Below are 114029 nucleotides of genomic sequence, written 5' to 3' on the forward strand. Positions count from 1 at the left end.
CACGCCAAGCAGACCTTCTTCGTCAGCCAGGGCGGTTACGACACCCACACCAACGAGTTGGCCGCCCACAACGGCCTCTATGGCGATTTGGCCAACGCCCTGGCCGGTTTCTACAACGCTATGAAGGCACTGGGCCTGCAGGACAACGTCACCGCCTTCACGATGTCCGACTTCGGCCGAGTGTTCAAAGGCAATGCCAGCGGCGGCACCGACCACGCCTGGGGCTCCAACCACCTCGTCCTCGGCGGCGCCCTGGCCAACGGCAAGGTGCATGGCCGGTATCCGGACATGACCTTCGGCGGCCCGGAAGACACCTCCAACGACGGCCGCTGGATACCCTCCATCGCCACCGAGGAGTATGTCGGGGCCATCGCCCAGTGGTATGGCGTCAGCCCTGCCGACCTGCCCTACATCTTCCCCAACTGGGCCAACTGGAATGGCGGCGGCCGAGGCCCCGTGCCGCTGTTCGGATAGCCGCCACGCGATCGCCTTCAAAAGGCCCAGGAACACTCACAACCTGCCCACCTCACTCATGTGAGGCGGAAATATGCATTGGCGCTTCCTACTAGCAGCAGCCCTCGCCTTCTCGACCAGCGTCGCTAACGGCTCCGTCGTGAACCGCGAGCCGACAATTGATGCGCTGGTCGATCGGGTGACCTGGGGCGTAACAACCCAGGACGTCACCATCGCGCGATCGGTCGGCGCGGACCGGTGGCTAAAGGCTCAACTGCGCCCCGCAGGAGAGGCTCAACTCCCCTCAGCCGTGCAGACTCAAATCGACACAATGCGCATTTCGCGGACGCCTATGGCGCGACTGGTCCTGGAGATGGACGCGCAGGACAAGGCGGGCTCCAAACTCCAGGACCTGACCGAGCGCGAGAATGCGCGCCAAGAATACCAGAAGGGGATGCAGAGCCTTCGCCAGGAAGCCGCGAAGCGGTCTCTGCTGAGAGACCTGTATTCACCGAACCAACTGCAAGAGCAGATGACGTGGTTCTGGATGAACCACTTCAACGTCCATGCGGACAAGCGCGATATCCGCGCCATGATCGGCGACTATGAGGATCAGGCCATCCGCCCTCACGCCCTGGGTAGATTTCGCGACCTCCTGAAGGCGGCCGATCTTCACCCGGCGATGCTACGTTACCTGGACAACGATCAGAATGCGGTGCGTCACATAAACGAGAACTTCGCGCGTGAAGTTCTAGAGCTACACACTTTAGGCGTCGGATCGGGCTATACCCAAAAGGACGTCGAAGAAATGGCGCGGGTTTTAACGGGTGTTGGCGTCAGCCTTTCCCCTGATCCTCCGAAGCTGAGACCAGAGCAGGCGGCCTTTCATGTCCGTCGTGGGCTGATGGAGTTCAATCCAGCTCGCCACGATTTCGGCGACAAGATTGTGCTGCGACGCAAGATCTCCGGCGCTGGCCTCTCCGAGTTTGAGACCGCGCTTGACGCCTTGGCTCGCGAGCCGGCCACGGCCAAGCATATCTCTGGCAAGATAGCTCTCTATTTTATGGACGAGGCTCCGCCAAAGCTTGTCGATCACATGGCCGCCGCCTTTCTCCGAAAAGATGGCGACATCGCCTACGTCCTGGAGGTCATGTTCAAGTCTAAGGAGTTCGAGGCTTCGCTCGGGGGGAAGGTCAAGGATCCTATCCACTACGCCGTTTCAGCCGTGCGGCTGGCCTACGACGGCAAGCAGATCGTCAACGCCTCCCCCCTCCAGAACTGGATCGCTCAATCCGGGCAGGGCCTTTACAGCCGCGACACCCCCGATGGCTACCCGCTGCAGGCCGCGGCCTGGTCGGGTCCGGGACAACTGACCGCCCTCTTCGATATAGCCCGCCAGGTCGGCGCGAATTCAGCCGGCCTCTTCAAGCCCGAGGGCCAAGGCGCCAGCGAACAACCCGCCTTCCCCCAGCTGCAAAACGCCCTCTACTTTTCCAGCACGCAGGCGTGGCTTGGCGACCGTACGAAAGCCGCACTCGCAGAGGCACGCTCTCCTGCCGAGTGGAACATACTTTTCCTGTCCTCCCCCGAGTTCCTACATCGTTGAGGCCGCCATGCATCGACGCGACTTCCTCACCGCAACCATCGCCACGTCAGCAACCACGATCACCAGCCACGCCTGGAGCACACCGGCGAGCGACCAGCGCCTGTTAGTGATCTTTCTGCGTGGCGGTTACGACGCGATCAATGTCGTGATCCCCACTTACAGCGACTTCTACTATGAGGCCCGGCCGAGCATCGGGATCGCACGTCCAGATCCGACAGACCTCAAGAGCGCTCTGACGCTCGATGGCCAGTGGAGCCTTCATCCGGCGCTTCGGAATAGCATCTACCCGCTCTGGCAGAGGAAGCAGGTCGCCTTTGTTCCTTTCGCCGGAACCGACGACATGACCCGAAGCCACTTCGAAACCCAGGACACGATCGAACTGGGCCAACCCGTTGGTGGCGCGCGCAATTATCGCTCTGGCTTCATGGCCCGCTTGGCCCAAGAGATTTCCGGGGCTCGGCCGATCGCATTCACGACCCAGGCGCCTCTCACCTTCCACGGTGCGCCAGCAACTCCGAATGTCGCGGTTCAGTCGGTGGACCGGCGCGGTGTCGGCAACCGCCTGGCTCAGGCCATCCAGGACATGTACCGGGACCACGACCTAGAGGATCAGGTCACAGAAGGCTTTCAGGTTCGCAATAAGGTCTATGCCAACCTTATCGGGGAGATGGAGGCGGCCAATCGCGCCGCCGCGCCACCCAGCGGTTTCGAGCTCGCCGCTCGCCGCGTCGCCCGCATGTTGAAGAATGACTACAATCTGGCCTTTTTGGACGTCGGCGGCTGGGACACCCACGTGAACCAGGGGGGCGCCACGGGCGTACTGGCAGATCGCATCGGCCAGTTTGGCAAGGGGCTGGCAGGCCTCGTCGACGAGATGGGACCAGACACTTGGGCGCGCACGACCATCGTGGTGGTCTCTGAGTTCGGCCGGACCTTCAAAGAGAATGGGGACAAAGGCACCGATCACGGCCACGGAAGCATCTATTGGGTATTGGGCGGATCGGTCCCCGGAGGTCGCATCGCGGGCGACCAAACGGCCATCGACTACAAATCACTGAATGCTCAGCGGGATTTGCCCGTCCTCACGGACTACCGCACCCTAGTGGCCCAGATCGCTCGCGAAAAATTTTCGATCAACGCCGCGGGAATGGAAAGGGTTTTCCCACAAATTGGACGAAACTCACGATCCATCTTGTGAACTAAGGCTCGAGAGCGCGCCCCAGGGCGCAGTACTCGGTCCATCGCCCATCAGCCTGATCGCCGAGCATCCACACTCTTCCAGCCATGGAAATGTAATAACGCTTCCTTTGGTCTGACTTCGATATCCCTCGCCCACAGACTACGTCGCCCTTCAGTGTTGCGGATACGACCTCGTTGTCGAAGTCCGCCGCACCGATAGTCTCTAGGATGAGATCCCGGCCTCTGCTCCGGAGCGCGTTATGCATCGGAGAAATCGTGGCGACGACATTGGCCTCAGGCGTCACTGTCGTTTGTTCTGATTCAGTCCGTCCACATCCACCCAACACGACGAGGATGAGGGTCAAGATGAATTTTATTTGACACTCCTCCAGCACGGTCCCCCTCAAAGCCATTCCTCCGCAAACATTAGCGCCGAGCAAACCGCCGACAGGCCGAGCGTTCATTCACGATTTCACGAATGATCCCCGCCCACAGAACGGATTAACCTTACCGGAGCCAACATCGCCCCTTTTTCGGTCGCTTCCATCTTTCATTGCGCTATTGCAAGAACAAGGTCGCATCAACAAAAAGCTTGCGCTATGACGCGACTACGCAAAGCGGAATAGCTGCGTTCTCGAAGGTGGGGATCTAATGACGGTTAATAGCAACGGTAAGGTTGCGCTCATCACGGGCGTGACCGGGCAGGACGGCGCGTATCTCTCTGAGCTACTGTTGTCCAAGGGTTATACAGTTCACGGCGTGAAACGGCGCTCGTCGTCGTTCAACACGGGCCGACTCGAACACATCTATCAAGATCCGCATGAAGCCAATCCGCGCTTCATCCTGCACTACGGCGACATGACCGACAGCACGAACCTGATCCGGATCGTGCAGCAGACCCAGCCGGACGAAATCTACAACCTGGCGGCTCAAAGCCACGTCCAGGTCAGCTTCGAGACTCCGGAATACACCAGCAACGCCGACGGCACGGGCACCCTGCGCCTGCTGGAAGCCATCCGCATCCTGGGCCTGGAAAAGAAGACCAAGTTCTATCAGGCCTCGACCTCGGAACTGTACGGCCTCGTGCAGGAAGTGCCGCAGAGCGAGAAGACCCCCTTCTATCCGCGCAGCCCCTACGCCGCCGCGAAGCTCTACAGCTACTGGATCGTGGTCAACTACCGCGAGGCCTATGGCATCCACGCCAGCAACGGCATCCTGTTCAACCACGAGAGCCCGCTGCGCGGCGAAACCTTCGTCACGCGCAAGATCACGCGCGCCGTGGCGGCCATCAAGCAGGGCTTTCAGGACAAGCTGTACCTGGGCAACCTGGACGCCAAGCGCGACTGGGGCCATGCCCGCGAATACGTCCGCGGGATGTGGCTGATGCTGCAGCAGGAAGAGGCTGACGACTACGTCCTGGCCACCGGCGAGACGACCATGGTCCGGGACTTCGTGGGCAAGGCCTTTTCGGAAGTCGGCATCACGATCAATTGGTCGGGCGAAGGCGTCGCCGAAAAGGGCACGTGCGCCGAGACCGGCAAGGTGCTGGTCGAAGTCGACCCGCGCTACTTCCGTCCGACCGAGGTCGAGCTGCTGATCGGCGACCCGACTAAAGCTAAGGAAAAGCTCGGCTGGGTCCACGAGACCAAGTGGGAGCAGCTGTGCGCCGAGATGGTCGCCGCCGACATGATCAATGTCGCTAAGGAGCAGCGTCGCAATGCCGAATGACGTGATCTTCCCTCTAGAGGGCAAGCGCGTCTGGGTGGCCGGCCATCGTGGGATGGTCGGCTCCGCCATCGTTCGCCGCCTGGCGTCCGAAGGTTGCGAGATCCTGACCGCAGGCCGTGACGTCCTCGACCTCGAACGCCAGAGCGCCGTCGAGACCTGGATCGCCAAGGAAAAGCCGGACGCCATCTTCATGGCGGCAGCCAAGGTCGGCGGCATCCTGGCCAACGACACCTACCCGGCCGATTTCCTCTACAACAACCTGGTCATCGAGACGAACATCGTCGATGCGGCCTGGCGCAGCGGCGTCGGCAAGGTGCTGTTCCTCGGCTCGTCCTGCATCTATCCGAAGTTCGCGCCGCAGCCGATCATGGAAGACGCTTTGCTCACCGGTCCGCTGGAGCCGACCAACGAGTGGTACGCGATCGCCAAGATCGCGGGCATCAAGCTGGCCCAGGCCTATCGCAAGCAGCATGGCTGCGACTTCATCAGCGCCATGCCGACCAACCTGTACGGCTTGGGTGACAACTACGACCTAAACAGCAGCCACGTGATGCCCGCGTTGATCCGTAAAGCGCACGAAGCCAAGTTGGCCGGCGCCGACAGCATCACGATCTGGGGCACCGGCACGCCGCGTCGCGAGTTCCTGAACGCCGACGACTGCGCCGACGCCTGCGTGTTCTTGATGAAGACCTATTCCGACTTCGAACACGTGAACGTAGGCTCGGGCGAAGACATCACGATCCTCGAGCTAGCGCAGCTGGTTTGCGAGATCGTTGGCTTCGAAGGTTCGGTCCAGGTTGACACCACCAAACCCGACGGAACCCCGCGCAAGCTTATGAGCGCGAACAAGTTACGGGGCATGGGCTGGTCGCCGCGCATCGAACTGCGCGATGGCGTTGCCCAAGCCTACGCCGCCTTCCTTGGGACGTGAAAAATGCAGGATGTCGCGTCGCGGAGCGATGAGAACTCCAAATGAGTAACGTCGAATTTTATTTCAACGCAAAGACTAAGCACACAAACCTCGGCGACATCATTATCAACCGCCAGCTGCTCGGACTTCTGAACGAGCAGGGCGCTGTCGTTGTTCATCCCGGCGCGATGCCGCAGGCGTTTCTCGAGCAGATCGAGATCGAGAAATACGCCACCGAAGAGTCGCAGAGCGCGTTCTTTCGCCGGATGATCGCGTCGTCCATGCGCTCGCGCTCCAAGGGCGGGCGGGTGTACTACGTGCTGAACCCCGGCGGCTTCACCGGCGCCCTCCCCTTGAAGGATGCCGTGGGTCAGGCCTTCAACATTCTGGCCTTCCTGGTTCTGAATGTTCTTGGCATCCGCATCGTGCGCCTTGGCGCGTCGATCGGCCCGTTCTCACCCAACCGGGCGCGTTTCGAGAAGGCGAAGAGCAAGTTCATCCACTTCATCGGCGCCCGTGACACCGAGTCCCAGCGCTACGCGAAGACTATCGGCATCACAAACCTCAAGTTCTTTCCGGACTTGGCGTTCACCATGCCGCCGCTGGCAGCTCTTGCACCGGCTCGCGAGCGAAAGATCGTGGTCAGCATCCGTTCGCGAAACGTGACTCCCGACTACGACCAAGTCATCCAACGCCAGATCATTTCGATCCTCGACACGGTGGACCCCAAGCGCGAGCTGGAGGTCGTGATCTCGGCGCAGGTCGACGCCGATCTGCGTTATCTCGACGATCTTGCCGCGAACCTATCGCCGGCGCGTCGGACGAGCGTCATTCGCCACAGGCTGAGCGAACAGGAAGCGCTGGAGCTCTATGCCGCCAGCCAAGCCGTCGTGAGCAATCGTCTTCACGTGCTGCTACTGGCGCTGCGCCAAGGGACGCCCGGTTTCGCGGCGATCAACCCAAAGGCCGACTCCAAGGTCGCCGGCATCTACACTGACATCGGTTTCGCTGATCTGATCGTCGCCAACCGTACTACGACCTCAGCCGCCCCCCCTGTCGCCGACAAGGCCTTCGCCAAACTATGCGACGCGATCTTCGCGGAACGAACCACGGAGGCCCGACAATTCCTGGACCAGGCTTTCCATGAGTAGGACGCTCAAGAGCATCCTTTGGTCCACCGCCGGCAGTTGGGGCCAGCAGTTCGTGGCCTTCGCCACGACCATGGTCCTGGCGAGACTGCTCGATCCCGCAGCTTTCGGCGTGATCACCACGGCAATGCTCGCGATCCTCGTGATCCAGAGACTTCTTATCGAGACCATCGGCCATGCCGTCGTTCGCTGGCCTGAGTTCACGCCCCAGGTCGCGAACACGGCGTTCTGGACCGCAGTCGTCACGGCGACCGTACTGGCGGCTTGCCTCTTCTTCCTGGCGCCCTTGCTGGCCACGCTGTTGCGCGAGCCGGCCTTGGCCAGCGTCCTGAAGCAACTCGCCATTCTGCCGGTTCTTGATGGCCTCTCCACGGTACAGACGGCAAAGCTGAAGCGCGAAATGCGCCACAAGGTCCTGGCGATGCGAACCTTCATCGGCAGCATCGCTGGCATGATCGTCGGCACGACCATGGCCTTCTTGGATTTCGGCGTCACCAGCCTGGTGATGCAACAGCTGGCCATGTCCTTCGTGTCGGTCATCACGCTCTGGAGCGCCAGCGGATGGCGACCGGCCTTCTCGGCTGACCGCCAGATCGCCGTGCGGATGTTCCAGTTTTCCTACCCGCTTATCGGCAGCTCCCTACTGTACGTCGTCGCCAATCGCCTCGACGTGATGGCTCTCACCACCACCATGGGCAGCGCACCGACCGGCCTCTATGCCCTGGCCAAGCGAATCTCGCGACTTCTGACCGACCTCATCGTCACGGGCACCAACACCGTCAGCCTCTCGACCTTCGCCTCTTCTCAGCATTCTCCGAAACTGATGCAGGAGAACCTGACGAAGTATCTACTGTTCTCGTCGATCCTTTTCATGCCCGCCTTCTGCGGCCTGTCGATCGTCTCGGATGACTTGATCGTCTCGCTGCTTGGCGAGAAGTGGCACGCTGCCGCGCCGGCTCTGGCGATCCTGGCGGTCGCCGGTCTGTTCCAATCCATCACCCTAATTGTCACGAACGCCTTGCTCGCAGCGGGCGCGACGGGCTCGATCCTAAGCAACAACGCGGCCTCCGCCACACTGCTCGCAATCTCGCTACTGTTCGGTTGCCGATATGGCGTCGCCGGGGTCGCCGCCGCGTTCGCCGCGCCGGCCGTCATGGCGACAGCTTTGGCCTTCTACCAATTAAAGCGTCGCCTGGGTGTCGAGATCAACGCCCTCCTGCAGGCCCTGGCCCCATCCGTCGCCGGGACCGCGTCGATGCTGGTCTGCGTTTTCGCCGTCCAGTTCTTCAGCGGCCTCCCCGCGTCTCCCCTGAGGCTGACGCTCTGCGTCGTGGTCGGCTCCCTGGCCTACGGGCTGCACAACGCGTTTCTGAACCGAGGCAACTTCAGGATCGTGACCGACGCCGCCTTCACCGCACTGAAGGACGTCCGTAAGCGGGTTGGATGACAGTCATGGACCAGAGGATCGTGAACGGAACAGGCGCAGCGTCCGGCCAGGTTCGGCAGAAATGGCGAACCGACATCACCGGCCTCCGGACGGTTGCGGTTCTCCCGGTCCTCATCTTCCACGCCTTTCCAAGTCTATTGCCCGGCGGCTTCGTCGGGGTGGACATCTTTTTCGTCATTTCCGGCTTCTTGATCACCGGGATCATCAACCGCGAGTGCGAAGAGAAGCGGTTCTCCATCCTCGGCTTCTACGAGCGGCGCTTCAAACGCATCCTACCGCCGTTCGCGCTGATGGCGATCGTCGCCACGATCGCCGCGGTTCTCATCCTGCCGCCGGCCGAACTGGCGCTATATGGCAAGAACCTAGCGGCGAGCGCGCTGTTCTCCGCCAATATCGCCTTCTACAAGCAGTCGGGCTATTTCGCGCCGAACTCCGACGACAATCCTCTACTGCATATGTGGTCGCTGGCGGTCGAGGAACAGTTCTACATATTCTGGCCGCTGATCGTCTTCTTGGGGCTGCGCTTCCTGTCTGGCCGCAACAAGGCGCTCGTCTGCATTGCTTTGATCGCGCTGGGTCTGGTCGCCGCCGAAATCGCGGCTCGCATCGATCCGTCGGCGGCGTTTTATCTTCCTCATCTGCGGGCATGGGAGCTCCTGCTCGGAGCGCTTCTGGCGTTCGTCCACGCCGAACCGCGACACCCGACCACCCGCACGTTGCTGACCTGCGCGGGCGCGGCGCTAATTGTCGCAAGCTTCGCCCTCTACAACGGAGACATGCGGTTCCCGGGTCTCTCGGCAGTAGCGCCTTGCCTGGGAACCGCGCTCCTCATCTACGCCGGCGGCTCGGGCGAGACCCCCGTCGAGCGCTTGTTGGCTACCCCCCCTTTCCAAGTGATCGGCTACTGTTCGTACGCCCTCTATCTCTGGCATTGGCCACTTCTCGTCCTTTGGCGCGTGCGTCTAAACGTCGAGCATCTGGGCTGGGTGGCGATCATCCCACTGCTGATTTCGCTGGCCCTGTCCTACTTCTCCTGGCGGGTGATTGAACGCCCCATCCAGTTCGCGCGCATCTCCAGAACGAAGGTACTGGTGGCGAGCATGGCTACCCTGGCGCTGTTCGCCGGCGTCGGCGCAGTTCTCTATCTGGGTAAAGGCCTGCCGGCGCGCGTTCCCGCCGGCGTACGAAGCGCCGAACGCTTGGCTTCTGAAAAGAACCCTCTTCGCGAGGCCTGCCATGTGCATAGCGCCCAGCCTTCACCCGCATCGGACTGCCTGAGCGGCGCTCCAGGTTCGCAAGCGACCTTGATGCTGTGGGGCGATAGTCATGCCGACGCGATCGCACCGGGGCTGAGCGCCATTTCCCGCCAGCACGGCCTGACCATGCGCCAAGTCTCCAAGAGCGGTTGCGCCCCATTGCTGGACGTGACGCAGAGCGTCATCGGCAATACCGACGAGCAGTGCGCGACCTTCAACCACGCGGTCATTGGCGAGATCGAGCGCAATTCCGACCTAAAATACGTGGTGATCGCTGCGCGCTGGCCGCTCTATGGTGGGCAATCGACGACAGCCGTCGGCGGCTCGATGTCGCTGCAAGACTCCTCGACAAAGGCGACCGGCGCGCAAGGCAACCTCGCCATGCTGAAGTTAGGCCTGAGCCGCTCAATCGCCGCGACCAGGGCCGCCAACCCCAGTGTCCAAATCATCGTGCTGGGTCCCATGCCGGAACAGGAGTTCTCGGTCGCCTCCTGCATCGCCCGGGCGCGGATGGCCAATGCCCTGGATCGCCGCTGCGTCGTCAATGTGGACGCCAAGGCTAGGCTCGAGGCAACAGAGCAACTCCTCGCTATCGTTGCTAGAGAGGACCGCGCGACCGTGGTCTATCCCAGCCAAATCTTGTGTTCGGGAAACAGCTGCACGTTCGAGCGGAACGGGACGATCGTGCTGGGCGACAACAGCCATGTCACTCCGGAAGGCGCGACGATTGTCGCCGGAGCGCTGTTCGCCCCCCTCTTCAAAAATGAAACCTTGAGAGAAACCAAGTAGTCGGATCGTCTCGCCCGCCATCGGGCGAGACGATCACCTGCGCATCAGCCCAGCATTTCCTGGACTTTGTTGGCGAGTTGTTGCGCGGTCGAGACTGGCGTGATCCGCTTACGTACAAAGATTTCGCTGTTCTTCCGCAGGCGCTCGCGCAGCGCGGGATCGGAACGCAGGCGGTCAATCGCACGCACCAGGGCGCCCGGATCTCCCGGCGGAACCAGAAGGCAATGCTCGCCATCGGTCAGCACCGAGGAGATCGAGCCGATGTCGGAAGCGACGATCAGGCACCCTTGCGACATGGCCTCATAGATCACGCGCGGGAAGCCCTCGGCCAGAGACGGCACCACCAGGATGTCCGCACTCCGATAGATGGTCACGATATCTGCGACGTTGGAGATACGGCCGACCAGTTGCACCTTCTCGGAGATCCCGTGCTGCTCGATGCGAGCCAACAAGCCTTCGACGAATGCGGGGTCGCCGTTGCCGACGATCTTGCAGGTAGTCGGGCGGCCGACCTCGTTCTGGGCCTTGCCAAGTGCGTCGATCAGCGTGTCCACGCCCTTGCGCGCGTTGAGCGTGCCGACGAACACGATGTCAGTTCCAGCCGTTTCAAGCCCCCGCCCGAAAGCGAACATGTCCGGCGTAATGCCGATCATGGGCGATACGTTGATCACATCGCGGTTGATTGGCACGAACTTCTGGTAGGATCGCTCGCCGTGCACGATGACGAAGCGCGCACCGGTGGCCGCGAAACGCTCCAGCCACAAGGTTACTGCCTTCCGGATCGGATAAAGGCGGGCCTTCCACGCAGACACGTTCTTGTCCTGCTCGAGAAGTTCTTCCCACGACATAGCGATGTAGACGCCATACGGCTTGCCGACCGCTCGGCAGATCGCCGCCGCCACCACGCCGCTGAAGACCGGCAGCGTGATGTAGACGAAATCGGACTGCTTGATCTGCTTCGCGAAACCAGTCGCCTTGCCGATCAGATTGCGGATTGATGACCCCAGGCCCAGGCTAGCCGACCCCGACCCTATCGGGATCGGATGGACGTTCGGGAAGTTAAGTTTCCGCCGGTAAAGGCTCTTGCCTTCCTTGTAGAACCTGCCGTCGCTCTTGCTCTCCTCCGTCCCGACGAAGTCGACATGACGAATGAGTTGAGAAAGATCAGTCAGAAGCCCGACATAATTGTCATTCGTATAAACCCCCTCCTCATCTCTCGTGATCACGCAGAATGTGATCAAAAGAAGTCTTGCATCGATCGTCACGATCTACCCCCCAACAACACTTGGCTGGCGCTTAAAGCCAGATACAACTTGCTGATAAATACGTTCTAGCGAAGAAAGGCTGGCCTCCGGGCTGTACAGAGCCAGATAGCGCGCACGCGCCGCGGCGCTCTGCGTCCCGTCGTTCAACATTTCGAACCGCTTGACCGTTTCGACGATCGAAGCTGGGTCGCCAGGCGTGAACAAACAACCGGAAACACCGTCCTCGACGAATTCCGACAAGGCTCCGATGCGCGACGCCAGCACCGGAAGGCCATGGGCCAACGCCTCGACAATGACCATCGGAAAACCTTCGAACCACAGCGACGGAACGATCAGCGCCGAGGCGGATCGCATGGCTTCAGACACCTGTTCCGGCTTGAGGGCGCCCAGGAACGTCACGTTTGGCGGCGCAGCTTGCCTGAGAGCTTCTTCCTCCGGGCCAGACCCAGCGATCAAGAGGTCGAACTTACCCAGGCGCACAGCCTCGATCAGCACACTGACGCCCTTCTCGGCCGATAGCCGGCCTACGAAAAGATAGCGACTTCTCTGCCGTTCCGAAGTCGACTCTCCAGGGTCCCGCGCAAAATTGCCTTTTACGGTCAGCTTCTGCGCCGGAAACCCGGCATCGCCATAGAGCTTTTTCGCGAATTGGCTGAGCACGATGAAGCGATCGACGTCTCCATCCCAAACCTTGCGCTTGGAGCGCGAGATCATGTGAGCCATGGCCGCAGATCCGACGAAGGAATCTCGATAGCACTTATGCACAATCGACCAACCAATATTTCTATCCAGACACTTCGTACAGACTTTGTCGTCACGAAACATCATGGCATTGGCGCAAAGCGGCCTATAATTATGAATTGTATGAACCGTAGCCACACCGAGATCGCGAAACATGCCGAACACGGCGGGCGACATCTTCGGAAAGTAGTTATGGATGTGGACAACATCCGGCCTTGTCGCCTGCACCACGTCCTTCACTGTACTTCGCATGCCATCATTGGCGGCGATATTTAGCGCAGCCTTGAGCTTCGCGGAAAAGCCGACGATGTCGTCGTTGCTCTCGAAGAAGGTATCAACCTGATATCCGGCGCCACGCAGAAGCTTAATTTCGTTGTCGACAACGGCGTCTTCCCCGCCGCGTTGCTGGTATCTGTTATGGGCAACGAGAATTCTCAAGGCTAAAGCCCTCGACAAGCTTCTTTTTCGGACTGACTGAGCGCGCAACACCCTCAGATGCGCAGCGAAGAATATTAGTCTATGGACTTTAAAAATGCTCTACTTTATTTTCAATGACAGGCACATGATTTAAACGAGCCGTCCATTGACAGCATACAGCACCTCACCTGCCGAGCCGGCGCGTCGTCGAGAGTATGACGTCATCGGGATGGGCATCGACACCGAGAACCTCGACGGCGTCGTCGACAAGGTCATCGGCTGGGCGCGTCATCACGAGAGCCGCTATGTTTGTGTCGCCAACGTCCACATGGCCGTCGAAGCTCGGAAGGACCCAACCTTCGCGCCTGTACTGACCGAAGCCGATCTCGTGACGACGGACGGCGCGCCGCTGGTTTGGATGGCGCGCGCGCTTGGCGTCGCCGGCAAACAGCGCGTACCTGGACGCGAGCAGATGCTGTCCATCTGCGCCGCCGCCGAACAAGGCGGCCTGAATATCGGCCTGCTGGGAGGCCGCCCCGAAACGCTCGCGAAGCTATCGGAAAAGCTGCAGCAGAAGTTCCCTAAACTGAAGATTTCCTACACAGAATCCCCCCCCTTCAAACCCGCGACAGCCGAAGAGCGCCTGCAGCGGATCGCCGCGATCAACGCAGCCGACGTGCGCGTGCTGTTCGTGGGTCTAGGCTGCCCGAAGCAGGAGCGCTGGATGGCCGAACATCGCGGCGAGGTGCAAAGCGTGATGCTCGGAGTCGGAGCGGCCTTTGATTTTCTCGCTGGCGATATTCCGGTAGCGCCCAGCTGGGTGCAGAATGCTGGCCTGGAATGGCTTCATAGACTGGCGCAAGAACCCAAGCGCTTGTGGCGACGATACCTTGAGACCAACTCGGCGTTTGTTGTCCTGGCCGCACAGCAACTCCTGCGCGGCCGAACAAAGGCCTGATCTTCAAACCTCGGCGCCGGTCGACATGCTTTTCTCACGAGCCCAGAGAGCAGCAGCGACCGCGAACAATACGATGTTGTGGTAATAATAGATCAGGGTGTTATCCGTGAACCACACGATAGCCGTGAACACCGACAGCGCGATCGTAGCTCTCTGGGCCCTGAACATAATCAACATTGACGAGATCACTAAACACGCGCCGACAAATCCATAGTCCAGCGCGATCTTCATAAAATCATTGTGCGGCTGCTTAATGCCGAACTGGTTGAATAGGAGGCTGGTCGTAAAGCCCGGCCCATGCCCACCGATCTTCTGCAGAATTGTGCCGTCGGACAGGATCCCCTCAAGGACCTTGTTGAATTCGAAGCGCCCCATAGTGAGAGCGTTCATCGACAGAGTAGTCGGCAAGAACTTGTAGACGATGGCGATAATCTGGGTCATCCGCGTGCCAATGGTCAGGCCCAGCAGGAATACGACCGCAGAAATCGCATAGACTAGCGTCTTCGACTTCGAAACTTTTGAAGGCATGAGGAAATAGACGGCGCTGGCGGCGATCAGCGCGAGCAAAGCCGCGCGCTTGAACGAAATGACCGCCAGAAATCCGAAGATCAATGAGAGCTTTTTATCACCCGTAACCAAGAAGTAGAACGCCAGTAGCGATACCGGGAAAGCAAAGCCAGATTCCGTGCCGAACCCCTTCGAGTCAAACAAGCCGAAGTGGGAGAAGTCTAGTGCAACCCCTTCTCGCGAGAAGAAGAACGTCTTGACCACCGAGCATATGCCCACAGCATAGGCCAGTCGCCGAACGAACCTGTCGTCCGCGTTGAGACTGACCAAGAAGGTCAGCGGAGCCAGCACGATGAAGAGAAGCTCTTTCCAGGCGCCAATCGGCACCTGTGTTCCAAGAACCGAAACCAGAGCGCCGGCCGCGAATACGCTCACGGCGGCGACTGCATAGCGCTCGATCGGTAGGACACCCCGATAGATCGCTACAGCGGCAACGAAGACAAAGAGTGGAAATATGTACCAAGCAAGTCGAAACACACTTCCGTATGATGCGCTGACGACTAGGCCGATGAACAGATAGAGGAACGGATACAGCCCGCGCATTTGCTCGGAGCCGGGATTATCGGTTCTCAGTTTGGCTGCCAGCATTTCAAACCAGTCGATCTTTGAAAACTCAAGGTGGCGCGCCCACGCAGCGCCCGATAGTGTAACGAGATAATTAGGCGCTACCCCTATTGCGCGCCCCCGCCTTGAGAGCGCTTAGAACGCCGTTGGAGAAGAGCTCCGCCATTTTTTCGATCGTGTAGTATTCGGCGGCAGAGCTTGCACCAACCGATAAACTAGCCAATCGCTTGCGATCCTTCAACAGATTGACGATCGCATCGACATAAGGACCCGTATCCTGCCAGGGCGTGACGATCAGGCCGTTTTCCCGATCCTTCAGATAGGCGATTTCCGGGCTGTGGTAGGGATAGTCCGTGGTGATCAGCGGTAGCGCCGCGGCGGCGCTGTCAAGGATGCCAAGACCCACCAGACCTGGCATCAAGAACAGATTGCTCATGCACATGAGTTCGGTTTTCTCGTCGCCAAAGCGCGCGCCCAGAAAACGGAGCCAAGGTCTATCGCGGGCAAGATCCTCGACAAGGCTGCGGTCGGGACCGTCGCCAACGATAACGAGGTGGAAGTCGGGAATCGCCAACCTGATCGCGTCCGCGGCCTCGACGAGGAAGCTGATACGTTTATCGGCATAAAGCCCGCCGACGAAGATCGCGACATCTTCGCCATAAATTCCATGTTCGGCCTTCAGCGCAGCAATACGCTCGGACGTCATCTTGCGAGCAAGCGATCGGACTTCGCCGGTGTCCACCGCGTTATTGAAGACCGTGATGCGGTCTCGCGGAAACCCCAGCGCACCAACCGTGCTGGCGGCCTGCTCGGTGTAGGCGAACCACCAGTCGCAATTCGTCGCCCAGATCCGCTTCCATCGTTCGGCCGGGCCGTTACCGCCCCTGGCTTGGTAGTTCTTGCCATGCCCCCACAGCGCGAGCATGCGGTCTCTCGGCTTCAAAAGCTGGAGCGGATAGTTGACCAGTAGGCTGTTTTCCTGGCCGAGGATAACTAAGTCCGCGTCGAACGCCTCGCGGAACACGGGCTGATAAACGACATCGCGCCCACGCAGACCGAGATAGACGTTCTCGATCTTTTTGCCCCACGAGAGATCTGAGAAACCACCTCGCGTCGCTTCAGCCTTGCTGGGTTGCCCATAGATGAGTTCGTAGGCCACGCCGCTCTTCGCGAGGTTCTCCCGCACCCGCTCGTGAAACGGGATCCTGTAGTGGGTCAGGACGCGCGTGATCTGAACAACTTTCATCGCGCGGCCTTGGCGCTCCAGCCAGCGGAGCAGCCACGTCGCCATTCGACGAAGCGCGCCAGGCCCTCGGCAAGCTTGACCTTCGGCTTGTAGCCGCAGAGCGTCTTTAGCTTGTCGATATTGGCGTAGGTCGCCGGAACGTCGCCCGGCTGCATAGGCAAGAAGATCTTGCTGGCCTCGATCCCCAATGCCGCTTCCAGCGTCGAGATCATATCCATCAGGCCAACCGGATCGTTGTCGCCGATGTTGTAGACTTCGTGCCCGCCTTGCGCCGGCGGATTGTCGAGCACACCCAGGATGCCGTCGACGATGTCGTCGATATAGGTGAAGTCGCGGGCCATCTTGCCCTCGCCATAGACCTCGATCGTCTCGCCCTTCAGCATCTTCTCGGTGAAGCCGTAATAGGCCATGTCCGGCCGCCCCCAGGGGCCGTAGACGGTGAAGAACCGCAGGCCCGACTGCGGAAAGCCGTACAGCGCCGCATAGCTCTGGCTCAGCAGCTCGCACGAGCGCTTGGTGGCGGCGTACAGCGACACCGGTTCGTTAGCCGGATCGGTCTCGCGGAAGCCGTCGCCGTTCAGCGGCCGGTCGCCATAGACGCTGGACGAGCTGGCATAGACCAGGTGTTCGACGCCAGCATGACGGCAGGCTTCCAGCACCGACAGGTGGCCAGCCAGATTGCTGCGCTCATAGGCGAACGGGTTTTCGATAGAGTAGCGAACGCCGGCCTGGGCGGCCAGGTGGATCAACTGTTTGGCGCCCGAGCTCTTCACCAACTCGGCGAAGGCCTCATGCTCGGCGATGTCCATGCGGACCATCTCGAAGCCGTCGCGGCCTTCCAGCCGCGCGGCGCGAGCATCCTTCAGCGTCGGATCGTAATATGCGTTGAAGACGTCGACCCCGATCACCGCCACGCCGCGATCGAGAAGGCGCTCGGCCACATGGTAGCCTACAAAGCCGGCCGCGCCGGTGACGATGATCGCAGTCGCCATGGATCAGCCTCGGCCGATCGAAGCGTAGGTGAAGCCGTGACGGACCATCTCGGCGGCCTTGTAGACGTTGCGCAGGTCGACCACGGTTGGCGACTTCAGCAGCAGCTTCAGGCGGTCCAGGTCGAGCGCCCGGAACTGGTCCCACTCGGTCAGGATCACCAGGGCGTCGGCCCCTTCGGCTGCCTCGTAGGCGCCTGACTTGAAGTTGACACCCTTCAGCATGTGGGCCGCTTCCTTGGCGCCCTCCGGATCGAAGGCCTGGACCTTGGCGCCCATGGCCTGCAGGGCCGGCAGAATGTCCAGGCTCGGCGCGTCACGCATGTCATCGGTGTTGGGCTTGAAGGTCACGCCCAGCACGCCGATCGTCTTGCCCGACAGGTCGGTAGAGCCGATGGCGTCGGCCACCTTGGTGGCCATGGCCTTCTTGCGCGCGTCGTTGACCTCGACGGTCGTCTCGATCAGCCGGGTCGGGGCGCCGTATTGCTGGGCCGTGCGGACCAGGGCGATGGTGTCCTTCGGGAAGCACGAACCGCCATATCCGGGACCGGCGTTGAGGAACTTGCTGCCGATCCGCTTGTCGAGGCCAATGCCCTTAGCCACCGACTGGACGTCGGCGCCGACCTTCTCGCAGAGGTCGGCCATCTCGTTGATGAAAGTGATCTTCATCGCCAGGAAGGCGTTGGCGGCGTACTTGATCAGCTCGCTGGTGCGGCGGCCAGTGAAGACAATCGGCGTCTCATTCAGCGACAGCGGGCGATAAAGGTCGCGCATCACGGCCTGGGCGCGCTCGTCCTCGGTGCCGACGACCACGCGGTCGGGGCGCTTGAAATCCTCGATGGCCGCGCCTTCGCGCAGGAACTCGGGGTTCGACACCACGGCGAACTGGGCGTCGGGGCGGACCTTCTTGATGATCGCCTCGACCTCGTCGCCAGTGCCGACCGGCACGGTCGACTTGGTGACCACGACGGTGAAGCCCTCGATCAGGCCGGCGATCTCCTCGGCGGCGGCATAGACGTAGGAGAGGTCCGCATGGCCATCGCCGCGACGCGTGGGCGTACCGACAGCGATGAACACCGCGTCGGCGTCCTTGATCGCCTGGGCGCCCTCCAGCGTGAAGAACAGGCGGCCTTCACGGACGTTGCGCGCCACCAAGTCATCGAGGCCAGGCTCGAAGATCGGGATCTCGCCGCGTTCCAGTCGCTCGATCTTGCTCGGATCCTTGTCGATGCACGTCACCACGTGACCGAAGTCGGCGAAACAGGCCCCCGACACCAAGCCCACATAACCCGTGCCAATCATCGCTACGCGCATCGAAGTATCCTGATCTGACGGGAGCGCTCAAAAGCGCTGCTGTCCGCGTTGTTGTAAAAGTCTGAATTTCTTGTTTTGGCCGTCATCAGGCCTGACCCGCTTGTGCCTGATGCCAACGCCAAGCGCTGGATAGGATCACATCGAGATCTCGCGACGGCGCCCAACCCAATTGCTCACGAGCCTTGGTGTTGTCGCCGACGAGGACCGGCGCATCGCCCGGCCGGCGCGGCGCCGTCTGGACTGTCAGCGGCGCCCCCGTCGCCCGGCCAACCCCGTCGACCAGTTCGCGCACAGTCGTGCCCGCGCCGGTGCCGAGATTGTAGGACTCCGAGGACCCGCCGGCCAACAGCCGGCGCAGCGCCGAGACGTGGGCGTCGGCCAGATCCTGCACATGGATGTAGTCGCGCACGGCCGTGCCGTCGCGAGTATCGTAGTCGTCGCCAAAGATCGTGAAGTGCGGCCGCTGCCCCAGGGCTACCTGGATAGCTAGGGGGATGGCGTGGGTTTCCGGCTCGTGCCACTCGCCGATCCGACCTTCAGCATCCGCGCCAGCGGCGTTGAAGTAGCGAAGAACCGTGCTGCGGAAACCGGCATAGCGGTCGTAGTCCGAAAGGGCCTGCTCGACCATCAGCTTGCTGCGGCCGTAGGGGTTCAGCGGCGCCTGAGGATGGCGCTCGTCCATCGGCAGGGTCACGGGATCGCCGAAGGTGGCGCAGGTCGAGGAGAAAACCAGTGCATTGACGCCCGCCCGGCGCGTAGCCTCGATCAGCGTGATCGTGCCGCCGACATTGTTGTCGAAAAAAGCGCCAGGATCCTTGACCGACTCGCCCACCTCGATCCGGGCGGCGAAGTGCAGGACGGCGACCGGCGCGTGCGCGGCGAAGACCGCGTCCAGGCGCGCGGCGTCACGGATGTCGCCGACCTCGAGCGGCCCCCACCGCACATGCTCACGATGACCGTTGGACAGATCATCGAAAACGACGGGCCGAAGACCGGCTTGAGCCAACGCCAAGCAGGCGTGCGAGCCGACATACCCGGCCCCACCGGCTACCAGAACGGTTTGCATAGATATCCCCGACACGGAGCAACGACCAACGGCCGCTTCTCCGCCACCAACTAGTAAGCGTTTTCCGCCATCAGCAGATGCGGCACGGTCAGCAACAGAATTTTGACGTCGCCGCCGAGCGTCCAGCGCTCGATATATTCGTTATCCGCATCGATGCGCGCAGCCATCGCCTCCACCGCGCTGGTGCCACCGCGCAGGCCCTTGATCTGGGCCAGGCCAGTCAGACCTGGGCGTGTACGAAAACGCAGGTGGTAGTTAGCGATCAACGCGCCGTACTGCTCGTCATGAGCTAGCGCATGCGGACGCGGGCCGACGATGGACATGTCGCCCTTCAGCACGTTGAGGAGCTGGGGAAGCTCGTCGATGCTGGTCTTACGGATGATACGACCGAGCGTGGTGATCCGGTCGTCGTCGCGCTTGGCCTGGACGACCTTCGTCCCGTTCTCCTGGCACCGCATCGAGCGGAATTTGAAGATCGTGAAGGCTTGGCCGTTCAACCCACCGCGGGACTGCCGAAACAGCACCGGACCAGGAGACTCCAGCTTGATCAAGACGGCGACGAGGGCGAGGAGAGGCGCGAAGAACAGCAATGCGCCGCCCGCCACCAGAATATCCATCGCTCGCTTGAGCGGATCTTTGGCGACCGGCGACGCTTTCACGGCGCAGGTTCGCTGATCCGCTGACGGATTAGATACGATCAGCACGTGGTCCCCACCAGTGTATGTGTCCGGGTCTTTGCCCGATGATTTAGGAAGCCTTTACTAAATCAGCGTTCCGCAAACAACCGCTCGTCGTGGTTGTTAACCAACCTTTTTTCGCAACGCAGCGATTCTTGCGCGTTCAAGGCACATTGCGCGCCCTATTGAGAGGCGCCCTGCTGGACCAAGACGGCCATTTCCACACTAGTTCGACGATCTTTGCCATTCGGACTGTAATTAAATGCACGTCCGCACCTTACGCCCGGCACGTCCGAGCCTCTCGCGTGTCGCGAGAAATTGCGACAACTCTGTGGGTGCGATGCTTCAAATACTTCAGCGCCCTCTCTGAGGCCGTCGCGGCGCTCTGTCATTGACCGCGTGTCCAGAGATCCTTGCCGCTGGGTCCAGGCGCCCCGAATACCCGAGGCCAGAAAAGGATAAAGGCCAGCGAAGCGGAGTGTAGTTCACTCTTTCGAGGCCTCTTCCGTGCCCAAACCAATATCCTTCTGGCCAGCGCCCAATGGCGACTGGCAGTTTCCGACTGCCTTGATCAACCAGATCCATGCTGAGATTGCCGGGCTTTCCTACACGCGACGTCGAAGCTGCAGCGCCACAACCTCATCCGGGCGCGCATGCTTCGGTTTGGCGATCGCCTTGGATTTGATGCGCGGGTGGAAGTTGCGAGCGGCCATCGCAAGATGTCTCGGACAGGTCGGTTCGATGTCGCCTAGTTTCGGGCTTCGAGGCTTTCGCGCCTCCAGGGAGGCCCGATTTTGGTTTGCAGAGGTCGGCTAAGCCTTTGATTTTGCCAGGGGCCGAAATCGGACTCTTTGCGACCAAGCCATTGAATTCACTAATTCGCACGGGCGTGCAAATCAGCGCCGCAATCCGGACGGCCGCAATTTGCTGTTTTGGAAAAGCGGGGATGGCGGAGACGGAGTCCGCCAAGGCGAACAAATTTTCTTTATTTTTCCTGCACTTAAAGCGCCCACCCTTCGCATTCTACCCCCGCTCCTACCCACGGTCCGGCCAGCGACCTGGCGCCATTTCGTCCCGTTGCCGGGCGCATCTCAGTTGAATTTAGCCGTCGCCCACAAGCGGCTTGGGCGACCACATTGTTATTCTATAACACTTGCGCTCTAAAGCGGGCCTCCTCCGTTCTGGAACTCCGGATGCTCAAGCCGCTCGCCGCCCTCGCCCTTGTCCTATCGCTCGGGGCCTGCGCCACCACGCCGGCCATGCCGCCGCCTCCCCTTCGCATCGCTACCTGGAACATGGAGCACCTCTCCGAGGACGGCGCCCAGGGCTGCAAGGCGCGTACGGACGCGGACTTCGCGCTGATGCGGGCCTACGCCGAGCGCATGAACGCCGACGTCATCGCCTTCGAGGAAGTGGAGTCGATCAAGGCCGCCGCCCGGGTGTTCGATCCGGCCAAGTACCAACTGATTATCGAGGAGCGACCTGCGGGCAACCACTTCCCATGCGGCGGCCAGGCGAATCGCAGGCTGACACGCCAGGCCGTGGGCTTCGCCATCCGCAAAGGCGTGCGCTTCGAGCGCGCGCCTGATCTTGCCGATCTGGCGCTCGGCAATCCGGATCTACGCTCGGGCGTCGACATCACCGTCCGAGCGCGAGGACGCGCGCCGCTTCGTCTTCTCGCCGTCCATCTGAAGTCGGGCTGTTTCAACGGGCTAAAGGGCGATGCCTGCGAGACCCTTCAACGGCAAATCCCGGTTCTCGAAAAATGGATCGACGCCCGCGCCGCCGAGCCCATCCGCTTCGCCGTGCTCGGCGACTTCAACCGTCGCCTCGCCCGCAAGGACGACACGCTCTGGGCCGAGCTTGACGACGGCCAGCCCGCCAACGCCGACCTTTCGCTCGCCGAGGGCGCCGCCACGCCCAAGTGCGACCCGCGCTTCAAGGAATTCATCGACCACATCGTGCTGGACGTCCGCGCGGCGCGGGACCTGGCTGGGTTCGAGGAGCAGACCTACGCTCCGGCCGATGGCCACCCTTCCGACCATTGCCCGGTCGTCGCCTCCCTGAGATAGCGACACCGACGGGTATCGGTTCACGTGAAGGCCATTCGGCTTAGCGGCCAAGCTACGGCAGAAAGGCGCTCCGGCTTGTCGGCGTGACGCAGACGAGAGCCTGGTCAACCCACGACCGTGTCCAGCAGCCGAACATATTGCTGGCCGCTGTGCATGTCGCGCTCGACCACGCCGCCTTGCGGCGTCTTGCGGGGATAGGAGATCTTCACCACCGCCAAGCTGTCGACCGCGAAGCGCTTGATCAGCGCCGGATCGGTGTCGAACGCCTCGCCGATGGCCTCCTGGGATAGCGCCGGCGCGTCCTTGTAGCGCACGTAGTTCTCCGGGCCGTCGAAGAACAGGTCGACCGTCACCCAGAACGGCCCGGCGTTCTTGGACCGCACCTGGTGGCAGACCTCATGCAGCTTGACCATCGCGGACCTCCTTATCTTGAACGCCAGATTTTTCCGAAGGGGCGTCGACCCAGCGGATGCGGACCAGCTCGAACGGATCGGCCGTCTCGACGACGTGATTGAGCTTGAACTCGAAGACTTGGCCGCGCTCGACCTCGGCCGGCGAGAACGGGAAGGCGTAGCTCGGAAGCTCGATGTCCCTGCGCACAGGGAAATGGAAGAAGTATGGGTTGCAGGCCTTGGCGATCTGGGTGGCCAGGGCTTGGTTCTGCGCGGTGGCGACGAACAGCAGACCCACCTCCAGCGGTGGCGGCGTACCTGGCGGTCGGGTGATCCCGGAGACGGCGTTCCAGCCATAGGCCCGCAGCGAGATGTCGAAATCGCCGGCGGCCTCGCCGATCGAGCGGCGCACGCGCTCGCGCAGCGCCTCGTCCATGCGGGCCATGAAGCCGTCGAGATCGGCCAGCACCGCGCGGTCTTCGATGCCGACCATCATCATGGTCTGGAATGGCCCGCCGCCCGCGCCTTCCAGTTTCATGGTGTAGGGGCCCGGCTCCCAGCGCGAGCCGGTGACGCGCACGATGCGTGCGTCCAGCGCCTGATATTCCGAGGCGGTCACATCCAGCACGCCGCCGGGCTCGATCAGGCGGAACGGGTCGCTGTTTTCGTAGAGCATATGGGCGGCCACGGTGTGCGGCTCGCAGCGATTGTCGGGCGACAGCGGTACGACCTCGAAGCCCTCGGCGTCGACGCAGAACATGATGCCGGGGTTCATCGGATTGACCGTGCACTGGCCGCCGCACTCGGCGACCTTGGCGCCGTGCCAGGCGGGCCCTGCGGCCGCGCCCAGCATCAGCGGCACGGCGGCCAGAACGGCGGTGTCGGTGGTGCGCCCGCCCAGGACGATCTCGGCCCCGCCCTGCAGAGCCGAGATGTAGGGCTCGGGGCCTAGCAAGGCGACGATGTGGGCGCAGGCGTCGACCGTGGCGTCGTCCAGCGGACCCAATGGCGGCAGCGGTCGGATTTGCCCCCCGGCGTTCTTGGCCTTCAGGGTCGCCTTGTCCTGTTCGGAATAGAGCAAGGCGATGCGCGGCCGCTGGCCCAGTTCTTCGGCGACCTCCTGGACGATCTCCAGGGTCCAGTCGACGGCCTCGTCGCAGCCGGAGGTGCCGCACGAGCCGATCAGCAGCGGGATGCCCGCCCGGTCGCGGGCGTCCATCAGGATGGTGAGGTCGCGCTTGACCGCCGCGCGGCTGTACTTGGACTTGCCGGTGCCCAGATAGGCCGGACCGCTGTCGGTCGAGCCGGCGTCGAGGGCGATGGCGTGGGCCCCGGCGGCGAGACCGGCCTCGACCTCATCGGGTCGCACGCCCCCACCCAGGGCCCCGCAGGGCACCAGGACCTTGACCCCACCGTCGGGGAGCTTGCCGTCGTGCATCGAAGACTCTTTCGGAACAGAGGCGGTCATCAGGCCGCCCGCAGGGGGAAGGCGCCGGTCGCCAGGGCGGCGATCAGCAGCAACAGGGAAGCGGCGATCGCCCATTTCAGCGAGAAGCGCTGGGCCGCGCCGACCTCGACCTTCAGGAGGCCGGTGACGAGGTAAATGGCCGCGATCAGCGGGCTGAGACCGTGGACCGGCTGGCCGACGATCGAGGCGCGGGCGATGGCCTCGGCCGGCACGCCGAACTTGGCGGCGGTCTCGGCGATCACCGGCAGGACGCCGAAATAGAAGGCGTCGTTGGACATGAAGAAGGTCATGGGCATGCTGATCAGGGCGGTGATCGGCGCCAGATAGGGTCCGAGCTGCGGCGGGATCGCCATCAGGGTGGCGTCGGCCATCGCCTTGACCATGCCGGTTCCCGACAGGATGCCGGTGAAGGCCCCGGCCGCGAAGATCAGCAGCACCACGCCCAGCACGTTCTTGGCGTGGGCGGCCACCCGCGTGCGCTGGGTGGCGATGTCGGGATAGTTGACGATCACGGCGATCGCGAACGCGCCCATCATCAAGGCCGGTAGCGGGGCCGCGCCGGTGACGAGGCCGCCGACCAGGGCGAGGGTCAAGGCGAGGTTGAACCAGATCAGCTTCGGGCGCTTGGCCTGCGCCTCCCCGGTCTCGACCAGCGGCGCGTCGGCGGACACGGGGTCGAGCGGTTCCAGGGACAGGCGCCCCAGACGCCGGCGCTCGCCCAGGCCTAGCCACCAGGCGAGCGCGAGGACGCCGGCCAGGCCCGCGACCATGGCCGGGATCATCGGCAGGAACACCGCGCTCGGCTCCAGATGCAAGGCGCTGGCGGCCCGCGCGGTCGGCCCGCCCCAGGGCACCAGGTTGACGATGGTGTTGCTGAGCCCCAGCAGCAAAGCCAGGATCAGCGGATTGAGGCGCAACCGCCGATAGACCGGCAGCAGGGCCGAAATGGTCACCAGGGCCGTGGTGGCCCCATCGCCGTCCAACGAGACGACCATGGCCAGCAGCGCCGTGCCCAAGGTCACCCGCGCCGGATCATCGCCGACCATCGACAGCACCCAGCGCACCAGCGGGTCGAACAGCCCCGCATCGATCATGATCCCGAAGTAGAGGACCGCGAAGGCCAGCATCAGGGCGGTGGGCGCCAGCTGGGTGACGCCCTTGACCATCATCACGCCCAGCTGCGGCCCGGCCCCGGCCAGGAGGCCGAAGGCGATCGGCACGATGATCAGGGCCGTGATCGCCGACAGGCGATTGGTCATGATCAGCGTCATGAAGCTGATCACCATCAGGAAACCCAGCACCGCCAGCGTCATCGTCCCCTCCCCGTACCGATCGCCGTCACGTCAGTACTTCCAGCGCAGCGTGGCGCCGACCGTACGCGGCGGTGCGTAGATCGCCAGGTTGGTCCCCTGGAACACGACCTGGTGGGTCTTGTAGATGTCGTTGGTCAGGTTCTTGCCCCAGACCGACAGGCTCCAGTGGCCCTCGGCGCTGTCATAGACGAGGCGCCCATCGACCAGCGACCTCGGCTTGCGGGTGATGATCTGGTTGTTGTCGAGATCGTCATAGACCTTGCTCTCGAAGGTGGCGTCGATCGCCGCCTCGAGCCGCGCGCCGGACGCCAGCGGCTGGGTGAAGCTGGGCGACAGGGTCAGCTTGTGGCGCGGGCTGCGGGTCATGCGATTGCCGGACCGGTCGGCCCCGCGATCGAACAGGCTGAGGAACTTGCCGTCGGTGTAGGCGTAGGTCGCCGACAGGCGCAGATGCTCGTCGACCCGCGCGTCGAGCGAGGTCTCCACGCCCCGGATGCGCGCCTTGCCGGCGTTGGTGGTGATGGTGTCGAAGCCCCGGGTGCTGCGCACCTGCAGGTCCTGGTAGTCGGTCTGGTAGATCGAGGTGTTCCAGGTCAGGCGGCGATCCAGCAGCGTGGTCTTGGCCCCCAGTTCGTAGAGTCTCGCCGTCTCCGGATTGAACGGCGTGGCCGCCGAGGTCGCCGTCGACGGGGTGTCCTGGAAGCCGCCGCTCTTGAAGCCGGTCGAGATCACGCCGTACAGCATGACGTTCTCGCTCGGCGAATAGTCGCCGCCCAGCCGCCAGGTCAGCTTGTCCCAGTCGTGGCTGGCGGTGATGCCGTACTTGGCAGAGGCGCGCAGCAGGGCCGTGGAGTCCTGGTTGCTCAGCGCATAGTCCTTGTCGTCCTTGGAGTAGCGCAGGCCGCCGAAGACGTTGATCTGGTCGGTCAGCGGCCAGGTGGCGTCGCCAAACACCGCGTAGCTTTTGGTCCTCGCGGCCTGGATGAAGCGGTCGCGAGCGGCGTAGGTCGCTGGCGGTGTCGGGCGGGACTTGATGTCGCCCCACAGCGTGTCGATCCGGTCGGTGTCGCCGCTGTAGGAGTAGCCGCCGACCACCCAGCGCAGCTTCGAGCTGGGCAGGGCCGACAGCCGCAGCTCCTGGCTCTGGAAATGGCTCTTCTCATCCTGGGCGCCGCGGAAGTTGAGGGCATAGATCGTCGGGTTGCCGCCATCGAAGTCCTCGGCGTAGTGGTAGGCCAGATGCCGGTACGAGCCGATATAGGTCAGCGTCGCCACTGGCAGGTCCCAGGTCAGGTTGGCGCGCGCGCCCCAGGTGTCGCGATCGTTGCGGCCGTTGCTCTCGGCGTAAAACTGGTCGCGCTGGCGGTTGACGCGCCACAGGGCGCTGGCCGGGGCGGTCGGGTCCAGCTCGAAGCTGTGGCGGGCGTCGCCGGCGCCGCGATCGCGCGTGCCGTCGATGGCCAGCAGGGCCGTGAAGGTCTCCGTCGGCTTAAGCAGCAGCTGCGCGCGGCCGCTGGTGGTGTCCTGGTCCTCAGCCGCGCCGCCAGCGAAGGCGTTCTTGGTATAGCCGTCGTGGGTGCGCTTGCTGAGGCTCAGACGCACGGCCGCCTTGTCGCCGACCGGGGCATTGATGAAGCCCGCCCCTTCCCGCCGCGAATAGTTTCCGACCGTGACCGCCGCGCCGGCGTCAAAGGCGTCCAGCACGGGGCGCTTGTTGAAGACGCTGACCGCGCCGCCGACCACGTTCTTGCCCAGCAGCGTGCCTTGCGGTCCTTTCAGGACCTCGATCCGGTCGACGTCGAAGGCGTCGAAGGCCACCGCCGAAGGCCGGCCGTAATAGACCTCGTCGACAAAGACCGAGACCGACGGGTCGCCGGCCGCGCCGCGATCGGACGAGCCGATGCCGCGCAGGACCGGACGTGGCTGGCTGGACGGGAAGTTGTCGAAGGCCAGGCCCGGCGTGCGGTTGGCCACATCCTGCACCTGGACAATGCGGGCGGCCTCGATCTGCTTGGCGCCAAACACCGACAGGGTCAGCGGCACGTCCTGCAGGTTCTCCGAACGCTTCTGGGCGGTCACCACCACCTCATCCAGCTGAACCGCCGAAGACGCCGGGGACGCGGTCTGAGCCATCGCCAAGGATCCGGAGCAAAGCGCCAGGACACAGGCCGATCCCAGCAAGCCGTAGCGAGCATTCATGGTCATTCCCTCCGTTGCGCTTTCACATTGACGATTCTCATCAATGCGTATTTTCTTGATGCGCTTGAGATCATACGAGCCACCTGTAATTGGCCGCGTCAATCTGTACGGATTTCGTCAATATGAAGAGCGACGACCTGTTCATGTCCGCGGACGAAGCCGCCGACGCCCTCGGCGTCAGCCTGCAGACCCTGTACGCCTATGTCAGCCGCAAGGGCATTCGCTCGGAAAGGCAGCCTGGCTCCAAGAGCCGCCGCTACTGGCGCGCCGACATCGACCAGGCGCGCGGTCGCGGCCGTCCGGCTGATCCCTCCGCCGGCCTGATCAAGTCGACCTCCGTCACCCTGATGACCGCCAAGGGGCCGTTCTATCGCGGCGTCTCGGCGATCGACCTGGCCGAGACCGCGACCCTCGAAGAGGTGGCTTGCCGCCTGTGGAACGCGCCCGACGCCTTCGCCGACCTCTCGCTGACGCTGCCCGATGGCTACGAGGCGGCGCGACAAGCGTTCGCCGCCCTCCCTCGCATCCCTCGCGCCATCGGCCTCCTGGGCCTGATCGAGCACGCCAACCCGCGCGCCCACGACTTGACGCCGGCCGGCTACGCCCGCGCCGGGGCCGGGGTGATCCGCTGCTTCGCGGCCATCGCCTGCGACGGCGACCCGATGGAACCGGGCCTGCTTCATGAGGTCCTGGCCCGCTCGCTGAACGCGCCGGCCGGCTATGAGGATCTGATCCGGCGCTGCATCGTCCTGGCCGCCGACCACGAGCTGGATCCGACGACCTACGCCGTGCGGGCCGCCGCCAATACCGGGGTTACGCCCTACGGGGCGGCGATGGCGGGCCTCGTCGCCGGGCGTGGCCGCCGCCTGCACCTGGGTCGCGCGGAGACGGTGTCGCGCTTCCTGGACGAGGTCATGACTGGCGCCCCGAAAGAAGCGGTGCTCTCGCGTTTCCGGGTCGGCGAAGCCCTGCCCGGCTTCGGGGGCCACCTCTACGCCGACAAGGACCCTCGCGCCCAGGCGCTGCTCGCCGCGCTGGAACGCCAGATCCCCGAGGCCGTGTTCGCGCCGCTACGCCTGGTGATCGAGACCATCGACGACCTGACGGGCGCTGCTCCCGACTTCATCGTGCCGACGATCTTCCTGGGCAAGGTGCTGGGCCTCAAGGGTGAGGAGCTGGCGGTCTCGACCGTCGGCCGGATGGTCGGCTGGATCGCCCACGCCCTGGAGCAATACCAGGACCACGCCCTGTTCCGCCCTCGCGCGGCCTATGACGGTCCCCTCCCCGCCTAACCGGGCAGCCCATCACGCACAGGCGCCTGGCAGGCGCTGACGCCAGACCGAGAAGAAACTGCACCTCTTCCGGTGGCGAATTGCGCGCCTATCTAACGGTCCAGCCGCGCCCGACGGCTCCGAAAAGGACAGAGTGCACCCCATGAGCGTTGTCGAACTTGGACTGGATACTTTCGGCGACGTGACGACCGGGCCGGATGGGACGCTGCTGCCCCACGACCAGGTCATCCGAAACGTCGTCGCCGAGGGTGTGCGCGCCGAGGCCGCCGGTGTCGACTTCTTCGGGATCGGCGAACACCACCGCGCCGACTTCGCCGTCTCCTCACCCGAGATGGTGCTGGCCACGATCGCGGGCCAGACCTCGCGCATCAAGCTCGGCTCGGCCGTCACGGTGCTGAGCTCGGACGATCCCATCCGCGTCTTCCAGCGCTATTCGACACTCAATGCGGCCTCGAGCGGCCGGGCCGAGGTGATCCTGGGCCGCGGTTCATTCACCGAGTCCTTCCCGCTCTTTGGCTTTGAGCTGTCGCAGTACAATCAGCTTTTCGAAGAGAAGCTCGACCTCTTCGCGGCCCTGCTCCGCGAACGGGCCGTCACCTGGCAGGGCCGAACCCGCCCGCCCCTGGTCAATCAGGAAGTCTTCCCGCGCCAGGGCGACCAGCCCTTCAAGACCTGGATCGGCGTCGGCGGCAGCCCGGAATCGGTGGTGCGCGCGGCGCGCTACGAATTGCCCATGATGCTGGCGATCATCGGCGGCGATCCCAAGCGCTTCCTGCCGTACGCGGATCTCTACAAGCGCGCCTTCGGTGAGCTGGACAAACCGGTCCAGCCGATCGGCGTCCACTCGCCTGGCTATGTCGCCAAGACCGATGAACAGGCGCGTGAGAACCTTTGGCCCGACTACAAGGCCATGCGCGACCGTATCGGGGCCGAACGCGGCTGGCCGCCCATGAGCCGGGCCGAGTTCGAGCAGGAAGCCGCCCATGGCTCGCTCTATGTGGGCTCGCCCGAGACGGTCGCCCGCAAGATCGCCGCGACGGTCAGGGCCCTAGGCGCCTCGCGCTTCCAGATGAAGTACAGCGCCGGCGCCCTGGCGCACGACAAGCTGCTGGACAGCATCGGCCTCTATGGCGAGCAGGTGATCCCGCTGGTCAGGGACATGCTGACCTAGCCGCCACGGCGCTGCGCCGATACGCCGCCCTCGGCGACGCCATGGCCCGTCGTTAGTGGCCCGACCTTCCCCGTCCCTCAAATAGGCTCCAACGTCGGACGAGCCGCGGCCTCAAAAAGCCGCGGCTCAGACTTGGTCCCAGCTTAGGGCCTGAACCGGTGTCGACGTCCAATATCGGCAACGCCTGGACCTTGCGATCTTCGTCAAAGGCGGCAACTGAGAGCCTGTGACCGACGCCCTCGACCTTGAGTCCCTGGAAGCCATGGCCGCCCAGCTTGCCGCCAGTGGCCGCTATCGCCTGCTGCGGCGGTTCGAGGGCTGCACCCTGTTCACGGGGGCCGATCCAGCGACGCTGAAGCGCGGCGTCTATCTCGACACCGAGACCACGGGCGTTGATCCGCGCCGGCACGAGATCATCGAACTGGCGATGCTGCCGTTCGACTACGATCCCGAGGGGCGCCTCTGCGCGGTCGGCGAACCGTTCGTCGCCCTGCGCCAGCCCGCCAATCCCATCCCGGCCGAGATCACCCGGATCACCGGCATCACCGACGCCATGGTCGAGGGGCAGGCGATCGATCCGGACGAGGTCGCCGCCTTCATCGCCTCGGCGGTGATCGTGGTGGCCCACAACGCCGCCTTCGACCGCCCCTTCGTCGAGCGCCTTTCCGACAGCTTCAAGTTCAAGGGCTGGGCCTGCTCAATGCGCCAGGTCGACTGGGCCGGGGAAGGCTTTGAAGGAACCAAGCTCTCCTACCTCGCCAGTCAGTGTGGCTTCTTCTTCGACGGCCATCGCGCCGAGAACGACTGCCTGGCAGGTCTGGAGATCCTGGCGCGGCCCCTGACAAGCGGCCGCACGGCCCTGTCCCATCTCCTGGAAGTCGCCCGCGCGCCGACCTGGCGCATAGTCGCCGACCGCTCCCCCTTCGAGATGAAGGATCGGCTGAAAGAGCGCGGTTACCGCTGGAATGGCGACGAGGCCGCTGGACCAAGGGCCTGGTACGCCGACGTCACTGAGGAGGATCGCGACGCTGAGCTGGCCTACCTCGCGCGCGAGATCTACGGCTACGACCCGGGGCTCTCGCCAAGGCGCATCACCGCATTCGAACGCTTCTCGGATCGAGGGTGACGGAGCGCCCATCACGCCTTTCCGACGCCGGCAAACACCCAGACCTCTAGCCTCTTGGCTCAAGATCCATGAAGGCCTTTCCCTCGTCGCCCGCCTCCGCGCGGTTGAGGACCTTGTTTTCGTGATCGCGGCTGATCACAACCCGAATACCGCGATAGCGGATACCGACGATGGTGCTGAGGCAGGTCGTCGGCAGATCCGCGCCCGACATCTTCACCCAGGTGTCGGAATTGAAGGTGATGGCGCCAGGCAGGAACTGATCGTCCCCTTTGGCCTTGGCCTCTTCGGCCATGAAATCCAGCAGGTGGTCGATCTCGTCGCGCTTCATGATCCCGCGCTTAGCCGAGTCGACCGCCGGATGCGGTTAAGGCCACGCAGATCCCCAGGGTTATCGACAGAAGAGTGGCTGCGAGGGGCGCATGTTCGTTGAAGCCTAGCCGACCCGCCGCAGGTCCGCGACCGATGGATCGGCCGGCAGCTGCACGTAGAACCACGCCAGCTCGGGGTGGCGCTCGACCAGATCGGCGAAAGCGCGGCGGATACGTGGGGTGAGCGCAGGGTTCTTGACGCACATCGAGACCACGAGGGCGGCGCTGTTGCGCAAGGTCGGGTTACGCAGGGCCGTGCGCTGCTCCTCAAGCCGACGGCGATAGCGCGTGGCGCCGAACGTCTCCGGCAATTGGGCGATCGATCGGTCTATGTCCTTCAGGGTCTCGGCGACGGCTTGCGCCAGGCCGATCTCCAAGGCCAGGGTCAGGAACTCCCCTTCGATACGCGACACGCTACAACACTCCCCAAGGCCCCCACGATGGACCAGCCAGACGGCCCTTCGCGCTGCGACGCGGCGTCGCAAGACCCCGGTTTCACCCGATCCTGGCCGCCCGCTCAAGGAGAAAGTTCCCGTTTCGTTCACAGAATGCTAGTTAACTGGGGACATGGAGTCGCCGCCTCGTAAGATCATCCACATCGACATGGACGCCTTCTTCGCGTCCATCGAACTGCGCGACGATCCCAGCCTCGCGGGCAAGCCGGTGGTGGTCGGCTCGCCGGCCGCGCGCGGGGTGATCGTGGCGGCGACCTACGAGGCCCGAAAGTTTGGCGTGCGCTCGGCCATGCCGTCCAGCACGGCCCTGCGCAAATGCCCTGGCCTTGTTTTCGTGCCGCGCCGCATGGAGGTCTATAAGGCCGCCTCTCAGCAGATCCAGGCGATCTTCGCCGACTACAGCGATCTGGTCGAACCGCTGTCGCTGGACGAGGCCTTTCTCGACGTCACCGCCAACAAGGCCGGGATCGACACCGCCACCCAGACGGCCCGGATGATCCGGGCGCGGATCCAGGAAGAGACGGGCCTGACCGCCTCGGCGGGCATCTCCTACAACAAGTTCCTGGCCAAGATGGCCAGCGACCAGAACAAGCCCAACGGCCAGTTCCTGGTCGCGCCCGGCCAGGGCGAGGCGTTCGCGCGCACCCTGCCGATCAGCCGGTTCTACGGCGTGGGCGAGGTGACCGAGCGCAAGATGAAGGCGCTGAAGATCGAGACGGGTGAAGACCTGCACCGCCAGTCGCTGGAGTTCCTGATCCACCACTTCGGTCGGGCCGGACCGTGGTTTCACGACATCGCCCGCGGCGTCGACGAGCGCCCGGTCATCCCCGATCGCGAGCGCAAATCTTCGGGCTCGGAGACCACCTTCGAGACCGACCTCTTCGACACCGCGCGCATCGAAACCGAGATCGCAGCCCTGGCCGACCAGGTCTTCGGCTGGTGCGAAAAGGCCCAGAAGTTCGGACGCACCGCGACGATCAAGGTCAAGTACGCCGACTTCGAGCAGGTCACGCGCCGTCGTTCGCTTCCCGACGCCATCACCGACGGCCAGACCCTGCGGCTGCTCGCCCAGGACCTGGTGCGGGCGGTCTATCCGCTACGGGCGGGGGTGCGGCTGCTGGGCGTCACGGTCTCCAACCTGGAGACCAAATCAGCCGAGGCCGCCGACCACACCGCCCTCCTCGTCTAGCCAAAGGTCCAGGGGCGCACGCGCACAACGGCGACATGTCCTGGGCGCGCCGCGGTCGAAATTTCTGTTGAGACGCCGATGATCGACAACCAGCCCTCGCTGTTCGACCTACCGCTGGCCCCCAAGAAGCCTCTGCCCGATGGCTTCCGCTATCAGGCCGAACTGATCAGCGCCGCCGAGGAGCGCGACCTCGTCGCCAGCTTTCAGGGCCTGCCGTTCAAGGCCTATGAGCATCTGGGCTATTTCGGCAATCGCCGGATCGCCGGCTTTGGCTGGCGTCAGGACGAGGCCGGCCGCATGGTCGAGACCGGCGAGCCGATCCCGGATCTGCTGCTCCCCTTGCTGGACAGGGTCGCGGCCTTCACCGGCCTGGCGCCGGAGAGCTTCCGCCACGCCCTTGTCACCGAATACTCGCCCGGCGCGGGGATCGGCTGGCATCGCGATCGACCGCCGGCCGTGGCGATCGCCGGGGTCTCCCTGTTGTCGCCATGTCATTTCCGCCTGCGGCGCAAGACCGGAGACCGTTGGGACCGCGCCTCGATCATCGCCGCGCCACGCTCGGCCTACCTCATGGCCGGGGCGGCGCGCAGCGACTGGCAGCACAGCATCCCCGCCCTCGAAGCGCTGCGCTATTCGGTGACCTTCCGGACGGTACGGCGCTAGGCGCCGGCAGCAGAACAGCCCTGGGAACGTGCGTTCCACGGCCGCGCTTTCCCTCCGTGCGCATCGCCACCCTCAACATCAATAATGTGATCAGCCGCTTCGACAGCCTGATCGAATGGCTGGACGACGCCCAGCCCGACGTCGTCTGCCTGCAAGAGTTGAAGGCCGAACAGGGCCGCTTTCCCGCCGAGGCGCTGGAGCAGATGGGCTATGGCGCGGTCTGGAAAGGCCAGCGGACCTGGAACGGCGTGGCGATCCTGGCCAAGGGCATGACCCCGGTCCTGACCCGGACCGCCCTACCTGGCGATCCAGACCTGACCCAGTCGCGCTATATCGAGGCGGCGGTGAACGGCGTGCTGATCGGCTGCCTTTACCTGCCCAACGGCAACCCGGTCCCGGGTCCCAAGTTCGACTACAAGCTGGCCTGGTTCGAGGCGCTGCTGGCCCATGCCCACGGCCTCCTCGCCACCGGCGCGCCCGTCATCCTGGCCGGCGACTATAATGTCGTACCGACCGAGGCCGACATTTATCCCAACCACTCGTATAGCGGCGACGCCTTGCTGCGCCCTGAAAGTCGCGCGGCCTTCCAGCGCCTTCTGGACCAGGGCTGGACCGACGCCCTGCGCGCCATCCACCCGTACGCCGCGCCCTGGACCTATTGGTCGTACCTGCACGAGCGATGGCCCAAGGACAAAGGCCTGCGGATCGATCATCTGTTGCTTTCGCCCGACCTGGCCAGTCAGCTGACGGACTCTGGCGTCGATCGCTGGGTCCGGGGTCTGGATGGCGCCAGCGACCACGCCCCGGCCTGGATCGAACTCTCCCGATGAAGGCCCCGCCGCCCATCACGCCGGACGGCCGCTACCTCGTGGTGCGCGGCCGGCTCTGGCGACGGAGCAATCCCGATCTGTCGCCAGAGCACCGCCAGACCCTGGTCGACGCCTTGATGGACGCCCGCCGCGCGGTTCTCACGGCGCTGGCCAAGGGCGACCCCCAAGCGCTCGCGAAGGCGCGAAGCAGGGTCAACACGGCCAAGGTCGGCCTGGGTGAACGCGGCCCCGTGTGGTGGGACGACGGCGCGCCGGACCTCAACCGCCATATGGCCCGCAACACACCCTATGGCGACTGGTGGGCCAATCTCGACCGCGCCTAGCGCCGCCGTGAGCGGCGCCATATCATGGCGCCATGCCCGCTCGCTCCCGCCCAACCGCCCGCCTGCTGACCCCCGCCGGCTGGGCCGGCCTTGCCGCCCTCGCATTGCTGACCGCCGGCCTGGTCTTCATGCTCATCCAGGTCCTGCCCCGCGCCTAGCGTGTTCTGAAAGCACGGACCTGTGCTTTAGATCGTAGGGACACCAAGGTCCGCGACGCCGCATAAGGCCCAGGCTAACGAAGACCCGCTTGGCCAAATTCCTGGTCGAACCAGAGCTCGACGTCGTAGCGCACCGAAATGCTGGATCGGAAGTTCAGATGGTGCGGAGAATTGGCCTGCAGCCAGCTCCAAAAGTCGCCAAAGCTCAGGGCCCCCGCCGGCGTCTCCAGATGACCCTCACCGCGTCTCCAAGCGTGGCATAGATGACGAATGGCCGGCTCGGCCTCAGACTTTCGCATATTTTCCTCACGGGACTGGCGCATGGCGCCGTGAAGTTCGCCAACGTCATCTGCGGTCGCAGGACCATGCATGGTGAACGACCAAAGGCCGCCAAGGACGTTCCATTCACGCCTCGCGCCGAGCACGTCCCCGCACGAACGCCCGATCCGTCGCCATGAACTGGTCGAGCATGGGCACGACCAACCGCACGGGCTCGGCAACCTTGCCGCCGGTCTGGGCCGCATGGGCCTGGGCGTAGGCCACGAGATTGCGATAGGTGCTGGGCGGCACGTCGAGGGTCATCTTGACGCTCGCTTCGTCCTCCAGCGGACGCAGCTTCAGCTTGTTCATCGGCGCACTCCCACGCGGTAGGGCTCTAGGACGAGGTCCTTGGTCAGCAGGACGCGCAGTAGCGCGCCGGGACGGATGGTCAAGGTCGGGGCACGGTCGAGGCTGCGGCCAACGATCTGCCGGCCCACGTCACTGACCGCGTCGGCGCCGCCCCGCCGGATGGCTCGGACAAGATCGGACGCCTCGCGCGATGAGCCCGTCTCGGCGCCGATGGCGAGCACGGTCGAAAGACCCGCCGCCGCCAGGACGCGGCCACTGTGGCGATCAACGCCGTCCTGCAGCCCGGCCATGCCCTGCACATCGGCGGCCGGCAACTTGTCGAGGACGATGGAGCGGCCCGACGGCATGATCAGCCGGGTCCAGGCCACGCGCAGGCGGCTCTGTCCGACCTGGATCTCGGCCTCATAGTCGCCAATCAGGCGCGCCCCGGCCGGGATCAGCAGGAAGCCACCGCCGAGGCTGTCATAGACGTCCTGGGTGACCTGGGCGATGGCCAGGCCCGGCGCGTCCGAGCGCAGACCCGTCACCAGGGCGGCCGGGATCACCGCGCCGGCCTGAAGGACATAGGGCGACGCTGGCGCCTGAAGACGCTCCACACTGGTCGTCCGGACATCCTGCCCAGCCTCCTCGGTCTTCGCCGGCGGCAAGGCCTCCCCGCGTCGATCGGGCTGCCCGGCCACAAAGAGGCCGCTCTGCTGGGCGGCGCGGCGCACGGCGACACGGGCCTCGCGTTCGGGGTCGACGGCAGGCTGTCTCGGCCCGGGGGCCGCCGCCGCCGCGGCCTGCTGCAGCCCAGCGCTTTCCATGGGCCTGGCGCCCGCCCGCTGGGCGGCCAGGATGGGGCGGCCCAGATCGCCGGGCAGCGGCGGACCGAGCGCCGGCACGCCGGCCGGACCGGCATAGCCGCGCGGCAAGGCCGTCACCCGCTCCGGCGGCGTCGCGGTCGCGGACGGCTCCACCGTCTGAGGCGCCACACGCCGATGGCCCAGCATCGACCAGCCGACGGCGCTGAACAGAACCAGGGCGATGGCGGTGCTGGCGATGATCAGGGCTCGGCGCGACAGGCGGGCCACCGGCGCGGGCGATCCGCGCAGCCGCAAGGTCTTGGCGATAGCTTCCTTAGCCTCGGCGTCTTCGCTCATCGGCCCGCCTCCGGGGCGCCCATCAGCCTGATCAGCCTTACGCGCTGGGCCTGACGCTTGATCCCGAGACGCAGTTCGGCGCGGTCGAAGAGGCGCTCTACGACGATCCGCCGTCCTTCAACCCGGTAGTTGATGATCTCGGCGGACTTGCTATCGACGCCCACACGGTAAAGCGGCGGCAGGTCGTCCAGAACGACGCCTGGCCCGAACTCGACATAGGCGCGCCGTCCATCATCGTAGACCGCCACCGGCCGCCAGGGCGGATGATCGCCCTTGATACGGTAACGGCGATTGACCCGTGATAGGTCTAACACAGCGGGCGGCGCATCGACCAGCACGGCCTCCACCGGCGGATAGCGCCAAGACACCTGCGCCTGCCAAGTTCGGGCCGAGGCGCGAAGCTCCAGGTAGTAGGTGCGTCGGTCGGTGTTGATCAGGAGATTGGTCGCCAGGTCCGGCGCGGTCGGCTTGACCAGCACATGCACACGACGCCCGGGCCCGACGCCGCTGCTGGTGGCGCCGATCAACCAACGGGCGGTGTCGCCCGCCGCGATCGCACCGGCCTCGACCAGAGCCTCCCCTGGCTCCAGCACGATGTCGGTGATGCGGCCCGGCATAGCGATCACTGGGTATACGCTGGTGTCGACCCAGGCCGAGCGATGCATGCCCGCTGGCGTGGCCAGGCGCGGATCGCCGCCTGGCGGCCCAGCCCAGGCAGACGGCGACAGCAGGACGCAGGCGAGACCCGCGGACAGGGTCAGACGGATCATGCGCCGAACTCCTTCGACCAGGACAAGGCCGTGACGAAGACGCCAAGCGGATTGACCCGAAGGCCCTCGGCGGTGCGGGGCGGCCGGATGGTCACAGTGAGGATCGCCGTCCAGCGCTCGGTGGCGACGAGCTGGCCGCCCTCGAAACGCTGTTCGGTCCAGGCCAGACGGAAGCTGTCGGGCGAGGCGCGCACCACGCTGGTCACCGCCACCGTCGCCTGGGCCTTGCCGACCTGGCTGAAGGGGTCTGCGCGCCGGGCATGGTCGGACAGGGCCGCCGCGCCGTCGGTCGAGGTGAAGTCGTAAGCCCGCAGCCAGGCCTGGCGCATCAGCACCGGGTCGGTGGAGAGGGTGCGCACGTCGGTGATGAACCGCGCCAGGGTCCAGGCGATCATGGCGTCGGTCGGCCGTGCGCCCTGAACGGCCGGGGCGACGACGCGCGGCTCACCCAGGCGGTCGACCTCGATCACCCAGGGCGTGACGCCGCCGCGCAAGGCGAGCGTGACGAGGCCGGCCGACAGGCCCCCACTGAGCGTCAGGAGGCCCAGCGCCATCAGCCGCCAGTTGAACGCCTGGACGCGCGCGGCCCCGAGCCGCTGGTCCCAAGCCTGACCGGCCCGCTGGTGGGCGGTCTCCGGCGCGGGGGTCGCGCCATAGCGCGCCGATCCCTTGAGCAGGGTCATGATCTATCCTCCGAAAGGCTGGGCGCCGCGCCGGCGCTGTGATCGTCGCCGCTGCCGGCGGCGTGGACGGCCATGGCCGCGCCATGGGTCATGGATTGGCGGCGTTCGAGATCGCGGGCCCAGGCGGGTTGCTCGCTCGTATCGCCCCGGCCGGCCGGGGCGTTCGCGGCGCGGGGACCACCCTGCCCGCCTGCCCCGCCAGACGACGGCGGCGGTGGCGCAGGTATCGAGGACGCACCGGCCGAGGACGCCGCGCCGCCTCCGCCCTGCGGACCGTTCGGCGGCGAGCCGCCGGCCGGGGCCGCGCCGGCCGCTGGCGGAGGCCGCCCCCCGCCCCCCGCCGCTGCGGCCGCCCCCGCTCCGGAGCTTGCGGCGCCGCCGGCGACCATTTGGGCGGCGGCCGCGCCGGCCATGGCCATACCGCCAACCACCAGGCCCGCGCCAACGGCTGCGCCGGCGCCCAGCTGCGGCCCGCCCGACACCAGGCCTGAGGCTACGCCGGGCCCGAAGATCGACAGGCCCAGCAAGGTCAGGGCGGCCAGGGCCATGGCCAGCACCGCTTCCAGGGTCGGCTGGCCGCTGGCGGCGCTGGTGAATTCGGAAAACAGCGAAGAGCCGATGCCAACGACGATGGCCAGCACCATGACCTTCACGCCGCTGGCGATGACATTGCCCAGCACCTTCTCGGCCAGGAACGCGGTGCGGCCAAAGAGCCCGAAGGGCACGAGAACGAAGCCGGCCAGGGTGACCAGCTTGAACTCGATCAGAACCACGAAGACCTGAATGGCGATGATGAAGAAGGCGACGATCACCAAGAGCGCCACCACAAGCAAGATGACGATCTGGACGATATTCTCAAAGAAGCCCGGAAAGCCGCCCAACTCAGCCGCCGCTTCCAAGATCGGCTTGCAGGCCGACACCCCCAGGGCCGCCAGGCGCCCTGGCCGCAGGAAGTCCTCGGCCGAGACCCCCGCGCCCGAAGCTTTCAGGCCCAGGCCTGAGAAGCTCTTGAGCACCACGAGCGACAGGGCTTGGAAGTTGCCGATCAGGAAGGCGAAGAACCCGACATAGAGGGTCTTCTTGATCAGACGGGCTAGGACATCCTCGTTCGACGCCCAGGCCCAGAACAGCGCCGCCAGGGTGACGTCGATCGCCACCAGGGTGGTTGAGAGGAATGCCACCTCCCCGCTGAGCAGCCCAAACCCAGAGTCCAAGTAGCGGTTGAAGGTGTCGAAGAAACGATCGATGACGCCAACGTCGTTCATGACGCCGCTCCGCCGAAGAACCGCGCCCGCGCCTTGGCCCAGGCCGCGCGGCATTGCGCGTCCTGCCCGCCGGTCTCGCCCAGCGCCTGACAGCGGGCCAGCTCTGAATCGCGCGCCGCGGCCCTGACCACCGGGGCGGAAGACGGCTGGGGCGCCCCGTCCTTCAAGACCGCCGCGCCCAGCAAAAAGATGAGGGCTATCCCCCAGACGAAGAGCCGGGTCATGGCGCGCCTGCGCTCCCCATGAACTTGGAAAACCGGGCCTTGGCGTCGGCGCGCGCGGCGGCGCGGTCGGCCGCCTCCAGGGCCTGAGCCCTGCCCTGGGCGGCGCTGAGGGCAAGCAGGTCCGACAGCTGCTGGGCCTGGAGGGCGAGGAGCTGATTGCCGGCCTGGGCGGCCTGCAGGCCGCCGACGGCGCCCTGGCTTTGTCCCACCAACGCAGTCAGCTGATCGCGGCTGGCGCCCAGGCCACCGACGACGCCGGCCTGCACCTTCAGGGCGTCCTGGAACCCGGCCAACGCCGCGCTCCAGCGAGCGTCGGCGCGCTGGGTCAACACCGCGTCGCTCATCGACAGGTCCGCCGCGCCGTACTGGGTGCGAAAGGCTTCGCGGATCTGGGCGACGTCGAAAGCCAGGCCTTGAGCCTGCGCCAGGAGCCCGCGCGTGCGATCAACCTGCGCCTTTAGCGCCGCCAGCGAAGAGTACGGCAAACTGGCCAGGCTCTTGGCCTGACCGGTCAGCATCTGCGCCTGGTTCTGCAGCGAGGTGATCTGGTTGTTGATGGTCTGCAGGGCGCGGGCGGCCTGCAGGACGTTCTGGGCGTAGTTGGTCGGGTCAAAGACCGTGAACTGGGCAAAGGCCACGGAAGAGGCGGTCGGCCCAGCCGCGAGCAGGCTCGCGACCAAGACGAGCGCCAGCCGGCGGCGGGTAGAGGTCATGACAATGTCTCCGGGGAGGCGTCAGGCCGGGCGGCCGATCCGCCCGGCAAGAGGTCGGCGGCCCAGGTCAGGTGCTTGGCGCGCAGCCAGGCGGCGGCGAAGCCTTGCTTGCCGTGGCTCCCCAGCACCTTGCTGATCAGGGCCTGGTCGGCCTTGCCCGAGGCCGCGCAGAAGGCCAGGGCCACGGGCCCGAGACTGAGGTCAAACAGGCGATCTCCTGCCCGCGATTGCAGGTAGTAGTCACGAGCCGGGGTCGCGCGAGCCAGGATCTCGATCTGGCGGTCGTTGAGGCCAAAGCGGGCGTAGGCGGCCGCGCCCTGCGGCTCGAGCGCGCGCGGATTGGGCAGGAAGATCCGGGTCGGGCAGCTTTCGATGATCGTCGCGGCGATGGCGCTGCTGGTCACGTCCGCCAGGGACTGGGTGGCGAAAACCACCGAGGCGTTCTTCTTGCGCAGGGTTTTCAGCCACTCGCGCAACTGCGCCCCGAAGGCGGGGTCGTCGAGCGCCAGCCAGCCCTCGTCGATCAGGATCAGGGTCGGCCGGCCATCCAGGCGCCGGGCGATGCGATGGAAGAGATAGGTCAGGACCGCCGGCGCGACCGCCGCCCGGGCCAGGCCCTCGGTCTCGAAGACCTGGACATCGGCCTCGCCGAGCCTCTCACCCGCGCCATCCAGCAATCGCCCATGCGGGCCGCCCAGGATGAACGGGGCCAGCGCGGCTTTCAGCGGCGGACTGGCCAGCAGCGCCACCAGGCCGGTCAGGGTGCGTTCGCGCGCCGGCGCGCTGGCCAGGCTGCCGAGCGCCGCCCACAGATGTTCGCGCACGGCCGGGGTGATGGCGACGCCTTCGCGGGCCAGGATCGCCGCCAGCCAGTCGGCGGCCCAGGCGCGCTCTTCGGGTCCATCGATCATCGCCAGCGGCTGAAGCTTGGCGGCCTTGCCGCCCTCACCGGCCAGGTCGTGGAAATCGCCGCCCATGCCCAACACGGCCGCGCGACTGGAGGCGCCAAAGTCGAAAGCGAAGATCTGCGCCCCGGCATAGCGGCGAAACGACAGGGCCAGCATCGCCAGGAGCACGCTCTTGCCCGCGCCGGTCTGGCCCACGATCAGGGTGTGACCGACATCGTCGACATGCAGGCTCAGGCGAAACGGCGTCGAACCGGCCGTGCGCGCGATCAGCAGCGGCGGCCCGTCCAGGTGTTGGTTGCGCTGCGGCCCGGCCCAGACTGCTGACATGGGCGCCAGGTGCGCCAGGTTCAGGGTCGAGAGCGGCGGCTGGCGGATGTTGGCGTAGACGTGGCCGGGGATGGTCCCCAGCCACGCCTCGGCGGCGTTGACGGTCTCGCGAATGACCGTCAGCTCGCGCCCTTGGATGACCTTCTCGGCCAGGGCCAGCTTGGCGTCGGCGCGGGCCGGATCCTCGTCCCAGACCACCAGGCTGGCGGTGACATAGGCATAGGCCACCGCGTCGCCGCCGAGATCCTGCAGGGCCAGGTCGGCTTCCGCGGCCTTGTTGGCCGCGTCGTTGTCGACCAGGGCCGAGGGTTCCTGGGTCAGGGCCTCGCGCAGCAGCACCAGCACCGACCTGCGCTTGGCGAACCACTGGCGGCGGATCTTGGTCAGCAGGCCCGTGGCCAGCGTCTTGTCCAAGCACAGAGCCCGGGTCGACCAGCGGTAAGCGAAGGCCAGCCGATTGAGGTCGTCGAGCAGGCCCGGCGTCGTCGCCGGCGGAAAACCGACCAGCGTCAGGACCCGCAGGTGGGCGCGGCCCAGGCGCGGTTCGAGCCCGCCAGCCAGGGGCTGTGTCGCCAGCAGGCTGTCGAGATAGATCGGGGTGTCGGGCACGGCCACGCGCTGGCGCGTGGTCGAGACCGCGCCGTGCAGCATGCTCAGGGTCGCGGCGTCATCGAGCCAGGCCAGGCGCGGCATCAGTCCGTCGAGCAGGGCCAGAAACCGGTCGGTGCGATCGACGAAGGCGGCCAACTCGGCGCTCCAGTCGATGTCGGCGCCACGGCGGCCTTCGACGAACAGCCTTTCGAAACGACCCCGCTCCTGGGCTGGCGGCAAATAGCTCAGGGTCAGGAAGTAGCGGCTCTCGAAGTGGTCGCCGCTGTGCTGGAAATCGGCGCGCCGCTCTTCATCGACCAGAGCCGAGACCGGGTCGGGAAAGACGCTCTCGGGATAGGACGCCGAGGGATCACGGCGCGCCTCGATGAAGATCGCCCAGCCCGAACCCAGGCGCCGCAGGGCGCCGTTGAGGCGGGCGGCGACGGCGCCCACCTCGGCGTTGGTTGCGCTATCGAGGTCGGGGCCCCGGAACTCGGCGCTCCGCTGAAAGCCGCCGTCCTTGTTGAGCACCACGCCGGGCGCCACGAGGGCGGCCCAAGGCAGGTAGTCGGCCAGCCGCGCGGGGCGTGTGGCGTATTCGCGAAGGTCGAGCACGCTCTAGACCCCCAGATGGGCCGGCAGACGCACGTGGCGGCGGCCGACCTCGAAGATCTGCGGGTCACCGCGCGCGGCCCACACCGCCAGGCCATGGCCAAGCAGCCAGACCAGCAGGCCCACGAGCCACAGGCGAAGACCCAGCCCCAAGGCCGCGGCCAAGGTGGCGTTGACCAGGGCGATCGCGCGCGGGGCGCCGGCCAGGAGCATCGGCTCGATCAAGGCCCGATGGACGGGCGCTGCGAACCCCAGGGCGCGATCACCGGCCATCAGACCAGCGCTCCGCCGCCGAACGAGAAGAACGACAGGAAAAAGGAGCTGGCGGCGAAGGCGATCGACAGGCCAAAGACGATCTGGATCAGCTTGCGCGATCCGCCCGAGCTCTCGCCGAACGCCAAGGTCAAGCCCGTGACGATGATGATGATCACCGCAATGATCTTGGCCACCGGCCCTTCGACCGACTCCAGGATCTGCTGCAATGGCTCTTCCCAGGGCATGCCCGAGCCGGCTGCCTGCGCCTGGGGGCTGATCAATGTCAGGCCCAGGGTCAAGCCGGCGAAGATCCAAGACTTGGGCCTGGGAAGCCGGTCACGAACGGACGTGCGGGACGGCAGGTAAAACGCCCTGCGGGCAGGCATGGGCGCGCGCGGCAAGGCAAGGCGCGTGGACACGAGGCCATCTCCTTCAACGATGTCTGGGGTTTGAGGCTCTTAGGGCCTCAGGCGGGGCTGAGCTGATAGGCGCCGTCGGGCGCCTGGCCCTCCAGGCGGACAAGGTCGATCAAGCGTCGCTGTCGGCCACGCCCGGCCAGCACGGCGATGACGTCGATGGTCTGGGCGATCAGGCCACGCGGCACAGTGAGCACCGCTTCCTGGATCAGCTGCTCCAGGCGCAGCAAGGCGCCCAGGGCCGAGCCGGCATGTAGCGTGGCCACGCCGCCGGGATGCCCCGTGCCCCAGGCCTTGATCAGGTCCAACGCCTCGGGCCCGCGCACCTCGCCGATGATGATGCGGTCGGGACGCAGGCGCAGGGCCGAGCGCACGAGGTCGGTCATGCTGACGAGGCCGTCGCAGGTGTTCATCGCCACCTGGTTCTGCGCGGCGCATTTCAACTCGGGCAGGTCCTCGGCGATGATCACCCGGTCGCCGCTCACCGCGATCTCGGCCAGCAAGGTGTTGCCCAGGGTGGTCTTGCCGCTCGAGGTCTGGCCGGCGATCAGGATATTGTCGCGGCCCCGCACGGCGGCGGCCAACACCTCGCCTTCCCGCGCCGTCATCACACCGTCGCGGACATAGTCGTCGAAGGAAAAGAGCAGGCTGGCGGGCTTGCGGATGGCGAAGCTCGGGGCGGCCACGACCGGCGGCGCCCAGCCCTCGAACCGCTCGCCCGAGCCTGGGAGTTTGGCCGACAGTCGCGGCCGGCCAGAATGAATTTCGGCGGCCACATGGTGGGCCACCAGACGCAGGATACGCTCGGCGTCCTCCGGAGAAACTGTCAGGCCAGTATCGATCTGGCCGCCCTCGAAACGGTCGACCCACACCCGGCCGTCAGGATTAAGCATGACCTCGGCCACGCCGGGATCTTCAAGCCGCGCCAGCAGCAGCGGACCAAGGGCGGTGCGCAGCATCTGGCGGCTGCGCTCACGTCCTGTTTGGGCTTGGGCGGCTTGGGTTTCGGAAAGGTCCACGGCAGGTCCCCGTTGGCTACGGGGATGAGTAAGAAGACCTATGCTTGGCCGATCTCAACAGCCAAATCGGTCGATCGTACCGTGGGCGTACAAAGACAAGCTGAGATCGGTGGCGTCTGTGGCCAGTCTAGGCCGACAGCACCCGTACGGCGGCGACACCCCCTGCCTGTCTGCGCGGTCCAACGGACCGATGCGCAAACGACCACGCAGCCGCCAGGAGTTCGACGGCCACGGCCTCATCGATCTTCGCCAGCTGCAGGAGCACGATGCCCGCCTTGCGTCGCCGGCCAGGTTCTGGCGCGACGCCGCCCCCCAGGGACAATGCCCAGGCCTGACGGGCGGGCGATATCTTCGCCCCTCGAAATGTCCCGCGCACCACTTCGCATCGCGCAGCTTCGCCAGCGAGGGAAAGTGTCGCCATACAGCGCTACAAATAAATTGACTCACGCACCATAAGAAGTGAGCGTAGGGTCGAAATCTAAGACCGCTCCCAGGGCGGCCGGGTCAGACAGGGAGAAAACGATGACCTATTCGAAGGGGCGCGTGATCCACGACGCCGACAGCCACACCATGGAGACGGCCGAGTGGCTGGAGCCCTATCTGGAGGGCGCGCATCGCGAGAAGCTGGGCTCGCTCTATTCGGAGCGCGAGACCGGCCGCCGGATCGTCAAGCTGATCGACCAGGCCAAGGCGCGCAAAGGCGACCCGGCGGCCGAAGCCGCCGCCGCCGAGAACCCGATCGCCGGCGCCAAGGGTTGGCTGGGCTACGGCGCCTTCGACACCGACGAGCGCATCAAGGCCCTGGACTGGCTGGGCTTTGGCAGCCAGCTGGTGTTCCCGACCTTCGGCCTGGGCGCGGTCACCAAGGCCGAGGACGAGGAGACCATGTACGTCGCGGCCCAGGCGCTGAACCGCGCGCAATGCGCCTTCTGCGCCGTCGATCCGCGCCTGGTGGCCGTCGCCTTCGTGCCGCTGGACAATCCGCTGCGCGCGCTGGCCGAGCTGGACGCGGCCCTGGAGATGGGCGCGGGCGCGGTGATGTTCTCGGCGTCGCCGGTCGGCGACCGCTCGCCGGGCCACCCGGACCTCGACCCGTTCTGGCGTCGCCTGGAGGCGGCCAACGTGCCGTTCATGCTGCACATCGGCCCGGGCACCCGCACCCAGCCCAAGCCCTTCCACAACAACGGCCGCGAACGCGCGCCCGACCTGCACGGCGGCGGCGAGAACCTGCGCTTCGCCGACTACATGTGCCTGTGGTACGCGCCGCAGGAGTTCCTGACGGCGATGATCTATGACGGCGTCTTCAACCGCTTCCCGGCGCTGCGCGGCGGGGTGATCGAGTCGGGCGCCGGCTGGGTGCCGGACTTCCTGCGCCAACTCGACTATTCCTACGCCTCGTTCCGCAAGACCGATCCCTACCTGCAGGAACTGGACTTGAAGCCGTCGGAATATCTGCGCCGCGCGGTGAAGTTCACGCCCTTCCCCAGCGAGGATGTCGGCCGGATGATCCGCGACGCCGGCGCCGACCTCTTCCTGTTCTCCAGCGACTATCCGCACCCGGAAGGCACGCCCGACCCGATCGGCCGCTTCGAGCGCTCGCTGGGCGGGCTGGAGGAGGCCCAGCTCGACGCCTTCTACCGCCGCAACTACGAACAGATGATGGGCATGCAGGACAGCGCGGCCAGCATCGCCGCCGAGTAACGTACCGGCACCGCGGGATTGCAATTGGCGGTCCCGCGGCCCAACCTTGGCCCATGCGCGAAAAGACCTCGGCCAAGTATTCCCGCCAGCAGCTCTACGACCTCGTCTGGTCCAAGCCGCTGGCCGGCGCGGCCGCCGAGGTGGGCCTGAGCGCCAACGGCCTAGCCAAGCTCTGTGACCGCCTATTGATCCCCCGTCCCGCCCGCACCCACTGGACGCGGCAAGGGGCGGCCGCCGCGCCCGCGCGACCCGCGCTGCCGCCGGCGCCCTCCAGGACCGCGCCCGAGATCATCGTCGGCGCCGAGCAGTTCACCGCCCGCCGCGCCCGCACACGTCTGTCGCCCGGGGACCGGCGCGACCAGCTGATGGACACCGCGGTCGGCATCATCCTGGCCGAGAGCCTGGCCGAGGTGACCCTCAAGCGCGTGGCCCGTGACGCCGGGATCAGCGAAGCCCAGGCCCACAACTGCTTCGCCGGCCGCGCCGACCTGCTGGCCTCGCTGGCCCGGCGCGAGCTGGCCGCCCTGGAGCAGCGCCGCCAGCTGCAGATCGCCCGGGGCGAGGACAACCTGACCCGCATCATCCTGTCGACCCTCGGCTATTTCCACGAGGCCATCGCGCGCGGCCCGACCCTGCAGATCCTGATGCGCGACGCCGAAGTGCGCGAAAGCCTGCAGGACGAACGCCAGAAGGCCGCCGAGATCGCCGTCGAGCCGATCGTCGAGTCGCTGGGCGCCCGCTACGGCATGAGCCGGTCCGTGGCCTATGGCTCGACGGCGGTCCTGACCGCCGTGACGCGCCGCGCCGGCGGAATGCTGGCCTCGGGCCGCACGACCCTGGAGGTCGCCGAGCGCCTGTGCCTGCCGGTGATCATCGCCGGCGCCAACAGCAACGCGGCGGCCGCGCGCCAGGACGCGCCCTAGGCCGTCCGCGCTCCGCGCGGGCGAACCGAATCGATCCCGTTGGACATCAGGCGCGCGCACAGCGCCCGGGCCTCGCCAAGGTCGAGCGCCCCCTCGAACACCAACCGCCCGGCCTCCTCGGGAATGGCGACCAGCAGCTCGATCAGCACCAGGGCCTCATGCGCCGAAAGCCGCAGGTCGCGCCGCGCCGCGCGCGCCAACCGGGCGATCGCGGCCACATGCCCCCGCGCCTTGCCGCCGCGTGCGCGGGCCTTGGGAAGGTCGCGGACGGCGACGTGCACCACCGGGCCATGGCGCGCGACGTGATCCAGATAGACCCGCGCGGCGGCCATGGCGCGCGCGCCAAACTCGCCCGACTCCAGCGCCGTGGCGAGGCCAGCCTCGCCCAGCCACTGCATGCGCCGCTCCAGCACGGCCTCGGCCAACTGATCGGCGTCGGGGAAATAGGCATAGACCAGCGCCCGGCTGGCGCCCATGGCGTCGCCGACCCGCTTCATCGAGATCGGCAAGCCTCCGGTCTCGATCACCAGCCCATCGGCGATGTCGAGGATCTGCGCGATGCGCGCGGGCGCGCTCTTGCGGCTGCGAAGCTCTTCCTGGACGTCCATGGACCCGATGTTGGCCACCGCCGCGCGATTGTCAAACCCCGCCACGCGCTCCGTCAGCTCCGGATACCGTCCGCACGAAACGCGCCACTATTGGTTTGCATGTAAACTCTCTTGACGAGGACCTCATCCGTACCTTCTATTCGAAATCAAGGCCGCGCACATCGCGCAAGAAGGCCACGGGGAGGATCATATGACCTTGTCTTCGCGCGCCCGCCTGTGCTCCGGCGCGGCATTATTAGCGTTTGCGTCATTTTCAACGGCGCAGGCCCAATCCAGCTACGCCCGCCCAGCCTCGCCCGAGCAGGTCGCCCAGGTGGACGAGATCATCGTCACCGCCACGCGCCGCGAACAGGCGCTGTCCGACGTGCCGCTGGCCATCTCGGCGGTGGGCGCGCAGGCGCTGCGCAACTCCGGCGCCACCGACGTGCGGGCGCTAAACCAGCTGAACCCGTCGCTGCTGGTGTCCTCGACCGGCTCGGAATCCAACACCTCGGCCCGCGTCCGCGGCATTGGCACGGTCGGCGACAACGCCGGCCTCGAAAGCTCGGTGGCCATCTTCATCGACGGCGTCTACCGCTCGCGCACGGGCGTGGGCCTAAACGAGCTGGGCGAGATCGAGCGCGTCGAGGTGCTGCGCGGGCCGCAAGGCACGCTGTTCGGCCGCAACGCCTCGGCCGGCCTGCTGCACATCATCACCCGCAAGCCGCAGTTCCAGACCGAGGGCTACGCCTTCGCCAGCGTCGGCGACTTCCGATACCGTCGCCTCGAAGGCGGCGTCACCGGGCCGATCACCCCCACCCTGGCCGGCAAGATCGAGGGCGTCTGGGAAAAGCGCGGCGGCTTCTACACGGACGTCAACACCGGCGCCGAGATCAACACCCGCGACCGCTACTTCCTGCGCGGCCAACTGCTGTGGGAGCCGACCGACACCTTCTCGGCCCGGCTGATCGCCGACTATTCCAAGCGGAGCGAGTCGTGCTGCGGCGCGGTGTTCGCCACCGACAAGATCGCGCCCGGCAACTCCGCCCTGCTCGACCCGAACGTCAACGCCGCGGTACGGGTGCTGACCTTGGTCGCGCCGGCCACCGTCGATCAGCTCTATCCCTCGCGCAACGATCCCTATGACCGCAAGGTCGCTGTCTCGCCGGGCACGACCTTCGCCGGCACGACCAAGGATCGCGGCGCGTCGCTGGAGCTGAACTGGAAGCTGGCCGGCGCCGAGGCCACCTCGATCACCGCCTATCGCAACTACAACGGCGCCCAGGGCGCGGACGCCGAGTACAATCTGGTCGACATCCTGCACATCGACCGCGAGGGCTCGGGCCGCACCTTCAAGACCTTCTCGCAGGAGCTGCGCCTGCAGGGCGACGCGTTCAACGACCGCCTCGACTGGCTGGTCGGCGGCTTCTATTCGCACGAGACGCTCGAGGTCGGCAGCACGCTGAAGTTCGGCGCGGAGTACGGCCCGTTCTCCTCGTGCCTGATCGTCAACGGCATCAACCGGGCGCTGGTCGACGCCAACGCCGCCGGCTGCCTGACCCCGACCGGCCGCGCGGCGCTGGGCGGCGCGGCCTCGCCAACCGTCCAGGCGCTGGACCTGCTCTATTCGATCCAGAACATGGGTGACGACCGCACGCGCTACAGCCAGACCAGCAAGAGCGCGGCGATCTTCACCCACAACATCGTCCACCTCACGCCAACGGTCGATCTGACCCTGGGCGCCCGCTACACGCACGAGAGCAAGGATTTCTCGGCGGCGTTCCGCAACACCAACACCGTCTGCCCGCGCGTGCGCGCGCTGCCGGGCGTCAGCGCCGGCATCGTGGGCCTGGCCTGCCAGGGCAACTCGACCTCGGAACTGAACAGCCTGAACCTGGCCGACAGCCACAAGGAGAGCGAGATCACCGGCACAGCGGTGCTGTCGTGGAAGCCGTCCGAACCCTTGATGGTCTATGGCAGCTACTCGAAGGGTTACAAGGCCGGCGGCTTCAACCTGGACCGCTCGGCCCTGGGCCCGGCCACCACGGTGCTGACCAACGCCTCGGTGGCGAAACTGCGCTTCGATCCGGAGAAGGTCGACGCCTTCGAGCTGGGGGCAAAGTACAGTCAGGGCGGCCTGTCGCTGACGGCCTCGGCCTTCTACCAGCGTTTCGACAACTTCCAGCTCAACACCTTCGACGGCACGGTCTACATCGTGGCCACCATCAATGGCTGCGGCGCGAACCTGAACGGCGGCGACCGCGATACCAGCGCCACGACCGGGGCCTGCGCGCCGGGCGACGTCAAGGCCGGCGTCATCGCCAAGGGGGTGGAGCTGGAAGCCGCCTGGCGGCCGATGCAGCATCTGAGCCTGACCTCGGCGGCCACCTATGCCGACACGAGCTATGCCGACCAGCTGGTCGGCGACGCGATCGGCTCGCCCCTCAGCCCGTCACTGTCGCGCCTGCCCGGCCAGCAGATGTCGAACGCCCCGCGCACGGTCTTCACCAACGCTGTGACCTGGACGCCGCCGATCGGGTCGTCGGGCTGGACGGGCCTGGCCTATGTCAACGCCCGCACCAGCAGCCATTACAACACCGGCTCCAACCTGGCGCCGAACAAGGTCCAGAAGGGCTTCACGGTGGTCAATGCGCGCCTGGGCCTGCGCGCGCCGGACGAGAAACTGGCCATCGAGCTGTGGGCGCAGAACCTGCTGAACCAGGACTACGCCCAGGTGATCTTCGACAGCGCCTTCCAGGGCTCCTACTCGGCCTATCTGGGCGATCCGCGCACCTGGGGCGCGACGGTCCGCGCGCGCTTCTAAGACCCCTACCTCGGGGATCACTCGGGCCTCGGCGTTCGCGCCGAGGCCCTTTTCTTTTGGATGTTTACGCGACCGAACCGAGGTCCAGCAGCTCCAGCTCGTGACCGTCCAGGTCGACAACGAAGGCCAAGCGCGCCGCGCCCAGGCTGCACGGCGCCAGACGGCTGGTCCCGCCCGCCGCGAGGACGCGATCATGGACGGCGTCGACATCGGTGACACTGAAACCGATCGGACCACTGGCGTTGCCCAGCGCCAACACGCGGCCGTCGCGCCAGCGGCACAGCACGATGCTGCCGCCCACTTGGCCCGCCGGCGCGCGCAGGATCAACTCGTCGAACGCCGGCGCGGCCATTCGCCCGCCCGGGACCAGGCCCAGCGCGTCGGCGTAGAAGGCCGCCGACCGGTCGAGGTCGGCGACGAAGATCTTCAGGAAGCTCTGGGCGACACTCATGCCTTCACCGCCGACAGGATGGCCGCGACGGCGGGCTGGGCGTCAGAGGCCTCAACAGCGCCCGCCTCGCGCTCGGCCAGCAGGCGCACGTTCTCGGCGTGGCGCTCGCGCGTGATGCGATAGCCCAGGAGGCAGGCCATGCCGACGCCGTACAGCACCACCAGGGTCGGGGCGTAGACCAGCACCAACCGCGTGACGACCTGCGGGTCCACAGTCGCGGGGCTGGCGCCCTTGGGAAAGGCGACGACGCTGAGCAGCAGGCCCGAGACGAACACGCCCAGGCCAGAGACGCACTTCTGGACGATGCTGTTGGCGGCGAAGAACAGACCTTCGGCCCGGCGGCCCGTGCGGACGGCGCTGTCGTCGATGACGTCCGACAGCATGGCGGTGATCATGATCACCGACACCACCCCGCAGGTCCAATAGAGGGTCTGGATCGCCAGCAGCGCGGGCACCAGAAGCTTTGAGCCCTCGACGGGGAACCAGCCGGCCATGCGCAGCGCGAACGGCAGCAAGCCCAGAACGACAGTCACCGCCAGCAGGACGATCGCCGCCTGCTTCTTGCCCAGCAGCCGCGAGAGGCGCGGGGCCAGCGGCAGGGCCAGCAGCGAGCCGATCAGGGCGTCCAGCGCCAGGAACGCAATCTGGCCCGAGCTCAGCTTCCACCAGTAGGTGGCGAAATAGAGCGCCAAGGCGCTGACCACCCCGGTGCCGGTGAACTTGATGACCCCATAGGCCATCAGGGCCAGGAAGGAGCCGTGCCCGAGACTCTGGCGCATCTCGCCCAGCACCGCCCCCAGTGTCCGGCGGGGCCGCGCCGGCGGCTGGCGGAAGGTGGCGATCCGGCCGTGAGTGCCGGCGGCCGAGACGAGGATCGACAAGGCCATGACGATGGCCGCGGTGACGGCATAGCGCCACCACCCCTCCGGATTGAGCAGGCCCACCGCGTGATCGGCGTCAGGGCGCAGGAAGACTTTCAGGGTGACGATGTAGAGCAGCGATCCGCCGACGATCGCGAACATGTAGCGATAGGCCATGATCGCGGTGCGCTCGTCATAGTCGGCGCTGAGCTCGGGGCCGAGGGCGGAGCTGGGGATCTCGTAGAGCGCGATGAAGCTGCGCACCAGGATCGAGGTCACGACGATGTAGCCGAACAGCGCGCCATGCGACCAGCCGGCGGGCGGCATGAACAGCAACAGGAAGCTTCCTGCGGTCGGCAGGGCCGAGGCGTACATGAACGGATGCCGCCGCCCCCAGCGCGAACGCAGGCCGTCCGACAGCTGACCGATCAGCGGATCCAGCAGGGAGTCGGCGACCAGGGCCAGCAGGATGGCGCTGGCCACCAGACCGGCCGGCAAGCCGACGACCTGATTGTAGTAGATCAGCAGGAACGACTTGAAGGCGCCGTCCTTGACCCCGTAGGCGATCGATCCGAAGCCGTAGAACAGCTTGGCCCCGATCGGCAGACGCTCACCGCTTGCTGCGCGCATCATCGTTTCCTCCATCGCCCACTTAGCGTGGACATTGAAGGAAACGATGGCATTTATGGTGCGTGAGTCAAACGACTTATCTTAGAGAATTACCGACATTTCGACAGCCAAAACCCCAAGAGCCCCGCTCCATACTTGAGCGATTGACAGTCACCGGACCACCGGCTTCCAGCCACCCAGCACGAACTCGGGCCGGCGATAGTCCTCAATCGTCCGAGCGTCCTTCGGCAGCGCCAGCATGCGCATCGCGGGATGCCGGCTGGAAAGGTCGACAGGCTTGCCCGCCAAGTCCCTGGTGTTGAACTCCAACAGCCGCAGGTTCGACCAGTCGAAGGTGGCGCGATCCTCGACCGCGCCCCAGCCCTCGGGTGGAATGCCGTCGATCTTGCTGTCGATCAGCACGAACTCCGCGTAAGGAAAATTGGCCATCGGCGAACTGGCCGGGCCGTTGCGCGGCAGGCGGCCGAACGTGCCCTCGGTCTTGCGCCCTTCGGGATTGGACGCCGTGATCGACCAGGGCAGCGGCTTGTCGACATAGATCAGCTTGGAGTCGACGAAGACGTTGCCGTGCTGCCCCTTCGGCGTCCGGGTCCAGGTGAAGGGCCCTACGGACTTGATCGTGCAGCGCAGGCAGTACAACGCCGCGTAGCCGAGGATCGTGTCGCCATCGCCCGTCAGCGTGCTGTCGACCATGTAGATCGAGCCGTAGGTCGTGAAGGCGTCGCCCGAGCCGTTCAGGGTCATGCGGTCGACGATGTTGCGCTCGCCACGCAGCAACAGCGCCTCGGCCTGGCCGATGAAGTCGTTGCGGATCGTGAAGGTCGACAGCTGGATGTCGCTCGCCTCAGTCACCGTGAACGCCGGGCGGATACGGTTGAAGGCGCTGTTGTTGGGATAGTGCACGACCACGCCCTCGCGGCTCTCGCCGCGCAGGATCAGGTTCGACTTGCCCTTCAGATAGACGATCTCCTGGTAGTCGCCGTTCTTGATGAAGATCGTCAGCGGCTTGGCCGAGGCGGCGGGCGCGAAGTCGATCGCGCCCTGCACGGTGTTGAAGTCGCCCTTGCCGTCAGCCGAGACGATCACCCGGTCGACGCCGGCCTTCGGTGGCGTGGCCTTGGTGGTGAAGGTCCAGGTCCTGGGGGCCTCCAGCGGTTGGCCGTCCACCGTGGTCAGGACCTGCGGATCGAGCTTCACGACATAGGTCCGGCCGTACTTCAGCGCGCCGTTGTGCGGATGGATGGTCGCGCGGCTCGCCTTGGCCGTGACCGGGAAGAAGTGGAACCACGCCCCACCGACCTGGACCGCCTGGAACTCCGGATTGTCCGGGCCTGCGGGCTTGGGCGGCGCGGGCGACTTGGTCTCGCCCGTCGCGCTCTTGGGCCGGCCATCCGGGACCGGCGAGGCCGGGATCGCCAGGTCCAGGACGTCGACCACGCTGTTGTCGGCGGCGTCGAGGATCTGGACCTTCCCCGAGGTTCCGACCTTGGGCGGCGCAGAGAAGGACAGGACCAACTGGGTGTCCGGGTTGACGTTCTTGGCGCCCGCGGCCGGGAAGAGTTTCGGCGCCGCCGCGCAGGGCATGGCCAGCAAGAAGGCCGCCGAAGCGATGAGGGTCGTACGCATGATCGTTTCCATCAGAAGGTCATCCGGACGCCGACGTTGAACTGGCGCCCGGTCGAGGCGTACTGCGTCACGACCGGATTGCCGTCGAAGGCGAAGCGGTTGGAGGTCTGGTTGGTCAGGTTCAAGGCTTCGACCACCAGCGACGCGCCCTTGAACAGCTCGTAGCTGAACGAGCCGTCGATGTTGGTGGTGGACTGGCTGCCGGCAAAGTCGTTGATCAGCGGCGTCAGGCACATGCCCGGCTGGCAGCTGCCGCTCTGTAGCGGATAGGTCGAATAGTACTTCGAACGATAGGCGGCCGAGACCCGGGCCGTCCATTTGGGAGTCTCATAGTAGAGCGTGGCGTTGACCGAGTCCGGCGAGGCCCCCAGGAACGGCGCCTTGCCGATCTGCTGGGGACGGACCGGCGCCGTCGCCGAGCCTGTGTCGATGATGTACTTCAGCTCGCTTTCGATGTGGGTGTAGTTCACCTGCGCGCCGAAGTTCTTCAGGAAGCCCGGCAGGAAGGTGAAGTTCTGCTGGTAGTTGATTTCGACGCCGCGGATGTAGCCGCCAGGCGCGTCCAGCGGCAGGCTGAAGGCAAAGTCGTTGTTGCCATCGATATAGGCGCGCTGGGCGTCGCCGGCCGCCGTCGAGGCCGTGATACTGGCGCGCAACTGAGCCACGACGCCAGGATCGAGATAGTCGCCCAGTTTGCCCTGAGCGAGAACGGTTTGCGGGAAGGACTTCACGTCCTTGTTGAACACCGCCACCGAGATCAAAGCCCCACGAGCAAAGTACCACTCGTAGCTCAGGTCCAGATTGTTGGCCCGGAACGGCGAAAGCTTGGTGTTGCCGCTGGTCACGGCCCCGCCGGTGATCGCCCCCGCGGTCGTGGGCACGGTGAACGTGGTGATGCCCGGCGCCAGTTGAGCCAGCGACGGACGCGACATCACCTTGGCCGCGCCGAAGCGGACCAGCATGGTCGGCGTCAGTTCGAACACCGCGTTCAGCGACGGCAGCCAGTCGTTGTATTCATTGGTGTTGGTGATGCTGGCCAGCGTGGGTGTCAGGCCGTTGGCCGTCACCTTGGTGTTGGCGTAGCGCACGCCGACATTGCCGCGCACGTCGATGCCCAGCAGCGAGCGGCTGTAGTCGTACTGGACGTAGCCACCCGTGTCCTTCTCGGTGATCTGATAGTTGAGCCCCGGGCTGCCGCCGTACGACAGGCGGAAATCGCCGTACTTGTTGACGCAGTCGCAGTCGAAGCCGAACACAGCGGCCATCTTCTTGTTGTCCGGCGCCCAGAAACGGGTGGTCGTGCCGGCCGGAACCTTCAGCCCCTGCCCCCATTCGATGACCCGCCCGGTGGCCGCCACGGTGCTGCCAGCTTCCAGCAACGTCGGCGAGACCGCTTCGTTGGAGGCCCGACGCAGCTCTGAGGTGTCGAAGCCGAACTCGCGGAACGCGGCGCCCCACTTGATGTGGTCCTCGCCAAAGGCGCGCCAGTTGAAGTCGGCGCGCAGGTTCTTGAAGGTGTTCTTGGTCTCGCGCGCCTGAACCCGCAGGACCGACAGCCCCTTGATCGTATCCCAGTTGCTCGGATTGGCCGCGTCGAACCCGAAGTTCAGGATCGGCATGGGCCCATCGCCCCGAGCGTCATAGACGAAATAGTCGTTGCCCGGCGCGCCCTGGCCGCTATCCAGGCGGCTGAGGTCGGAGAGCAGGCCCAGGCTGCTGTTGCTCGACTCCGAATAGCCGCCCACCACGCTGAGCTTCAGGTCGTCGGTCAGGTCCTGGTCCAGGGCCACCGACAGTTGCTTGAAGGTGGTGGTGTACTGGTTGGCGTCGTTGGCCGACCGGTAGTCGATATTGCCCAGCTTCATGTAGTCGGCGACGGGCGTCTTGGGGTTCGAGGTGTCGACGTGGGCGTCCATGATCCGCGTCGTCGGCTTGCCGATCAGGGCGTCGAACAGCGCCAGCCCATTGGTCGTGGCGACGTACCCCTTGGATTGCGGGTTGTTGTAATAGTCGTAGGCGTTGAGGTTGTACGGATTGGTGCTGTTGGCGAAGCCCGGCAGCACCGCGCCATTGCCACTGGTCCCCTCGCAGGCGATGGGCCGCACCAGGCCGGTCGTCGAACACGACGAATAGAGCGCCGCCGAACCGGTCGTGGCGGTGTTGTAGCCCGTCACCGTATTGCCGAACCGGTTCAGGCCGATCGTCGAGATCTGGTAGTAGTTCGACGACTGCTTCAGGCGCGAATAGACCCCGTCGACGCTGATCAGCGTGCGATTGGTCGGCTTCCACTGCGCCGAGGCGGTGAAGCCCGTCCGTTCGGTCTCGATCTCCTGGTGGTTCAGGGTCGGCAGCGTCGGAACGATGACCGTCGAGCCGGCCGTTGTCTGGGTCGCAACGCCGTTGACCAGTTGGCGGATCGCCCCGCCGTTCGGATAGATCAGGGCATAGGCGGCCGGATCGGAGCCCCGCTGGGCGTTACAGGCGTCCAGGCGCGTGATGTTGACGCCCGGAATGACGCCATTGAGATTGGGCGCGATGGCCGTGCCGCCATCGCAGACGGCGGTCGACGGCGCGGCGAAGCCTTCGCGCTCGGGAATGCCGGCGGCCGGCGAACCCGCGGTCAGGGTCGGCGTCGCGAAGGGCCGCGAATAGGCATAGTCGTAGGAAGCCGGCCCGCGGCTGTAGCCGTCGCTCGAGCGCCGCGCCTTGTTGTAGACGCCCGAAACTGAAAGCCCGACGCGGCCGATACCGGTGTCCCATTGGTCGGCGATCAGGCCAGCCAGGCGCGGGTTATGGTGCTTGCCGTTCTCGTAGTAGCCGTCCTGCACCGACAGGCTCAGCTTGCGCCCCTTGTAGTCCAGCGGCCGTCCCGTGGAGAGATCGACGGTCGCGCCTAGCGACCCCTCGTCGACCTCGGCCGAGGCGGTCTTGCGCACGGTCAGCGAACTGAAGAGTTCGGAGGCGAAGGCGTTGAAGTCGAAGCCGCGCGAGCGATTGGGCGTGCTGCCGCTATCATTGCCGCCGGAGGTCGACAGCGCCTCCAGCCCGTTCAGGCGAACGCGCGAGAAGTCCGGACCCAGGCCGCGGATCGAGATACGGCGGCCTTCGCCGTTGTCGCGGTCGATCGAGACGCCCGGCAGGCGCTGCAGGGACTCCGCCAGGTTGGCGTCGGGGAACTTGCCGATGTCCTCGGCCTTGATCGTGTCCTGCATGTCGTTGGCGCGGCGTTTGGTTTCCAGCGCGCTGGCCACCGAGGCGCGATAGCCGGTGACCACCACCTCGGTGACCGTCTCGGCTTGGTCGGCCGCCGGCGGCGTGGTCTGCGCCAGAGCCGGCATGGCGATCGTCAGGCCGCCGGCCGCGATCAGGGCCGCGCACGAGGCGCGTGTCATCAGTTGGTCGAGCATGGAACTCCCCTTCCCTTTCGTGTGTCGTTTCCTCGCCGGTCCTTGGTCGGACCGGTCGTCGTGGTGTTGGCGTGTCTTGACGGTCAGTCGCCGTGGGTGCGGGCCCACTCGGCGTAGCGGGCCAGCACCGCCGCGCCCCAGTCGCCGTACCAGCCGTACCCGCCACGGCGCTCCTTCTCGACCTGCGCCAGCTCGTAGCGGATGACCCCGTCGCGGCCGGCGAAGATCGGGCGGTTGGTCCCGATCTCATAGAAGCGGGCCCACAGCGGCGGAGCGGTCTGGTCCTCTCGCACGAGACGGTCGCCGTTGCCGTACTCGACCCGGATCCCGTTGATCTGGGACCTGCGGTACCAGCTTGCCCCGGTCCTGATCGCCGCCTTCACGGCGGGGCTGGGCTTGTCGAGACTCATCAGCAGCATTAGCACGCCGGCGCTCTCGCTACCGCTGATCGCCACGGGCTCGAAGGCGCGCGCCGGGCGCGGGACCAGGCTGATCTCGTCATATTGTTGGGCCCAGGCGGTCGAACCGATCTGGGTCTTGAGGATGAAGCCCAGCGCGCGGTCGAAGGCGGCTTGCGCGGCGCCGCGACGTGGCGTCGACAGCACCTTGAAGTCCGGCGCCGTCGCCACCTCGCGCAGCAAGGTCATCAGATCGACCACCTCATCGTCATTGAAGGTCGCCTGGTGGTCGTAGGCGTTGACGAAAACCGGCCAGGAATGGGGCCAGCCGCCGGTCGGATACTGGGCCTCCAGGATAAAGCCGAGGCCGCGATCGATCGCCTGGACATAGTTCGGATCAGGCTGCGCCTTCTGCAGGCGGGCCAGGAAACGCATCTCGTTGACGGTGGCCTTGATCAGCGCCGCGCGGGTCCCCCAGGGGCCAACGGCGGCGGGATCACCGATGTTGGGCTCGCTGACCGTGTTCATCAGCGGCCAGCCGCCGCTGATCGGATCCTGCCAGGACAGGATGTTGTCGGCCATGACCCGCGCTTCAGGACCGGCGTACCAGGCTTCGGGCTTGGCCTTCGCCGCCGCCCACCAGGCCGTCGGCATATTGCGATTGGCCTTGCGCGCAGCGTTGGCGGCGGCGACCGGATCGCCGGCTGGCGGCGGAGCCTCGGCGAACTGGCGGGCCATGAAGTCAGCCATGACTTGAAGGTCCCCCGGCAGCAGGGTGTGGCCGCCCTTGTGCATGTAGAAGGCCAGGTCTCCGCTCGGCGCAGCCTCGGCGGCCGGCTGGACGTCGCCGACGCCGGCCTTGCCATAGAGGGCGTAAACGGGGCTGGCGGCCTTGGCGGCCAGATATTCGCCGCGCGGGTCCGACCAGGTGTCGGTGTCGCCCGTCACCAGCAACATCGGCCGCGGCGCGATCAGCGACAGCAACATGTGACTGTCGACCGGCAGGTCCTTCACCCGGTGGGCATAGGTGCGATAGCGCGGCGCGAACCAGTAGCCGTAGCGGCTCGGATCGGTAATGGCGGCGATGGTCTCTCCATAGTCGCGCCGACTGAGCGCCGCTCCGCCCTCGCCCGAGATCACCGGCATGACGAGCGCGATGCGAGGCTCCTGCGCCGCTGCCCACAGGGTGGTCTTGCCCAGACGCGAAGCCCCCGACAGCGCGATCCTGCGCGCGTCGATGGCCGGGTCGCTCGAGAGATAATCAACAACGCGCGACAGACCCCAGCCCCACGCGCCGATCGCGCCCCAGGCTTCGGGACCGACCTGCGGACGGAACAACGTCCGCACGCCAAAAGCCGCGCCGCCGTCGAAGTCCGGCTCGACGTCGCCGTAGTAGACATGGGCGACGGCCAGGCCGCGCTCCAGGAACGGCTTGGGGTCGAAGCCCGCCAGCAAGGTCGCCTGGCGGCCGAGCACGCGTTTCTTCTCGCGCACGTTCCAGCCGAAACCCTCCTCGATCCCCGGATCGTCGAACACCAGGACGTTGGGCGAGAAGCCGATATGCAGCAGCACCGGAACCGGCCCGTTGGCGGCGGCCGGCGTGTAGAGCACCACGCGGATGGTCGGATCGGCATGACCCGCGAAGGTCAACCGCGCCTGCGTGCGCTTGGCCAGGCCGCCGAAGCTCGTGACGCCGGTCTCCCAGGCGTCGGTCTTCATGGGGACGTAGGTCTTTGGCGTGCGGCCGAACTGGTTGGCGCGGAACAGCTCCAGCACCTCAAAGCGTCGCGCCTTGGCCCAGGTGGCTGCGTCCCCCACCAAGGCGCCGCTTTCCAGCCTCAGCGGATCGGGCAGGACATAGGCCCCCACCTTGCTCTCGTCGGTGTTGCCCTTGACTGCGACAGCCTGGGCGCAGACCGGCGAGACGCCCAGGCACAGGGCCAGCGCCAAGCCCCTCAAAGAGTAGGGACCGGCCGGAAGGCGACCGGTCCCCAGTCGGAGGAGGAAATTCGAAAAGGCAGCGACGGACACCCCGGACCGGCCAAATACAGTCGAAGCTGACGCCAGAAGCAGGATCGCTGGCGCGCGCGCCGTCCTGGTCGTGTTCCTCATGCCCGCCTCCCCTTTTCGTCTTCGCCGGACCCAAGAGACGCGCATCCGGCGCTTTTTGCCGCCAGATCAGGGCGACACCGGTGTCAGAGCCTCCCAGAAGAGGAGCCGAACAACCGTTTGAGACAGACAAACACGAACACGGTTTGCCGTCAACAGTGACCGCCAATCGCGCCCTTTTACCAATCCAACTGGACAGAGATTGGGAATTGCCCTCATTTGCCGTTCAAGATGACGGCAAATTCAGATTCAACCCTCGGTCGAAACGGCAAGGTGCGGGGTCCGCACGCCGAACGCAGCGCGGCCATGCGCCAGCGGCTGGTCGATGCGGCCATCGCCTGCCTGCATCGGGTCGGCTACGCCGCCACGACGACCCAGTTGGTCATGGAGGAGGCCAGCGTCAGCCGGGGCGCCATGCTCCACCACTTTCCGACCAAGGTCGATCTGATCATCGCGGTGGCCGAGTCCGCCGCCGCCCACCAGGATCGCTACGTGCGCCGCCGACTGGCCGCCGTGCCCGAGGGCATCGATCGCTATCTGGCCATCACCGAGGCCACCTGGGAGGTGATGCGTGAACCGCCGGCCATCGCCCTGATCGAGATCATCATCGCCTCGCGCAGCGATCCGGCCTTGGGGGAGCGCTTCCCAGCCATTGCCGGCGCGTTCGAGACCAGTCAGCGCGAAGGCGTCTGGCAGATGGCCAACGCCCTGGGGGTCCGCGACCAGGACGCGATCGAGCGCATGGTCCGCCTACACCGCGCCGCCATGCGCGGCTTGGCCATCGAAATGCTCTTCACCAGCGACCGCGCCGCAGCCGAGGACGCCATGGCGCTTCTGGAGTGGTACAAGCAGTATCTGACCGGAAATTTGCTCACCCGAGGAGAGGCGCCGCTGTTTGGTGGCTCGGAGAGACAATAGCGCCCAATCCGCCTCTAGCCGACATTGCTCCAAGCCCGAGGGATCGAACGTTCACCGCGCAAATCTGCACTGCGCCAATTGCTGCCATTGGCGTATTTGCTGGACCTGGTCATTCCGACGGCTCGTCGCCCGTCCCTCCCTCGCGCAGGTCAGCCTCGCCTTCGCAGCATCAACCGTCGGGATGGAGCAATAATCCGCCAGGAATCTCGATCGAAATCGTGGTCTTGGGGGCGTCTATCGCGTCGGCGAGCGCCTCGCTTTGCGCCCCCCCAGATCTGCGATCTAGGCGCCATCGACGCCCCCGATGATCATGCCAGTCTGGACGTGCACGACAGTAGGGTTTCCGACCAGCCAGAGCTCCAGGGCGGCCATGAACTGCGCGTGCGCGTCACTGGGCTCGAAGCCCTGCGTATGGGCGGCCAGATCACGCCATTCAACCTGGAGAAGGTAGAGATCCGCCTCGTCGAGCGTTCGCACGAGACGATGCCGCAAATAGCCGTCTGCATCGGCCAGTAAGGAAACGACGCTGGCGAAGGCCGCCTCGAACTTGGGGCCGCAGCCCCGTTCGACGCCAAACAAAGCAAACTCCGTCACCATTAGAGTTCTCCAGAGCGCTGGCCATCCGGCAAAGCCAGGGTCTCGCCCACGACGTCGATCACGACCTTGCCCCGCAAGCCCCTGGCGGAGCCGTTCTCGAGAAGATCGTGGGCCTCACCGATCCGGGCGAGCGGCAGTGTCGCCCCGATGACCGGCTTTACGAGACCGCGCTCGACCAGCGCCGTGAGCGCATCCAGCTTGCCCTGGTTCTGGCGGGTGAACACGAAGTGGTAAGAGGCGTTCTTTCCCCAGGCCTCAATGAGGTTCTGTGGTTGAGCGATGTCGACGAGACTGACCACGCGGCCGAACGGAGCGAGGGCCAGAGGACTCCTGGCGAGGGTGTCGCCCCCGATGGTGTCGAACACAACATTGACGCCGCGGCCGTCCGTCATCCGGGTGACTTCCTCGACATAGTCGTTCGTGGTGAAGTCGATCGCCTCATCAGCACCCAGAGACCGCACGAAATCATGGTCTTTGGCGAGCGCGGTCGTGATGACCCGCGCGCCAATCGCCTTGGCGACCTGGATCGCGAGCGTGCCCACGCCCCCTGCGCCGCCGTGAATGAGGATCACCTCTCCCACGCTCAGCTTTGCGCGTTCAACAAACGCCTCCCAGACCGTTCCGCCCGCAAGTGTCAGGCTGGCGGCCTCGAGATGGCTGAGGTTACGCGGCTTGCGGGCGACCAGGTCCACATCGACGACATGCTGCTCGGCGTAGGAACCGGCGGCGCCGAAGATCTTCGGCGTGTAGTAGACTTCATCGCCGGGCGCGAACTTGGCGACCTCGGATCCGACCTCTTCAACAACGCCCGAGACATCATGGCCGGTGATCGCGGGCAGTTGCACGTAATCTTTGTAGTCACCGCGGCGGATCTGGTAGTCGAGCGGGTTCACGGCGGTGGCATGGACGCGCACCCGAACCTGCTGGGGCCCGACAGCTGGCACGGGCGCGTCCCGCAGCTCGAACGCATCCGGCCCGCCAAAGCGGGTGAGCACGGCGGCCTTCATGGTCTTGATCATCGTGTTTCCTTCTCTTTGAACGGACTTGCGGCTCAGTGCTTCTGGCCAGGGCTCGCAAAGCCGGCGGCGCCCGGCTCGCAGGTCTGAACCTGCCGATCGACGAACATCGGCGGAGACTTGCCCTGCGGACCGGCCTGGCGAAGTTCGCGAACGGTTTCTGCGCGGCATTCCCCGCGCGCCGCTAGGGCGGGCCCGGCGGGGGGCGTGGCGCAGGCGCTGAGCACCGAGACGGTCGCGATCAGCCCCATGCCCGATTGCGACAGCCACGACCGAACCGAACGCCGCTCCCAAGGCCTGCGCGTGGACGCCTGGCCGACGACCGGAGGATCGGCCGCTTTTGTCTTCTGGATAATCATCGCCTGTGCCTTTGACTTTACGGCCGGCTGTACCGGGGCCGTGTTCGTCGCTATCTGACTTCTCGGGGCGATCGACGGTAGTTGGTCAAATCCAGAAGCATCTTCAAGAAAACATTTAAAGTGGCGCATGGACGTCGATGATCTGAACCTGTTCGTCCGCATCGCCCGGCTCCGGAGCATCAGTGCGGCCGCCCGCGATATCGGCGTGACGCCGGCAAGCGCCAGCGCCCGGCTGGCGGCGCTGGAGCGGCAGCTTGGGGCCCGCCTTCTCCATCGAACGACCCGGCAAGTGACCTTGACCGAGGACGGCCTGGCCTTCCTGCCGCACGCCGAGCACATGGTGTTTGCGGCCGAAGTCGCTCAAGCTTCGCTTGGACGCCAGCATGCCGCGCCTCGCGGCACGTTGCGGGTTGCAGCGCCGGCGTCCTTCGCACGGTTGCATATCGTGCCGGCGCTGCCCGATTTTTGCGGCCGATATCCCGACCTGGCCATCGACCTGCGCATGTCCGACAGCGTCGTCGACCTCGTCGAAGGCGCCTTCGACGTGGCGGTCCGGTACGCCGAACTTGGGGACTCGTCCTTCGTCGCGCGCCGGCTCGCTCCAGACCGGCGCGTACTGGTGGCCTCGCCCGACTATCTGGAACGACACGGTCGCCCCAAGACGCCCGACGATCTTGTCGATCATGCCTGCCTGGTGGTCGGCACGCTCGATCTGTGGACATTCAGGAGCAAGGACGGACAGGCGATCGAGCGGCGGATTAGCCCTTGCCTGCGGATCAATGACGGTGTGGCCGTGCGCGACGCCGCCAGCGCGGGGCTCGGGATCGCCCTGATGGCGACCTGGTGCGCCCCAGACGAGCTGCGTTCGGGCCGCCTCGTGCCGGTGCTCACGGAGTATCCGCTGGTTTCGACCCAGACCCTTTGGGCGCTCTATCCCAGCTCGCGCGAGTTGGCGCCGAAGGTGCGGGTTCTGATCGACTGGCTGACCGAGCGCTTTGGTCCTGAGCCCTATTGGGACCAGGACCTAGAAAACATTCTTCAGCCCCGATGACATTTACGAACGGCGATGGCCGTCGCTGAGCGCCTGGATGCGCGCAATGACCTTGATCTCAAAGCACAATACACTCGACCGCCTCGACAAGTTCGTAGCGAAAGCGGACATTGGCTCACGTTGGCCAATATGAGCCCCAGGCCCCCAACTTTAGCAGTCAACCGCATCGGGCGGAGATCCACGCAAGCTTGCGAGGTTGCGCTACCCAACGACGGCAGCGCGCTCACTCAACGCCTTACGAACAGCAACCGCCAAGTCGCTGACCTTGAAGGGCTTGCGCAGCACCGCCTCCGAATTGACCAGCTCGCGGATGGCGCCCGCGTCGGCGTAGCCGGTGATCAGCAACATGCCGAGGGCGGGAATGACCTGCCGCGCCTGCCTGGCGACCTGAGCGCCGTCCATGCCCGGCATGGCGAAGTCGACGACCATCAGATCGGGTCGATCCTCGATAAGGCGCGCCAGCCCCTCCTGCCCGCCCGACGCTTCGGTGACTCGGTAGCCCAATGATCGCAGGCACTGGACCAAGAACCGGCGGACGCTGGGATCGTCGTCGATCACCAGAACGCGCTCGCCTTCGCTGAGCGGGGTCTCGTTCGGCGGAATGTCGCTGGGCCGGATGCGATCGCCGGCTTCGGTGACCGGCAGCCAGATCTCGATCGTCGTGCCGACGCCGACGGTGCTATCGATCCGCACCGTGCCGCTCGACTGAGTAGCGATGCCATAAACCTGGCTGAGGCCAAGCCCCGTCCCCTTGCCCACGCTCTTGGTCGTGAAGAAGGGGTCGAAAACCTTCTGCAGCAGCGCCTCGGGAATGCCGTGGCCAGTATCGCTGACCGCGATAACGACGTGATCGCCGGGCTGCAGGCCCTCATGCCACTCATCTGAGATCCGACTGGATATGGTCACCACGCCGCCGTCGCCCATGGCGTCACGGGCGTTGATGGCCAGGTTCAACACCGCCAGCTCCAGCTGGTTGGCGTCGGCCTTGGCCCGCGCCGCGCCGGCGGCCAGCGCCATGCGAACCTCGACCGTATGCCCCAGGGTCCGGGTCAGCAGATCGTCCATGCCGGTGATCAGCGTGTCGACTTCGACCGGCTGCAGGTCCAGTTGCTGACTGCGCGAGAAGGCCAGGAGCTGCGCGGTGAGTTTGGTGGCGCGCTCCACGCCTTCTCGGGCGTTGGCGGCCATGCGCTTGACGCGCTCATCGTCGCTACGCCGCTCGATCATGTCGATATTGCCGACGATGGCGGTCAGCAGATTGTTGAAGTCGTGGGCAATGCCGCCGGTCAGCTGGCCGATGGCGTCCATCTTCTGGGCCTGAACCAGGGCAGCCTGGGCCTGCTCACGCTCGCTGATCTCGGCCAGCAGGCGCTCGTTGGCGCGCTGGAGGTCGCGAACACCGTCGGCGATGCGCTCCTCAAGCGTCTCGTTGAGCAGCCGTAGCTCCGCCTCGGCGGTCTTGCGTCCGGTAATATCGAGGCTGACCCCCGATATCCGGCGCGGCTCACCGGTTCGAAGTCGGTTGAGGCGGCCGCGCACCTGCACCCAGTGCAGCGAGCCGTCCGGCCAGAAGATCCGGTACTCGACGTCGTAGTCCTCGCCGCGGGTGATGGACGCATTAACCGCTGTGGCCCGCAGGGCCTCATCATCAGGGTGGACCGCCGCCTCGATGCTGGCCATTGTCAGGGGCTGATCGGGACCATGGCCAAAGTGCGCGCGGGTCGCCGCCGAGGTGGTCAGGGCGCCGCTGTCGACGTCGAGATCCCACTCGCCCAGCTTGCCGGCCTCAAGAGCGAAGCGCAGCTGCTCTTCGGCCTTCGCTTGAGCGTGCAAGTGATCGCGGGCGATGTACTGGCGATGGCGTGCGCGGATCGCCGAGTGCGCCGCACTGATCAGGGTCTCGGCGTTGATCGGCCGCTCCAGCAGCACGATGTTGCCGATGCCGCGCAGACGCTCTGCGTCGGCCTGGCCGCGCTTTCCCGGCTGCTTGGTGACCAGCACGATGAACGGAAAGTCCGACCAGCTGGGCTGATCGGCAAGCCAGTCTGTCAACGCGTCCGTAGCCCCTTGGGCCAACGCCTCTTCGGTCAGGATCGCCGCGCCGGCCTCGTCGCCCAGCGTTTGGGTCAACATGGTCAGGTCGCTACAAATCTGCGAGGCGTGACCGACATGACCGAGGGTCTCGGCGATGACAGCCGCGTCGCGCCCGCGCGGCGCCAGGATGAGGATCGGCTTAGGCATCAACCGGCCGAGCATTCTCCTCGCCGAGCATGTCGATCTTGCCCTGATAGGACGGCAGGCCAGACATCACGCCTTGGAAGTCGGTCAGCGCCTGGCCGACCTCGATACCGTGTTCGGTCAGGCGGATCTCGCGAATGGTCTTCTCGTGGGCGGCTGTGCGGCTCTTGACCGCCGAGATCGCCGTCAGCACCGAACCGGCGGCTTCGAAGAAGCGAAACAGCAGGATGCCGTCGCTAAGATAGCTGAGATCGATGTCACTGCGGACTTCGCCGATAAAGCCGTGCTGACCCAGGATCAGCAGGGTCACCACGCCCTGCTGGTTGAGATAGGTCAAAAGCTCGTGCATCTGCAGCAGCAGGAACTTCTGTCCGGGCATGGCCTGCAGGTAGGCGTTGAGGCTGTCGATGACGATGGTCCGAGCGCCTAGGCGCTCCACGGCGTCACGGACGTGGAAGGCAAACTCGCCCGGCGACAACTCGGCTGGATCGACAGCCCGCACGACCATGTGGCCACTGTCGATGTAGGGCTTGAGGTCCATGCCCATCGCCTTGGAGCGCGTCAGCAGGGTCGTCAGGCCCTCGTCGAACAGATAGTAGGCGACCGTCTCGCCCCGCTCGAGCGCGGTTAGGGCGCAGCGGATCGACGTGGTGGTCTTGCCCACGCCCGACGGCCCGCTGATCAAGGTGTTGGTGCCCCGGGAAAGCCCGCCGCCAATCAGGGCGTCGATACCCGGCGAGCCCGTGGACACCATCTCCTGGGCGAAGGTCCTCCGATGGTCGGCCGCCACCAGACGTTCGAAGACCTGGATGCCGCCGGTGTCGAGCGAGAAGTCGTGGAAGCCGCCACGGAACTTGATGCCCCGCATCTTGACCACTTCGATCTGGCGACGCTGCGCGCCGTATTCCTGGGTCATGCGGCGCAGGCTGATCACGCCATGAGCGATGCTGTGCAGCTGCAGGTCACCGTCCTCGGCGGTCTGGTCGTCCAGCAGCAGGACCGTGCATTTGCGAGTCGCGAAGAAGTGCTTCAGCGCCAGGATCTGGCGGCGATGGCGTAGCGGGTTCTGGGCCAGCAGCCGCATCTCCGACAGGCTGTCGAACACCACGCGCAGCGGCTTGGTCTCCTCGACCTGCTTCATCACCCCACGCGTGGTCTCGCCCAGCTCCACGTCGGAGGGGTGCAGCACCGACTGCTCGCTGTCGGGGTCCAGGCCCTCTTCGCTGACCAGTTCGAACAGGTCGATGCCGTCCAGCGACCAGCCGTGGCTGGCGGCGGCGGCCTTCAGCTCAGGCTCGGTCTCTGACAAGGTGATGTAGAGCCCGCTTTCTCCAAGCTCCCGCCCCTTCAGTAGGAACTGCAGCGCCAGGGTAGTCTTGCCCGAGCCGGGCGTGCCCTCGACTAGATAGATGCGGTCGCGCGTCAGCCCTCCGCCTAGGATGTCGTCAAGGCCAGGCACGCCCGTGCTGACGCGCGCGCTTTGGCTCTCGGCCCTTACTTCAGACATAGTCGCTCCGCGGATGACGCGCCGGACCCCCGAGGCGACGCACATCGGTTCAACGCCGAAGCTCAAGCTAGGTTCAGTCATCGCCCCCGAAGCGGGGTCACGGCGTCGCCCGACCGCAAGGAGCAGCGCCCGATGTGTCGGATGGCCGACCGCAACCTCGGCTTGCGGCCAACGTTAGCCCTGCACATCCATCCAATCGAAAGACGCTCATGGCCACCCCGGCGAAGACCAAGGCCTCGCGCGTCAGCGCCAAGCCCCCGACCGCACTGAAGATCCCCCAGCCCGCCGGTCCGTCGACCGAGGGCGAAGTCCTAGTCGCGCCTGGCGGCGAGACGCACCAGCAGGCGGACGGCCCGGACACCCAGCTGACCACCAATCAGGGCGTGCCGATCGGCGACAACCAGAACTCGCTGAAGGCCGGCGCGCGCGGTCCGGTGCTGCTGCAAGACTTCATCCTGCGCGAAAAGATCATGCACTTCGACCACGAGCGCATTCCCGAGCGCGTGGTCCATGCCCGCGGCTCGGCCGCGCACGGCTTCTTCGAGTGTCTGGACTCGTGCGCCGACGTCACCGCCGCCGACTTCTTGCAGCGGCCGGGCGAGCGGACTCCGGTGTTCACCCGCTTCTCGACCGTAGCCGGCAACAAGGGCTCGGCCGACCTGCCGCGCGATGTGCGCGGCTTTGCGGTCAAGTTCTATACCCAGCAGGGCAACTTCGATCTCGTCGGCAACAACATGCCGGTCTTCTTTATCCAGGACGCCATCAAGTTTCCCGACCTGATCCACGCGGCCAAGCAGGATCCCGACCGCGAGTTCCCGCAGGCGGCGACGGCTCACGACACCTTCTGGGACTTCATCTCGCTGACGCCCGAGAGCATGCACATGATCATGTGGGCGATGAGCGACCGGGCCATCCCGCGCTCGCTGCGGATGATGGAAGGTTTCGGCGTCCATACCTTCAGGCTGATCAACGCGGCGGGCGACAGCACCTTCGTCAAGTTCCACTGGCGGCCTAAGCTGGGCGCCCAGTCGGTGGTCTGGGACGAAGCCCTGAAGATCAACGGCGCCGATCCCGACTTCCACCGCCGCGACCTGTGGGAAGCCATCGAGGGCGGCGACTTCCCTGAGTGGGAGTTCTGCCTGCAGACCTTCACCCAGGAACAGGCCGACAGCTTCGACTTCGACGTGCTGGACGCCACCAAGCTGATCCCCGAGGAGGTCATCCCCCTGCGCGTGGTCGGCCGCATGGTGTTGGACCGCAACCCCGACAACTTCTTCGCCGAGACTGAGCAGGTCGCCTACTGCGCCGCGCACGTCGTGCCGGGGATCGACTTCACCAACGACCCGCTGCTGCAAGGCCGGCTGTTTTCGTACCAGGACACGCAGCTGAAGCGCCTGGGCGGGCCCAACTTCCACCAGATCCCGATCAACCAGCCCAAGTGCCCATTCCACAACCTGCAGCGTGACGGCCACATGCAGATGGGCGTGCCCAAGGGTCAGGTGAACTATGAGCCCTCCAGTCTCGGCGCCGCGGTGGCGCGGGAGTCGCTGGAGACCGGCTACCAGACCTTCCCCAATCCCGAGGCCGGCGAGCAGCTGCGTCTGCGGCCCGAGACCTTCGCCGACCACTACACTCAGGCCCGCCTGTTCTTCGCCAGCCAGACCAAGCCCGAGCAGGACCACATCGTCGCGGCCCTGGTCTTCGAGCTCAGCAAGTGCGTGACGCCACGCATCCGTGAGGCGGTGCTGTCGCGGCTGGCCCATATCGACGACTTCCTTGCCCAGTCGGTGGCCGAGGGTCTGGGCTTCCCGGGCAAGATCGTCCCCGCCCCTGCCCCGATCCCGGCCAAGGACATGGAGCCTTCGCCGATGCTCAGCTTGCTGGCCAAGGCCGCGCCGACCCTGGAGGGTCGCAAGATCGGCGCCCTGGTCAGCGACGGCTGCGACGACAAGCTGATCGCCAAGTTGAAGGCAGCGGTCGAAGCCGCCGGCGCCAAGCTACAGATCATCGGCCCGACCATCTATGGCGTCACCACGGCCAGCGGCGCGGTGCTACCGGTCGATCACAAGATCGACGGTGGTCCTTCGGTATTGTTCGACGCGGTGGCGATCCTGCCGTCCGACGATGGCGGCGAGCAGCTGGCGATCGAGGCGGCGGCGGTCAACTTCCTGCGCGACGCCTACGGCCACCTGAAGGTCATTGCCTACCTGCCCTCGGCCGCGCCGCTGTTCGCGGCCGGCGGGATCATCGATGTCGGACCCGATGACGACGCGGGCCTGATCGCCTTGCCCGACGCCAGCCTCGACGACTTCATCGCCGCGGCTTCGGCCGGCCGCGTTTGGGCGCGCGAGCCCCTGGTGCGTCCGCCGCCCAAGCCGCTGGCGGCGGCGGCCTAACGACACCTCGGAACGAAGCCCAGCCGGGCGGATTAGCCCGACATCGCACGCCTCGCGTGAGACCTACAGTAGGATTTACATGAGCATCTTCAGCAGCATCCTGAACAAGATCTTCCACCGCAACCCGGCCTCGGAAGCGCCGCACCCAGCGCCTCAGGCCGCGCCCGCTGCGACCACCCCAGCAGCGCCTTCGTCCACTCCGGCGCCCTCTGCGCCCGTCGACGTCGAGGCCGTTCTGACTGACCTGGCGGCGCAGAAGGGCGGTGGCGGCAACTGGCGCACCTCGATCGTCGACCTGCTGAAGCTGCTGGACTTGGACTCCAGTCTCCAGGCGCGCACGGAGCTGGGCCAGGAGCTTGGCGTCCATGTCGGCGCCGACGGCAGCGCCGAGCAGAACATCGCCCTGCAAAAGGCGGTCTGGGCCAAGCTGGCCGAGAACGGCGGCCATGTTCCGGCCAGCCTGAAAGACTAGGCGGTCATCCTGGCCGGCATGATCGATTGCCTGATCATCGGCGGCGGGCCTGCCGGCCTGACCGCCGCGATCTACGCCGCGCGCTTCCACCTGTCCGTGCAAGTGGTCGACGCCGGCGACAGTCGCGCAGCGCAGATCCCGCTCACCCGCAACCACGCCGGATTTCCCGAAGGGATCTCCGGCGTGGCGCTGCTGGAGCGGATGCGCGAACAGGCTGTCCTGTACGGAACCGAGCTGATCGCCGGACGCGTCACCGATCTTAGGCGCGGCGCCGATGGCTTTTTCGCCACCCTGGCCGATCGCGAAATCTCGGCCCGCACGGTCCTGCTAGCCACCGGCGTGACCAACCGCCGGCCGTTCATGAACAACGACCTTCATGCCGAGGCGCTCCGGCAAGGCCGCCTGCGTTACTGCCCCGTCTGCGACGGCTACGAAGTCACCGACCAGGTTGTAGCGGTTGTCGGCCGTGGTCCACGAGCGGCTCGGGAGGCCGAGTTCTTGCGCAGCTACACCGCCGACGTCAGCTTGATCGGTTTGACCGGCGAAGATGGGCTGGACGAGGCTGCCCGCGCGCGTCTCGACACCCTTGGCGTCAAACGCTTCGCCGGCCCGGTGTGTGACTTCCACCTTGAGAGCGACGGTCTTGTTGTGACCTGCACGGCGGGACGTCTGCGCTTCGACGCCGTCTATCCGTCGCTGGGATCGGACGTCCATTCCAACCTTGCGCGGGCCCTGGGCGCGGCGGTCACCGAGGACGGCTGCATCAAGGTCGACGCTCATCAGCGCACCAGCATCCCCGGCCTCTACGCCGCTGGCGACGTGGTGCTGGGCCTGGACCAGATCAGCCACGCCATGGGCGAGGCCGGCGTCGCCGCCACCACCCTGCGCAATGACCTGGCGGCCATCAAGCCCATGCTGCGCTGACGGCAAGCCAGGCTTTCCAGTGACGATGCCTGTGTAAATCTGGGCCTTTGCGGTCTGCTACGCGTTGCTTGCATATGAACCTGACCGACGCTCAACGAAACGCCCTTGAGAACCTGGAGCGCAAGCGCCAGGGCAAAGAGGTCCCGTATATCAACATCTCCAGCGCTCGGGCCTTAACCGACCTCGGCCTTGCGGAGCGGAATGCTCAGGGATGGGACATCACCCCGCAGGATCCGAGATCCTTCGGGTAAAGGCAGAATCAAATATCTGAATTTACATCGCTTTAGAATTTCAGATTCTTCACAATTCATAACTTCATTTTGGTTCCACGCATAATTACTTTCTTTAATTCTTGAATATATAAATGAAGCAGACTATATATCCCTTCTGGAAAGAGTACGCCTCTTCCCTAGGAACCCCCACAAAATGCGAATTCAAACCCTGGTCGCCGGCGTCTGCGCCGCGGCCCTGATCCCCACCCTCGCGCTCGCGCAACAGACCTGCGAGCAGCGGCAAGGCGCCCGCGTTGTCGGCGCCCTCGCTGGCGCGGGTATCGGCGCCCTCGCAGGCAGCGCTATCGCTGGTCATGGCAATCGCAATGAAGGCGCGGTCGTTGGCGGCGTCGCTGGCGCCCTGATCGGCAATCAGGCGACGAAGGGCAAGCAAGACTGCGCTCGCGCCTACGGCTTCTATGACAACCAAGGCGCCTGGCACGCCAACACCGTCGCCCGAGGCGACGCCACCGGCTACTTCAACCGCGATGGCGGCTGGGTCGACGGCGCGCCGCGCGGCTACTACGGGCGCGACGGACGCTGGGTGCAGGCCAACACGGACGCCTCGGCGAGCGGCTACTATGCCAACAACGTCTGGGTCCCGGCTTCGGCCGGCGGCTACTATGCCCAGGACGGACGCTGGATCACCGCCGCGTCAGGCTATTACGACCGGTCCGGGCAGTGGATATCGGGCCCTGCCACGGGCCGTTACGACGCCGACGGCCACTGGATGGAGGGCCAGGCCAGCGGACGTCGCGACGCCAACGGCGCCTGGATCGCCGATCCTCAGCCGGGTTATTATGACAAGGGCCGCTGGGTCCGTGGCGAGGCAGTCGGTTATTATGACGCGCGCGGCCAATGGTTCGCCACGGAGGCGCGGGCGCAACACGCCAACATGCCCCAAGGCCCCGAACGCAAGGGACAAGGCGCGCCCAGCATCGACGAACGCCAGGCGCAGCTTGCCGAACGGATCGATCGCGGCGCGCAGAACGGCCGCTTGAGCCGGGCGGAGGTCAGCCAAGCCAGACGCACGCTCGTCGCCATCGAGCGCCAGGAGCAATCTTTGCGCACCCGCCAGGGTTATCTCGGCCCCAAGGGACAGGCGATCATCATGGCCAGGCTCGACGGGTTGAGCAAAAGCCTCAGGGTCGACGTCCGCGACATCTATTGACCCTGCACGATCGCAAGCGCGTGGCGGACGTCGCGCGCTTGCGACCTCGATACCTATGATCTCCGCCTCCGGACGCTCGCCGATTTCCCACGGCGTCGCCGTCAACGCGCCCTTTGCCTGGCGCCTTTTGGAAAACCTAATGATCTGGCTCTTCGAACTCTCAGCCGGCTTGCTGGTTGTGGCGGCCTTGATGGCTCCGCTCTGCAAGCTCTTCGCGCCCGTCTGGGCCGGAAACGAACCTCGGCGGACGAAGACGGGGCGCTCACCGTCCAAGGCCCGCTGAGCCAGGCAGTGAACCGGCGTCGCCTTATCCTAGAGATCCAGACCCAGAGCATGGCGGCGGCAGTGTTCGAGGTAGGCCGCCTCGTGCGCCGCCGTCAGCTCCACGACGCTGGACCATAGCCAGGACGGCGCGTCGAGCAGGCCCGAGCGATTGCGGGCCAGTTCGGCCCCCCAGGTCAGGCGGGTCTTCTCATCCATCTGCCGGCCGTGCGCGTCACCGACCACGCGCGCCAGGGACTGGGCCGCGGCCATCGCCTCGTCCGGCGTCAGGCCGACCAGCTCGATCTTCATGTCTTGCGGCATTAGCTCGCGGACGATTACCGACTTGCCCAGCAAGCGACAGGCGGCCATGCGCTCGCCCAGGTTCGGTGACAGCGCCAGCGCGCCGGCGACGATGCGCTCGGCATTATCGCGCGGCATGTCGGCCTTGGGATCACGCGGCGCGGCGGCCTTCACCGCCTCCTTCAGGTCCAGGAAGCAGATGTCGGGCGCGCCGTCGCCGCCGTCGACCTCGAGTAGGACAGCGTAGCGCAAACGCCCCAGGGAGCTGCAGCCCTTCATCCAATAGGCGGCGTCGAGGAGACGGATCTCGGCCTTGCGATCGCGCGACTTCAGGGCCATCACCAAGTCGCGGATCGGCTGGCTGAGACACAAGGTTTCAAGCTCTCGCCGCTCGCTGCGGTTCACGGGCCAAAAGCGTTTGCCGATCGGGATTTCGGGCCGACTGCCGTTGAGGCGCTCGGCCGCCAGATGCTTCCAGGTCCGGTTGGACGCCTCGCCCAGGACCGCGCCGATCATCGGCGGATGGCGCGACTTGGCGTCGAAGTCCTCGGCCAAGGCGTCCTCGTAACCTTCGATCAGGCCTTCGAGCATGCGGGCGGTGATCACGCCGGGCAGGTCCGAGCCGCGCGCCGCCGAGGCCAGGGACAGACCCAGGCGGATCAGGTCGTGGGCCGGATTACCGATCACGGTCTGGTCCAGATCGCGGATCTGGATGTCGACGCGGCCCTTGGCGTCGGCCAGCGGGCCCATATTGCCAATATGACAGTCGCCGCAGATCCAGATCGGCGGACCACTGGGCAGCTTTCCGCCGCTCGCCTCCAGCCACTCGTAGAACTTGACGGTGCTGCCGCGCACATAAGCGTGGGCAGAACGCGCCATCTTCAGATTGCGCATGCGCGTGAGAACGGGCCCGCGTTCGGAGGGGCGCGGCGCCTTGCTGGCCTTGCCCGGTTGCGATTGCCCCATGATCGATCCCCTGACGCCCTCCCTGAACGAGACGCGCGGAAGACGACAACGGCGCGCGCACGGCCACGTTCCTGTGTCGGCGACTCCACGGAACAAATGTACGCCAAACCGCAGTGCAACGACCTGGAACGCGCGGTGTTTGCTCCCTGCGCGGCCATTCTGAGGTTCGCGCGGGGGAAGGACTTCATGCCCACGACCGAAGACGTCGAACCGCCGATCGGCGATATTCTCACCCCCGGCGCGCGGCCCGAACGTCCTCGCGCCAACGCCGGGGCACAGGCTCCGGCCGCGGCGGTCGCTGTCGCCTTGGCCGCCAGTGTCGGGCGTGGCGTCAGCATTCACATCGCCTCCAGCGAGCGCCGGGCCGAGGAGATCGGCCGAGCGCTGGCCGGCCTGACCAACGACTTTGAGGTCCTGGTCCTGCCGCCGTGGGATTGCCTGCCCTATGATCGCGCCTCCCCCTCGCGCGACCTCATGGGACGGCGGATGCGGACCTTGCGCGCCCTGGCCGCCAAGGCCAGCGTCCCACGCATCGTCGTCACCTCGCCCGAAGCGCTGGTCCAGAAGCTTCCGCCCCGGACGATCCTGGACACGGCGTTCATGACACTGGAGCGCGGCGCGCCCCTCGATCTCCAGGCCCTGGCGCGGTTCGCCGCCTGCACGGGCTATGTCGTGGACGACCGCATCGACGAGCCCGGCGAAATCGCCTTCCTTGGCGAGGTCACCGATATCTTTCCGGCCGATGCGGCCCGTCCAGTGCGCATCGTGCTGGACAAGACTGGAGCGATTAACGAGATCCGTCTCTACGACCCGCTCACCCAGCGCTCCGAAGGCCAAGCCGAGGCCCTGCTGCTGGGCCCCGCCAGCGAGTGGATCGACGAGGCGCAGGAGGGCGACGAGGCTTCGCCGCCGCGCTCGCAGGGCCTGGAGCATGCCATGGCCGACCGCTACGGCGCGCTTGAAACCCTGTTCGACATCCTGCCCAAGGCGCGCGTCTCGCAGGACAACAAGACCCCTGCTCGCCTCGCCGACGTCGAACTGCACATCGTCGAGGCGTTCGAGGCGCGGCAAAGCCTTGGCGGGATCGATGGCCAGACGCCGCCCGCCCCCGCTGGCCTCTACCTGTTCGGCGAAGCGCTGGCGGATGGACTGGCCAGTTGGACGCCTCGAGTCCTCGACCTCGACGACGTCACCTCCATCCCCAACCTGGCGACCCAGCGCAATCCGGGTCGGGCGTTCTGCGATCTGGTCGAGGCGCAGCGCCAAGCGCATCGGCGCGTGGTGCTGACCGGCCTCAAGCACGAGCAGCGGCCGCTGGCCAAGGCCCTGGCGCGGGGCCTCGACCTCAAGCCCACGCCGGTCGCCGACTGGGCCGCCGCCCTGGCCTGCGATCTTGGCGAGGTGGTCAGCCTGCAGCTCGATCTGGACACCGGCTTCGTCGACGCCGCAGCGGGCTTGGCGGTGATCGCCGCCAGTGACGTGGTTGGCGGCCGCATCGCCGCCCGCAGCGCGACCAGCGCCTCGGACCTGCTGGCCGAGCCCGACCTGCGGATAGGCGACGTCATCCTGCACGAGGACCACGGGGTCGGCGTTCTGCGCGACCTCAAGAGCGTGGCGATCGACGGCCTGGAGCGCGACACCCTGCAGCTGGAATACTATGGCGGGGCCAGCGTTCTCGCGCCCGTCGAGGAGATTGGACGCATCTGGCGCTATGGCGCCGAGGACACCGCCGTCACCCTGGACCGTCTGACCGGCGACGGCTGGACAAAGCGCCGAGCCGAGGTCAGCCGCCAGGTCGACGAGGCCGCGCTGCAGCTGGTCGCCCTGGCCAAGGCCCGCGAGGCGCGCACGTGCGAGCCGATCGTTCCCCCCAAGGCGGCCTACGCCAAGTTCGCGGCGCGCTTCGCCTATCCGGAGACGCCCGATCAGTCCGCCGCCATCGAGGCCGTGCTGGCCGATCTGGCCTCTGGGCGGCCGATGGATCGGTTGATCTGCGGCGACGTCGGCTTCGGCAAGACGGAGGTGGCTCTGCGCGCCGCAGCGGCCGTGGCGTTGGGCGGACGCCAGGTCGCCATCGCCGCGCCGACCACGGTGCTGGCGCGGCAGCATTTCGAGACCTTCCGCCGCCGCTTCGCCGGTACGGGCATCGGCGTCGCCCATCTGTCGCGCCTGGTAACCCCGGCCGAGGCCCGCGCTGTCAAACATGGCTTGGACAGAGGCGAGATCGGGGTGGTGATCGGCACTCAAGCCCTGGCTGGGAAGGATGTGGCCTTCGACAATCTGGGCCTGATGATCATCGACGAGGAGCAGAAGTTCGGCGCCGCGCTGAAGGCGCAGCTGCGCGACTTGGCGAGGGACGGCCACCTGCTGACCCTAACCGCCACGCCGATCCCGCGCACTCTGCAGGCGGCGATGGTCGGGATTCAGGACGTCAGCCTGATCGCCAGCCCGCCGGCGCGCCGTCGGCCGATACGCACCTTCCTAGCCCCGTTCGATCCGGCCAGCCTGCGCACTGCCCTGCTGCGCGAGAAGCGGCGCAGCGGCCAGAGCTTCTTCGTCGTTCCGCGCATTGAGGACATCGAACCGTTGACCGAGCGATTGGCCCAACTGGCGCCCGAGCTCTCCGTGCTCGTCGCCCACGGAGGCCTTTCGGCCGAGGACGCTGACGCGGTGATGGTCGGCTTCGCCGACGGCCAAGGCGATGTCCTGTTGGCTACCAACATCATCGAGAGCGGTCTCGACGTACCGCGCGCCAACACCATGTTCGTCTGGCGTCCCGATCGGTTCGGCCTGTCGCAACTGCACCAGCTGCGGGGTCGGGTCGGGCGTGGGCGCGTCCAGGGCATCGCCTATCTGCTGGCCGATCCCCACGACGATATGTCCGAGGCCACGCGGGCGCGACTCTCGACGCTTGAAGCCTTCGATCGGCTGGGCTCCGGCCTAGCGATCAGCGCGCGGGACCTCGACCTGCGCGGCGGCGGCGATCTGGTCGGGGAAGACCAGGCCGGCCACATCCGGATGATCGGGGCGGCGCTCTATCAGCGCCTGCTCGAACGCGCGGTGCGCGTGGCGCGCGGCGAAGCCAAGGCCGCCGAATGGACGCCCGTGCTGAACCTAGGCGAAGCCGGCGCGATCCCGCTGGACTACGTCCCCGACCCGGTCACGCGGATCAACCTCTATGCACGGTTGGCTCGGCTGGAGGGTCTGGCCGAGATCGACGCCTTCGAGGAGGAGCTGGAGGACCGCTTCGGCGCCGTGCCACCGGCGACCGTGAACCTGCTGGGCTTGACGCGTCTGCAGATCCTGGCGCGCGCCGCCAATGTCCGCCAGGTCAGTGCGGGGCCCAAAGGTCTGGCCCTGACCCTCGACCCGGCCGAAACTGCCCTCGCGCTCGGCCGAACGGCGCGCGTCGCTCCGCAAGCTCGGCTGGAGGACAACCGGCTGCTGATCGCCGCTCCCACCGAAGACGGAGACGCGCGTCGCCTGCTGGTGGAGCGTCTCCTACTGGCGTTAGCGAGGTGACCCCTTACGGCGGGGCACGGCGGAATTTTGTCCTTCCGTTCTATTTCAGCAGGCCAGCGGCCCGTAGCGCCTTGGCGATGGTCTCCTGAACACCGGGCGCGACCGCGCTGACCGCGTCCATAACCACTTGGCCCAGGTGACCACCTTCCGAATCCCCCGATACGGTCGGCATCGCCACGGCTTCCGCGGCAGGTTGAACTGACGCCGCCCGTTTGATTGCCGTATCGATCCCCCAGAACCTGATAATCTCGAGCGACGAGGAGACACCCGCTTCCAACATGAACGGCGCCACCTTGCCAAGCGGGTCCTCGCCCTTGGTCGACAGCGGCGTTCCATGGCCCAGGCCCCGTACGAGATTCATTTCGACCAGTGGTTCTCCCACCGCCGATCGCCAGACCGAGCGTGTCCCGAAGGCATGAGGCTCGACGCGATGCGGGGCCGAAGACAAGCCATGGACGGCGCTCCATTGCTGGGCCAGGTCATGCGCATTTCCCGACTGAACGGTGAAGTCGGCCTCGCCATGCCAGATGGACAGGCGCGGGGGACGCCCCTTCCCTTGCGGCCTGGGGACCAGAGCGCCCAACTCCCCGGCCGCGCGGCCGTCGGCGCGGCTCATCACCCGCAACGCATCCTGGACATTGCGCGCGACGCCATAGGGCAAGCCGCCGATCACCGCGCCGCCCGCGAAGACGTCTGGATAGGTCGCCAACATGGCCGCGGTCATCGCGCCGCCCGCCGACAGGCCGGTGATGAAGACTTGGTCCGCGTTGAGATCATGGGCCGCGACCAGATGCGCCACCATGGACGCGATCGATGCGGCCTCGCCCTCTCCCCGACGAACGTCGCCCGGCGAGAACCAGTTGAAGCAGCGATTGGGGTTATTGGACGCGAGCTGCTCGGCGGCCAGGACCATGAAGCCGAAACGGTCGGCCAGCGTAAGCCAGCCGGCATTGACGGCGTAGGTCTCGGCCGCCTGTGTGCAGCCGTGCAGGACCACCACCAGGGGCGCGCCCGGGAGCAGCCGCGCGGGCCGATAGCTCAGCAGATTCAGCTGGCCAGGATTGGGCCCGAAGGACTCCGTCCGTTCTAGAGCTCCGCCGGATCCTGACGAGAAGGACGATGTCTTGCGCAGCCGCGCCAGCATCGCGGTCGTGTCACCTAGGCCCGGCATGCCGTCATCCTGATCAGCGCAGCCAAATGCTGCATCGCAGTATAATGCTGCGATGCAGCAAACGTGGCATCACGCTTGATCACGTCTTTCGCGCCGCTCCCAGAACTCCGGGAGGCGGCGCATTTCGATCAGTAACCTGGGCGGATCGGGTCCGTCGCCGGACGCTCGGCGCGACGCGTGTCGTCATCGACGGCGACATCGTCGGTCGGCGAGAACGAGCGCGACTCGCCATACAGCGCCCGCTCGCGGCCGATATCGTCCGTGCTGTAGGGCGTGGCGGCCGGATCGAAGCCCGTCCAACCGGTCTGGCGGTAGGCGTCGCCGCGCATCGCCGCATCCACGCCGCGGCGATCGCTCAGGATGCTTTCGACCGTGGCGATCTCGTCGTCATGCGCCTTGACGCTAACGAGGCTGCCGCCGCGACGAACGCCTTCAGAATAGACATTGGCTTCGTCGTCGCTGTGACCCGCGTCCTTCAGCGCGCCCAGGAGGCCGCCGGTGGCCGCGCCGGCGACGGCGCCGACCGCCGCGCCCACGGCGGTGGCCGCCAGCCAGCCGGCCGCCACGACCGGGCCAAGACCTGGAATCGCCAGCATGCCGAGGCCGGCCAGCAGGCCCGCGCCGCCGCCGAACAGGCCGCCAGTGGCTGCGCCCTTGCCCGCGCCATCGGCCGTGTCGTTGTCGCCATCGGTGTGCTTATGGCCGTCGTGCCACTTGTCGGCATTGTTGGAGACCAGACTGATCTTGTCGTGGTCGATGCCGCGCGCTTCCAGATCGGAGATCGCGTCGAGGGCTTGGGTATGGCTATCGAACAGCCGGGTGATCGTCTTGCTCATGATAGGCGTCCTAGGTGTGATGTGATTTGGAGACGGCGACGCGTCGAGACCTAGAGCGCGGTGATCGCGCCCTTGTAGTCGATCGACACGCTGACCTTCTTGCCGTCCTTCATGGCCTCGCCCTGCCAAAGGCCATTGGCGTTCTGGTTCAGCGGGCCAAGCTCGGTGTAGCCGGCCTTCTCGATCGCCATCCGCGCCTGGTCAGCGGTGTAGGAGCTGGCGCCCGGCGTCGGGCCGCTCTCGCCGGTGGTGGGCTTGGTGTCGACGGCGACATTGGTCGGCGCGGCGGCGGCCGACACGGCCGGCCCTTCGACCTTATCACGGTCGGCGTTCTTCTGGCCGCACGCGGCCAGCAGCATCGCGGCCAGCGCGACGCCCATAATCGGTCTCAACATGTCTTGGATCTCCCAGAGGTGGGAAGGGAAACCCTCGACCACCACATGGTTCCAACCTTAGCGAAGCCCAATCTTTATTAATAAATTCAAATTCTTGCGGAACGATTCCCTTGGGAACCTTGCGACCTGCCACCAGTTGCCGTCCCATGACCCATCCCAATCACACCCTCGTTTTGCTGGTCGACGACGAGCCCGTTGTTCGGATGGTGGCGTGCCAGAGTCTTGAAGACGCCGGCTTCCAGGTTATCCAGGCCAATTGCGCCCAGGAGGCCCTGGATATCCTCAAGTCGCGGGCCGACGTGGGCGTGCTGTTCACCGACGTCAACATGCCTGGAGCGTTCGACGGCCTGGAACTGGCCGCGCTCGTCCATGAGCTCTGGCCCTGCATCCAGCTCGTCGTAACTTCGGGACAGGCCTTGCAGGCTCCGGTTCCGGACGATGGTCGCTTCATGGCCAAGCCCTACAGGCTCGACGAGATGGTCGACACGGTCACGTCGGTCGCCCTGCGCCTGGCCTGAATTGAGGGCTACGCCAATTAGGCTCGGCGCGGGTCGCTGGCATTGGCCTCGATCGAGGCGGCCACAGCGGCCGCGTCCGTCGGCTTGGCCATATCCTCGGACTCCGGATCGAAGCGATTAGCCAGACTGGGTTCGTCGCGGCGCAGCGCTTCCAGAAGCTCGATGATCTTGGCGTTCTTCTTATCGGCCAGCAGCGCCAGTTCCAGGGTGAGCTGGGCGCGGCGATCGGCCAGCAGGTCCTCGCGCCGCTGAGTGACAAGGATCAAGAAAGCGACCAGCAGGGCCGCGACCGTTGCCGCCAACTCCAGCCAGGCGAAGGACGGCTGATCGACCTGTCCGCCGCCGCGCCAGGCCGCCAGACCCGCCCAGGCGCAGACCACAATGAGAAGAACGATCACCGCCGCCGGGCGGCCCAGACGATCAGTAACGGCGTCGATCGCGCGCTGCAGGCCGGTGGCGCTGCGATAGTGCTCGCGGTGAAAGCTGGCGACCGCTTCGACGGACTCGGCGACGTGGTCGGAGCGGTTGACGCCGCTCCCATCCTTTTCGGACCCGCTCATGGCGCGACCGTGGCGCGCGCCGCGCGTTCAGCCTTGGCCTTGTCGGCGACCCTGGTGCTGCGCTCGGCGGCGCGTTCACAGCGCAGGTGCAGGGCGGCGAGCTCCTTGTCGGTCAGCTTCTCGATGCCCATGAACTCGTCCTCAGCGTCGGAGGCGCGGATCAGTTCGTCGAGCTTGGTCTGGAGGGCGACGCCGTCACGGTTCTGGGTGTTCTGGATCAGAAACACCATCAGGAAAGTGACGATGGTCGTGCCGGTGTTGATCACCAGCTGCCAAGTCTCGGAGAACTTGAAGATCGGCCCGGTAACGGCCCAGATCAGCACGGATGCGACGCACAGCAAAAAGGCGACGGGGCTACCCGTCGCCTTCGCCGTGGCGTTCGCGAACTTCGCGAACAGCTTGTCCATCAGTGGGCCGCGAGCACCGTGCCTTGCAGGGTCGGCGTCTCGGGGACCGGTAGACCGCCGGCCTTGTAGCTGGCGACCAACTCGGCCTTCTCGGCCGCCATCTGCTCGCCCAGGGCATCCATGTCGAGGCCGGCCTTGCGGGCTTGGCTGAACATGCCTTCGACGCGCTGTTCTTCTTCCTTGACGTGGTGCTCGATCATTTCCGAGAGCACCTTGATCTTGGCGTCGTAGAATTCGTCGTTCGGGCCGCCCGCTTCGATCTCGGCGATCAGCACCTTGGCGCCGTCGTGCTCAACATAGGCTTCCTTCAGCAGGTCCGCCTCCACCTTGCCCTCGCAGGCCGGGTAGAAGATGTCCTCCTCGATCTTGGTGTGGACGGTCAACTCCATGCAGATCTGCTCGGCCAGGGCCTTCTTCTTGCCGTCGCCGGTGGCGGCTTCGAATTTGGCGAAAAGATCTTCGACCTTGCGGTGATCGGCCTTCAGCAGGGCCACGGCGTCGAGTTTGGGGGCGTCAGCCATCGTGTTAGTCTCCATGAACAGCCAGGGAGACTGTCGAGACAAGCAACGGGGCGCTTAGGCGGTCGTTCCGCCTTCGGCAGGACTTGCGATACGTTCGCGAATACCAGGCTTAACGGAGCGCTCGCTAGGCTGGGGCGGTCTCGAAAAGGTCGCACAGAAATGCACGGATGATCTCGTGCAAGGCTTCAAAGCTGCCCAGCCCCAGGACCAGCGCGAAATAGCCGCGCGTATTGATCTGGCGGACGCTGAAGTCGACATGGATCAGCAGGACCACGCGGCCGTCTTCGGCGGGAAACAGTTCGTCCGCCACCAGGATCGAGACGGTCGGTATGGCCACCTTGAAGGTTAAGTTCAACATCGAGCCGATGGTGGCCAAAAGCCCCAGAAGCAGGACGTTGCCGATCTCGCCCAGCGTATCGTCCTGCAGGTCCGCATAATCCTCTTCGGAATAGCCTTCGCCCAGGACAGCCCGCGCCAGCGTATGGCCGTCCTCAGGACCGAACAGCAACATCGTCTGACCGTTCAGTCGCCCGGAAAATGCCTGGCGCACGGCCGTCAGCGTCTCGCCGTTGAAACTAACAAGCGCCCGCGCGGCGTCTTCAGCTTCGTGGACCTCGACGACCGGGACCTTCAGAGACACTTCCGAGCCGATCATGGCCCGCAGTCGCGTCGCCGCGCCGCTGACGGCAATATTGACAAGCTCCGTCAAGGCGTCGCGTTCGAGTTCGGAGAGACTATCGATCGCCATGCTGATGCCTCCCGATCAACGGGGCCCTTCGGATGGCGCCTCAAAGCACCATGCGCGCCGAACCTAGGCCCGCCAAGGACAATCTCCGCCTTGGCAAAATGCACGGCGCGAATCTCGACAGACCTTAAATGAGGAACAGTACGACCGCTTGCTCGTGGCTTGTGCGCCGCGCCCAGCGGGTCGGCGAAACGGCACGGTCGGGCCGCCCTCGAGAACAGCGAGCCGCTCGCGGCGCGGTACTGGCGACATCGCGCCACGAGCTGTCCTTGCCGCTCCTCCAGGAACTAGACATTCGAGGTAGCGCGCGCACCCAAAAATTCGCACAGCCTACCCGTTACGGGCGGGGCGCGGCTCCTGGATGTCACAGCCTCCAACTTGGAATCATGACCGCCGAAACCGCCGACCAGACACCCGCTTCGTCTAGCGAAGATCCAGGGCCGCTTGAGACGTCCTCATCCCGGTACCAGGACTCGCCGCACTCAGACTTTCTGCTAGGTTGGCGCTTAAGGAGTGACCATGCCCGAGACTTGGACCTACATCCTTCACGGCACCACGCCGGTCCCCGAGCCCAACGCCGCAGCCTGGGAGGCCTGGATGAGAGCCTCACTGGCCGACGGCAGCCGCATCGTCGCCCAAACCAATATCGGCGGCCGGTTCAGGGTCTCGACCGTATTCTCCGGCATGGACCAGGACCTGGACGTGCCCGACCGGCCAGATTTTGATCAGCCCGTGGTCTTCGAGACGGCGGTGTTTGAGAATGGGGAGCTCACGGAAACGTATCTGTACGATAGCTGGCAAGGCGCCCAGGCGGGCCACGCCAGGGTGGTCGCCGAGCTAAACGCCAAGGCCTAGGACTCCAGGTTTGGATTTTCTGCCCAACGAACTCGACCACACCTAGCGTCGCCATGATCAGGCTCTAACATAGCCCCATGCTCGCTCGTCTTCTGCGCTCACACGGCAACTATACTTTCGGCGTTACTAGCCTTAACCGAACGCCTGTCGCCGGCCGAGACGCGCCATCAGCGGACATTAGCTTGCTTCCAAGGATTGGACGTTCGGTTGGTCGCCCTCGCAGCCAGCTTGGGTCTTCGGGCACTATGCCAGCCAGCCAAGCGGCCGATAGCAAGCAGCTGTGAAGCCACCGCGCCTGGGATCTCCCCGGCGCTAGAAGGCAGGGCAGCGCCACTTGCTACATTGGCGCGCCTCCAGGCATGCGGCGTTCATCGGAGGGGCGCTTAACTCTCGCCCCGACTGAACTGGCGCCCTAGCGCCTTAGAGATCGATCTGCTCGGACATCTCGAGAGCGTCGTCCGCGTCAATGCCAAGATGCCGAGCGGCGCTCTCGAGCTTCCCATGTCCGAGTAGCGGTTGGCATGCACTCGGGTTGGCGATCATCTCGCAGGTCAGCGCATTGAGGGGCGCCACCTCTCATGACGTTCAGGAGTCGGTGTAAGCGTCCGCGGGCCTGTCTGGCTCCCAGTCAGACCCGAAGTCCGGCCGATTAGTTCCGCCGGCCACGCGGTCGAGATCCGCATCTGTCAGTTCGGAGATAATCTCGGCGCGGCGGCTGCGATCTTCGGGTGTGGTTTCAAGAGCTTCAGACCGGAGAATGAAAGGCCGATCCTTCGGGTTTGATGACATGAACAACCTCCTTTTTTGGGCTGAGAAGAAGCGGGTGTTTGGCGAGAAGGCCTACCTTCCAACGCCCGTGCAAGGACCATAAGTCTTGTCGAGATTGGCCAGATACTCGCTCAAAGGCTCCAGACCCACTTGCCTTCGACGAGCATCGACTTTAGCCGGATCCTCCAGGTTCGCCGGGGGCGTACTCGTCCCCGAAACGCACTGGGCTGCTTGCGTGGCGTAGCGTTGCGGGCGCCCTTCCTGCACGGCGACACGGTCATAGAGATTGGCGTAGCCGTTCGGCGTTTCGACACCCGCGAGCGGCTCCATCTTGGCCAGCATTTGCTTCTGGAACGTCAGATCGTTGGAGTGGTTGACGATCGATACGGCCGCCCGTTCGGCGATGGGTCCGATCTGGTTGCGGCTGAACCAGGGTCCATCGCCGATCAAGGCCTTCAGGCGGTCGGCATGAGCCCGATCAATGGGGGCGTACTTGGCCTTCCAAATCAGGTCGAGTTGCACGCGCTCGGGCTCACTGGCCACTTTACGCAGGGCGATGAAACGCTCGCGCATCTCACGGTCGACCGCACCCATGCCGGCAAGTTCGCTGATCAAGGCCTGATCGGCCTGTATCTGGGCGATTTCAGCTGTCGCCTTGGCGACGATATCCGCCGCCGCCAAGGCGGGCGCGACACCGACCGCTCCGGAGAACACCAGCAGCGCCAGCCAAAAACAAACTCGCTCTCCAAAGCGGCGTAAGCTCATGCCCTGCTCCGGAAACCTTAAGGCGTGGAATCCGCCATGCGCCCCAAGGGCTCCAGATCGCCGCCTGTGGCCGCTTCTGTGAGGCGCGCGGCGATCACGTCGGCGAAATGGCCCGCGACCTCATTCATGTTGAAGAACGACGCGGCGTACCACTGCCCCTCGGGGTTACATTCGATAAACGACCAGCGGCCTTCGTCTTCAATCAAGTCGAAGGCGCCATATTGCAATCCGCTCTCGGCGAGAAAGCGCGAAGTGGCCTCAACGACAAACGGCGGGGTTTCAACATAGCTGTACTGGGCGCCATAGATTTTCCGCCCGCGCGCTTCGCCGCCGTAAAGAATACGCTCGTCAGGACGGAGTTTGTCCTCCAGGCGCCCCTTGATCGCGTAGCTGAAGGCCCGGCCGCGAAAGGCAATAACGCGGTGCTCTACCCCGCGCGGCAGCCTTTCCTGGAAAAGCGTCGGCGCTGCCTCAAACTCGGTGTCCGGGATCGCAGGAACTTCCGCGCCTTCGACGCCCATGGTGAAGAGAACGCGGTAACTGTCTATCTGACCTTCCAACTTCGGGACGTTGCGCACGGCGATCGGCTTGGCCACGATCCGAGCATGACGATCGGCAAACCGCGTCGCTTGGGCCTTGCCGACAAACCAGTTCGACTCTGGGATCACGAAGCCGCATCTGGCGGCGATCTGCATCTGTCGTATGCGGCTGCCGCTCTCGGCCACCGCGCTCAGCGTGTAAATGCCGACATCGTTGAGGGCGGCGGAAATGGTCGACATGAAGCCGCGCCACTCCGAGCGGCGGATAAACTCATCGACTGTTTCGGGAGTCCACACGCTCACCAAGGCGTTGATCTTGACGCGTGTCCAAACCACGCTAGGGCGCGGCAACTCCTCGCCGTCAAACCAGAGCCGTAGACGGCCGTCCTCGCGGACATCAAACCCTATGTCCTGGCTGGCGCAGTGATCGAGGAAGACATAGGGCGCGCCGCGCGCCTTCAACGCGCTGAGCACCGCCATCAGCTGGCCATCGTCGGATCCGCCCATAATGAGCGCGTAGGGTTCTGTTTGGCGCATGCGATCCAGTCCGAATGAGACCGAGGTGAGGGTCGGGGAGGCCCGACCCTCGTGTTTTCTCAGGAGTCTTGACCGCTGCTGGTGTCCTTGCCGCGATCGGGATCCCACTCAGGCGCATAGTCCGGGCGGTTAGTCCCGCCGGCCACGCGGTCGAGATCCGCATCCGTCAGTTCGGAGATGATCGCGGCGCGGCGGCTGCGATCTTCCGACGTCGTCTCGATGGCTTCGGATCGGAGAATGAAGGGCCGATCCTTGGGGTTTGATGACATGAACAACCTCCGTTGTCGTCACGGTCGGAGACGAAAGGCCTCCACACGGAAGGCTAGAAACGAAACCCCACACCAGTCAATCACAAATTGTGATTGACTCTCACTCATTCCTGAGGCGCAATTGCTCTTGACTGTCTCCGAAGCCGAATGGCGACGCTTTCGGATATATTGTTAAGCTTATAATTCCTCGCGCCGCGTAATCCGGATCTTTGACGCGTATCAAGGCTGGCAAAGACGAATGCTTCAAGAATCCGTTATCTGGAATGATCTTTCGTCGACGCCGACACTTTCTCAGATCAATGGATTATTCTCATCTCAATTCGAGGGTTCAGCGTTATTCGCACAGTCTAGCTGCATGGCCAGCGGCTATGGAGTCGAACTCAACCTATCAGGTTCCCTCGACCGCCTGCTGGCCTCTGCCCACGCTGATTTCGGCCCGGCCTGGCGGGTGCTGGGCGCGCTGGCGGACGAGGCCGGACAGGATCTGACCGACCTTGCACGGTCATGCTGGAACCATGCGGCGGCTTTAGGCGAACCAATCGCGCGCGCCCTGGCGGCAGACCCCGACGCATCGCCTCTCGACGACGCGGCCCTGCGCCTGCGGGCGGTGGAGGCGCAGGCCGACGCCCTGCTGCTAGCTCCGCCAGCGCGGGTCGAGCAACTGTCGGACGCTCCAAGGCTACACTATGCTGAGCGCCTGATCGGCGAGAGCGGATGCCGCTACTTGATGGCTATGGCGCGGGGGCATCTGCGGCCGGCGACGGTGCGCACGCGCGATGATCGCCGCGGGCAGCAGCACGGCGGACGGATCGCCGAGGATGTCGGCTTTTCGCCCTGGCGCCAGGACCTGCTGATGAACCGCCTTTCGCGCCGCATCGCCGAAGCTTGCGGCGAGCCGGCGGCCAATGCCGAGAACCTGACCGTGGTGCGCTATCCGCCGGGTGGACTGTTCGAGGCCCACTATGACGCGGCTGAGGCCTCCTACGGCGACGATGGCGTCGGTGACGACGCCTTCGGCCCTCGGACCGTCTCGGTGATCGTCTATCTGAACGAAGGTTATGGCGGCGGCGAGACAGCGTTTCTCGCCCCGCGGCTGAAGATCAAGGGGTTCGCGGGCGACGGCGTCTTCTTCAGGAACCAGCGCCCGGACGGCGCTCACGACGATGACGCCCTGCACGCGGGCATGCCGGTTGAGAGTGGTGAGAAATGGATCGTAGTCCAGTGGTTCCGACGCAACCCCATTCACAGACTGACGATGGCGAACGCCCCGCGAGCCTCATTCGCGGACGATCGCTCCTCCCCGGTCGTTACCGACGCCTTGAGCGCGTGAACCAGTCGTTCGTCTGGACCTGGAATGGCGAGGCCGTGGAGTGTTTCGACACTCAGTTCCGCGACGACGCAATTGGCGAGACGACCTCGCGCGGCAACCGCTCAGGAAATGACTTCGTCAAGGCGCGCGCGGAGGCCGAACGCGCGCATACGACATGGTTCGACGCCGCCGGCCCGGCCCTGGAGCGCCGCTGATGCTCAAGAACCTGATCGGCATCGACGCCAAGACCTTCGACCGCGAGGTCAGAGGGCAGCGGTTCTATAAGGGCGCGGTCGCACCCGAAATCGTCAATGGCCTGTTCAGTTGGAACGAACTGAATGGCGTGCTCGACAATTCCGCCAAGTATCTCAATCGGATCAGCCTGGTGCGCGAGGACTATCGCGCCGATCGCCGGACCTTCGTCGACACCTTGGGCAGCTACGGCAAGGACCGATTGTCGGCGCCCGCCGTGCGCAAGGCGCTGAGTGAGGGCTACTCGATCCTGCTGGACGAGATCCAGGAATACTATCCGCCCGCACGGCTGCTGACCGAGGCGCTGGTCGCCGAGGTGGGCGAGCAGATCGGCATCAACGTCTATGTCTCCTGGACTGGCGACAAATGCTTCCGGACCCACTGGGACGAACACGACGTGTTCATCATCCAGACAGAGGGCGAGAAGGAGTGGACAGTCTATAAGCCGACACGAACCCACCCCACGGCGCACGACGTCGAGTTCGAGCGCCTACGGGACGACCTGGAGATCGCCTGGCAGGGCGCGATCAGGCCTGGCGACGTCCTCTACATTCCGCGCGGCTGGTGGCATCACGCCAAGTCGACCGGGGCAGGCTCGATCCACCTGACGGTCGGCTTCACCGGTCGCACCTGGCTGGACCTGATGAACTTTCTGCGCGATCGCGCCTGCGAGGCGCCGGCGTTCCGCACCGAGCTCGCGCGACCATCGCAGGACGGCGACTATCTCCAGGCCCAGAACGCATTCAAGACGCGCTTCCTGGCGTTCGTCGAGCAGCAGCTCGACCACCAGCTGGTCGATCGGTTCTGGCAGCGCCACTATGCCAGCCTGCCAACACGCTCCCACCATGCCCTGCCCCACGTCATCGAGTACGAGATCTTTCGGCGCACCGACTTCGACGTCCAGATCGCCAGCTTGGCGCCCACCATCGTACTCGAACGGCAGGTCGACAGCGTGGCCCTGGCCCTGGGCGGGAAGCGTTGGGATTTCGCCCTCGAGGCCTATCCCCTGCTCGACGCGTTAGCCGAGGGCGCGCGCAAGCGGGTCTCAGACCTGGCGGCGCTGACCCAGGACGTAATGTCCGCCGACCAGGTCTGGTCCTTCGTCTTTGAATTGGCGAATGAAGGCGTGGTGTGGCTGAATGAGCTTGGCCCGCTGGCCCAGTCCCAGCATCTCGAGACAGCTCGCTAGCGCGAGGCAGACGGAGACGACAGCCAGTGGCAGGCCTTTTCCGTAAGGAGGCTGTCGAGCACGCGACCCGTCGGTTGACCGGGGACGTCGTCTTGACGACGCCGCGATCGCTGAATGCGCTGTGCCTGGGCTTGCTGGGCTTGATCCTGGCGGTGGTCGCAGCACTGAGCGCAGCGCGGTTCGTCCGGTATGAGACCGTCTCGGGCTGGATCGTCCCCGATGCTGGCCTGATCCGCGTAACATCGCGCGGCGACGGCGTCGTGACCCAGGTGCTGGTCAAGGAAGACCAGGCCGTCCGGCCGGGAGCGCCGATCGTGCTCATCAAGCGCTCGACCGACCTGACGGGCGGTGATGCCGGTCCGGTGTTGATGACGGCGTTGGAGGACGAGAGCGCCGCCGAGATCGCCGGCGTCGACGCCGAGCAGCGGCAGGCGCAGAACCGTGGCGCTCAAATCGCCACGAAGATCGCCGACCTGCGGCGCGGGCTGGTCGAGGCTCAAGCCCGCGTCAAGATCGGTGAAGAGCAGGCGGCCATCGCTCAAGAACAGGTGCGACGCGCAGAGTCGCTTCGGCTCCAGGGGTTCCTGTCCGACGCGGCGATCGATCTGCGACGCTCCACGGCGCTGTCGGCCGCGGACAACCTCTCGCAGATGCGCGCCTCGGCCCTCGAGTATCAGAGGCAGATCAACGAGGCCGAACGCGAGGCCGCCAACCTGCCCACGACGCTGGCGGGCCTGGCGGCGCGCACCGAACAACTGAAGGCCGCGGCCGCGCAGAAACGCACGACCCTGGCGGCGGCCAACGCGGTGGCGGTGACCGCGCCGGTGGCCAGCCGCGTCGCCGCTCTGCCGGTCGAGGTAGGCCAAGCCGTTGCAGGCGGCGCCACCTTGGCGGTGCTAACCCCCGCCGGTTCGGCGATGGCGGCCGAGCTCTACATACCCTCGCGCGCCGCCGGCTTCATCCGGCCCGGCCAGAAAGTCCGGCTGATGTACCAAGCCTTCCCCTACCAGACCTTCGGGGCCGGGAACGGTATCGTCCGCACGGTCTCGCGTACGGTGCTGAACCCCACGGAGGCGCCGCCAGGCCTCAAGATTTCCGAACCGGTCTTCCGGGCTCGCGTCGACCTGGATCGGGCGACGGTCCAGGCCTATGGGCGAAGCATGCCCCTGCAGGCGGGCATGTTGCTGGAGGCCGATGTGATCCTGGATCGCCGCCCGCTGCTCGCCTGGGTGCTGGATCCGCTCTATGCCGTAGGGCGGCGTCGTTGACCGAGGCGGTGATCCCCTCCCCCTTCGGCCGCTCGCGCCTGCCCGTGATGCTGGTCTCCGAGGTCGCCGAGTGCGGCCTGGCCTGCTTGGCCATGGTGGCCAGCTTCCACGGTCACGACGTCGATCTCAATGGCTTGCGCCAGCGGTTCAGCATTTCCAGCGCCGGCGCCAATCTGCGAAGCCTGATGTCGATCGCCGACCGTCTGGGGCTTAGCAGCCGCGCCGTCCGGCTGGAGCTGGACGGCCTGGCCTCGCTATCGACCCCGGCCATCCTGCACTGGAACCTCAATCATTTCGTGGTGCTGCGCGAGGTTCGCCGCGGGCAGGCGATCATCCACGACCCAGCTTACGGCGAACGGCGGCTGCCACTTTCCGAGGTCTCCAAGGCCTTTACCGGCGTGGCGCTGGAACTGTTCCCAAGCGCAAACTTCGAGAAGATCCAGGCTAAGGCGCCGCTGCGGATGTCTATGCTCTGGAGCAGAACGCGCGGCTTGGTCGGCGCTGGGGCGCGAATCCTGTTCCTGACCGCAACCCTGCAAATCCTGGCCTTTCTGGCGCCGCTGCAGATTCAGCTGACAGTCGACCAGGTGATCGCTCACGGCGACACCGCGCTGCTGCTGGTCCTGACCCTGGCCTTTGGCGCGGTCGTGGTGCTGCAGGCCCTGACCGACGCTCTTCGCAACTGGGCCGTCCAGCTGTTTGGGAACATGTTCGCGTTTCAGGTGGTCGGCAACCTGATCCGACACCTGCTGCGTCTGCCAACGACGTTCTTCGAGCGGCGGCACGTGGGCGACATCATTTCCCGCATCAACTCCACCTCGGCGATCCAGGACCTGCTGACGCGGGGCATTGTGACCTCGCTGCTGGACGGGGTGATGGCGCTGGCGGCAGCGGCGTTGCTGTTTGCCTACTCGCCGATGATGGCCCTGGTGGTGGTCGTCGCCATGGCGATCAATGGCCTGCTGAGCGCGGTCGTCTTTCCGATCGCGCGCGCGCGCAACGAAGAGCACATGATCGCCGCCGCAAACGAGCAGTCGAGCCTGATGGAGACGGTCCGCGCGGCGACGACGATCAAGATGCTGGGCTGCGAGGCCGAGCGCGAGAGCGCTTGGCGCAATCTCTATGGCCGGGTGATCAACACGACGGTCGCCCTCCGCCGCATCGAGATCATCGGCGTCTGCCTGCAGGCGATCGTGACCGGCCTGCAAACGGTGCTGATCATCTATCTGGGCGCCAAGCTGGTGATCGAAGCGCGCGGCTTTTCCCTGGGCATGCTGTTTGCCTTCTTGTCGTTCCGCCAGACCTTTACCGACCGCACACAGTCTCTGATCCTACAGTGGTCGCAGTTCCGCCTGGCCAAGCTCCATCTGGAACGGGTGGGAGACATCGTCGCGACCAAGGCCGAGACCTTCGAGCGCTCGAGCGAAACGGAATTTGAGGGTCGTATCGTTCTTTCGGAGGTCGCCTTCCGCTACAGCGACGCCGACCCTTTGGTCTTGCGTGATCTCGACCTGAGGATCGAGCCTGGAGACTATCTGGCGATTACGGGTCCTTCAGGCGGCGGCAAGACCACCTTGCTGAAGCTGCTCCTCGGCCTCAATGAAGCCACCAGCGGCGAGGTGCGGATCGACGGGCGGCTGGCCAGTCCCCAGGCTTGGCGGCAACTGCGAGCAGCAACCGGCGTCGTCGCGCAGGACGATCGCCTGATGTCGGGATCGGTCGCTGACAATATCGCCTTCTTCGATCCGGAGCTGAACATGGAGGCCGTGCAAGCCGCCGCGACAGCCGCCCGCGTGCACGATGACATCATGGCCAAGCCGATGGGCTACATGACCATGATCGGCGACATGGGATCGGCCCTGTCGGGCGGCCAAAAGCAACGCATTCTGCTGGCCCGAGCGCTCTATCGACGCCCGCGCTTGCTGATCCTGGACGAAGGCACCGCCAACCTCGATCCCGAGACCGAGGAGATGATCGCCGATCTCGTCGCCTCGATGCCCATCACCCGCATCGTGGTCGCGCACCGGCCAGCGCTCGTCCGCCGAGCCCACCGCGTCATCAGGATCGTCGACGGCCGCATCGCTGACGAAGACGGCGCGTCCAGCAAGTTGTCACCGCTGCCGCTGAAACGCGACCGCTAGCCAAGGCTCAGCGGCAAGGGACCGCAAGCGGCAGTGGTCCAGGCGAAGGCGTCGATGTCCTGGAGGATCTTGGCGGCGCGCCGCAGGAAGGGCGTCGGATCGACGGCGCCCTCGACGATCAGGCGCGAAAACTCATCGTCCAGCGCCTGCGGGAAACAGCCCTTGCGCACCGCCCAAGGTCGTTCGAAAATCCAGCCTCCCTGCCGCACTTGCCAATAGTCGCACAACAGGTCGAGAAACCGGACGCTAGCCCCCAGGAAGTCCGCCGTCCGCGTGGCCTTGCCGCATTTCATATAGGCGTTGACCAGGGCCACGCGCTTGCGGTGCGCGCGCCAGCTCGGCGCGGGGGCGGGCCCAGCCGCCATCACCCGCCGGGCGAAGTCGGCGAACAGGTCGTAAGTGGCCCGGTCGCCGGCGACGTATAGGCTTTCGGCCACGCCAGCCACGTAGAACGGATTAGCCGCCTTTTGGCCTTGCTGCACCAGAAGGTAGGCGTCGGGCAGGCTGACGCTTCCGACTTGCAGGCACATGCCCTCGAAGACCACCTGCTCGCGCAACATGGGCGGCGCGCCGGCCTCGACAATGTAGAGGTCCAGGTCGGAAAGAGCCGACTGCTGTCCGCGGCTAAACGATCCAGCGAGAAAGGCGAACAGGAGAGCCTCGTCGCGCGCGGCGGCGTAGCGCCCGCATATTGCCGCTGCTGTCTCCGACGTCACGACATCGGGCATGTCGATAGGCCAATCGTCGGGAAGAATAGCGCCGTCAGGTCTGGGCTGAGCGAAATTGGACTTCGTCAAACGCTTGCATCTCCCGGACCGGCCGATGCGATCATCATATAAACAGTCGCGCCAGTGACAACCTGAAGTCGCTCAAAAGCGATCACTCATCTCCGCCTGCAAATAGCTGCAAGCAATCGACTTGCAACTCAAAGTCGTCCATGTTTCGATTAGTACGTAGCGGCTCGCGGCTGCCGATTTCGAGTTTCGTGGGAGCATAAGCGTTTGCGGTTTCGAGTGCTTGTGGGCGGCGCAGCGTGACAAAGCCCCTCGCGCTCGTCGCCAATCCAAAAGGCGCACTTGGTTTCGGCGAGCAGGTTGCGCGCCTTTACATCGATACCGCCGCAGGTGCGCGAACGTTTCAACTCGACCACGCCACTGTGGAAATCCTCCAGCGCTTTGCCCAGCCCACCACCGCGCAGCAGGTCATGGCTGAGACGGATGTCGAGGAAAGAGCCTATGTCTCGGACGTGATCGCCGCATTGGTGTCATGCCAGGCCTTGGTCGACGCCAGCGCTCCGCCCCTCGCCGACCCGACAGAAGGGTTGCGGCTCATGGCGCAAATGGCGCGCGCCCTGGATCGGATGGCCGGAGACCTGGCGTGTCTCGACGCGACACCCCAAACCCTCGCGCCGTTGGTTGAGCGGTTGCGCCAACTCCACGCCGATATGGGGGCCTTGGAAGCCGACGGCGATCACCATGCCAGTCACCAGGCCCGGCGCCAGCTCGAAGCGCTCGGACCAGCGACCGCCGATGTAAAGCTCAATCTCGGCGCCGGCGGAGAGCACATCGAAGGCTGGATCTCATTGGATGCGAGCCACGGCGATGTGCGCCACAACCTGATGCGTCCACTGCCGTTCGCTGACAAGTCCGTGGACTATGTGTTCGCCTCCCATGTGCTCGAACATTTGCACCACCCTCAAGGCGCACTGGGTCTGCTGGCCGAGATCGGGCGCGTGCTGAAGCCAGGGGGCGCAGCGCGCATCATCGTCCCTGACATCGCGCTCTGCCTGTCGGCCTATACGCGTGGCGATGGGCCTTTCTTCGCAGAGCGTGAGATGGCCTTGTTCGGCAGACAGCCGCGCGATGCGCCGCTGCTAGAGCGGGTCTTGCACTACGCGGGGGCTGAAGCCACGCCTGGCCTGTTCATGCGCTCGCACAAGTTCGGCTACGATCAAGCCACGCTCGTCGCCCTGATCAAGCAGGCTCGATTGGAGGCACAGCCCAGCGCCTTCATGGCGTCCAACTTTCCGCCATTGCGAATCGATGACCACAGTCGCACCGCGAGCACGGTCGTGGACGGACGCCACCTGTCGCTATTTGTCGACGCTGTCGCACCGCCGGAGCGCCTTGTCGGGCCAGGACAAACATCATGAGCCAGCTTTCGGGTCTGATCACGGCGCGCCGTTTGATGTTTCGTCTTCGACCGAAGGACCAGCGCATAAGGCTGGACGACGCCATGCCATGGACCGCCGAGGCCATGGTCGACCACTGGCGCGAGGATACGCCCCAGGATCCCGGCCGCGCCGTCAGGATCCTTAAAACCGGACGCGCCGCACCACGTTTCGAGGACGAGCAGTGATCGAACTTCTGACCGGCGTCGCCCCCGCCAGCTTCGACCGCGATATCCGGGGACGTACCTGGCGCCTGCTGCGCGCCCAGAGCGCCGACGTCAGCAAGCTGTTTGACTGGGACGGGCTCAACAGCGTGCTGGATATGTCGGACACCTATGTCAGCAAGATCATGGTCCGAAAGGAAGGCGCGGCGCTGGAGCCAAAGCTCTATACGACCCCGAACGCCCAAGGCTTTCCCGCCATTTCCCCCGCGGCGCTCAGAAGGTGTCTCCAGGAAGGCTATTCCCTGGTGCTCAATGAACTGCACACCTATCACCGCGCCACCCGTCGCCTTTGCGAGGCCCTGACCGAGGATCTCGGCGAGAGCGTGGGTGTGAACGCCTATGTATCGTGGAAGGCGGATCGTTGTTTCACGACCCACTGGGATTCGCACGACGCGCTAATCATTCAGACGGCCGGCGCCAAGGAGTGGTCTGTCTTCAAGCCGACGCGTCAGTTTCCGATGGCCACCGATGTGGCCTTCGACCGAGATGTGGAAGGCCTCGAACTGTGTTGGTGCGGCGTGCTCCGCCCCGGTGATGTGCTCTACCTGCCGCGGGGCTGGTGGCACCATGCCAAATCGACAGGCGCGGGATCGATCCACCTGACGGCGGGCTTTCGCAATCGCCGCGTTGTGGATCTGGTGAGTTATCTGATCGCCAAGGCCTCGGCCGAACCGGTGTTTCGCGCTGATCTTTTGCGCCCGAGTTCAGCCTCCGACGAGGCCTGCGGGCACGTGATTGACGATCTAGCGGCGTTCTTCACCAAGCAGCTGACACCCGCGCTCATCGACGAATTTTGGAACCACGCCTATGGCGAACTGCCCCGACGGGCCGCCAATCGCCTACCCGCCCTGATCGATCCAGAAACCTTTCACGCCGAGGACCGGCTTGTGCAGTTCGCCGGCCTGGCCCCGCACACGGCGCTGGAGGTTACGGAGACAGACTTCAACTTCTGCCTGGGCGAGCGCAAATGGCACCTTGATCTGCGCGCCTATAGCCTTGTGAGCCAGCTTCTTGACGGTGAATCCCATTGGGTCTCGCACCTTGTGCGCGACGCGCCCGGCGGGCTGATAGAGGAAGAGGTGCGCACCCTGACCTACGAGCTTGCGAACGAAGGGGTGCTGATCCTGGCTTAGCTTTGCCACACCGTACGGCCCCGCCGCAGCTTCTCGGCAACAGATCATGGGCCGGCGCTACGCCAGACGCTACCCGCCAAGACGCGCCAAAAGCGATCTTAGGACCGCTTCCAGGAACCGGACGTTCAGCATCAAGGTCGAGAAGACTGGTATCGCCCTTGTTAGGCCTTGCCCACGACCGGCCGCGTGCTGATGAGAGAGGCGACGCAGATGATTGTTGTTCCTGTTCGTAGTCTTGTGGGCTGTACGCTTGCCCTTGCGCTGATCGGTTGCGGAGGCCCCTCGAGCGATAAGAGCGCCGCGACCGACCACGACCCGGTCAAGAGCGAGGGAAAAGCCCAAACAGCTTCTGCGGAGGCCCGGGCCTATGTCGCCCAGTTCACGAAGAAGGACCCGGAGGCGTGCTTCAAAAAGGATGTGGCGCTTCAACAGCCGACGCTGAAAGGCCCCGCTGGGGCCATCGGCGCACGGGTCCCGCCGACGCGCGTGATCGTGATGATCGACGGTTCCGGTTCGATGGCCGGACGAATGGGCGGCCGGACCAAGCTCGAACTGGCGCGGGAGGCGGCGCTGGGCTTTGTCGATGGACTGCCCGCGTCGGTGCAGACGTCTCTGCTGGTCTTCGGCCAACAGGGAAACAACAGCCAGGCCGGCAAGGCGAAATCCTGCTCGACCATCGACGTGCTCGCGCCGATGTCGGCGGACCGGGGGAGCCTCCGCACGGCGCTGGGACAGGTCCGCGCGGTCGGCTGGACGCCGCTCGCCGCCGGGCTCGATCGCGCCGAGGCGCTGCTGGCCGCCTCCGCCATCCCCGGAGAGCAGGTCATCTATGTCGTGTCGGACGGGGAAGAGACCTGCGGCGGCGATCCCGTAGACGTCGCCCGTCGGATCAACAGCGGCCGCACGCGGGCGATCGTCAATGTTGTCGGTTTCAAACTGCCGTCGGGCGAGGCCGCCAAACTGACCGCGGTCGCGCGCGCGGGCGGCGGCGGGTTCGTCAACCTGTCCAACGAGACGGAGCTCGAGAGATCGGCGCAAATGCGGGAATGGATGCGGCGATCGGACAACCACGTCGCGACCTGGACGGCCACCAGCGACAATCACGTTGCGACCAGCAGCGCCATCAGCGACACCCATGTATGCATCAGCGGTCTCGTCTCCGAAGAGCATGTCGCTATGTCCCGTGACCTCTCGGATCGCCAGGTGGCTGGCCGACCCTTATCCTTCGCGGAGGAAGCCAGAGCCTTATTGAAAGCGCGCCACGATGCGCTGCGGGCGAGGGACGAGGCCTATCGGGCCGAACTCACCAACGCAGAGGCTAGGGCAAAACGGAGCATCGGTTCAGCGGCGAATGCGAACCGCTGAACAGCCCTCCTATCCTCCAGGCAAGGTCCACAGCCCACCCTGCCCTGCAATCTCAAAGGCTGCTCTGCTCCTGAGCCGCGCCAATTCTGACATTGGCGCAACTCCATAAACCTGCCGTTCAACCCTGGGCCCTGATCGTACTCCATTAAAACGCTGAGTTTGATCTTCACCGGCGCACGTATGCTCAGCGGCTCGTCGCCTCAGGTCCCAAGCGCAAATGCCAAGGGAGGCCGCGCGCTCCGCACGGCCTCCCATTTTGAGTTATTCGCCCGAGCCGCGCCTAGTGGCGGCCTTCGGCGAACTCCTCGACCATCTTGGTGCAGAAGGCCGGCAGGTCGTCGGGCTTGCGCGAGGTGACCAGGCCGTCGTCGACCACCACTTCCTGGTCGACCCAGTTGGCGCCGGCGTTCTTCAGGTCGACCGCCAGAGACGGCCACGAGGTCATGTCCTTGCCCTCGACGGCGCCGGCGTTGATGAGGGTCCAGGGCCCGTGGCAGATCGCGGCGATTGGCTTCTTGGTCATCACGAAGTGCTTGATGAAGTCGATCGCCTTGGGCTCCAGCCGCAGGGCGTCGGGGTTCATCACCCCGCCCGGCAGGACGATGGAATCGTAGTCCTCGGGCTTAGCGGCCGACAGTTCGCGATCGACAGGCACCGTGCGGCCCTTGTCGTGGTGCTCCCAGCCCTGGATCTGCCCGCCCTTGGGCGAGATGACCTCGACAACGGCTCCGGCGGCCTTCAGGGCCTCGACCGGCTTTTCCAGCTCCGACTGCTCGAAGCCGTCGGTGGCGAGCACGGCGACCTTGCGGCCGGCCAGGGTTTGATCGGTCATGGGAGAGTTCCTCGGTAGGCGACGGGGGCTAAGTCTTGGCGGAAACCCGGGCAGGCGAGCGTCGGTTCCGCTCGACCCCATCAACGCTTGTCAGGACGCCATTTTGGGGACGGCCGACATGATCGCCCCCATGGCCCCCGATGGCGGAACTTGATCGCGAGGAAAGGCGCCCGTTTCCAGAACCCGTTGCAGCTCCATTCGCGCGCGGCAGACCCGGCTCTTCACGGTTCCGATCGCAACGCCCATGATCTCGGCGGCCTCTTCATAGGACAGGCCGCCAGCTCCCACGAGGATCAGGGCCTCGCGCTGGCTGCCGGCCAGGACGTTCAACGCCTGGCGCACATCGTCCAGCTCCAGGACCCCATCCGTTTGAGCCACGCCCACGAGCGTGGCTTCGGCGACCGTGGGCTCAAGGGCGCACCATCGCCAGTCGCGGCGCTTCTCTGAGAAGTACTGGTTGCGCACGATCTGGAAGGTCCAAGCCTTCAGGTTCGTGCCCATCTGGAAACTTTCGCGACTTCTAAGCGCCTTCGCCAAGGCTTCCTGGACGAGGTCATCGGCCCGTATCGGATCCCCGCACAGCGAGCGGGCGAAGGCTCGCATCGACGGGATGATCGCGATCAACGCGTTTTCGAAGTTATTCTGTGACGATCCAATCGTGCCCATGATTCAGTGCGCCGTCTTGCCAATCCAGCAACGCCCGCCCCTTTTTGCGGACCTTCAGGCGCTCTCCCTAAACGCCAAGCCGGGCCATGGCGGTTCCAAGGGGACAGCAAAATCTCCATCGCCGTGACGCTGACGTCCAGCGCGCGCAAGTAGATCCACGCGCTGCTTGAGGCGTGGATGCGAGCACCAACGGGATCGTCAGGCAGCGCGGCGCAACGGTCGCGCGTGCCCCGATTAGTGTTGCGCGTGATGCTCGGCGTTGCGCTTGCGCGTGGCGGCCGCCTTCTTGGCCGAGCCGAGCGCTCGGCGGCGCTGCGGTGGGCCGAGGCCTCGCCACCCGCCTCGCCGCCCTTGTGGGCTGCGGGATGGACCGTGGACTTGCCGCGTCCAGAGCCCCCTCCTTCTTGCCGCCGCCGTCGTCCTTGACGGTAGCCCAGGCTCGGCGTTCGGCTTCCGTCTCCGACACGCCCTTGGCCTCGTAGCCTTCGGCGATGTGATCGGCCTTACGTTCCTGCTTGTCGGTGTACTTGGATTTTTCGCCTTGCGGCATCTGGCGTCTCGGTGGATTGGTGTCCAACGCCCACGAAATTCTTGATCAGCCTGCCTGTTCCTACAGCAAAGTCAGTCCCTTACGGCGTTTAACATGTCGCATTTCCGACAGAGGAACATGCGGCTGACATCCATCGTTTGCCCTCTCGCCACGTCCATCGGCGCGGCCCAGCAAGATGGGAAGCAGACGACCATGAACGAGAACCGCGACAATCAAGGCTTGCAGCAACAGCCCAACGACGCCCAACGCCAGCAGGCCGGGCAGCAAAACCAGCAGGGCGGCACGCGCCAACCCCAACAGCAAGACCAAAACCCCCAACAGGCCCAACCGGGCCAGCAAAACCAGCAGGCCGATCGTGATCGCCGCCCCAACGAGGGAATCGAAGGCACGGATCAAGACGGCCTGAACGACGGTGGCGTCACCGGCGGTAACGGCGACATCCGTCCGGGCCGCACCGGCGATGGCGGCGCCGAGCGCTGACGCTTTGAGGGGCCGCTCCTAGAGCGGCCCCATCCACGATCCCGAAACATGGCCCTGGTTGGCGAGCGACGCCGCTCACGCCATCCGCGGGCGAAACCGAGGCGACAATGACCTGCGTTTTTGAGGTCTCCCCGTTTGAAGGGGGCTGGTCGGTCAAGCTCTGCGACACCGGTGAAGTTCTGTTCTTCGAGACAGGCGGCCAAGCCGAGCGTGAAGCCAGGCGGCTGGCGGCAAAGCATCCCGGCGGCGCGCGCGTTCGTGTCCTGGACCTGCGTCGCCGGTTGGCCGGAGAGTGGTCGTCGCAGGGCGAAGCGATCGTACCCGCAGTCGCCACCCTAGGGTCGCAAGCCCTGGCTCAGCCGCACGCTCATCCAGAGATCCAGACGAAGCCGAGGTCCACGGCGACTTCACCGCGCTCGGCGGGAAGAGGGCCGTCGAGCAGACCGGAAAGCGGTCATAGTCGAAGGCCGGGCCAGATGGCGGAGACGCCGCGGCGGTCGGCGACATGTTTAAGAGCGATGCGGCGCACCGGTGAGGCTTCTTGACGGGATGAGCCGCCAGGTGCGCGTACCGTTCGGTGGAGTTGTGGCTCCGGTGCCCAAGAGCGCGCCTGTGACCAGAGACTGTTCCCAGTATTGGCTCCGAAGCTGGCGAAGGAGTGCCGCAGATCATGGATCCGCACACCCTCGCCACTGGCAGACTTGCGGACGCGAACCCAAACCTTCTGCAGGCTGACGATGTGCCCTGCCCCTCCAGGGTCAGGCAGGAAATATGGGTTTCCGACAACCTCTGGAACCGAGCGCAGCAAGGTCACCACCGTGTCGCCGATATGTACGACCTTCGCGCCGGTCTTTCTGCCTGGAAGGCGCAGGCACTTGTTGGCGACGTCGAGATAGCTGCGCTTGAGCGTGAGGATCTCGTTTCATCGACATGTCCGCCGCCTTCTAACGAAAGTATACCATAAGTACTAAAGCAAACGCCTGTCGGCTGGCGCCGCGTGGTGGAAAGCTGAATAGCGAAGATAGGTTTTACCCTTGTCAGGGGGCCAGCCGCTGCGACGCGAAAAGGTCGCTCAGCGCCAATTGCTGCCGTTGGCGTAGCTCCAGGAACACGACATTCACGAGCCGGCGTGCGGGGAACTTCGCCGCTACGCGGATCGAATTCGCGAGCTAGAGGTCGATCTGCTCAGACATCTCGAGGGCGTCGTCGACCTCGATGCTCAGATACCGAACCGTACTCCCCAGCTCTGGCGCCCAAGGCGTAACTGGCAGGCGCGCAGATTGCCGGTCTTCTTGTAGATCAGCGCGACCTTGGTTCGCCTGAGACTGCGAGTCCCGTAAGTCCGCGGTTCGAGCTCAATCATCGTTACCTATTTGCCCACCAGCCGGGCGTTCTGACGTGATCGCCTGATCGACTAACGTGAGGCTCGCCATACCTATGCGTGCGCGCCCTAGTGGAGCCCAATATTCTGGCGCCACGCCTCCAGCATCTCAGCCACCTTCACATCAGGCGTGCCGTCCCGGCGGAACGCCCACCAGACAAGAGCGCCCTGCCACAAGCTTAACATCTGCCAGCCAAGCTGAACGCTTCTTGCTGGGTCGTCACAGAGGCGCCGCCCGAGCGTGTGGGCAAGGCGCGCACCCCATTCAGCGCCCCGTGCGCGCAGGACGGGATTAAGGATATCCTCGCGCAGCAGCAGCAGCCCGTCGGTGAAATCGTACTCGGCGGTCTTCGAGTTAGTCAGGCGCGTCAGAAGCCTGATCGCCCCGGCAGGATTTAGCGCGGCCTCCGCGTCAGCGTCGGCGGTCGCTTCGTCCAGTTGATCCCATGCCCGGAGAAGGACGGCCTCCACCATCCCCGCGCGGGTTCCGAAGCGTTGCACCAAGGTCGCCGCCGCCAGACCGGCGGCCTCCGACGCCTTAGCGAAAGTTAGCCCCGAGGGACCGTGCTCCATCATGGCGGTCATGAGGTTGCTGAGCAGAAGCTCGTCGGAAATGGTCTTGCGTCGGCTCACGATTCAATAATAAACGAATGATCGTTCATAATCAAGCGAGGGACGGAATGGCCAGGATTCTCGGCTATATCGCGGCCAGCCTCGACGGCTTCATCGCCGCGCCAGACGACAGTTTGGACTGGCTGTTCAAGTACGACGGCATGGACCTGGGTGAGCACGACTACAGCCTCTTCCTGCAGCAGATCCGCACCGTCGTCATGGGACGCGGCACATACGACTTTGTCGCAAAGCAGCCGAAGCCCTGGGCCTATGATCAACAGAGAGTGATCGTGGTCACGTCCCGACCGATCACCAATCCGAAAGGCCCTCTCGAAACCCGCAGCGACATTGACGCGCTGATCGCCGAACTCCGGAGCCTGGAAGATGGGAATGCCTGGATGCTCGGCGGAGGAACTTTGCAGATGGCCTTCATGGAGCGCGGCGCGATCGATGAGATCGAAGTCTACGTCATGCCCGAGCTCATTGGCGGCGGTAAGCCGCTCTTTCCCCCAACCGGTTTCCAGGCGAGCCCGAAGCTCCTGAGCGCGCAAGCCTTAGACAAGGGCTGCGTTCGCCTTCACTACACGTTCTCGGGCATTGGCGCGGGCTGAGGTTTCGGCGATGGATAGTGGTAGATTTGGCCGAGGGCCTGATCACCACCCTTCCCTACTCATCTCGAAGTCCGCCTTTTCGGCGCGGTCGCGCCAATTGCTGAGGCAAGCGCCGCAGCTGACGCTGTCGGTCGCCTAAGCCGTCAGTTGGCCTATCCGCCCATCTCGGCGATGGGTTGTCGATTGGGCCTGCGGATCCAGAAATGACCTTGGACGGCTAGCGAGGGTAGCTACGCCATCCCCTAGAATTCTTCCCAGTCGTCGCGGCTTGCGCCGACGGCCTTGGCCAGCTTGGCCTGGGCGGCGGCGACCGGATTGGCGCCCGGACGATGGGTCGCGCCGGCCAGGGACGGGCCCTTGGAGACCGGAGTGTGAGACGGGCGCGCCGGGGCCGGAGCGGCCGGGCGACGGGGCGTCGAGCGCGAGACGCTGGCCGAGCCACCCGAGGCGCCGACGCGGAACTTCGAGATCATCTGCATCAGATTGCCGGCCTCGCCCTTCAGGGCGTGCGAGGCGGCGGTCGATTGCTCGACCATGGCGGCGTTCTGCTGGACGGTCTGGTCCATCTGGTTGACGGCGGCGTTGACTTGGTTGAGGCCGGTGGCCTGCTCCTGGCCCGAGGCCGCGATCTCGCTGACCAGGGCGTCGATTTCGCCGACCTTGTTGACGATGGCTTCCAGGGCTTCGCCGGTCTGGCCGACCATGCTGACGCCTTGGTTGACCTGCTGCGACGAGGTCGAGATCAGGATCTTGATCTCCTTGGCGGCGTCGGCCGAACGCTGGGCGAGAGCGCGAACTTCCTGGGCGACGACGGCGAAGCCGCGGCCGGCTTCACCCGCACGCGCGGCTTCGACGCCGGCGTTCAGGGCCAGAAGGTTGGTCTGGAAGGCGATCTCGTCGATGACGCCGATGATCTGGCTGATCGACTGCGACGACTTCTCGATCTGGTTCATGGCGTCGACGGCGTTGCGGACCACGACGCTGGAGCGTTCGGCGTCGCCACGGGTCGAGCCGACCACGCGCGAGGCTTCCTGCGCGCCCGACGACGAACGGCGCACGGTGGCGGTGATCTCGTCCAGGGCGGCGGCGGTTTCTTCCAGGCTGGCGGCCTGCTGCTCGCTGCGGCGCGACAGGTCGTCGGCGGCCGAGGCGATCTCGTCCGAGCCGGCGCCGATGCTGCTGGCGGCGTGGACGATGGTGCCCATCGCCTCTTCCAGCTGGGCGATGGCGCCGTTGAAGTCGTTCTGGACGCGCTGGTAGGCGGCCGGGAACTGTTGATCCAGGCGATAGGTCAGGTCGCCGTCCGACAGGCGGGTCAGGCCGGTGGCGATGGCTTCCATGACGAAAGCCTGTTCCTTGGCGGCGGCCTCGGCGACTTCCTGGTTGCGGCGACGCTCGGCTTCCGTCTCGGCGCTGGCGCGCTGCTGGGCGGCCTCGGCGGTGCGCAGGGCCAGGGCGTTGTCCTTGAACACCTGGACCGAGCGGGCCATGGCGCCGACCTCGTCCTTGCGCTCGGCGCCCTTGACCTCGACGTCGACGCTGCCTTGAGCGAGGACTTCCATGGTCTTGGACAGGTTGATCAGCGGCTTGGCGATCTTGGAAGACCCGACCCACAAAGCCAGCACAAGCGATGCGCTGGCGGCGACGAGGCTGGCGATAATGGTCAAAAGCGTTTCGCGCGCGGCCTGAGCCCGCGATTGTGTCACGATCGCCTGAGTCTGCGCACCATGACGGTCGATCCAAGCCGCCACATCCTTGGTCAAGGCCACGATCTGAGGATCGATATCGCCCATCAGCATCTTGGCCGCATCGTCGGCGTTCTGCAGACCCATGTCGGCGCCCTGTCGAGCGCTGGCATGAATCGATTTGAAGCGGTCGCTAAACGCCTTCAGATCGTCGGCCGTCGTCGGGTCGGCGGTCATGGCCTTGTCTAGGAAGCCGTTCCCCTTGGCGAAGGCCGTGTCAATCTCGCCAGAAGCCTCTCGCGCGGTCGCCGAGCCGCCGTCGTAGGCGATAGTGCGATAAGCCGCGTATCCCGTCGTCGCCACCTGCCGGCTGAATCGCGACACCGCAAGCTCGGCCGGCGCACGCGCATCGACGATACTTTGGGCCGACCGTTCGATACGGCGTGCTTGCAGGACACCCCCACCGACGCAGGCCAAAGCCACAACGGCCAGCAAAATCGCCGGCAACATGACCTTGGTGGCCACCTTCAAATCGTCGAATCTCATGGACCAACTCCGGCGCTTTGGGCGCCAAAGAGGGACTTCAACACATAAATCTTCGTTAAAAACACTAACGAACACCCCATTCCGGGTGCAACTAGACTTATTCTCAAAGTACTAGATCGACAAAACTTCGCCACATTAACTATTTCACGCTGCATATAATCTTAATGCTCGAATGACGATAGCGACTGCCCCCGGGAGATTGCTTTATGCGGCGTAACGTCGCGCGTGCAGTAACTTTAACCACTCGCTTGGCGCGACCTCGTTAACTTGGAGCGAGAGGTCACCTGATGCGCCGACAGACTCCGCAGAAGACACGATGGGATATCCTGCGGCTGGGCCTTCTGGCCGTCGGCTTGGTGATTGCTGGGGCTGTCGGCCTTTTTGCCTATATCTGGGCGGACCTGAACCAAGCCGAGGCGCGACAAGAGACTTTGCTGGTTGAGCGTAAGGTCGAGAGGAACCTCGCGCGCCTGCACGAAGAGACCGTTTCGGTGACGGCGTGGGACGAAGCCTATTTCAAGACAAAAGGATCGTTCGACCCCAGCTGGATCGATGAGAAACTGACCGAATACTACCACCTCTCCTTTGACCATGATGTTACGTTGCTCTTCGATGGGCATGGTCGCCTGCAATATGCCGCCCGTGACGGCCAACGGGTTGTGCTTGGCCAGGAGGAGGATCTCGAAGCGTCGATCTTATCGACCGTGCGCTCGGTGCAACGAAGCGAACTCAAGCAACGTGATCTCTATGCGGCGCAGGGCGGACGGCGAGCGAAGGCTGCGGCGCAACGCTCGGTCGTCGTGGCGCCGGATGGGCGCGTCTACTTCCTCGCCGTGGCCGCGATCTTACCGCGCAATGGCCAGATGCGCGACGCGCGAGCGGCAAGCGTCGTGGTGACCGGCTGGCTGCTGGACCGCCAGCTTCTCACCCAGCTGTCGCAGGACATAGGCGTGCCGGATCTGCGGTTCCAACGCGCGCCTTCGTCCATCTCTGCGCCTGGCGTTGTGCCCCTGGTCGATCCGGACGGGCGCGGCCTGGGGGCGCTAGTCTGGACGCCGAGCAAGCCCGGCGTCGACGCGCTTCGCAAGCTGGCCGAGCCGGCGATCGTCGCGGCGTTGATCATGGCCTCGGTCTTTAGCCTCCTTGGCATACGTATCGGCCGCATGCTCCGTGAGCTGAGCGCGCAGGAGGACGCGCTGCACGAAACCCTGAATGCGCTGACCCTCGCGCGGGACGACGCTCGCGCCGCCAGCGTCGCCAAAAGCGAATTCATCGCCAATATTAGCCACGAAATCCGCACACCCTTGAATGGGATCATGGGCATGGCGCAGGTCATGGCGCGAGACGATCTCACCGCGCCCCAGCATGATCGCATCGATGTCATTCTGCAGTCAGGCAAGGGACTGCTCAGCATTCTCAACAGCGCCCTTGATCTCTCGAAGATCGAGGCGGGTCGCCTGGAGATCATGGACGCACCCTTCGAGCTGGCGCCCTTGATGTCGGAGGTCTGCCGCACCTATGAGGCCGTGGCGCAGGGCAAGGGCCTAACGCTGGCCTGGCGCCCGGGCGAGGCTGCGGGAACTTGGATCGGTGACGAAGGCCGCATTCGCCAGATCCTTCTCAACCTGGTCTCCAATGCGGTGAAGTTCACCGATCTCGGCTCAGTCCAGATGGATGCCGAAGTCCTGGATGACGGGCTGCTCGTGCGCGTCCGCGATGATGGCCCTGGTATCGCGCGCGAGCGCCTAGGCGAGCTATTCAACGCGTTTTCGCAGCTCGACAACTCCAGCACCCGCCGCTTTGGCGGCACGGGTCTTGGCTTGGCGATCTCCCGGCGTTTGGCGACCCTGATGGGCGGCGACATCAACGTTGAAAGCACCGAAGGCCAGGGCTCAACCTTCACCTTGCGGTTGCCGCTCGCGCGGCCGCTGACCCGAGAAGCGGCGATGGAGCGCCTTTCGCCGGAACCTGTCGTGTCAACAGGCCTTCGCATTCTCGCTGCCGAGGATAACGCCACGAACCGGCTCGTGCTGCAGGCGCTGCTGGCGCCCCTCGAAGTCAACCTGATCCTGGCCCGGGACGGTCAGGAAGCCGTCTCGCTCTTTGGCGACCATGCCGTCGACATCGTCTTGATGGATATCCAGATGCCCATCATGGACGGCTTGGCCGCCACCAGAGCGATCCGGGCCATTGAAGACCAAGATGGTCGCCGCCGAACGCCGATCCTGGCGATCACAGCCGACGCGCTGCAACATCAGGCCGAGAGCTATATCACGGCGGGTATGGACGGCCACGTCGCCAAGCCCCTAAGCGTCGAGCTGCTGTATGCCGCCATCGAAAACGCGCTCACCCTGTCGGCAGAACGTCTTTCTAACTCACCTATCATGAGCGAGGCTAAAGAAGCTGCGGCCACAGGCTAAGCCTCGGACGACGAGCCGCAGCTACAAAAAAGGGAATCGATCAAGCTTCGACCTGAAGCCGAACTTTCCGCAACAGGCGCGCCAGGTCTTGCCGTTCGGCCGCATCGAGACCAGCGACGACCTGATCAGCCTGCTCGAAATGCGAGACGATCGCCGTGTCGATCAATGCCACGCCCTTAGGGGTCAGCGTCGCCATCAGCGACCGCCGATCGCTGCCGTCGGGGCTGCGGCTAACCAATCCGCGCCGCTCGAGGCGATTGAGGCAGGCGGTCATCGCGCCGGACGTGAGCAGAACGGCCTTGCGGAGCGCGGTGGGGCTCAACCGATACGGCGCGCCCGAGCGCCGTAGCGTCGCCAGCACGTCGAGTTCGGTGTAGCTGATCCCGTGGGCTCGAAGCCGCTCGCCGGCCCGGGCGTGCAGCAGCCCACCGAGATGCAGGAGGCGGCCGACCACCGCCATGGCCGTCACCCCCAAATCCGGCCGTTCACGCGCCCAATCCTCGAGGAGCAGGTCGACGACATCCGCATCAGGCCTGGAGAGTCGCTGTTCAGGCATGATGATAAATCTTCACATGAAGTAACTTGACGTGAAGTAATACATCAAGGAGCCTTCCGTCGCAATGCACGCTCCGGGAGTTTCCATGCGATCGCTTCAGATGCTGGTCTGCGCGCTCGCGGCGCTGACGGTTCAGGCGTCGCCCGTCCCGGCGTGGGCCCAACAGCCGGCGCCGAATGGGATCGTGATTGAGCAGGGAAGCGTCAAGCTCCCGACCGGGCAGACCGTCCCCTACGAGATCGGCACTCTTTACGTGCCGGAAAACCGTAGCAAACCGGATAGTCGCAGGATCAGTATCGGCTTCGCGCGGATAAAAGCGCCCCACCCCACCGGCGCGCCACCGATCTTTTGGTTGCCCGGCGGCCCGGGGCTAAGCGTACTAGACGCCTTCACCGATCCGAGCCCAGCGGCGCAGAGTCGCCTGCGCTCCTGGCTGACCTTCGGCGCGGCCGGCGACCTCGTGGTGATCGAGCAGCGCGGCTATACCGGCCGCGGCGAGATGCTCGTCGAGAGCGCTGATGCTTCGCCGCTTGATCAGCCAGCCTCGGTTCAGGCCGATGCCCGCGCCATGCTGGCGCTGGCTAGACGCGCCATTGCGCACAATCCAGACAAGGATCTGTCCGGCTATACTATTCAAGCCTTTGCGGACGATGTCGACGATCTTCGGCGCGCGCTTGGCTACGACAAGATCAGCTTGTTCGGTGGCAGCTTCGGCTCGCAATGGTCGCTAGCAGTGATGCGCTTTCACCCCGAAAACGTGGCGCGCGCGGTGCTCTCCTCCGTGGAGCCGCTGAACAACGGTTTCGACATGCCGTCGCACGTGTTCGCGGCCCTCCAGCGCATCGCCTTCGATGCTGATCTAGACCCCGGCCTGGCGCCCTGGCTGCCCAAGGGCGGTATGATGGAGGCGGTCCGCACACTGCACCAACGCTTTGCCGCCGGGCCGATCCACGTCACCATCCGCGAAGATGCCGGTAAGGCCCAGACGGTCGCGCTCGGAGCGGAGGACCTGCAGCTTGCCCTGTTGGCGCATACCGACGAGGCCGAGCATTGGCCGGCCTTCATCCTCTCGCTCTACCATGGCCATTACGACGAATGGGCGCGCCAAACCCTGGAGGATCGGCGCGCGAGCCCGGTCAAGCTGATTGGCCCGCTCGCCGATAGCAGCTTGGGCGTGACCGCCGAGCGCGAGCATCTCATGCGCACCGATCCGGCCGCGGCCTGGCTCGGCGCATGGAATTTCGAGGCGAACTTGGCGTCGGCGCCCGATTGGCCCACCCCGGACATGGGCGATGCGATCCGACTCCCGCGCGTGACGCCGATCCCGATCGTCTTCGTTCATGGCGATTGGGATACCTCTACCCCAATCGAGAATACGCTCGGCCTGCTGCCGTATTTTCCCAACGGCCACGCGATCCTCGTGCACCGCGCGGGACACGACGGCGCCTTCTACCAGCTGCGCGAAAGCCCCGCCGTCAAACAGGCCATCTACGATTTCCTGCGCACCGGCCAGACCAGCGGCCTTCCCACCGAAGTCACGCTGGCCACGCCAAGGTTCGAGGCGCCTAGCTTCGCTCCGCCGGTTCAGCCGGCGCGCTGATCGCGGCTTAGCCCGCATCCGAGGCAGCGAACCAACGGCGCAGTGGCGCCAGAAGCGGTCATTGACCCACCTCCGAAAACTTGACCTTCCGGCCCGCCAGACGCCTCCATCGCTCCTCGCGCTGACCGTTTCTCTGGCCGGACTTACCGGGCAAGAAGGATATGGGTCGCATATTCACTGGCTTGATGCTCAACAACGCGAAAGCCCAGGCTGGGAAGGTCGATTCCCGTGAACAGAGCCTCTCCCTTCCCAAGCAGAACCGGCGACACGGCGACGTGAATCTCGTCGATCAGCCCGGCGCGCAGATATTGACGCACCGTGCTGACCCCGCCGCCAATCTTGACGTCCAGGCCGGCTGCCGCCGCCTTGGCCTGTCGAGCGCCGCCTCGATCCCTTCCGTCACGAAGATGAAGGCCGTGCCGCCCTCCATCTCGATCGGGTCTCGGGGATAGTGGGTCAGGATGAACGTTGGTGCGTGATAGGGCGGATTGGATCCCCACCAGCCCTTCCAACTCTCATCCGACCAGGGACCTCGGTGGTGACCGAACATGTTGCGGCCGAGGATGTAGGCGCCAAAGCCGGCCATGGCGCGGCTGGCGAAGGCTTGATCGACGCCGTCAGATCCGCCGTCTTGACCGATCATGGTCCGGAAGAACCGTGTGCCGAACATCCAGGTGTGCAGTTCCTCTCCTCCCTTTCCGAGAGGGTTCTTCAGGCTCTGCTCTACTCCGGCGCCGAAGCCGTCGAGGGAGATCGAAAAGCCGCCCACACGCACTCGTGACATCGATGTCTCAATAATTGTCAGTATGGTTGCAGCGCCGGTTCGGGACCTACGCCGCGTGTCGGTCACCAGACGCGAACCCGTTGCGCTGGCGGAAGGTACAGCGCCTGGTCGCCGGTCACGTCGAAGGCCTCGTACCAGGCGTCGAGATTGCGCGCCGTCCAGACCCGCTGCGGCGCGGGGGCGTGAGGGTTGGCGAGCAGACGCTGGCGCAGCTCGGCCTCCCGATAGTTGAGGCGCCAGATCTGGGCCCAGCCCAGGAAAAACCGCTGATCGCCCGTGAAGCCATCTAGCACCGGCGCCGGTCGACCGTTCAAGGACAGGCTCCAAGCGTCATGGGCGATCGCCAGGCCTCCGAGGTCGGCGATATTCTCGCCAAGGGTCAGGGCGCCGTTCACAGTCAAATCCGGCAGCGGCGCATAGGCGTCGTACTGGCGGACCAGGGCCTGCGTCCGCGCCTCGAACCGCGTCAGGTCGGCGCGCGTCCACCAGGTCGCCAGACGTCCCTGCTCATCATACTTGGAGCCCTGGTCGTCGAACTGGTGGCTGATTTCGTGGGCGATCGAGGCGCCGATCGCGCCGTAGTTGACCGCTGGATCGGCCGCCGGATCGAAGAATGGCGGCTGCAGGATAGCAGCCGGAACCACGATTTCGACGGCGGTGAAGTTGGCGAAGGCGTCGACCGTCATCGGTGTCACCCGCCATTCATCACGATCGAACGGTTTGCCCAACTTGGCGATCTCGCGGTCGAACGCGAAGGTTCTCGCGCGACGCTGATCGCCGAAGGCGTCGTCGGGGCGAAGCTCTAGTCCAGCATAGTCACGCCATCGATCCGGATAGCCGATCTTAGGCCGGAATGCCGCGAGCTTGGCGCGCGCCCTCAGCTTTGTCTCCGGCGCCATCCAGTCCAGCGCCTGGATGCGCCGGTCCATGGCGGCGATCAGATTGCGCACCAGGGCCTGGGCCGCGGCCTTGTGGCCAGCGGGAAAGTAGCGTTCGACATAGGCCTTGCCGACGTCGTCGGGCGCGGCGTCGACGGCGAAGGCGACCGCTCGACGCCAACGCGGTTCCGGCGCCTCGGCCCCGCTGAGCAAGCGGCCGTGAAAGGCGAAACGCTCTTGGGCGAAAGCCGCGGGCAATACATCCCCATAGGCGTCGAGCACCGCCACGCGCAGGGCGTCCTTCAAGACCGGCAGCGGTGTGGCGCCCACCAATCGGGCGATGGCGCTGATCGCGTCGGGCTGCACGAGCACCAGTTCGCCCATCCGAACCCCCAGCGCGTCGAGATAGACCGCGACGTCGAACCCCTTCATCCCCGCGAGGATCTCGGCGCGTTTGCGACGGTTGTAGGTCTTGGCCGCGTCGCGGCTATCCACGCGGTTCCAGCTGACCTTGGCGATCTTGGTCTCGAAGGCCAGCAAAGCGTCCGCGCGGCGCCCAGCCTCCCGTTCACCGACGCCCAACACCCCCAGGAGACGCGCGAGGTGATCGCGATAGGCCGTTCGCGTCCCGGCCATGGTCGCGTCCTGGCGAAGGTAGTAGTCGCGATCGGGCAGGCCCAGCCCCGCCTGGGCCAGTTTCAGCACGTAGGCGTTCGGATGATGATCATCCTGGACCACCGAGACCTCGAAAGGCCCGGCGACGCCTTCACGAGCAGCTTGCGCGGCAAGGCGGGCATAGCCTGCCCGGGACGCGGCGGCGTTGATGCGATCGAGCCATGGGCGCGCCGGCGTCAGAGCCTTGGCCTCGATCGCGGCCTCGTCGAGAAAGGCGGCATAGGCGGCGCCGGCCCGACTGCTCGGCGCTTTGCGCTGAACCTCCAGGAGGCTTCTCATCCGCTCCCGATTCAGATCGTCCAGGCGCGTGAACATGCCCACGCTCGACCGGTCTGACGGTATTGGCGTCGCCTTGGCCCAGCCACCGTTGGCGAAGGCGTAGAAGTCATCCCCGGGCGCGACCGCCCGATCCATCCCAGCGCTATCGAAGCCGAAGGTCCCTATCTCTGGAGTGGTCGTCGATTGGGCCTTGGCTGGCGAAAAGGCGTTCGCCAGCATCAGCGCCGCGACCATGAACAGGCCAGTCCTCCACGCCGCGCGATCGTCCAGACAAGGCGGAGAAGATCGCATCTAGCGGGCGCCAGCCAGGGCGGCGACATACGCCTTCAAGGTCACATCGCCACGCTCAGAATCCTGCGGCAATTCGAAGCCACCGTCGGCTATGACCCCCGTCATCCTGGCGTAGGCCTCCGCCGCGGCTTGGGAAAAGCCTTGGCCGCGATAAGCCTGGACCCATTGGTCACGGGGCGTGACGACAAGCTCGACCGGATGCCCGAGCGCTTCAGCGAAAGCATCGGCGACGTCCCGCGCGCAATAGCGCTCCGGTCCCTCCACCGCGCCAATTCCGACCTGGCCAAGCGGCGCTTGCAGGCGACGCGCCGCGGCCTTGCCCAGATCCTCAGGCGCGACCATCGGGATCTTCAGATCGGCGGGCAGCATCGTCGTCAGGGTTCCGCCTCTGGCCTCCTCCAGCTGGGCGTCGAAGTTGCTGAAGTAGTAGCCAGCGCGCTGGATCGCGGCGGGGATCGGCTGGGCGGCGAGGGCTCGTTCGAAATCGTAGAGGACGCTCAGGTCCCCATAGCGTTCACCCGGCTGCGCGCCGATGGCCGATTCCAGCACCACCTTCTCGAGCCCTGAGCCTTCGAGCGCCGCTAAGATGCTGTCCAGAGTGGCGTGCTCGCCCGCGTCGGTGTCGGTCGCGACATCGGCGGGCGGGTTGAGCAGGAACGCGCGCCTACCGGTCTTGAAGACTTTGCGCAGGGCATCGCTGTCATGAAGATCGATCACCGCCGTCCGCGCGCCTTGCGCCTCCCAATCGGCCGCCTTGGCCTGGTCGTGCAGTACGGCGGTGACCGGCTGGCCCGCGTCGAGCAAGGCCTTGGCCGTCGCTGAACCGACGTGACCGCTCGCACTGAGGATGATGAACATGGGAG

Annotated in this window: 100 protein-coding genes and 2 pseudogenes; 44 read left to right on the forward strand and 58 right to left on the reverse strand. The window is 65.4% G+C overall.

Annotation, left to right across the window (positions count from 1 at the left end; translation table 11 throughout):
* The 8 genes from AC1RRR_RS07395 to AC1RRR_RS07430 all read left to right on the forward strand — a co-directional run.
* Nucleotides 1-474, forward strand: a 474-nt coding sequence (locus AC1RRR_RS07395; protein WP_492811806.1) for a DUF1501 domain-containing protein, incomplete at its 5' end; no start/stop codon positions are given.
* Nucleotides 475-547: 73 nt separating this feature from the next.
* Nucleotides 548-2059: a DUF1800 domain-containing protein gene (locus AC1RRR_RS07400; protein ID WP_492811808.1), complete on the forward strand. Its 1512-nt coding sequence runs from the start codon at nt 548-550 to the stop codon at nt 2057-2059.
* A 7-nt stretch (nt 2060-2066) separates the two neighbouring features.
* Nucleotides 2067-3257 (forward strand): DUF1501 domain-containing protein, encoded by a 1191-nt coding sequence (locus AC1RRR_RS07405; protein WP_492811810.1) that lies wholly within the window; start codon nt 2067-2069, stop codon nt 3255-3257.
* A gap of 632 nt (nt 3258-3889) precedes the next feature.
* Complete coding sequence (gmd, locus tag AC1RRR_RS07410; protein WP_492811812.1) at nt 3890-4966, forward strand: GDP-mannose 4,6-dehydratase; 1077 nt, start codon at nt 3890-3892, stop codon at nt 4964-4966.
* A complete protein-coding gene (fcl, locus tag AC1RRR_RS07415; RefSeq protein WP_492811814.1) occupies nt 4932-5897 on the forward strand; it encodes a GDP-L-fucose synthase in 966 nt (321 codons plus the stop codon). The genes gmd and fcl overlap by 35 nt, the downstream gene beginning before the upstream one ends.
* A gap of 41 nt (nt 5898-5938) precedes the next feature.
* A complete protein-coding gene (locus AC1RRR_RS07420; protein ID WP_492811816.1) occupies nt 5939-7027 on the forward strand; it encodes a polysaccharide pyruvyl transferase family protein in 1089 nt (362 codons plus the stop codon).
* Nucleotides 7020-8471, forward strand: coding sequence for a lipopolysaccharide biosynthesis protein (locus AC1RRR_RS07425; protein WP_492811818.1), 1452 nt, complete (start codon nt 7020-7022; stop codon nt 8469-8471). The genes AC1RRR_RS07420 and AC1RRR_RS07425 overlap by 8 nt, the downstream gene beginning before the upstream one ends.
* A gap of 5 nt (nt 8472-8476) precedes the next feature.
* A complete protein-coding gene (locus tag AC1RRR_RS07430; protein ID WP_492811820.1) occupies nt 8477-10516 on the forward strand; it encodes an acyltransferase family protein in 2040 nt (679 codons plus the stop codon).
* A gap of 44 nt (nt 10517-10560) precedes the next feature.
* Here AC1RRR_RS07430 and AC1RRR_RS07435 read toward each other — a convergent pair whose 3' ends face one another.
* Nucleotides 10561-11781, reverse strand: coding sequence for a glycosyltransferase family 4 protein (locus tag AC1RRR_RS07435; RefSeq protein WP_492811822.1), 1221 nt, complete (start codon nt 11779-11781; stop codon nt 10561-10563).
* 3 nt (nt 11782-11784) lie between these two features.
* On the reverse strand, nt 11785-12960 hold the full coding sequence (locus AC1RRR_RS07440) for a glycosyltransferase (protein WP_492811823.1): 1176 nt from the start codon (nt 12958-12960) through the stop codon (nt 11785-11787).
* 208 nt (nt 12961-13168) lie between these two features.
* On the opposite strand from AC1RRR_RS07440, the gene AC1RRR_RS07445 reads away from it, so the two are divergent.
* Nucleotides 13169-13897 (forward strand): WecB/TagA/CpsF family glycosyltransferase, encoded by a 729-nt coding sequence (locus AC1RRR_RS07445; RefSeq protein WP_492811825.1) that lies wholly within the window; start codon nt 13169-13171, stop codon nt 13895-13897.
* A gap of 3 nt (nt 13898-13900) precedes the next feature.
* Here the strand turns inward: AC1RRR_RS07445 and AC1RRR_RS07450 are convergent, their stop codons facing one another.
* The 6 genes from AC1RRR_RS07450 to AC1RRR_RS07475 form a co-directional block, all read right to left on the reverse strand.
* A complete protein-coding gene (locus tag AC1RRR_RS07450; RefSeq protein ID WP_492811827.1) occupies nt 13901-15052 on the reverse strand; it encodes a hypothetical protein in 1152 nt (383 codons plus the stop codon).
* Nucleotides 15053-15122: 70 nt separating this feature from the next.
* Nucleotides 15123-16319 carry a glycosyltransferase family 4 protein gene (locus tag AC1RRR_RS07455; protein ID WP_492811829.1) on the reverse strand — a complete coding sequence of 399 codons (1197 nt, stop codon included), beginning with the start codon at nt 16317-16319 and terminating at the stop codon, nt 15123-15125.
* Nucleotides 16271-17266 carry an NAD-dependent epimerase/dehydratase family protein gene (locus tag AC1RRR_RS07460; protein WP_492811830.1) on the reverse strand — a complete coding sequence of 332 codons (996 nt, stop codon included), beginning with the start codon at nt 17264-17266 and terminating at the stop codon, nt 16271-16273. Before AC1RRR_RS07460 ends, AC1RRR_RS07455 begins: the two co-directional genes overlap by 49 nt.
* A gap of 3 nt (nt 17267-17269) precedes the next feature.
* Nucleotides 17270-18577, reverse strand: coding sequence for a UDP-glucose dehydrogenase family protein (locus AC1RRR_RS07465; protein WP_492811832.1), 1308 nt, complete (start codon nt 18575-18577; stop codon nt 17270-17272).
* Between the two features lie 85 nt (nt 18578-18662).
* A complete protein-coding gene (galE, locus tag AC1RRR_RS07470) occupies nt 18663-19643 on the reverse strand; it encodes a UDP-glucose 4-epimerase GalE (protein ID WP_492811834.1) in 981 nt (326 codons plus the stop codon).
* Nucleotides 19644-19693: 50 nt separating this feature from the next.
* On the reverse strand, nt 19694-20347 hold the full coding sequence (locus tag AC1RRR_RS07475) for a sugar transferase (protein WP_492811835.1): 654 nt from the start codon (nt 20345-20347) through the stop codon (nt 19694-19696).
* A 1166-nt stretch (nt 20348-21513) separates the two neighbouring features.
* On the opposite strand from AC1RRR_RS07475, the gene AC1RRR_RS07480 reads away from it, so the two are divergent.
* Nucleotides 21514-22392, forward strand: a complete 879-nt coding sequence (locus tag AC1RRR_RS07480; protein ID WP_492811836.1) for an endonuclease/exonuclease/phosphatase family protein — start codon at nt 21514-21516, stop codon at nt 22390-22392.
* A 104-nt stretch (nt 22393-22496) separates the two neighbouring features.
* On the opposite strand, the gene AC1RRR_RS07485 is transcribed toward AC1RRR_RS07480, so the two are convergent.
* The 4 genes from AC1RRR_RS07485 to AC1RRR_RS07500 are packed head-to-tail and all read right to left on the reverse strand — an operon-like array spanning nt 22497 to nt 27698.
* Nucleotides 22497-22805 carry a DUF4387 domain-containing protein gene (locus AC1RRR_RS07485; RefSeq protein ID WP_492811838.1) on the reverse strand — a complete coding sequence of 103 codons (309 nt, stop codon included), beginning with the start codon at nt 22803-22805 and terminating at the stop codon, nt 22497-22499.
* A complete protein-coding gene (locus AC1RRR_RS07490; RefSeq protein WP_492811840.1) occupies nt 22789-24252 on the reverse strand; it encodes an acyclic terpene utilization AtuA family protein in 1464 nt (487 codons plus the stop codon). Before AC1RRR_RS07490 ends, AC1RRR_RS07485 begins: the two co-directional genes overlap by 17 nt.
* Nucleotides 24252-25565: a CitMHS family transporter gene (locus AC1RRR_RS07495; protein ID WP_492811841.1), complete on the reverse strand. Its 1314-nt coding sequence runs from the start codon at nt 25563-25565 to the stop codon at nt 24252-24254. Before AC1RRR_RS07495 ends, AC1RRR_RS07490 begins: the two co-directional genes overlap by 1 nt.
* A 30-nt stretch (nt 25566-25595) precedes the next feature.
* A complete protein-coding gene (locus tag AC1RRR_RS07500) occupies nt 25596-27698 on the reverse strand; it encodes a TonB-dependent receptor (RefSeq protein ID WP_492811843.1) in 2103 nt (700 codons plus the stop codon).
* Between the two features lie 209 nt (nt 27699-27907).
* Here AC1RRR_RS07500 and AC1RRR_RS07505 point away from each other — a divergent pair, with 209 nt between their 5' ends.
* From AC1RRR_RS07505 to AC1RRR_RS07515, 3 genes are all read left to right on the forward strand, one after another.
* A complete protein-coding gene (locus tag AC1RRR_RS07505) occupies nt 27908-29056 on the forward strand; it encodes a citrate synthase family protein (RefSeq protein WP_492811844.1) in 1149 nt (382 codons plus the stop codon).
* A 142-nt stretch (nt 29057-29198) separates the two neighbouring features.
* Nucleotides 29199-30227, forward strand: coding sequence for an LLM class flavin-dependent oxidoreductase (locus AC1RRR_RS07510; protein ID WP_492811845.1), 1029 nt, complete (start codon nt 29199-29201; stop codon nt 30225-30227).
* A 226-nt stretch (nt 30228-30453) separates the two neighbouring features.
* Nucleotides 30454-31353: a 3'-5' exonuclease gene (locus AC1RRR_RS07515; protein ID WP_492811847.1), complete on the forward strand. Its 900-nt coding sequence runs from the start codon at nt 30454-30456 to the stop codon at nt 31351-31353.
* Between the two features lie 46 nt (nt 31354-31399).
* Here AC1RRR_RS07515 and AC1RRR_RS07520 read toward each other — a convergent pair whose 3' ends face one another.
* Together AC1RRR_RS07520 and AC1RRR_RS07525 are read right to left on the reverse strand one after the other, a co-directional pair.
* On the reverse strand, nt 31400-31681 hold the full coding sequence (locus AC1RRR_RS07520; RefSeq protein WP_492811849.1) for a hypothetical protein: 282 nt from the start codon (nt 31679-31681) through the stop codon (nt 31400-31402).
* A 105-nt stretch (nt 31682-31786) separates the two neighbouring features.
* The gene (locus AC1RRR_RS07525) at nt 31787-32134 is read right to left on the reverse strand and encodes a hypothetical protein (protein ID WP_492811850.1); all 348 of its coding nucleotides are present in this window, start codon (nt 32132-32134) and stop codon (nt 31787-31789) included.
* Nucleotides 32135-32288: 154 nt separating this feature from the next.
* Between AC1RRR_RS07525 and dinB the strand changes: the two genes are divergently transcribed.
* From dinB to AC1RRR_RS07550, 5 genes are all read left to right on the forward strand, one after another.
* Complete coding sequence (dinB, locus tag AC1RRR_RS07530; protein WP_492811852.1) at nt 32289-33365, forward strand: DNA polymerase IV; 1077 nt, start codon at nt 32289-32291, stop codon at nt 33363-33365.
* 78 nt (nt 33366-33443) lie between these two features.
* A complete protein-coding gene (locus AC1RRR_RS07535) occupies nt 33444-34028 on the forward strand; it encodes an alpha-ketoglutarate-dependent dioxygenase AlkB (RefSeq protein WP_492811854.1) in 585 nt (194 codons plus the stop codon).
* Between the two features lie 56 nt (nt 34029-34084).
* On the forward strand, nt 34085-34858 hold the full coding sequence (locus AC1RRR_RS07540; protein WP_492811855.1) for an exodeoxyribonuclease III: 774 nt from the start codon (nt 34085-34087) through the stop codon (nt 34856-34858).
* Nucleotides 34855-35181 (forward strand): hypothetical protein, encoded by a 327-nt coding sequence (locus AC1RRR_RS07545; RefSeq protein ID WP_492811857.1) that lies wholly within the window; start codon nt 34855-34857, stop codon nt 35179-35181. The genes AC1RRR_RS07540 and AC1RRR_RS07545 overlap by 4 nt, the downstream gene beginning before the upstream one ends.
* A gap of 32 nt (nt 35182-35213) precedes the next feature.
* Nucleotides 35214-35339 (forward strand): hypothetical protein, encoded by a 126-nt coding sequence (locus AC1RRR_RS07550; protein ID WP_492811859.1) that lies wholly within the window; start codon nt 35214-35216, stop codon nt 35337-35339.
* A 405-nt stretch (nt 35340-35744) separates the two neighbouring features.
* On the opposite strand, the gene AC1RRR_RS07555 is transcribed toward AC1RRR_RS07550, so the two are convergent.
* The 11 genes from AC1RRR_RS07555 to trbB are packed head-to-tail and all read right to left on the reverse strand — an operon-like array spanning nt 35745 to nt 44834.
* Nucleotides 35745-35969 carry a DUF2274 domain-containing protein gene (locus AC1RRR_RS07555; RefSeq protein ID WP_492811860.1) on the reverse strand — a complete coding sequence of 75 codons (225 nt, stop codon included), beginning with the start codon at nt 35967-35969 and terminating at the stop codon, nt 35745-35747.
* Nucleotides 35966-37111 carry a TraB/TrbI/VirB10 family type IV secretion system protein gene (locus tag AC1RRR_RS07560; protein WP_492811862.1) on the reverse strand — a complete coding sequence of 382 codons (1146 nt, stop codon included), beginning with the start codon at nt 37109-37111 and terminating at the stop codon, nt 35966-35968. Before AC1RRR_RS07560 ends, AC1RRR_RS07555 begins: the two co-directional genes overlap by 4 nt.
* On the reverse strand, nt 37108-37881 hold the full coding sequence (gene trbG / locus AC1RRR_RS07565; protein WP_492811864.1) for a P-type conjugative transfer protein TrbG: 774 nt from the start codon (nt 37879-37881) through the stop codon (nt 37108-37110). Before trbG ends, AC1RRR_RS07560 begins: the two co-directional genes overlap by 4 nt.
* Complete coding sequence (trbF, locus tag AC1RRR_RS07570) at nt 37878-38564, reverse strand: conjugal transfer protein TrbF (protein WP_492811866.1); 687 nt, start codon at nt 38562-38564, stop codon at nt 37878-37880. Before trbF ends, trbG begins: the two co-directional genes overlap by 4 nt.
* Nucleotides 38561-39829 (reverse strand): P-type conjugative transfer protein TrbL, encoded by a 1269-nt coding sequence (trbL, locus tag AC1RRR_RS07575; RefSeq protein WP_492811868.1) that lies wholly within the window; start codon nt 39827-39829, stop codon nt 38561-38563. The genes trbF and trbL overlap by 4 nt, the downstream gene beginning before the upstream one ends.
* Nucleotides 39826-40053 (reverse strand): putative entry exclusion protein TrbK-alt, encoded by a 228-nt coding sequence (trbK-alt, locus tag AC1RRR_RS07580; RefSeq protein WP_492811870.1) that lies wholly within the window; start codon nt 40051-40053, stop codon nt 39826-39828. Before trbK-alt ends, trbL begins: the two co-directional genes overlap by 4 nt.
* Nucleotides 40050-40766 carry a P-type conjugative transfer protein TrbJ gene (gene trbJ, locus AC1RRR_RS07585; protein ID WP_492811871.1) on the reverse strand — a complete coding sequence of 239 codons (717 nt, stop codon included), beginning with the start codon at nt 40764-40766 and terminating at the stop codon, nt 40050-40052. The genes trbK-alt and trbJ overlap by 4 nt, the downstream gene beginning before the upstream one ends.
* On the reverse strand, nt 40763-43207 hold the full coding sequence (gene trbE, locus AC1RRR_RS07590) for a conjugal transfer protein TrbE (RefSeq protein ID WP_492811872.1): 2445 nt from the start codon (nt 43205-43207) through the stop codon (nt 40763-40765). Before trbE ends, trbJ begins: the two co-directional genes overlap by 4 nt.
* 3 nt (nt 43208-43210) lie before the next feature.
* Nucleotides 43211-43477: a VirB3 family type IV secretion system protein gene (locus AC1RRR_RS07595; protein ID WP_492811873.1), complete on the reverse strand. Its 267-nt coding sequence runs from the start codon at nt 43475-43477 to the stop codon at nt 43211-43213.
* Entirely contained in the window at nt 43477-43878 is a 402-nt protein-coding gene (locus tag AC1RRR_RS07600; RefSeq protein ID WP_492811875.1) for a TrbC/VirB2 family type IV secretion system protein, read from the reverse strand. Before AC1RRR_RS07600 ends, AC1RRR_RS07595 begins: the two co-directional genes overlap by 1 nt.
* A 47-nt stretch (nt 43879-43925) precedes the next feature.
* The gene (gene trbB, locus AC1RRR_RS07605; protein ID WP_492813515.1) at nt 43926-44834 is read right to left on the reverse strand and encodes a P-type conjugative transfer ATPase TrbB; all 909 of its coding nucleotides are present in this window, start codon (nt 44832-44834) and stop codon (nt 43926-43928) included.
* 582 nt (nt 44835-45416) lie between these two features.
* Between trbB and AC1RRR_RS07610 the strand changes: the two genes are divergently transcribed.
* Together AC1RRR_RS07610 and AC1RRR_RS07615 are read left to right on the forward strand one after the other, a co-directional pair.
* A complete protein-coding gene (locus AC1RRR_RS07610) occupies nt 45417-46595 on the forward strand; it encodes an amidohydrolase family protein (protein WP_492811877.1) in 1179 nt (392 codons plus the stop codon).
* A 53-nt stretch (nt 46596-46648) separates the two neighbouring features.
* A complete protein-coding gene (locus AC1RRR_RS07615) occupies nt 46649-47518 on the forward strand; it encodes a TetR/AcrR family transcriptional regulator (protein ID WP_492811879.1) in 870 nt (289 codons plus the stop codon).
* Here AC1RRR_RS07615 and AC1RRR_RS07620 read toward each other — a convergent pair.
* A complete protein-coding gene (locus AC1RRR_RS07620; protein WP_492811881.1) occupies nt 47515-48171 on the reverse strand; it encodes a TetR/AcrR family transcriptional regulator in 657 nt (218 codons plus the stop codon). The genes AC1RRR_RS07615 and AC1RRR_RS07620 overlap by 4 nt on opposite strands.
* Before the next feature lie 145 nt (nt 48172-48316).
* Between AC1RRR_RS07620 and AC1RRR_RS07625 the strand changes: the two genes are divergently transcribed.
* The gene (locus tag AC1RRR_RS07625; protein WP_492811882.1) at nt 48317-50929 is read left to right on the forward strand and encodes a TonB-dependent receptor; all 2613 of its coding nucleotides are present in this window, start codon (nt 48317-48319) and stop codon (nt 50927-50929) included.
* A 64-nt stretch (nt 50930-50993) separates the two neighbouring features.
* Here AC1RRR_RS07625 and AC1RRR_RS07630 read toward each other — a convergent pair whose 3' ends face one another.
* The 5 genes from AC1RRR_RS07630 to pelA all read right to left on the reverse strand — a co-directional run bounded on the left by AC1RRR_RS07630 (nt 50994) and on the right by pelA (nt 60251).
* Nucleotides 50994-51380 carry a VOC family protein gene (locus AC1RRR_RS07630; protein WP_492811884.1) on the reverse strand — a complete coding sequence of 129 codons (387 nt, stop codon included), beginning with the start codon at nt 51378-51380 and terminating at the stop codon, nt 50994-50996.
* A complete protein-coding gene (locus AC1RRR_RS07635) occupies nt 51377-52873 on the reverse strand; it encodes an MFS transporter (protein WP_492811885.1) in 1497 nt (498 codons plus the stop codon). Before AC1RRR_RS07635 ends, AC1RRR_RS07630 begins: the two co-directional genes overlap by 4 nt.
* Nucleotides 52874-53020: 147 nt before the next feature.
* On the reverse strand, nt 53021-54496 hold the full coding sequence (locus AC1RRR_RS07640; RefSeq protein WP_492811886.1) for a pectinesterase family protein: 1476 nt from the start codon (nt 54494-54496) through the stop codon (nt 53021-53023).
* Between the two features lie 11 nt (nt 54497-54507).
* Nucleotides 54508-57903 carry a TonB-dependent receptor gene (locus AC1RRR_RS07645; RefSeq protein WP_492811887.1) on the reverse strand — a complete coding sequence of 1132 codons (3396 nt, stop codon included), beginning with the start codon at nt 57901-57903 and terminating at the stop codon, nt 54508-54510.
* Nucleotides 57904-57986: 83 nt separating this feature from the next.
* The gene (pelA, locus tag AC1RRR_RS07650; RefSeq protein ID WP_492811889.1) at nt 57987-60251 is read right to left on the reverse strand and encodes a pectate lyase; all 2265 of its coding nucleotides are present in this window, start codon (nt 60249-60251) and stop codon (nt 57987-57989) included.
* Between the two features lie 432 nt (nt 60252-60683).
* On the opposite strand from pelA, the gene AC1RRR_RS07655 reads away from it, so the two are divergent.
* On the forward strand, nt 60684-61328 hold the full coding sequence (locus AC1RRR_RS07655; RefSeq protein WP_492811891.1) for a TetR/AcrR family transcriptional regulator: 645 nt from the start codon (nt 60684-60686) through the stop codon (nt 61326-61328).
* Between the two features lie 282 nt (nt 61329-61610).
* Here the strand turns inward: AC1RRR_RS07655 and AC1RRR_RS07660 are convergent, their stop codons facing one another.
* Both AC1RRR_RS07660 and AC1RRR_RS07665 read right to left on the reverse strand, forming a co-directional pair.
* On the reverse strand, nt 61611-61925 hold the full coding sequence (locus tag AC1RRR_RS07660) for an antibiotic biosynthesis monooxygenase family protein (protein ID WP_492811893.1): 315 nt from the start codon (nt 61923-61925) through the stop codon (nt 61611-61613).
* On the reverse strand, nt 61925-62944 hold the full coding sequence (locus AC1RRR_RS07665) for a zinc-dependent alcohol dehydrogenase family protein (RefSeq protein ID WP_492811894.1): 1020 nt from the start codon (nt 62942-62944) through the stop codon (nt 61925-61927). Before AC1RRR_RS07665 ends, AC1RRR_RS07660 begins: the two co-directional genes overlap by 1 nt.
* Before the next feature lie 204 nt (nt 62945-63148).
* Between AC1RRR_RS07665 and AC1RRR_RS07670 the strand changes: the two genes are divergently transcribed.
* Nucleotides 63149-63358 carry a hypothetical protein gene (locus AC1RRR_RS07670; RefSeq protein WP_492811896.1) on the forward strand — a complete coding sequence of 70 codons (210 nt, stop codon included), beginning with the start codon at nt 63149-63151 and terminating at the stop codon, nt 63356-63358.
* A gap of 69 nt (nt 63359-63427) precedes the next feature.
* Nucleotides 63428-64351, forward strand: coding sequence for a LysR family transcriptional regulator (locus AC1RRR_RS07675; RefSeq protein WP_492811898.1), 924 nt, complete (start codon nt 63428-63430; stop codon nt 64349-64351).
* A 201-nt stretch (nt 64352-64552) separates the two neighbouring features.
* Here AC1RRR_RS07675 and AC1RRR_RS07680 read toward each other — a convergent pair whose 3' ends face one another.
* Together AC1RRR_RS07680 and AC1RRR_RS07685 are read right to left on the reverse strand one after the other, a co-directional pair.
* Nucleotides 64553-66607: an ATP-binding protein gene (locus AC1RRR_RS07680; RefSeq protein ID WP_492811900.1), complete on the reverse strand. Its 2055-nt coding sequence runs from the start codon at nt 66605-66607 to the stop codon at nt 64553-64555.
* A complete protein-coding gene (locus AC1RRR_RS07685; RefSeq protein ID WP_492811902.1) occupies nt 66585-68096 on the reverse strand; it encodes an ATPase domain-containing protein in 1512 nt (503 codons plus the stop codon). The genes AC1RRR_RS07680 and AC1RRR_RS07685 overlap by 23 nt, the downstream gene beginning before the upstream one ends.
* A gap of 209 nt (nt 68097-68305) precedes the next feature.
* Here AC1RRR_RS07685 and AC1RRR_RS07690 point away from each other — a divergent pair, with 209 nt between their 5' ends.
* From AC1RRR_RS07690 to AC1RRR_RS07705, 4 genes are all read left to right on the forward strand, one after another.
* Entirely contained in the window at nt 68306-70492 is a 2187-nt protein-coding gene (locus AC1RRR_RS07690) for a catalase (RefSeq protein ID WP_492811904.1), read from the forward strand.
* Between the two features lie 79 nt (nt 70493-70571).
* Nucleotides 70572-70964 carry a DUF3597 family protein gene (locus AC1RRR_RS07695; RefSeq protein WP_492811906.1) on the forward strand — a complete coding sequence of 131 codons (393 nt, stop codon included), beginning with the start codon at nt 70572-70574 and terminating at the stop codon, nt 70962-70964.
* Between the two features lie 18 nt (nt 70965-70982).
* The gene (locus tag AC1RRR_RS07700; protein WP_492811907.1) at nt 70983-71888 is read left to right on the forward strand and encodes an NAD(P)/FAD-dependent oxidoreductase; all 906 of its coding nucleotides are present in this window, start codon (nt 70983-70985) and stop codon (nt 71886-71888) included.
* Nucleotides 71889-72314: 426 nt separating this feature from the next.
* Entirely contained in the window at nt 72315-73331 is a 1017-nt protein-coding gene (locus AC1RRR_RS07705; protein ID WP_492811909.1) for a glycine zipper 2TM domain-containing protein, read from the forward strand.
* A 312-nt stretch (nt 73332-73643) separates the two neighbouring features.
* Here AC1RRR_RS07705 and AC1RRR_RS07710 read toward each other — a convergent pair whose 3' ends face one another.
* Nucleotides 73644-74861, reverse strand: a complete 1218-nt coding sequence (locus tag AC1RRR_RS07710; protein ID WP_492811911.1) for a DUF2252 family protein — start codon at nt 74859-74861, stop codon at nt 73644-73646.
* Between the two features lie 186 nt (nt 74862-75047).
* On the opposite strand from AC1RRR_RS07710, the gene AC1RRR_RS07715 reads away from it, so the two are divergent.
* Entirely contained in the window at nt 75048-78383 is a 3336-nt protein-coding gene (locus AC1RRR_RS07715) for a TRCF domain-containing protein (RefSeq protein WP_492811913.1), read from the forward strand.
* 40 nt (nt 78384-78423) lie between these two features.
* On the opposite strand, the gene AC1RRR_RS07720 is transcribed toward AC1RRR_RS07715, so the two are convergent.
* The 3 genes from AC1RRR_RS07720 to AC1RRR_RS07730 all read right to left on the reverse strand — a co-directional run bounded on the left by AC1RRR_RS07720 (nt 78424) and on the right by AC1RRR_RS07730 (nt 80785).
* Nucleotides 78424-79554, reverse strand: coding sequence for an extracellular catalytic domain type 1 short-chain-length polyhydroxyalkanoate depolymerase (locus tag AC1RRR_RS07720; RefSeq protein WP_492811915.1), 1131 nt, complete (start codon nt 79552-79554; stop codon nt 78424-78426).
* 128 nt (nt 79555-79682) lie between these two features.
* Nucleotides 79683-80390, reverse strand: coding sequence for a hypothetical protein (locus AC1RRR_RS07725; protein WP_492811917.1), 708 nt, complete (start codon nt 80388-80390; stop codon nt 79683-79685).
* A gap of 50 nt (nt 80391-80440) precedes the next feature.
* Nucleotides 80441-80785, reverse strand: a complete 345-nt coding sequence (locus AC1RRR_RS07730; RefSeq protein WP_492811918.1) for a hypothetical protein — start codon at nt 80783-80785, stop codon at nt 80441-80443.
* A 146-nt stretch (nt 80786-80931) separates the two neighbouring features.
* Here AC1RRR_RS07730 and AC1RRR_RS07735 point away from each other — a divergent pair, with 146 nt between their 5' ends.
* Complete coding sequence (locus tag AC1RRR_RS07735) at nt 80932-81303, forward strand: response regulator (RefSeq protein WP_492811920.1); 372 nt, start codon at nt 80932-80934, stop codon at nt 81301-81303.
* 17 nt (nt 81304-81320) lie between these two features.
* Here the strand turns inward: AC1RRR_RS07735 and AC1RRR_RS07740 are convergent, their stop codons facing one another.
* From AC1RRR_RS07740 to AC1RRR_RS07755, 4 genes are all read right to left on the reverse strand, one after another.
* Complete coding sequence (locus AC1RRR_RS07740; protein ID WP_492811921.1) at nt 81321-81863, reverse strand: DUF1003 domain-containing protein; 543 nt, start codon at nt 81861-81863, stop codon at nt 81321-81323.
* The gene (locus AC1RRR_RS07745; protein WP_492811922.1) at nt 81860-82270 is read right to left on the reverse strand and encodes a low affinity iron permease family protein; all 411 of its coding nucleotides are present in this window, start codon (nt 82268-82270) and stop codon (nt 81860-81862) included. The genes AC1RRR_RS07740 and AC1RRR_RS07745 overlap by 4 nt, the downstream gene beginning before the upstream one ends.
* Nucleotides 82270-82791 (reverse strand): hemerythrin domain-containing protein, encoded by a 522-nt coding sequence (locus AC1RRR_RS07750; RefSeq protein WP_492811924.1) that lies wholly within the window; start codon nt 82789-82791, stop codon nt 82270-82272. Before AC1RRR_RS07750 ends, AC1RRR_RS07745 begins: the two co-directional genes overlap by 1 nt.
* Nucleotides 82792-82915: 124 nt before the next feature.
* Nucleotides 82916-83539 carry a chemotaxis protein CheX gene (locus AC1RRR_RS07755; RefSeq protein ID WP_492811926.1) on the reverse strand — a complete coding sequence of 208 codons (624 nt, stop codon included), beginning with the start codon at nt 83537-83539 and terminating at the stop codon, nt 82916-82918.
* 516 nt (nt 83540-84055) lie between these two features.
* Between AC1RRR_RS07755 and AC1RRR_RS07760 the strand changes: the two genes are divergently transcribed.
* Entirely contained in the window at nt 84056-84391 is a 336-nt protein-coding gene (locus AC1RRR_RS07760; protein ID WP_492811928.1) for a hypothetical protein, read from the forward strand.
* A gap of 420 nt (nt 84392-84811) precedes the next feature.
* Here AC1RRR_RS07760 and AC1RRR_RS07765 read toward each other — a convergent pair.
* The 4 genes and pseudogenes from AC1RRR_RS07765 to AC1RRR_RS07780 all read right to left on the reverse strand — a co-directional run.
* A pseudogene (locus AC1RRR_RS07765) lies at nt 84812-84925 on the reverse strand (integrase); the annotation flags it as partial.
* 306 nt (nt 84926-85231) lie between these two features.
* Complete coding sequence (locus tag AC1RRR_RS07770) at nt 85232-85924, reverse strand: DUF6624 domain-containing protein (protein ID WP_492811929.1); 693 nt, start codon at nt 85922-85924, stop codon at nt 85232-85234.
* A gap of 17 nt (nt 85925-85941) precedes the next feature.
* The gene (locus tag AC1RRR_RS07775; protein WP_492811931.1) at nt 85942-87000 is read right to left on the reverse strand and encodes an MvdC/MvdD family ATP grasp protein; all 1059 of its coding nucleotides are present in this window, start codon (nt 86998-87000) and stop codon (nt 85942-85944) included.
* 59 nt (nt 87001-87059) lie between these two features.
* On the reverse strand, nt 87060-87269 hold the full coding sequence (locus AC1RRR_RS07780) for a hypothetical protein (RefSeq protein WP_492811933.1): 210 nt from the start codon (nt 87267-87269) through the stop codon (nt 87060-87062).
* A gap of 238 nt (nt 87270-87507) precedes the next feature.
* Here AC1RRR_RS07780 and AC1RRR_RS07785 point away from each other — a divergent pair, with 238 nt between their 5' ends.
* The 5 genes from AC1RRR_RS07785 to AC1RRR_RS07805 all read left to right on the forward strand — a co-directional run bounded on the left by AC1RRR_RS07785 (nt 87508) and on the right by AC1RRR_RS07805 (nt 93428).
* A complete protein-coding gene (locus tag AC1RRR_RS07785) occupies nt 87508-88599 on the forward strand; it encodes a prolyl hydroxylase family protein (RefSeq protein ID WP_492811935.1) in 1092 nt (363 codons plus the stop codon).
* Nucleotides 88596-88793: a hypothetical protein gene (locus AC1RRR_RS07790; protein WP_492811937.1), complete on the forward strand. Its 198-nt coding sequence runs from the start codon at nt 88596-88598 to the stop codon at nt 88791-88793. The genes AC1RRR_RS07785 and AC1RRR_RS07790 overlap by 4 nt, the downstream gene beginning before the upstream one ends.
* Nucleotides 88793-90019 (forward strand): JmjC domain-containing protein, encoded by a 1227-nt coding sequence (locus tag AC1RRR_RS07795; RefSeq protein WP_492811939.1) that lies wholly within the window; start codon nt 88793-88795, stop codon nt 90017-90019. Before AC1RRR_RS07790 ends, AC1RRR_RS07795 begins: the two co-directional genes overlap by 1 nt.
* A gap of 92 nt (nt 90020-90111) precedes the next feature.
* On the forward strand, nt 90112-91287 hold the full coding sequence (locus tag AC1RRR_RS07800; protein ID WP_492811940.1) for an HlyD family secretion protein: 1176 nt from the start codon (nt 90112-90114) through the stop codon (nt 91285-91287).
* On the forward strand, nt 91284-93428 hold the full coding sequence (locus AC1RRR_RS07805; RefSeq protein WP_492811942.1) for a peptidase domain-containing ABC transporter: 2145 nt from the start codon (nt 91284-91286) through the stop codon (nt 93426-93428). Before AC1RRR_RS07800 ends, AC1RRR_RS07805 begins: the two co-directional genes overlap by 4 nt.
* On the opposite strand, the gene AC1RRR_RS07810 is transcribed toward AC1RRR_RS07805, so the two are convergent.
* Nucleotides 93425-94156: a hypothetical protein gene (locus AC1RRR_RS07810; protein ID WP_492811944.1), complete on the reverse strand. Its 732-nt coding sequence runs from the start codon at nt 94154-94156 to the stop codon at nt 93425-93427. The two genes, AC1RRR_RS07805 and AC1RRR_RS07810, sit on opposite strands and share 4 nt — an antisense overlap.
* Nucleotides 94157-94461: 305 nt before the next feature.
* On the opposite strand from AC1RRR_RS07810, the gene AC1RRR_RS07815 reads away from it, so the two are divergent.
* The 4 genes from AC1RRR_RS07815 to AC1RRR_RS07830 all read left to right on the forward strand — a co-directional run bounded on the left by AC1RRR_RS07815 (nt 94462) and on the right by AC1RRR_RS07830 (nt 98320).
* Nucleotides 94462-95580: a class I SAM-dependent methyltransferase gene (locus tag AC1RRR_RS07815; RefSeq protein ID WP_492811945.1), complete on the forward strand. Its 1119-nt coding sequence runs from the start codon at nt 94462-94464 to the stop codon at nt 95578-95580.
* Nucleotides 95577-95786, forward strand: coding sequence for a hypothetical protein (locus AC1RRR_RS07820; protein WP_492811947.1), 210 nt, complete (start codon nt 95577-95579; stop codon nt 95784-95786). The genes AC1RRR_RS07815 and AC1RRR_RS07820 overlap by 4 nt, the downstream gene beginning before the upstream one ends.
* A complete protein-coding gene (locus tag AC1RRR_RS07825; protein ID WP_492811949.1) occupies nt 95783-96955 on the forward strand; it encodes a JmjC domain-containing protein in 1173 nt (390 codons plus the stop codon). Before AC1RRR_RS07820 ends, AC1RRR_RS07825 begins: the two co-directional genes overlap by 4 nt.
* 168 nt (nt 96956-97123) lie before the next feature.
* A complete protein-coding gene (locus AC1RRR_RS07830) occupies nt 97124-98320 on the forward strand; it encodes a vWA domain-containing protein (protein ID WP_492811951.1) in 1197 nt (398 codons plus the stop codon).
* A gap of 280 nt (nt 98321-98600) precedes the next feature.
* Here AC1RRR_RS07830 and AC1RRR_RS07835 read toward each other — a convergent pair whose 3' ends face one another.
* Nucleotides 98601-99152, reverse strand: a complete 552-nt coding sequence (locus tag AC1RRR_RS07835) for a type 1 glutamine amidotransferase domain-containing protein (protein WP_492811953.1) — start codon at nt 99150-99152, stop codon at nt 98601-98603.
* 90 nt (nt 99153-99242) lie between these two features.
* Nucleotides 99243-99818, reverse strand: coding sequence for a sigma-70 family RNA polymerase sigma factor (locus tag AC1RRR_RS07840; protein WP_492811955.1), 576 nt, complete (start codon nt 99816-99818; stop codon nt 99243-99245).
* Between the two features lie 742 nt (nt 99819-100560).
* Here AC1RRR_RS07840 and AC1RRR_RS07845 point away from each other — a divergent pair.
* Nucleotides 100561-100848 (forward strand): hypothetical protein, encoded by a 288-nt coding sequence (locus AC1RRR_RS07845; protein ID WP_492811957.1) that lies wholly within the window; start codon nt 100561-100563, stop codon nt 100846-100848.
* A 1169-nt stretch (nt 100849-102017) separates the two neighbouring features.
* On the opposite strand, the pseudogene AC1RRR_RS07850 reads toward AC1RRR_RS07845, so the two are convergent.
* Nucleotides 102018-102250: pseudogene (locus AC1RRR_RS07850) on the reverse strand (site-specific integrase); the annotation flags it as partial.
* Between the two features lie 48 nt (nt 102251-102298).
* On the reverse strand, nt 102299-102862 hold the full coding sequence (locus tag AC1RRR_RS07855) for a hypothetical protein (RefSeq protein WP_492811959.1): 564 nt from the start codon (nt 102860-102862) through the stop codon (nt 102299-102301).
* Nucleotides 102863-102909: 47 nt separating this feature from the next.
* Between AC1RRR_RS07855 and AC1RRR_RS07860 the strand changes: the two genes are divergently transcribed.
* Nucleotides 102910-103452: a dihydrofolate reductase family protein gene (locus AC1RRR_RS07860; protein ID WP_492811961.1), complete on the forward strand. Its 543-nt coding sequence runs from the start codon at nt 102910-102912 to the stop codon at nt 103450-103452.
* A gap of 242 nt (nt 103453-103694) precedes the next feature.
* Here the strand turns inward: AC1RRR_RS07860 and AC1RRR_RS07865 are convergent, their stop codons facing one another.
* Nucleotides 103695-105683: a methyl-accepting chemotaxis protein gene (locus AC1RRR_RS07865; protein WP_492811963.1), complete on the reverse strand. Its 1989-nt coding sequence runs from the start codon at nt 105681-105683 to the stop codon at nt 103695-103697.
* Between the two features lie 287 nt (nt 105684-105970).
* Between AC1RRR_RS07865 and AC1RRR_RS07870 the strand changes: the two genes are divergently transcribed.
* Nucleotides 105971-108103, forward strand: a complete 2133-nt coding sequence (locus AC1RRR_RS07870) for an ATP-binding protein (RefSeq protein WP_492811965.1) — start codon at nt 105971-105973, stop codon at nt 108101-108103.
* A 40-nt stretch (nt 108104-108143) separates the two neighbouring features.
* On the opposite strand, the gene AC1RRR_RS07875 is transcribed toward AC1RRR_RS07870, so the two are convergent.
* The gene (locus AC1RRR_RS07875) at nt 108144-108659 is read right to left on the reverse strand and encodes a MarR family winged helix-turn-helix transcriptional regulator (RefSeq protein WP_492811967.1); all 516 of its coding nucleotides are present in this window, start codon (nt 108657-108659) and stop codon (nt 108144-108146) included.
* A gap of 85 nt (nt 108660-108744) precedes the next feature.
* On the opposite strand from AC1RRR_RS07875, the gene AC1RRR_RS07880 reads away from it, so the two are divergent.
* The gene (locus AC1RRR_RS07880) at nt 108745-110259 is read left to right on the forward strand and encodes an alpha/beta hydrolase (RefSeq protein ID WP_492811969.1); all 1515 of its coding nucleotides are present in this window, start codon (nt 108745-108747) and stop codon (nt 110257-110259) included.
* Nucleotides 110260-110402: 143 nt separating this feature from the next.
* On the opposite strand, the gene AC1RRR_RS07885 is transcribed toward AC1RRR_RS07880, so the two are convergent.
* From AC1RRR_RS07885 to AC1RRR_RS07900, 4 genes are all read right to left on the reverse strand, one after another.
* Nucleotides 110403-110576, reverse strand: coding sequence for a dihydrofolate reductase family protein (locus tag AC1RRR_RS07885; protein WP_492811970.1), 174 nt, complete (start codon nt 110574-110576; stop codon nt 110403-110405).
* Entirely contained in the window at nt 110549-111028 is a 480-nt protein-coding gene (locus tag AC1RRR_RS07890; RefSeq protein WP_492811972.1) for a dihydrofolate reductase family protein, read from the reverse strand. Before AC1RRR_RS07890 ends, AC1RRR_RS07885 begins: the two co-directional genes overlap by 28 nt.
* A 77-nt stretch (nt 111029-111105) precedes the next feature.
* Nucleotides 111106-113166 (reverse strand): M13 family metallopeptidase, encoded by a 2061-nt coding sequence (locus tag AC1RRR_RS07895; RefSeq protein WP_492811974.1) that lies wholly within the window; start codon nt 113164-113166, stop codon nt 111106-111108.
* Nucleotides 113167-114024 carry an NmrA family NAD(P)-binding protein gene (locus AC1RRR_RS07900; protein WP_492811976.1) on the reverse strand — a complete coding sequence of 286 codons (858 nt, stop codon included), beginning with the start codon at nt 114022-114024 and terminating at the stop codon, nt 113167-113169.
* Nucleotides 114025-114029 lie beyond the last annotated feature (5 nt).

The organism is Caulobacter sp. GW821-FHT12D05 (assembly GCF_058807295.1).

Excerpts from the sequence above, each read along its gene's own strand:
- AC1RRR_RS07400 (WP_492811808.1), top strand. The coding sequence starts at position 548 with ATGCATTGGCGCTTCCTACTAGCAGCAGCCCTCGCCTTCTCGACCAGC.
- AC1RRR_RS07405 (WP_492811810.1), top strand. The coding sequence starts at position 2,067 with ATGCATCGACGCGACTTCCTCACCGCAACCATCGCCACGTCAGCAACC.
- gmd (WP_492811812.1), top strand. The coding sequence starts at position 3,890 with ATGACGGTTAATAGCAACGGTAAGGTTGCGCTCATCACGGGCGTGACC.
- fcl (WP_492811814.1), top strand. The coding sequence starts at position 4,932 with ATGTCGCTAAGGAGCAGCGTCGCAATGCCGAATGACGTGATCTTCCCT.
- AC1RRR_RS07420 (WP_492811816.1), top strand. The coding sequence starts at position 5,939 with ATGAGTAACGTCGAATTTTATTTCAACGCAAAGACTAAGCACACAAAC.
- AC1RRR_RS07425 (WP_492811818.1), top strand. The coding sequence starts at position 7,020 with ATGAGTAGGACGCTCAAGAGCATCCTTTGGTCCACCGCCGGCAGTTGG.
- AC1RRR_RS07430 (WP_492811820.1), top strand. The coding sequence starts at position 8,477 with ATGGACCAGAGGATCGTGAACGGAACAGGCGCAGCGTCCGGCCAGGTT.
- AC1RRR_RS07445 (WP_492811825.1), top strand. The coding sequence starts at position 13,169 with ATGGGCATCGACACCGAGAACCTCGACGGCGTCGTCGACAAGGTCATC.
- AC1RRR_RS07450 (WP_492811827.1), bottom strand. The coding sequence starts at position 15,052 with ATGCTGGCAGCCAAACTGAGAACCGATAATCCCGGCTCCGAGCAAATG.
- AC1RRR_RS07455 (WP_492811829.1), bottom strand. The coding sequence starts at position 16,319 with ATGGCGACGTGGCTGCTCCGCTGGCTGGAGCGCCAAGGCCGCGCGATG.
- AC1RRR_RS07460 (WP_492811830.1), bottom strand. The coding sequence starts at position 17,266 with ATGGCGACTGCGATCATCGTCACCGGCGCGGCCGGCTTTGTAGGCTAC.
- AC1RRR_RS07465 (WP_492811832.1), bottom strand. The coding sequence starts at position 18,577 with ATGCGCGTAGCGATGATTGGCACGGGTTATGTGGGCTTGGTGTCGGGG.
- galE (WP_492811834.1), bottom strand. The coding sequence starts at position 19,643 with ATGCAAACCGTTCTGGTAGCCGGTGGGGCCGGGTATGTCGGCTCGCAC.
- AC1RRR_RS07480 (WP_492811836.1), top strand. The coding sequence starts at position 21,514 with ATGCTCAAGCCGCTCGCCGCCCTCGCCCTTGTCCTATCGCTCGGGGCC.
- AC1RRR_RS07485 (WP_492811838.1), bottom strand. The coding sequence starts at position 22,805 with ATGGTCAAGCTGCATGAGGTCTGCCACCAGGTGCGGTCCAAGAACGCC.
- AC1RRR_RS07490 (WP_492811840.1), bottom strand. The coding sequence starts at position 24,252 with ATGACCGCCTCTGTTCCGAAAGAGTCTTCGATGCACGACGGCAAGCTC.
- AC1RRR_RS07495 (WP_492811841.1), bottom strand. The coding sequence starts at position 25,565 with ATGACGCTGGCGGTGCTGGGTTTCCTGATGGTGATCAGCTTCATGACG.
- AC1RRR_RS07500 (WP_492811843.1), bottom strand. The coding sequence starts at position 27,698 with ATGGCTCAGACCGCGTCCCCGGCGTCTTCGGCGGTTCAGCTGGATGAG.
- AC1RRR_RS07505 (WP_492811844.1), top strand. The coding sequence starts at position 27,908 with ATGTCCGCGGACGAAGCCGCCGACGCCCTCGGCGTCAGCCTGCAGACC.
- AC1RRR_RS07510 (WP_492811845.1), top strand. The coding sequence starts at position 29,199 with ATGAGCGTTGTCGAACTTGGACTGGATACTTTCGGCGACGTGACGACC.
- AC1RRR_RS07520 (WP_492811849.1), bottom strand. The coding sequence starts at position 31,681 with ATGAAGCGCGACGAGATCGACCACCTGCTGGATTTCATGGCCGAAGAG.
- dinB (WP_492811852.1), top strand. The coding sequence starts at position 32,289 with ATGGAGTCGCCGCCTCGTAAGATCATCCACATCGACATGGACGCCTTC.
- AC1RRR_RS07535 (WP_492811854.1), top strand. The coding sequence starts at position 33,444 with ATGATCGACAACCAGCCCTCGCTGTTCGACCTACCGCTGGCCCCCAAG.
- AC1RRR_RS07545 (WP_492811857.1), top strand. The coding sequence starts at position 34,855 with ATGAAGGCCCCGCCGCCCATCACGCCGGACGGCCGCTACCTCGTGGTG.
- AC1RRR_RS07550 (WP_492811859.1), top strand. The coding sequence starts at position 35,214 with ATGCCCGCTCGCTCCCGCCCAACCGCCCGCCTGCTGACCCCCGCCGGC.
- AC1RRR_RS07555 (WP_492811860.1), bottom strand. The coding sequence starts at position 35,969 with ATGAACAAGCTGAAGCTGCGTCCGCTGGAGGACGAAGCGAGCGTCAAG.
- AC1RRR_RS07560 (WP_492811862.1), bottom strand. The coding sequence starts at position 37,111 with ATGAGCGAAGACGCCGAGGCTAAGGAAGCTATCGCCAAGACCTTGCGG.
- trbG (WP_492811864.1), bottom strand. The coding sequence starts at position 37,881 with ATGATCCGTCTGACCCTGTCCGCGGGTCTCGCCTGCGTCCTGCTGTCG.
- trbF (WP_492811866.1), bottom strand. The coding sequence starts at position 38,564 with ATGACCCTGCTCAAGGGATCGGCGCGCTATGGCGCGACCCCCGCGCCG.
- trbL (WP_492811868.1), bottom strand. The coding sequence starts at position 39,829 with ATGAACGACGTTGGCGTCATCGATCGTTTCTTCGACACCTTCAACCGC.
- trbK-alt (WP_492811870.1), bottom strand. The coding sequence starts at position 40,053 with ATGACCCGGCTCTTCGTCTGGGGGATAGCCCTCATCTTTTTGCTGGGC.
- trbJ (WP_492811871.1), bottom strand. The coding sequence starts at position 40,766 with ATGACCTCTACCCGCCGCCGGCTGGCGCTCGTCTTGGTCGCGAGCCTG.
- AC1RRR_RS07595 (WP_492811873.1), bottom strand. The coding sequence starts at position 43,477 with ATGGCCGGTGATCGCGCCCTGGGGTTCGCAGCGCCCGTCCATCGGGCC.
- trbB (WP_492813515.1), bottom strand. The coding sequence starts at position 44,834 with ATGCTGCGCACCGCCCTTGGTCCGCTGCTGCTGGCGCGGCTTGAAGAT.
- AC1RRR_RS07610 (WP_492811877.1), top strand. The coding sequence starts at position 45,417 with ATGACCTATTCGAAGGGGCGCGTGATCCACGACGCCGACAGCCACACC.
- AC1RRR_RS07615 (WP_492811879.1), top strand. The coding sequence starts at position 46,649 with ATGCGCGAAAAGACCTCGGCCAAGTATTCCCGCCAGCAGCTCTACGAC.
- AC1RRR_RS07625 (WP_492811882.1), top strand. The coding sequence starts at position 48,317 with ATGACCTTGTCTTCGCGCGCCCGCCTGTGCTCCGGCGCGGCATTATTA.
- AC1RRR_RS07630 (WP_492811884.1), bottom strand. The coding sequence starts at position 51,380 with ATGAGTGTCGCCCAGAGCTTCCTGAAGATCTTCGTCGCCGACCTCGAC.
- AC1RRR_RS07635 (WP_492811885.1), bottom strand. The coding sequence starts at position 52,873 with ATGATGCGCGCAGCAAGCGGTGAGCGTCTGCCGATCGGGGCCAAGCTG.
- AC1RRR_RS07640 (WP_492811886.1), bottom strand. The coding sequence starts at position 54,496 with ATGCGTACGACCCTCATCGCTTCGGCGGCCTTCTTGCTGGCCATGCCC.
- AC1RRR_RS07645 (WP_492811887.1), bottom strand. The coding sequence starts at position 57,903 with ATGCTCGACCAACTGATGACACGCGCCTCGTGCGCGGCCCTGATCGCG.
- AC1RRR_RS07660 (WP_492811893.1), bottom strand. The coding sequence starts at position 61,925 with ATGGTGACGGAGTTTGCTTTGTTTGGCGTCGAACGGGGCTGCGGCCCC.
- AC1RRR_RS07665 (WP_492811894.1), bottom strand. The coding sequence starts at position 62,944 with ATGATCAAGACCATGAAGGCCGCCGTGCTCACCCGCTTTGGCGGGCCG.
- AC1RRR_RS07675 (WP_492811898.1), top strand. The coding sequence starts at position 63,428 with ATGGACGTCGATGATCTGAACCTGTTCGTCCGCATCGCCCGGCTCCGG.
- AC1RRR_RS07680 (WP_492811900.1), bottom strand. The coding sequence starts at position 66,607 with ATGCTCGGCCGGTTGATGCCTAAGCCGATCCTCATCCTGGCGCCGCGC.
- AC1RRR_RS07685 (WP_492811902.1), bottom strand. The coding sequence starts at position 68,096 with ATGTCTGAAGTAAGGGCCGAGAGCCAAAGCGCGCGCGTCAGCACGGGC.
- AC1RRR_RS07690 (WP_492811904.1), top strand. The coding sequence starts at position 68,306 with ATGGCCACCCCGGCGAAGACCAAGGCCTCGCGCGTCAGCGCCAAGCCC.
- AC1RRR_RS07695 (WP_492811906.1), top strand. The coding sequence starts at position 70,572 with ATGAGCATCTTCAGCAGCATCCTGAACAAGATCTTCCACCGCAACCCG.
- AC1RRR_RS07700 (WP_492811907.1), top strand. The coding sequence starts at position 70,983 with ATGATCGATTGCCTGATCATCGGCGGCGGGCCTGCCGGCCTGACCGCC.
- AC1RRR_RS07705 (WP_492811909.1), top strand. The coding sequence starts at position 72,315 with ATGCGAATTCAAACCCTGGTCGCCGGCGTCTGCGCCGCGGCCCTGATC.
- AC1RRR_RS07710 (WP_492811911.1), bottom strand. The coding sequence starts at position 74,861 with ATGGGGCAATCGCAACCGGGCAAGGCCAGCAAGGCGCCGCGCCCCTCC.
- AC1RRR_RS07715 (WP_492811913.1), top strand. The coding sequence starts at position 75,048 with ATGCCCACGACCGAAGACGTCGAACCGCCGATCGGCGATATTCTCACC.
- AC1RRR_RS07720 (WP_492811915.1), bottom strand. The coding sequence starts at position 79,554 with ATGCCGGGCCTAGGTGACACGACCGCGATGCTGGCGCGGCTGCGCAAG.
- AC1RRR_RS07725 (WP_492811917.1), bottom strand. The coding sequence starts at position 80,390 with ATGAGCAAGACGATCACCCGGCTGTTCGATAGCCATACCCAAGCCCTC.
- AC1RRR_RS07730 (WP_492811918.1), bottom strand. The coding sequence starts at position 80,785 with ATGTTGAGACCGATTATGGGCGTCGCGCTGGCCGCGATGCTGCTGGCC.
- AC1RRR_RS07735 (WP_492811920.1), top strand. The coding sequence starts at position 80,932 with ATGACCCATCCCAATCACACCCTCGTTTTGCTGGTCGACGACGAGCCC.
- AC1RRR_RS07740 (WP_492811921.1), bottom strand. The coding sequence starts at position 81,863 with ATGAGCGGGTCCGAAAAGGATGGGAGCGGCGTCAACCGCTCCGACCAC.
- AC1RRR_RS07745 (WP_492811922.1), bottom strand. The coding sequence starts at position 82,270 with ATGGACAAGCTGTTCGCGAAGTTCGCGAACGCCACGGCGAAGGCGACG.
- AC1RRR_RS07750 (WP_492811924.1), bottom strand. The coding sequence starts at position 82,791 with ATGGCTGACGCCCCCAAACTCGACGCCGTGGCCCTGCTGAAGGCCGAT.
- AC1RRR_RS07755 (WP_492811926.1), bottom strand. The coding sequence starts at position 83,539 with ATGGCGATCGATAGTCTCTCCGAACTCGAACGCGACGCCTTGACGGAG.
- AC1RRR_RS07760 (WP_492811928.1), top strand. The coding sequence starts at position 84,056 with ATGCCCGAGACTTGGACCTACATCCTTCACGGCACCACGCCGGTCCCC.
- AC1RRR_RS07770 (WP_492811929.1), bottom strand. The coding sequence starts at position 85,924 with ATGAGCTTACGCCGCTTTGGAGAGCGAGTTTGTTTTTGGCTGGCGCTG.
- AC1RRR_RS07775 (WP_492811931.1), bottom strand. The coding sequence starts at position 87,000 with ATGCGCCAAACAGAACCCTACGCGCTCATTATGGGCGGATCCGACGAT.
- AC1RRR_RS07780 (WP_492811933.1), bottom strand. The coding sequence starts at position 87,269 with ATGTCATCAAACCCCAAGGATCGGCCCTTCATTCTCCGATCCGAAGCC.
- AC1RRR_RS07785 (WP_492811935.1), top strand. The coding sequence starts at position 87,508 with ATGCTTCAAGAATCCGTTATCTGGAATGATCTTTCGTCGACGCCGACA.
- AC1RRR_RS07795 (WP_492811939.1), top strand. The coding sequence starts at position 88,793 with ATGCTCAAGAACCTGATCGGCATCGACGCCAAGACCTTCGACCGCGAG.
- AC1RRR_RS07810 (WP_492811944.1), bottom strand. The coding sequence starts at position 94,156 with ATGCCCGATGTCGTGACGTCGGAGACAGCAGCGGCAATATGCGGGCGC.
- AC1RRR_RS07820 (WP_492811947.1), top strand. The coding sequence starts at position 95,577 with ATGAGCCAGCTTTCGGGTCTGATCACGGCGCGCCGTTTGATGTTTCGT.
- AC1RRR_RS07835 (WP_492811953.1), bottom strand. The coding sequence starts at position 99,152 with ATGACCGATCAAACCCTGGCCGGCCGCAAGGTCGCCGTGCTCGCCACC.
- AC1RRR_RS07840 (WP_492811955.1), bottom strand. The coding sequence starts at position 99,818 with ATGGGCACGATTGGATCGTCACAGAATAACTTCGAAAACGCGTTGATC.
- AC1RRR_RS07845 (WP_492811957.1), top strand. The coding sequence starts at position 100,561 with ATGAACGAGAACCGCGACAATCAAGGCTTGCAGCAACAGCCCAACGAC.
- AC1RRR_RS07860 (WP_492811961.1), top strand. The coding sequence starts at position 102,910 with ATGGCCAGGATTCTCGGCTATATCGCGGCCAGCCTCGACGGCTTCATC.
- AC1RRR_RS07865 (WP_492811963.1), bottom strand. The coding sequence starts at position 105,683 with ATGAGATTCGACGATTTGAAGGTGGCCACCAAGGTCATGTTGCCGGCG.
- AC1RRR_RS07870 (WP_492811965.1), top strand. The coding sequence starts at position 105,971 with ATGCGCCGACAGACTCCGCAGAAGACACGATGGGATATCCTGCGGCTG.
- AC1RRR_RS07875 (WP_492811967.1), bottom strand. The coding sequence starts at position 108,659 with ATGCCTGAACAGCGACTCTCCAGGCCTGATGCGGATGTCGTCGACCTG.
- AC1RRR_RS07880 (WP_492811969.1), top strand. The coding sequence starts at position 108,745 with ATGCGATCGCTTCAGATGCTGGTCTGCGCGCTCGCGGCGCTGACGGTT.
- AC1RRR_RS07895 (WP_492811974.1), bottom strand. The coding sequence starts at position 113,166 with ATGCGATCTTCTCCGCCTTGTCTGGACGATCGCGCGGCGTGGAGGACT.
- AC1RRR_RS07900 (WP_492811976.1), bottom strand. The coding sequence starts at position 114,024 with ATGTTCATCATCCTCAGTGCGAGCGGTCACGTCGGTTCAGCGACGGCC.